Genomic DNA, 83,609 nt, shown 5'->3' with positions numbered 1-83,609 from the left:
CCATCACTGAATTTAGATTTCTTCATTGCAAAACCTTCTGCGTATAAATTCCAAGAAAATTCTACTTTTAATCCTTGTTATTTTTTTAGGGTGATTACCAGTCCTTGTTCTATTAATGGAGAACTTTAAACTCTTTCGGATCTAATTCCTTATCCTCTGCAGCGTGGTGCTTTATTTTTTTCTTTACTGCAAGCCGAGGCTGATGTTTGACAGTTGTTTCAGCCTTCAGTAGACTGAATTCAAAAGTAAAGACCCGTCAGGTAATAGCTTCTCCCTAAACTAGAAAATACGAATAAGGTAAGTTTCATGGATATCAGAGCAATCCCCGTAGGCGCCAATGTGCCTAACAATGTTAATGTCATTATCGAAGTGCCGATCGGCGGCGAGCCTGTTAAATATGAATTTGATAAACCATCTGGAGCATTATTCGTAGATCGCATCCTACACACACCGATGCGATATCCTGCTAATTATGGCTTTATTCCGCACACGTTATGCGATGACGGTGATCCACTCGATGCGCTTGTTATTGCCCGCTCACCATTCCTTGCTGGATGCGTGGTGCGGGCGCGACCAATAGCGTTGCTTAATCTTGAAGACGAGCACGGCGGTGACGAGAAGCTTATCTGCGTGCCGGATACAAAGACTTTCCCTTATTATGCTCACGTGTGCGAACGAGAGGATCTGCCCGATATTGTGTTTCAGCAGATAGAACATTTTTTTACGCATTATAAGGATCTTGAGCCGGAGAAATGGGTGCGCGTTGGTCGCTGGGGTGATGCAGCCGAAGCGCGTGACATGGTGACGCGGGCAATCGAAATGGCGAAAAGTGCAGATTAAATGACGATTCATCTGAAGTATGGCAATAGTCGGAAGCTATTGGATCTTGCTATTGAGGCAATTCGTTAAGAGGGGATGGGGATTTTCTTTGTTTAGATTAAATTGATTAACATTCTAATACCCAAGCCATACAGCAATACAACAAAAATCGTTCTTAAAATGGCGGTTCTGGTCGAGTGCGTGAGTTTCGCGCCGAGCGGCGCAGTCAACATGCTGGCGGATACCAGCCAGATTAATGCGGGGAGATAAACATAACCTAGGCTGTAGCTAGGAAGTGTTTCCGACTGTATCCATCCATTTGCAACATAACCGACAGTTCCCGCCAACGCAATGGGGAATCCAATAGCGGCTGCAGTGCCGATGGCGTGCTGCAGTTTAATTCTGCACAAAGTCAGGAATGGTACCGATAATAACCCGCCGCCAATGGCAACCAAGCTTGAAAGTACGCCGATAATGCCACCTGCGAACAACATACCGATTTTTCCAGGTAATTGAAACATTGCACTGGGACGAAATTGAAGCAGCATTTGTGTGGCGGCATAAAAGATAAAAATGACAAAAATAGTGCTCAGTAACTGACTCGTCATCGATCCTGCCAGGGTAGCGCCGCCGAAAGTACCGAGAAATATGCCAGGAGTGATATTTCTTACAATTTTCCAATCTACCGCACCATGCTGATGGTGGGTGCGCAAGCTGGTGATTGATGTGAAAATGATGGTGGCCATGGTAGTGCCGAGCGCCATATGCATGATGCGGTCGACGGGAAAGCTCTGAGCGGTAAACACGGTGATCAGCACAGGCACCATTATCAGTCCGCCACCGATTCCGAGCAAGCCGGCGAAGAAACCCACAAATGTACCGGTCAAAAGATAAATCAACCACCATTCCATGCGCGATCTGGATAAATAAGATTCAATACAATCATAGCATGCCTAGGATAAATTGCCATTCTGTCGGATCGACCGGAGTAATCGATAAGCGATTGCCAACTTGCAGTACCCGCATACGGCTCAGCTCAGCATGTTGCCTGAGTTCTTTGATTGGGATCAAGCGAGTTCTTTTTACTAGGGTAAGTTCAACATTAAACCACCGCGGGTTACTAAACGATGCTTTGGGGTCAAAATACTTGCTGTTGGGATTAAATTGCGAGACATCTGGATAGGCGGATTTGCTAACAGTTGCGATTCCCGTGATGCCGGGATCTTTGCAGCATGAATGATAGAAAAAGACTTGATCCCCGATATTCATTTGATTTTGCATAAAATTGCGTGATTGATAATTGCGTATGCCTTCCCAAGCAACGATTTGTTTCGGTAGTGCTGCAAAGTCGTCAATACTGAACTTATTAGGTTCGGATTTCATTAACCAGTAACGCATTTCTTGGTGGATTATAATGTTTTTATCAATAATACTGCGCAATAGTCTTAGCTTCTGTAATATGTCAGAGTTTCTATTCACTCATTCTAACTATTTTAGCTATGAATAATCACTTACTTTCTGATATATCGGTTGATACTTGGGTGCAAGGAGGGCCGATTGTGTTAAACAATTTAGTTGGCTCGGTGGTGTTGATTGAGGTTTTTCAAGTGAATTGCCCTGGCTGCTTTATTTATTCGTTACCCAAAGCTATCGATTTGCATGAACGCTTTCATCAACAAGGGTTGGTCGTGATCGGCCTGGCTACCGCATTTGAAGATTATGACAAGAATACAGTCGAGAATTTGCGGAAATTGATTACAACCGGTGAAGTGATCGGTGAAACACTTAAGGCCCTGAGTCAATATGGCATATTATCAGAAGGTAAGTTGCCGTGGCGAATCCCTTTTGCCGTAGGTATGGATCGAGTTGTGGCGGAAACTGAACCTGTTACCGATAAGCGCGTATTACGCTATGCCGGTGAATTTCTTCCAGATTTCGATACGCTTGACGATGAAAAGAAAAGATCGGTGCTGCAACAAGTTAGGCATTATTTGGAGCAAAAATCGATGACAGCTGAAACTTTCGAGCGCTTTGCGCTGCAAGGAACACCTTCGTGCATTTTGTTTGATCGCAAGGGTCAATTAAAAGATATTTCATTTGGTCAGATTGATTACAAGCAAGCAATGGTGGAACATTTCCTTGAAGAAAAGTAATTTTCCAAACTTTGTTTAATGTTTATTTCCAGAAGTGCATGATTGGGATATTACAAGTGTTACGCTAATCACTTAATAACTGTTCTTCGAGCCAAGCCTCAAATGCTTGATGATCATTTAAATCATATTGCCAGCACTGAAAACCAATTGCTTTCCCGACTGCAATGTTTGGTGGTTGATCGTCTATATAAATAGTCGATATCGGATTAAGTCTGTAAGTATTAATTGCGTACTTATAGATTGCAAGTTCTGGTTTCAGTGCCCCAATTTCAAATGATAATATTTTATGTCTAAAACATGAAAATTCAGGATATGTGGTAAAAATCCAAGGGCAGTGGATCGCACTGATATTGGAAAGCAAAAATAGCGAATGATTATTATTGGCAAGCTTTCTAACACATCGCCACATTGATTCATTGACCGTAAAAATTTGTTGCCAAGCCTGATAAAACTGTTCCGGCGAAGCATTACTTACCAAGATCTTCAGTGCCCAGCTCGCAAAACGTGCTGGATCGATCAATCCGATCTCTAATGCATCCTTTCTTTTCAGTACCTTCCGGATAAGCTCTTGGGGATTCTCAATATTTTCTGGGATCAGCTTTATTAGCGATGATTCAAAATCAAAATCAAGTAAGACACGGCCAATATCAAACAAAAAAATTCTTGGAGTAGGTGCAGTTTTTATTATTTGAGACATTGAGTGATTGTATTAGGTATCATAAAAACTAAAAGGACAAGAAATGTTTTGCAAACATTTCTTGTCCGGAAATAGCTCCCCACATATGCCGTCAGACCATCATCTTGAACCATGAGGTCCAAGGCGGTTGCTTCACGGATACATCAGGCACATCCATTAATGGCGCGCACAACAGTATCACTAAAATCCACAACCATTTTTTAAAAATGGTTCAAAGAATATAAGTCTTAACGAACACTGCAGGGATTAACCTTATTACTTCTAATCTTTCATCGTTATCGCTTCATCAACTTTCTTTTTTAACGTAATAATTCTACGCCTAAATTCATCTATGTCAAAACTTGTAGTGTTTCTTAACATCAATAACTCATGTGTGATTTTAAGCGCAGTAATTATAGCGATGCGATCAGAATCAACGATCTTTCCTTCTGCTTTGATAGCATTAGCTTTATTATCCAAGTAAGCTGCGGCGAGTTGAATTTCTTCCCGTTCTTCGTCAAGACATGCTATGGTGAATTCGCGCCCTAAGATAATAATATTTAATGGAGTGTTATTCATTTTCTGGAATATTTAACAGTAGTGCCTCAAGGCGGTCTGCTGCAACATGTATTTTTTCGTTTAATTTCTCGCATTGAGTATGAGAGTCCGCCAGTTCTCTTTGCAATTTTTTATTTTCTGCGCGGATATCCTGATACATACGTAAAAGTAAAAATACTTTTTCTTCTAAAGATTTTAGTTCTGTTTTCATAGGGCACAAATTTTGAACTATTAAAAGGTTAATGCGTAACCAAATTACAAATTCTGCTATCGCGCCCTGTTTCTCGATCGATACAATGATCGATATTTATTTTATTATTATTTGTACAAGCTTCTGTATCATTTTAATTTGCGGTGAGTGCCATCACAAAATGGCGCATTTCCGATTTTCTTGCTGGTATATTACCAAGACGTTTTGTTTTCATTGGTTGAAAACTTTTTTGGAGTGATTTCAGTAACCTTATGTCAGCCATCACATAAAGATTGAGATTTGCTCCAGTCACAACTGCATCAGTAATACTTTTTTTGATTGAAATTGAACTTCAATCAGTGAAAAGAATAACTCTGTGTTTATAGAGTAATTTATATTTATTTTATTGAATTATTATTAAATTTATTATTTATCATTAGCATAGATTGATATCCTAAAATTATTGCTGAGGAATATTTCATAACTACATATTCTAAATATCATTCTTACGAAATAATCAACAGTCTTTGTAGCGATTACGGATACTCAAGCATTTATCTTTAATATTTTTATCAAAATTTATCTTATACAAATAACCGTAAGGCGCTTGGGCTGCCCGAATTTATATGATTTTTTTTCATTAAAGATTGTATTTCTATCAGTTGCTGCTTGCTTTTTTGAATTCCACTATCGCTTAATGGAACTCGATTGTCATCAACCATGATTCCTCCAAGCGTATTGGTGAATATCTTGGCCAAATGTGTCATTTGATCGAATACTCTCTCTCCATGGGCAACTCTTGGCACATCCAATAGAAAAGTTACACCATGCGTAGTTAATGATTTAATATTCTCAAGTAGAAAAGGAGCAGATTCATAATTATTCAATGTGAATAGAATATTATTGCTATCGTCACGGTATTTAAATAATCCATCTGATTCGAGTCTGAATCCAGAAGCTTCCGCCAGCGCGCGGATCTTAGTACCAACAAATGCACCGTCATCTTTGCTAATAATATTAATACCTATCATGACATCGACCTCAGCGCAAAATCTATCAAGCTTCACAGCTTTTTCATTTGTACTAACAATATCCGGGCATTCAGCAGAAGCATTTACGTGTGAAGAAAAATCGAGAACCAAATCTCTAAATTTGGATAAATTGACTTCACTGATAGGGCCGGATCTGTCAGCAAGTTGCAAGCAGCCTTTCAAATGACAGTAGCCGTCACTATCCACATTTGATTCATTGGTAATCTCTTGCCACGGTTCATCTTTATCCTGTTGGCCCAACCAAAAAACAGGTTTCCCAAAATCAAATTTTCTTTGTAATAATTTCGCAATATGGGTATTGGCAATAACTGAATCCGATCGAATATTGACAATGTAGTTAGTGTTACTATCATAATCAAGCAGCGGGGAGGTCGCTGTTGAACTAGTACCGGAGCTTGCTTGAGAAGTAATATTGGTTGGGTGTGCAGGAGTCGGCGTAACCAATGTTTTTTTTGATTCAGCTGGCGGCAAATCATATTGGTCATTAGTCTGTATCACATTATCTAATGCTGAATCTGATGACGTTTTTTTGTTAAACTTAGGCTCAATACGTTGAAAAGGCTCATCAGAATTATGTGTATCTAAAAGGATATCATCATGTTCATGATCAAACGCAGCCTGTATTTTTCGCTGATATCGCAGCTGTTGCAGCCAGTTGAAGCCAGCAACAGCTGCGATAACGATGATGCCGATAATGATCAAACTTACCTGCAAATCACTCATAGTTAAAATCTCCATATTACCTCCTTGCTATTTCTTAAAGTTACTGCCAAGCGCAGCAGATTATGTCAGTTTTATATGGCTTATCACAATTACTAGGTCACGGATAGTTCTTCCTTTTTCCCCATCTTAATAGCATCCGCGAGATCAACGGCGACTATTCTTGATACACCTTGTTCTTGCATTGTAACTCCAATTAATCGCTGTGCCATCTCCATGGTTATTTTATTATGGCTGATATATAGGAATTGGGTTTGTTTGGCCATATTTTTCACTATTTCACAAAAACGCTTGGTATTACTGTCGTCAAGAGGCGCATCCACTTCATCCAATAAGCAGAATGGAGCTGGGTTTAACCGGAATAATGAAAAAATTAATGCCAATGCGGTGAGCGCTTTTTCTCCCCCGGATAATAAATGTATAGAACTATTCTTTTTTCCGGGAGGTTGAGCCATCAACAATAAACCTGCATCAAGAATTTTGTTATCACAGAACTCAAGTTTAGCTTCCCCTCCCGCAAAAATCACTGGGAAAATTTCATCTAAATATGTGTTTACCAGCAAAAAGGTTTCTTGCAAGCGGTTCTGTGTTTCTCGATCAATTTGTTGGATGGCACTGTCTAACGTAGCGATGGCTGCGCTTAAATCCTGTAACTGTGCCAGCAGATTAGATTCTCGTGCACGTGCAATTTTAAGTTCCTCTAATGCAGCAAGATTGACGGAACCAAGCTCTGCGATTTCCGCATTGAGCTGGTCGATTTCAGATTTTAATGCTGTTGTACTTTTTTTATTAATTAGCGGTAAGAGCAGTTCCGTATCTGCATTTGCATCATTGATCAATGCATCAAATTGATGCATTGAAATTGTGGCTGCTTGCTCTTTGAGTTGAAGCTTGTTCATACTCTCCCGCAATAAATGCGATTCTTGCTCTGATGTCATGCGAGTATTTTCAACTTCCTGCAAATTTCTTGTGATATCAGTTGCTTCAAGGCGTACTTGCGATGCGGATTGTTCAATTAATTTGCGTTGGGCTTGGGCATCTTGTAACAGAATATTGATTTGAGTAGTATCTAATACTTCAGCTTCCTTGAGCAGATTGGCACGATCTTCCGTGTATTTTTGTAGATCATTTTCATTAGCTTGAATGTGAGTTTCAATTTCAGTGACTTTGTTCTGACAAGTTTTAACATGGAAGGTGATTTCTTGTATTTCTTTTGCAGAAAGCAGTATTTTTTGGCGCAAATTTGCAAGTTCTTGATCTGCAGCTTCCCAAGTGGATTGAGCTTGTTTTATATCCTTTTTAAGGACTTCAATTTGTATCAAATTGTTCTCAAATCTTGCCTTTGCAGCTTCTTGCGATGAGATCTCATGGGCCAGAGTTTGCTTTATTTCATTCAATTCGCTATTAATTTGTTCATTGCGATGTATTGTACGTTCATTAGTTTGCGTGAGTCTAACAAGCTCAAGTTGTAGCTTGTGTCGCTGCTCTTGTGATTGTTTGCTATTCTCGTTAGCAGATTGAATGGCATTTGCCAATTCTATACACTGGTGTTCTGCTTTTGATATTATGGTACGCTGCTGCTGAAGTATTGATTCGTATTGATCTATTTCTGTTTGTGTTTGTATAAGTTCTTGCTGTCGAGACAATACACCATGCAAATCTGAATCAGGCGCATAAAAGGTTAAGCTGCTACGGTTAATTATATGTCCTTGCCGAGTTACTATTATTTCATCTGGCCTTAAAGTGGCTCGCTTAATCAGTCCTTCTTTCACGTCTTCTATGGCATAGACGGGATATAGCCAGTTTTCTAATACATATCGGATTTCAGGCTGATTAACCGTGATAAAAGAAAGCAGCTTTTCGCAGTTTAATTGGTGATTAATCGCTGCTTGTGACACTTCTTCCAATAAAATAGACTGGTTTTTTTCAAAAATTGTCCATTTCAAATTTGGCGAGTCATCAATCCAATTCAAAACATTATTCAGTTGTTCGGTTTCAATGCTGTTAAGTCGTTCGCGTAATACTGCCTCCAATGCATTTTCCCATTCTGGTTTGATATGTATTTTCTGCCACAAACGGGGTAATAAAGTCAATTGATGCTTACGGAGCCATGTATTAAGATCCTGATTATTATTAAGCCTGCTCTGTAGATTGTTTAATGCGGTAAAGCGGGCAGTAGCCTGAGTTAGTGCATGTTGCAGTTCTTGAATTTTACTAGTAATTTGTTGTTTGTTTTTGGTTGCTTTGGATAAGTGATTTTCTAAATTTTGGCACTTCAGATTTTCAGCTTTTAAAGCGCACTCGATTTGATCAATTTTTGATTGTAATTCAGTCAGCATGGATGACTCAACAAAAATTAATTCAGCTTGTTCACTTGATAAGCGCGTAAGTCGAGTATCAAGTTGTTGAATGCTTTTTTTTGCATATGAAAGTTGGTTTTCTTCTAACTGATTGGCTTGTTCTATTGTTAGAAGGCTATGTTTGTATTCGTTTAATTTTTTCTGGCAGCCGAGGAACTTGGTTTCAGCGACAGGAAGTTTATTATTTTCTTCGTTATGAATATGAATACTGCATTGATGGGATAACTCAGCTTCTGATTTTTGTTGCTGCCAGAGTCTGAGATTTTCTGAATTTGTTTCTTTTAATTGGTAACTCTTTTGAAGCTGAGCATCTACTTGCTGTGTTTGTTGTGTCAAGCGATCCTGCGTGCTTCTCAAGAAAGTTATTTCCTGTTGCAGGCGTCCTATTTCTGCATCAGCAGAATATAATTGTCCTTGTATTTGCAGCAATTGTTCATTGACGGCTTGTTCTTTCTTGCGTGCAACTTCAAATTCTTTTTCTGCATTGCGTTGCACCGCAAGCGTGACTTCCAGTTTTGTTTTAATTTTATGAATTTCTTTTTTGACAGAATCGCGTTGAAGAATTGCATCTGCTCTACGTTGCAGCCACAACAAAGATTGTGACTTATGCAATTCATCTTGCAATAATTTATACTGCATTGCAATATTTGCTTGAGTTTCTAGATGTTGCAATTGGGTTTCTAATTCCTGTCGGATATCTTCTAAACGTATTAAGTTTTTTCGAGTTTCAGTCAGGCGCAACGAAGTTTCGTGTCTTCTTTCTCGATACTGAGAGATTCCAGCAGCTTCTTCAAGAAAACTTTTTAATTCCTGTGGTTTCGCTTCTATGATCCGCGAAATCATGCCTTGTTCGATAATTGCATAACCCTGGCCACCAACACCAGTTCCAAGGAAAAGATCGGCAATATCACGTCGTCGAACTTGAAGGTTGTTAATGAAATAACTTGACACACCGTTCCGCTGGAGCGTGCGTTTTATTGCAATTTCAGTATAACTTGACCATTGGCCGGTTATTTTGTTTAAGTGATTATCAAATACAATTTCAACGCTGGCACGTCCAATAGCTTTTCGATTCCCCGACCCTGAGAATATAACATCTTGCATCGAATCACCTCTGAGGGCAGAAGCTTTTGATTCACCCAAAACCCATCGTACCGCATCAATGACGTTTGATTTTCCACAGCCATTCGGGCCTACAATACCAACAAGATTATGAAAAATCGTTATGGTAGTAGGTTCTGCAAAGGATTTGAAGCCGGCTAGCTTAATATAGGCAAGGCGCAATTTATTGTTTTTGAGATAAGGCAGTTATAATAGCTAAAGCGCATCGCGCAATTATAATTGTAACCGAATTAATTTATTCATGAGCATGAAGAATGGCCAGTAAACCTGATAAAACCCTTGAAACATTTCCAAATCCATTTAGCAACCGGGATTACCATATTCATATGGAAATTCCTGAGTTTACTTGTTTATGTCCTAAAACAGGGCAACCAGACTTCGCTACTTTGATTCTGGATTATATTCCAGACAAAAAATGCATTGAACTTAAAAGCTTAAAACTTTATATCTGGTCATATCGAGATGATGGTGTGTTTCATGAGGCAGTGACAAACATAATCCTCGATGATCTGGTTGCAGCTTTAAAACCAAGATATATTCGATTAATTGCGCGTTTTTATGTGCGCGGTGGCATTTTTACGAACATTATAGTGGATTATCGAAAAAAAGGATGGAAGTGTAAATCTTTGATTTTAATGCCAGAATTATCTGGACAATTAAACTTCCGAGAATGATTGTTAGTTCTTTACTTTAAAATATAATGATAATTATATGATTAATAACTATAAATTAGTTATATAAAACTATTTATATGAAAAAAATAGTTTGCAAAGAGCAAGTTTTTATATATCCTGTCAGACAGTATGGATTTATAGAAATATATATAGATGATTTTAAAAAGAAATGTTATTACAGCTATATTGTTGCCACTAATTTTCTTTGTGTGTTTGTTTTTATCGTTTAATGCATTTGCAGATCGATTATTGCAAGACAAAGCGCAGCATAATTCAAATTTGTGGGAACGAGTTCGTAGCGGATTTGCATTAACACTCCCGCCTGATAATAAAGCAATTCGTAAGATTGCAGCCTCATATATACACAATCCTCATACATTTAACCGTATTGTTTCAAACAGTGAGCGGTATTTGTTTTATATAATAGAGGAAGTTGAGCGCCGCGGAATGCCGATGGAAATAGCGTTGCTACCGATAATAGAGAGCGCTTATGACCCTTTGATTAAGTCAGATAGTCGAACAGCAGGTCTGTGGCAATTTATTCCGGAAACGGGGCGAATTATGGGCTTGGAGCAGAATGTTTGGCATGATGACCGGCGCGATATCGTGGCATCAACTCAGGCTGCTCTTGATTATCTTCAATATCTTTATCAAAGATTTGATAACTGGAAATTGGCTATTGCGGCCTATAATTTAGGTGAAGGTGCTATTAGTAAAATTTTAGCAAAGCACAAGCATAAAGGAAGATCTATTTATGACTTAAATTTGCCGGTAGAGGTAAAGCATTATGTTTACAAGCTATTAGCAATAAAGGATATTATTGCTAATGCCAAAAAATATGGCATACAACTGCGTTCAGTACCTAATCGTCCGTATTTTGATACAGTCAAAATACATGAACACATTGATATTCCGCTAGTTGCACGACTTGCGAATATTTCTGAAGCTGAATTTACTGCTTTAAATCCAGCATATAATCGTTACGTCATAAAGGTACTTGATGAGCCTCGGACTTTATTGATACCAAAAGAAAAGAAAGAGCTATTTGTTAGAAATCTAGAAACTTACCAAGACCCTCGGATTTCATGGCAGTTCTATCGCGTCAAGAAAGGAGAGAAAATTAATGATATTGCTGTCCGCCATGAAACGTCTGTAAAACAATTACAAACCATTAATGGGATTGCTAGAAATAAAAATCTTACGCTAGGGCAAAAAATATTAGTACCCGAGATCGTTGCAATGAGCCAGAGTCGGATTAATAGCTCTTCATGGAAGAAACAGCTAAAAAGTGATCAGTCTGTTTATGTTGTGAAAAAAGGCGACACTTTATATGAAATTGCAAGACGTTATCGCACAACGGTTGACCAAATTAAACGCTGGAATAATAGCGATGAGAGATTGTCGATTGGGCAGAAGTTGGTAATGCTGAGAAGTTAGTTTTTTCTAAGTGTTTTTTCTGGCCGAAATTCTTTATTATTCAATATTTCTTAGAAATTCAATAGCCCAACTGACTCCAAAACCTGTTATTTCGCTGTTAATGGCACCCAAGCCATCTTTGTGACTACTTGCGGATAAATCCATGTGCAACCAAGGGGTGTTGTTTATGAATCTCTTCAAGAAGCACGCAGCAAGAATATGATCGAATTCTCCATCTAATTCGCATTGTTTGATATCGGCGATATCACTTTCAAGACTTTCTTCATAATCTGCATCCATAGGAAAAGCACAAACACGCTCTCCACTTCTCGATCCTGCAAGGATAGCTTTCTGGCATAAATTAGCCTGATTACTGAAAACTCCACTATACCGAGATCCCAAAGCTGTTTTCATGCTGCCTGTTAAAGTAGCAAAATCGATGATTAGATCAGGCTTTTGTTTAGTCGCTAAAGTTAAGGTGTCTGCCAGAACCATCCGACCTTCAGCATCAGTGTGCACGATTTCAATCGACAATCCGTTTAATGCTGAAATAATGTCATTTTGCTTATAGGCACGAGGACTGATATGGTTTTGTGCAATGGCAAGCCAACAGTCAATGATCACGGGTATCTCTGCACGGGTGGCAGCGAGCAAAATGCCTAATGCAACTGCGGAGCCATTCATATCTTCGTGCATACCTTGCATATATCGGGCCGGCTTTATATTGTAACCACCGGTATCGAAGCAAATACCTTTACCTACAATAGCGATATTCTTATTTTGTGTACTAGGCTTGCAATTATGTTGTAAATGCACAATGGCAGCATCTTCTGTATCGCTTCCCTGCGCCACTGCCACAAAAGCACCTGCTCCCATTTCTTTTAATTTATTAAAATCAAATTCTTGGTACTTCCATCCTTCATTCTCAGCCAGCTTCTTGATTTGTTGCCGATAAGTCAGAGGTGTTAATTCATTTGCAGGTAACGCAGTTAGGCCGCGTGCTAATAAATTGCCTTCTGCTAATGCGCGTTGCATGAAAAAATTATCGGCATCTTTATATCCATAAAGAAATATCTTAGCGAGAGGTTTCCGAAGCGGTTTCTTCTTGCGTACTGGCAATACAGCACCATTAACCCAAACTGTGTAAACAACCTGTTCGGCAAAATTTCTTTTTTGCTGTAACGTGCCATAAACGGCAATATGTATTTCATCTGGATTTTCTGAAAGCAACAATTTTATCGCTTTGCGCAGGCAGGTTTGCTGTTCGAAAACTGATTTCTCAGTATCAAGCATAACCCAAGCACATAATTCACCATTTGGGAGATTAGCGCTCACGGGTGTCACATCAAGGTCTGCTAATTCCATATTGCGCCGCAACAGTAATTTGCTCAGAGATTCTTCACCGGGAATACTATATTTCTTGGGTAACTTGTCTAGCTTGGGAAGCACTACGAGAACGTGAGGTGTTGTGATTGATTGATCAATTGGTGATATATTCTGGAAAAGGGATGCCAGCATTGAAAGCTTTCCTGTCAAATTTTATTTTTTGTGTAACGATATCGTAAGTCATCGCAAAAGGAATGATTGCAGATAATACTGCTATTATATACGTGTTATGTGTGCTGTGGCGGGATAGCCCGTTACAGATGGAACTAATAATGCCCGTTAGGGGAGTTTTAAATAAAAATGCGTCAATATCTCGAGTTAATGCAACATGTTATTGATCATGGTCATAAAAAATCAGATCGAACGGGTATTGGTACACTGTCGATTTTTGGTTATCAAATGCGTTTTAATCTAAATGATGGTTTTCCATTGGTGACAACCAAGAAATGTCATTTGAAGTCAATTGCTTATGAATTGTTATGGTTTATTCAGGGCGATACAAATTTACGTTATCTGCATCAGCATGGTGTTTCAATTTGGGATGAATGGGCTGATGCAAATGGTAATTTGGGACCTATTTACGGTCATCAATGGCGTTCCTGGGAACGTGGAGACGGGCAACAAATTGATCAGCTTCAACAAGTAATCGAACAGATAAACAACACACCTGATTCACGACGCATGCTAGTTTCATCATGGAATGTTGGTGAATTGAACAAAATGCGGTTGCCTCCATGCCATGTTCTATTTCAATTTTATGTAGCAGATAATAGGCTTTCGTGTCAGCTCTATCAGCGAAGTGCTGATGTTTTTCTGGGAGTGCCATTCAATATTGCTTCATATGCATTATTAACAATGATGATTGCGCAAGTTTGTAATCTCGAATTAGGTGAATTTGTACATACGTTAGGCGATGCACATCTTTATTTGAATCACCTGGAACAAGCTCGTGAGCAGTTATCGCGTGAACCTAGATCGTTGCCCGTTATGAAGTTAAATCCGGGGATACGAAATATTTCAGATTTTGAATATAAGGATTTTGTCTTGGAGAGCTATGACCCTCATCCTGCAATAAAAGCGCCTGTGGCAGTTTGATTCTAATGCGTTTGTCTATCCTGGTTGCAATGGCTAAGAATCGGGTTATTGGTAAGAATAATCAGTTGCCCTGGCATTTGCCAGCCGATCTTAAGCATTTTAAGTTCCTAACGATGGGACATACCATTGTAATGGGAAGAAAAACCTATGAGTCGATTGGTAGACCGCTACCCGGACGGGAGAATATCATCATTACTCGGCAAGCAGGATATGGAGTGCCGGGAGCGATGGTGGCGAATTCTCTTCAAGATGCTTTATTGATATGCGAACAAGGCAAAACAACCAATAGCGAAAGCTTTATTATCGGTGGTGAGGAGCTATACCGGCAAACACTTGATATTTGCCAAAGAATGTATATTACTGAAATACAAAGTGATTTTGAAGGTGATGTGTTATTTCCAGAATTTGATCGTAGTAATTGGGACGAAATACAGCGAGATAAACATACCCCTGAAAATGATGCTCATATCGAGTATCATTTTGTCATTCTTGATCGGAAGGAATAACTACAACAACTTGCAGAATTCATCGTTGATTTTATAAAAATAAAACGCATAAATATAATTGGTGAAGTGGACATTAAATGCCATTTCACCAATTATTAAGAAGATTGTTGTGTGTGCAAATAATTGCGGCGATTGCCTATATTACTTTCACATCGGGCAGGGGAAATCCATTGAAATTACTTGCGTATGCGGTGGTGTAAGCACCGGCATTAGGGATATAAATAAAATCACCTTCCTGTATATCGTTTGGCAGCATTAAATCATGCATCAAAATATCTACGGAATCACAAGTCGGGCCTGCGATTGACCATGGAATACGATTCCCTTCCCGGTCTGTTAGAATTTCATAGCGCAAGCCTTCAGTCATTTCTATGACACCGCCAAACATACCTGCATCCCAGTACATCCATCGTTTTCCATTGCGCGTTGCAGTGCCAACTACGCGACATATAAAATAAGCTGAATCAGATACCAGGTAACGGCCAGGTTCCGCCATAACCCGAATGCTTTCTGGTAAATCAGCAATGGCCTCGTTGATGACTTCAGCGATGATCTCGATTGAAGGAATTGGTTTGACATGTCGAACTGGATAGCCTCCGCCAACATTGAGTAATCGAGGGTTTAAGCCGACACGTTGCATTTCAGCAAAGACTTTTTTTGCACGCTCGATACCAACGCGCCAATTTTGCGGGTTTCGGCATTGAGAGCCAACATGAAAGGTAACACCGGCCAAATCCGCTTTGAGTTTTACAGCCTGATGAATGATTTCATGAATATCGGCCAGGTGTGTGCCAAATTTTCCAGCTAACGGCCAATCACTACCAATATTGGGCGTATCAATACGTAAATACATTTTGGCATCTGGCTTAATGCCAACTATTTTTTGTAACTCCTCAACGCTGTCGAGTACATACCATTCGACTCCTTTGGCAGCCGCATATTCTATGTAAGCCCGAGATTTCATCGGATTACTATAAAATATTTCAGCAGCCGGTACGCCTAACTTGAGAAGCACGTCAAGCTCGGCAATAGAGGCGATCTCAAACCCAACACCTTCCTCAATTAGAGTTTTGAGTACACGTTCATCAGGATTTGCTTTGACGGCATAATGTGGATGAACTCGGGGCATTGCAGCCATGAAGCGTCGGGACTTAAGTCGAATTAAGTCACTGTCTACCAGTAAAAAAGGTCGTTGATAGCCTTTCTTTAAAGCATCTTGTACGTGTTCAAAATTTAGACTAACTTCAGGATGGGTATCGAATAGGACTTCAGATTGATCGTGTTTCTGAAGTGAGGACGAGAGTTTAGGCATGCGGGCGCTCCTTTAAAAAACGCTATGTTTCAGGAATATGAACATTGACTAAATCAGCTAGAGCAATAAAGTTCTTAATACTTCTCATGATGACCTCCTCGTCGGTAAGTTTGCTGCGTGAATAAAATCCACGCATTATAGTCTGCATTTCAAGCAAATCAAGTATTTTTTTCATATTAAAATGTTTTTTAAACGTAAAGAATTAACTATTGTAAACAATGTCTTGTGGTAGATAAAATTGCTACCGAATTAGACGGTTGTATTGTAAAAAAGTTTAGATAACTTTTTGGGTTTTCTGATGATTTATCAATGCCAATGTATATTTAAATAACCATCTGTTTTACCATTGAATTTGAATTTAAATTGATTCTCTCCGCGGCGAATGATTTTTTGTCGCGTAAATAGGCGAAAAGGTCCAGCAGCAGAAAATGATTGTTCAATTCTCAATCGCCCGGTGCGTGATGAAAGAAATTTCAGCACAAATTGCCCCGGACTCACTTCCTTCAAATGTGGAGCAAAAGGTTTAGCTAATGGCTCGCCGATGAATACGCCTTGGCCCGGCCAAGCAACGCTTTTCCAATAAGCTTCAAGAGCAGAAGCACCTAATGCGTACTGAAGCATGGCAATCATGGGGGATGGAAATTTTTGTGAAAAGCTGCAAGGTTCAACAACGGTTCCGTAGCTTGCTGTGGCTCCAGCCTCCAGCCAACGTAAACTGCTCATTTGTAGCGTATCAGTCAGCATGCCGCCCGCCGAAGTTAAGTGATCCGCTAAAGCGCCTGGAAGAAAGTGCAGTGTTTCCAGCATAGGCACTGCTTTCAAACCGGTAAAATAAAAAAGCACATTGTTACGATCAGAAATGTAATCGGTCATAAGTATTTGCACAGGGAAAATGCCGGTTAATTCTTTTACCGTTTGAGTAAAGCCAGCTGCACGACTGTTGCGAGCTTTATCTGAGGTATTCATTAAATAGGCTTGACCTTTGGGAAAGCTATAATCGGAGTGTATGCCACGGTCAATCAATGCCTTGATGTGCTCGAAAGATGTGCCGGCCAGCATCATCGCAGGGCGCAGCTTGTAGTCATCATATGGATCCAGGCTGGATGAGTTGAAATAGGGACTGGGAGCAGTCGTTTCACAGGGTTTGGCACAATATTTCTTGTCGAAACCAAAAGCCAGAGCGGATGTGATCGACATGCAACCAACCCGGTACGGGGTAGTCCAGGCAACGGCAAATGCTTGCACGTGCTTAGGAGTAAGTTGGTCTATGGTTGCTTTTAATTGTCTAAATTCTTTAGGAGTCAGAACACTACGCTCAGATGAGAATCGTAGTTTAATGATGTTTGTTTCGGGTATTTGACGAGCTTGTTGATAGTAATTGCCAATTTGCCGAGACAACGGATCGTTTTCATTGATAATTACAGCGATATCATTAGGTTCCAATCCTGTCCGTGGCAAAGAGATACGATTTTGTGCTTCCACTGGAAAAACTGAGAAAAGAAAAACGAGTATCAATATGACAAAAAACTGTCGGATCAACGTTAAACCTTTTCGCGTCAAAATCAAAGCAATATCACGCTAGTTAATATGATATGAATTTAGATTTTCGGCAGCGTCACACCATGCTGTCCTTGATATTTACCGCCTCGATCCTTGTATGAAGTTTCGCAAATTTCATCCGATTCAAAGAATATTACTTGCGCGACACCTTCATTGGCGTAGATTTTAGCCGGGAGTGGGGTTGTATTGGAAAATTCCAATGTGACATAGCCTTCCCACTCCGGTTCAAAGGGAGTTACATTGACAATAATGCCGCAGCGAGCATAGGTTGATTTACCCAGGCAAATGGTTAGTATATTGCGCGGAATACGGAAATATTCGACGGTGCGTGCCAGTGCAAATGAATTCGGTGGAATGATGCATACATCGTTTCTGACATCGACAAATGAATTGGAATCAAAATTCTTCGGATCAACAATCGTCGAATTGATATTGGTAAATAGTTTAAATTCATCCGAACAGCGAATATCGTAACCATAGCTTGATGTGCCGTAGGAAACAATACGTTGATTGTCTTTTTGGCGGATCTGATCGGGTTCGAATGGCTCAATCATGCCGTACTCGAACGCCATACGACGTATCCATTTGTCTGATTTAATCGTCATGATTCATCAGTTCCTAGTCATTTTCCATGATGATTTTGGTAAACAATTCTGAGTGATCTTCGGCGCATTCGGCAACCTTAACGGCAACGCGTCGTGCAATCAATCGATAGATTTCGGCTATTTTTCCATCCGGCTCAGCAACGACGCTGGGCTTTCCTGTATCAGTGTGCTCGCGGATTTTGATATCGAGCGGCAAAGCACCGAGAAATTCGGCATTGTAATCCTGACACATTCTTTCACCTCCGCCTGTACCAAATATTGGCTCGGTGTGACCGCATTGCGAGCAGGTATGCATGCTCATGTTTTCGACGATACCCAAAATCGGAATTCCTACTTTCTCAAACATTTTTAGACCCTTACGAGCATCAAGCAGAGCGATATCCTGCGGCGTAGTGACAATGACGGCGCCTGTTACGGGAATTTTTTGCGCCAGCGTCAATTGAATATCGCCAGTACCCGGCGGCAAATCAACAATTAAATAATCCAGTTCTTTCCAGTTGGTATCGTTCAATAATTGCTGCAAAGCTTGCGTAACCATTGGGCCGCGCCAAACCATCGGGGTCTCGACGTCAATCAACAATCCAATCGACATCGCCTGAATACCATGTGCCTGCATGGGCTCCATAGTTTTGCCGTCAAACGATTCCGGATGACCGGTTATGCCTAACATTTGTGGTTGAGACGGTCCATAAATATCTGCATCCAGAATGCCCACGGAAGCACCTTCTGCTGACAATGCCAGAGCCAGGTTGACTGCTGTTGCCGATTTTCCAACACCACCTTTGCCGGATGCGACTGCAATGATATTTTTAATACCGGGAATTAGTTTTACACCTCGTTGCACGCTATGTGGAATAATTTTGCTGTTGACGGTTACCTGGATATTGCCAGTTCCAGATATTGATCGCAAAGCTTCAGCGATCTGGCTTTGTACATTAATTTTAACGCTGTTGGCGGGATAGCCCAATTCGATATCAATCGCGATATTATTTTGGTCAACCTGAATAGAGCGTACTGTTTTTGCGGAGATGTAATCCTTACCTGTGGTTGGATCAATGATCTGCGTGAGAACTGCTTGTATTTGTTGTTCAGAAATAGTCACTACAAAACTCCTTATTACTGCCGATCAGCGGCTAACAATTTAATAAAGGAATGGTAACAAATATCGGGATTGCACACACAGTTTGTTACAATTGCTACTTATTTAATCTGAGCTGTGAATAGAGAATGAACAAGCGAAAAATTCTGGTTACTTCCGCACTCCCTTATGCCAACGGCAGTATCCATTTAGGTCATTTAGTGGAATATATTCAAACCGATATCTGGGTGCGATTTCAGAAAATGCGCGGACATACGGTTTACTATATATGCGCCGATGATACGCATGGTACGCCAATAATGCTGCGCGCAGAAAAAGAAGGTATTACACCAGAAGATTTGATTGCGCGCGTGCATTCAGAACATCTGGAAGATTTTACCGGTTTTCATATTCAATTTGACAACTATTACAGTACTCATTCAGAAGAAACTCGGTATTTTTCAGAATATATATTTGGTCAGTTAAAGAGTGCTGGATTGATTACAGTGCGCGGAATTGAACAGCTTTATGATCCAGTTAAAAATATGTTCCTGCCAGATCGATATGTCAAAGGAGAATGCCCGAAATGTGGTGCTAAGGATCAATACGGTGATTCGTGCGAAATCTGCGGTGCAGCATATGCACCGACAGAACTGAAAAATCCGTATTCCGCTGTATCCGGCGCAAAGCCAGTCAGCAAGTCATCCGAACATTATTTCTTTAGCTTATCCGACTCGCGGTGTGTTGATTTTTTGCGTCGCTGGGCTTGTGAGGGTGATCATTTACAACCGGAAGCTGCCAACAAAATGCGTGAATGGATCGGCGATGTGGGAGAGAACAAGCTTTCTGATTGGGATATATCGCGCGATGCACCCTATTTCGGATTTCAAATCCCCGGTGCTCCCGGCAAATATTTTTATGTCTGGCTTGACGCACCGATTGGTTACATGGGTAGCTTCAAGAATTTATGCGAACGAGAAAAGATTCAGTTCGATGAATTCTGGCAGCCGGAATCTGACGCGGAACTGTATCACTTCATCGGCAAAGATATTTTGTATTTCCATGCGCTATTTTGGCCTGCGATGCTGGAAAATGCAGGATACCGCACACCGACCAAAATTTTCGCGCATGGTTTCCTGACTGTAAACGGCGAAAAAATGAGCAAGTCGCGTGGAACGTTCATCACTGCGGAAAGCTATTTGAAGCAAGGCCTGAATCCCGAATGGTTGCGTTATTACTACGCAGCCAAACTCAACAGCACATTGGAAGACATCGACTTGAATCTGGAGGATTTTGTAGTGCGCGTGAATTCCGATCTGATCGGCAAGTTTATCAACATTGCCAGCCGCTGTGCGGGTTTCATCAGTAAACGGTTTGATGGCAGATTGGTCGATGGCGAGCAATTCCAGGTTCTGCAATTATTGGTGAATGAACGTTTTGTCACCTGGAGGCCAGATGTTATTGAGCAGGCATTCGAAGCGCGTGAATTTTCTGCTGCCATTCGTCAAATCATGAAATTTGCTGACGAAGCTAACGAAACGATTCACGAATTAGCGCCGTGGGAAATCGCCAAGAATCCGGACCGAACTGATGAATTGCAACGCACTTGCAGCCTTGGTATTCAATTGTTTTACCTGTTATCGCGTTATTTAAAACCGATTCTTCCGGAGACCGTACAACTTATTGAGGCTTTTCTCAATTGTGCGCCATTGACTTGGCCGCAATTAGGAGAGAATCAAATGATATCCGATTTATTGCTGCCTGCAGGACATAAAATCAACGTTTACCAGCATTTGATGACACGCATTGACATCAAGCAAATCGATGCGCTAACTGCTGCCAACACGCAGAGTCGAGCACCTTCAGCGCAAGATTCTCCCATAAAGCATGCAGAGAAGCAGCAACATGCAATTGTGCCAATTGCCGAGACTGTTTCCATTGACGACTTCAGTAAAATTGATTTACGTATCGCTAAAATTGTCAGCGCGGAGCATGTGTCCGGCGCGGAAAAGTTATTGAAACTAACACTCGACATCGGCAACGAGCAACGCATGGTTTTTGCCGGCATTAAATCGGCCTACGAGCCAGAGCAACTCAAAGGACGTCTGACCGTAATGGTCGCCAATCTTGCACCTCGGCAAATGAAATTCGGTTTATCGGAAGGAATGGTGCTGGCTGCAGGTGGTGGTAATGCGGGAGAATTGTTCATTTTGTCACCCGATGCCGGTGCGCAACCTGGCATGAGAGTTAAGTAAGTTATGCTGTATGGACACTATTGCTGAACAGATTCTACAATTGGAACTTAAGTTGCTGCAAAGTGATCTGAAGGCGCATCCTGAATTGATAGATGAATTGTTGGCTGAAAATTTTGAAGAAATAGATAGCGATGGAGAAATTCGCACCAGAGGTGACGTGATTGGCTGGTTATTACATAAAGATTTGCACATTCAATGGGTTTTCAAGGAATTTCGTGTTAAAGCATTAACCGGAAATTTGGTGCTGGCAATTTATTCGTTGCACAAACCGGATCAACTGAGTGCTCATTACAAAGGATCCATCAGAACCTCAATTTGGCAGTGCCAGAGAAATCAATGGAAAATGGTTTTTCACCAGGCATCTAGAAAAAGTTAACTTCTTGCACAACAGGAGCAACCCGTGGAACTCAACGCAGAGCAGCAATTTATCGACATCCAGAACAATCTTGCAACCGTTAAGCAACGCATCATCGATGCTTGCAAAATAGCAGGACGTGATCCCGCTAGCGTGCGACTGCTGCCGGTTACCAAAACCGTACCCGCAGAAAGACTGCGCATCGCATACGCCGCGGGTTGTCACGAAATGGGCGAAAATAAAATTCAGGAAGCGCGCGAAAAATCCGAAGTGCTGAGCGATTTAAACATCAAATGGGCAGTTATCGGCCACTTGCAAACTAATAAAGCAAAGTATCTTGCCCGCTTCGCCAATGAATTCCACGCACTCGATAGTCTTAAAGTTGCCGAAGAACTTGATAAACGTCTGCAAAATGAAGGGCGTGCGATTGATGTTTACGTGCAAGTCAACAGTTCCGGCGAGGCCAGCAAGTTCGGGCTCGCCCCCGAGGACGTGCGCGACTTCGTTCAACAGCTGCCTAATTATTCATCATTGCGCATTAAGGGACTGATGACATTGGCTATTTTTTCGTCGGATCATGAGAGAGTACGTGAATGTTTCGTCAAGATGCGTGAAATCCAAGCCATGTTGCGCCAGGAAGCACCGGCCGGTTTGTCATTTGATGAGCTATCGATGGGTATGTCTGGAGATTATGAATTGGCGGTTGCAGAAGGCGCGACTGTGGTACGGGTTGGGCAAGCGATATTTGGTAAGCGACCCCTGCCGGATAGTCATTATTGGCCTGGAATGGGGTGATGAATACATGAAAACTGACATGTACACATCCAAGACAGGTGCCATTTTTGATTTGTCATTCGCTACCAGTGATTCCGGGGTAGCTTCTATCTTCATTTCAAACTGATTGACTTCGGTATTTACTTCCTCATGTGGCTATCAGGGTCGGTCGCTGATTCAGTCAGTGTGACTATCAATCAACGCTCACCGTTCAGAGCCCTTGATTGTAGTACCCATCGACAATTGTCTCTTTGGATTGCGACAGCTTGCGGCCAATGATCAAATAGCTGGATTTGTCGCATGAGGACTAAAACTATTGATTTATGATCAGGATTTATCCATAGATTGGTGCAGTTGACGATGTTCTTCACTACAAAAAAACTGATCTTTATCTTCGATTGCTTCTTTTCTCGATATAAGCAGATTGCAGTGTGCACACTGAACGAGTTCGTCGGATTTGGAGCTCTCCATTAATTTGTTTTCCGATGCAAGGGGATCTTGCTTTTTCTCAGCTGAGGCTGTCGATGATTCTTCAGTGGCAGAAGTCCAGTTGGCTTGCTGATAATCATGTTCGGATTCTTTATTTTTGAATCGAAGTGGTTCGCGCAGGAAAATGTCTTTATAGCTTACGTAAATAGAAGTGAAAATTGTCGGGATTAAAATCACGAGTCCCACACCGTAAGGCATTATGCTGAGGATGGTGAGAATGATGAGTGTTATGCCATATATTTGAAAAGGGATGAAGTTTCTTAAACATGCAAAAAAGCTTTTTTGCATTGCAACAATCGGTGGAAGATTATGAAAAATTACCAGTAGCGGAGAAAACCAGGAAGCCATCATTAGTGGAATGGAAAGCGCTAATGTAAGCAGTGATGCTGTAAGAAGATTACTCATCACTCCCATGAGTTCACTTTCATCGACTCGTTTTCCATAAAGCAGCATATCCGTCATCTGAGAACCGCCAATCAGGAAGACCAAACCAAGAATCAGAATTTGCCCGACCAGATAAATACCGCCGATAGTGATTAATGGCGCCGGATTTGTTTTGAAAGCGACAAATAAATGTGATAATTCCAGGACTTTTCCCTGCTCCATATCTTTGCATCCCAGCATGATGCCGGCTAAAAAGACTGGTGAAATCAAAGTAAAAATAAATTTTCCCAGTATTGGCACCAATGACATGGTTATAGCGAACATCATCAAGGTAAAGCACACAAATACCCAAGCCAGCGGTGCTCTGCGAAACAAGTAGAAGCCGCTTAAGATCCATTGCAACCCCTGTTTTGCATTAACTTGATGAATTTCCATTGATGTTTCTCCTGTTGAATTCGATAATTGATTTTAATGATGATCTACAGCCAGAGTTGCCGCAATTTTATCGGATCTGAGGCATGATCTTTCAGTATCTCTCTGAAATGTACAGGATCTTTGGCATGTGTCAATTCTCCAGGACGCGGTACGTAATAGTCGTACAACCTGGAAATCCAGAAACGCAATGCACCCGCGCGTAGCATAACCGGCCAGACATCGTGTTCAATCTCAGAGAGGGGGCGGATATCATGATAAGCCGTAAGTAGCGAACGTGTACAGGTTTCATCGAGAGCTTTTTTTTCAGTCATACACCAGTCATTTACAGTAATTGCCAAGTCATATAAAAAAGTGTCATTGCAAGCAAAATAGAAATCAATAACACCACCTATGGTATGACCGGTAAATAGAATATTGTCACGAAATAAGTCAGCATGAATAATCCCACTGGGTAATGCCATCTTTTGTTGCGTTAATTGAAAATCCAGTTCAGTCTTGAGTAAGTGTTTGTCTGCATCGGATAAAAAGGGCGTGATTTCAGGTGCTCTAGCTTGCCACCATGTTAATCCGCGCGGATTTTCCATTTTTCCGGAAAACGAACCTCCCGCTAAATGCATTCTGGCCAAAACTTTACCGACTTCCGCACACTGTATGGTAGTCGGGTATAGTACTGATTGTCCGGGTAAACATGTAACAATTGTCGCCGGTTTGCCGTTCAGTTTGCCTAATAATTTCTGGTCCAAACGAGGAATTGGAGCGGGGCAAGGTATCCCAAGTTGCGACAAATGTGCCATCAAATTCAGATAATACGGCAGTTCATGGTTGGTAAGTTTCTCAAACAGTGTTAATACAAATTTGCCTTGCGTGGTGATGACTAGATAATTGGTATTTTCTATACCCGATGTAATGCCTTGCAAATGGACGAGTTTCCCAAGCTCATAATCTTGTAACCAAACCGTAAGCTGGTTATCGGTAACGGGTGTAAAAACAGACATGAGTTAGCAGAAAATTAGTGCAAAAGAGTAAAAATATGTAGCAATCATTGAGTTATAGATACTTGCATGCTTATTTATAATCAGAATCTCAATATTTGCCACATTGGCGGATTAACATCAATACCGGCTTCACCCGGGTGATCATGGTAGCCTCTGATAGGATTCTTTTTCAAGTAGTAAGGAGGGCCGATACGCGGGATTACTTTGATCATCAGAAGCTCGCCGTTAACACGATGCTCTTCAATAATATCTTCGCCGCGTTTTATGATGGTAACTTCGGTTTCCAGTTCAGGATCCACTGGAATATCAGGTAGTGGTGGAGAATCAGTTTCAGGAGGCAACTCGGGAACCTCAGGTAAAGGTATAAGGTTATCAGGGTGATTAGGTTTTTTCGGGTGCTGAGGATGTTCAGATTCTGCCATGACAGGCAATATTGAGCATAGCGAAACAATCATAAAAAGTCGATACAGGTGCATTGGTGATTCCCGGCGGATCAGGATTTTTGTATTCTACCTAAAATCGCTGATAAGGGTTATAAATTGAGTTGTATTTCACGTTCAGCAGCAGTTGGTTCAAATCCACTGGTTTCATAATACTGGAAAATTGCACTGACAACTTGTCCAGGTTCATCGATAACTTGTATCAGATTCATATCATCAGTTGAAATAAAGCCTTCAGCGATCAACGTTTGCCGGAACCAATCGAGCAAGCCATGCCAGAATTCTGAATATACAAGGATAATCGGCATTTTTCTGGTTTTGCCTGTCTGCACTAAAGTTAAGGCTTCCATTAGTTCATCTAGTGTTCCGAAACCGCCAGGGAGAACAACATAAGCGGTGGCAAATTTAACAAACATATATTTGCGAGCAAAAAAATGCCGAAAAGTCTGGCTGATATCCTGAAATGCGTTGCGATGTTGTTCATGGGGCAATTGGATATTTAAACCGATACTGGGCGATTTTCCATAATAAGCTCCTTTATTTGCCGCTTCCATAATACCCGGACCACCGCCGGAAATTACGGCAAAACCTGCATCAGAAAGTTGTTTGGCAATTTGCTCGGCTAATTTATAGTGTGGGCTGTTGGGATCGGTGCGAGCACTGCCAAAAATACTGACGGCGGGTTGAATGGTATCAAGTCGCTCCGTTCCTTCTACAAATTCTGCCATAATTCCAAACAGGCGCCATGACTCTTTGGCTGACCAGGGTTTATCCAAAATCAATGATACGTTCGGATTAGGTTTGTCTTGTAAGTTCATAGGAAAATCTTATAAATGAAAACAGTGTTGCTAGTTGATGGTTCGTCGTATTTATACCGCGCGTTTCATGCATTACCCGATTTGCGCAATCGTAATAATGAACCAACGGGTGCTATTCATGGCGTACTCAATATGCTGCGGCGTTTGCATAAGGATTATGTAGCGGATTATAGCGCGTGTGTGTTTGATGCAAAAGGTAAAACTTTCCGAGATAAGCTTTATCCCGAATATAAAGCGCATAGACCTTCTATGCCACTTGATCTGGCAGCTCAGATTGAGCCTCTGCATGCCTGTATTCGTGCCATGGGCTGGCCAATGTTGATTATTGACGGAGTGGAGGCGGATGATGTTATCGGCACCTTGGCGAGACAGGCAGTGGAAGCTGATATGCGTTGCATTATCTCAACAGGTGATAAGGATATTGCGCAATTGGTGAATCCTCACATTTCATTGGTCAATACCATGAGTAATGAGGTGTTGGATGAAGCGAATGTACTAGTCAAGTTTGGTGTGCCGCCAGAACGCATGTTAGATTACCTGATGCTGGTAGGCGATACGTCAGACAATGTTCCGGGTGTGCACAAAGTGGGTCCCAAAACCGCTGTCAAATGGCTAACACAATATGGATCACTAGATAACATTATTGAGCATGCTGATGAAATCAAAGGAGCAATAGGCGATAATTTACGTAGAGCGCTGGATTGGTTTGATACCGCGCGCCAACTAATCACAATCAAATGTGATGTGGATCTTCCGGTCAGAATCACAGATCTTGCGTTTAAACCTCAGGATACTGAACAACTGGCCCGGCTCTTTGAGCACCTGGATATGAAGGCATCGCTGCGCGAATTACGTCAGCAGATGGTTATTTCAAATCCAAATCAATCTGCATCATGCATTTCGAGTGAAAGTCAGCCGTTAGCGGGTGATAATGAAAATGATAAAACCGTGCATTGTCAGTCAGGAACTTATCAGACGATTTTTACTGATGCGGAATTGGATGACTGGATAACCCGATTGGATGCGGCGCGGCTGGTATCAGTTGATAGTGAAACAACGAGCCTGAATCCAATGGAGGCAAAACTGGTGGGTATTTCATTTTGCATTGAAAGTCACTATGCGGCTTATCTTCCGCTGATGCATAATTATCCCGGGGTACCGCAACAGCTTTCGCTTGATGCAGCATTAAACAAGCTAAAGCCGTGGCTGGAAAATGAAGCAAAACGCAAATTGGGGCAAAATCTGAAATATGATAAGCATGTATTTGCCAATCATGGTATTCAGTTGAATGGCATTGCACATGATACGTTGCTGCAGTCCTATGTGTTGGAGTCGCATCGTTCGCATAATATGGATAGTCTGGCACTGCGACATCTCGATGTTAAAACTATCAGTTATGACGAGGTCACCGGAAAAGGCGTCAATCGTATTGGATTTGATGAAGTGGCGATTGATACCGCTACGCAGTATGCTGCAGAAGATGCGGATATCACATTTCGTCTGCATCAGACGCTATATCCCAGTATTCAGAGTAATGAGCAATTGAAATACATCTATTGTGAGATAGAAATGCCAATTTTAGATGTATTGTTTGAAATAGAGCGAAATGGTGTTTTGTTGGATTACAAGTTGTTACAAAAGCAGAGTCACGAACTGGGTGAGAAATTACATGCGCTGGAGCAACAGGCGTATATCATCTCCGGGCAGCCATTCAATTTGAATTCACCTAAGCAGATACAGGAAATTCTGTTCAATCAGCTTAAATTGCCTATTGTCAAAAAAACACCTACTGGTGTTCCTTCCACCGATGAAGATGTGTTGCAACAGCTTGCATTGGATTATCCATTACCGAAACTATTGCTCGATTATCGCAGCCTGGCCAAGTTGAAGTCGACTTACACTGACAAATTGCCAATGAAGATGGATCGCGTTACCGGACGAGTGCATACCAACTATTCCCAAGCCGTCGCTGTGACCGGCCGCCTGGCTAGTTCGGACCCTAATTTGCAAAATATTCCAGTGCGTACCATCGAAGGCCGCAGAATCCGTGAAGCGTTTATAGCCCCGAAAGGTTATCGTATTATTTCGGCGGACTATTCGCAAATAGAATTACGCATCATGGCGCATCTGTCCCAAGATGTGGGTTTGCTAAAAGCATTTGCAGCCGGAGAAGATATACATAGCGCAACAGCTTCAGAAATTCTGGGAATCCCGCTGAGTCAAGTTGACAAAGAACAGCGTCGCTATGCCAAGGTGATTAATTTTGGCTTGATCTATGGCATGTCAGAATTTGGCTTGGCATCGCAACTAGGCATTGAACGTAGTGCTGCGCGTGCTTATATGGAACGTTATTTTGCTCGGTATCCGAAAGTGGAAAACTATATGCAGCAAACTCGAGAGAAAGCGAAACGTTTGGGGTATGTAGAAACTGTACTGGGGCGACGGTTATGGTTGCCCGAGATTAATAATGCAAATGGAAATCGCCGGCAAGGTGCAGAGCGAGCTGCCATTAATGCACCCATGCAGGGTACTGCCGCCGATATTATCAAGCTGGCAATGATCGCGGTACGCAACTGGCTACATAAGGAACAATTGCGCAGTAAATTGATTATGCAAGTACATGACGAATTGGTTCTGGAAGTTCCAGACGATGAGGTTGCATTAATGAAATCCAGCTTGCCGGAATATATGAGCAATGTTTTGCAGCTTGATGTGCCGTTAGTGATTGAGATCGGAATTGGTGATAACTGGGAACAGGCACATTAGAAAACTATACCTGCACTCGCAGGATGTGCAGGTCAGGTATTTATTCGCGTGTTTCAATTTGCCTTAACGGCTCGGTTGGGGCGTCGGCATTTTGTTTGGTTTTTCTTCTTGGCCGTTTATGCATAACGATTTCTTCAGCTATTATTTCAACTTTTTCAGGTGGGGTTTCTATCATGACAAGGCCACTTTTTGTGAAATCTGGCAATTCTTTACTCACATTGAGCTCGGATTGTTGATGTGCAACACATGGTTCATCCGCGTGGTTATTATTGCTGATCGTCTCATGATCGTCTGCAGGCGTTTTTACAGCTGTTTTTCTCACAGATTGTTTTTTGGGAGGCTCAGTAGCCGGGAGTTCAATAATCGGGACTGATGTTTCGACATTTGACGCAAAATTCGTTGGATTATCCTCAATAGCCGATGCATTATCCAGTGAATTCCGATCTTCAACCAAAGTTTTAGCGCGTGAAGATTGATCGCGTTGCTTATTTCCGCGATGTCGGCGCATACGTTTGCGATCTCCAGTTTTTATATCAGTGCTGTCATGATCGACTTTTTCCATAGCAAGTGCACTGTGTGTCAATAATTTTTCTTCAAGATCCAGATCAGATTGTTGAGATAGTTTGTTTTTGTCGCTCTTTAGTTCTGTGGAAAATTCAGGTGGATAGGTTTGATTCTCTGGAATAGGGTGCTCTGCTGGTGTTGCAGCGTTACTAGAATCTAACAATTCACTTGATTTAGGCTGTTTGTGCACAGAAGTATCTTTGTTACGCTCATTACGATTTCTTCCGCGCCGTCCCCTCGATCGAGTGCGGTCCTGTGACAGCTTGGTTTTATCAATGTCAATCTGTTGCTTTTTTTCAAGATCGGTTCTGGTTTCTTCATTTTTTACAGGTTTAAACCAGCTGAAAAACTTGTCCAGCAGAGATGTGTCGCGTGATTTGTCTTCGCGCACTGGAGCGGGTAATGAAGGTGTTATGCCTTGAACCGCGGCTTGCGGACGGATTGGTTTACTTTTTTGTTCAGAAAATACTAGATTCTTATCTTCGGTATTTTTCTCCACCAACTTATAACTGGCTACTGCATCATTTGACTTGATGTCTTCGTGACGTAAGCGATTAATACTATAGTCAGGTGTTTCGATATGAATATTCGGAATCAGGACAATATTAATCCTTTGGCGTATTTCGATATCATATATTTCTGCGCGTTTTTCGTTTAGCAAGAAGGTAGCTACATTAACCGGCAACTGAACATGCAGTGCATGAGTGTTTTCTTTCATCGCTTCTTCCTGGATGATTCTTAGCACATGCAGCGCTGAAGAATCGGTTCCACGAACAAATCCAGTGCCTTGGCATCGTGTGCAGGGAATGTAATTACTTTCGCCTAACGAAGGCCGTAAACGTTGACGAGATAATTCCAGTAATCCAAAGCGCGAAATTTTTCCAACCTGAATACGTGCACGATCTTGGCGCAATGCTTCATGCAATCGAACCTCGACTTCACGCTGATTACGCTGTACATCCATGTCGATAAAATCGATAACAATTAATCCACCCAGATCTCTTAATCGTAGCTGACGAGCAATTTCATCGGCTGCTTCGAGATTGGTGTTGAGTGCAGTATGCTCAATATCCAATCCACGGATTGCGCGAGCAGAGTTAACATCAACTGAAACTAATGCTTCGGTATGATCGATAACAATCGCGCCTCCTGAAGGGAGGGAAACCTGCCTGGAATACGCAGTTTCTATCTGATGTTCAATTTGGAAGCGTGAGAATAATGGTACATCATCGTGATAAAACTTAAGACGATCCACATTTCCGGGCATGACATGCGCCATAAATTGACTGGCCTGTTCATAGATGTCACGGCTGTCAATCAGAATTTCACCAATCTCTTGGCTAAAATAATCACGAATTGCGCGGATTACTAGGCTGCTTTCTTGATATATCAGAAAAACACCATCTTGATTATTGGCGGCTTCTTCAATTGCATACCAAAGTTGTGTCAGGTAATTCAAATCCCATTGCAACTCTTCTCCACTACGGCCGATTCCGGCAGTTCTGGCAATAATGCTCATGCCTGCAGGAATTTCAAGTTTTGCAATGATATCGCGTAAGTCATTGCGCTCCTCGCCAGAGATGCGACGTGACACGCCTCCGCTATTAGGATTATTCGGTATTAAAACCAAATACCGGCCAGCCAGTGAGATATAAGTAGTTAATGCAGCGCCTTTCGTTCCACGCTCATCTTTGTCGACTTGTACAATCAGTTCTTGCCCTTCTTGTAGAAGATCATGTACTCGCGCATTAGGAGTGCTGCTTTCAGCAAAACACGAGGGAGCAATTTCTTTAAAGGGCAGAAAACCGTGCCGTTCACAACCATAGTCAACAAACGCGGCCTCCAGACTGGGCTCTATGCGTGTGATAACAGCTTTATAGATATTGCTTTTGCGTTGTTCTTTACTTACTGATTCTATATCGAGGTCAACCAGTGTCTGACCGTTTACAATTGCAACTCGCAACTCTTCAGGTTGTGTTGCATTAAATAACATTCGTTTCATTTACAAGCCTTACGTGTTTTAATTGTCCACAAACTATCTGCAATTTTACAAGCAGATGGTTTTTTCCAGTATACGCAGTTGTAATGACGAGGCTTAATGCTTGTATAACATAAAATATTTGTCAATTATGTATTTCTTTTTTATTAATTTATTTAATGTGCAGATTCGTTTTATAAAAATGTTTTATAGTTTTAAACCCTACATTTATTATTGTTTCTTAGCAGGTTGTTTAAGGTAACAGATTTTACATAAAGTTCCAAATGCGGCTTTGTTTTAAAGTTAATTATTCGCTATTTTCTGTATGGATTTGATCAAAATCTTAGTACATGAATAATTCGTATTTTCTCATGAATGATTTAGTTCTTACAAAAGAATCTGAAAAAAGCATAAGTAAAGCCTTTATATTTTTTTGAGAGTTCGCATATTGCATCATAAATCATAGTTAAATCAAATACATATATAGTATGCAATCTACTACAATAGTGACCAAAATAACCCAAGAGTGTGTGAAAGAAGATGGAAATGATCAGCGGATCGATAATTTCTTACTTAAACGATTTAGGAATATCCCAAAAAGCCATATATATCAGTTGGTAAGAAGCGGTCAAGTGCGTGTGAACGGAAAGCGGATAAATGCCAGTTATCGTTTGCAATTAGGGGATATGGTACGAATTCCACCAGTTAGAATTGAAAGTAGAGAGTCTATCAAGCAAACTGCAATTTCTAGTACCAGTATAAATTTTTTTCCTTTTACTACTTTATACGAAGATGATGCAGTGCTGGCTATAGATAAACCGGGTGGGATGGCTGTGCATGGCGGCAGCAACATCAGTTATGGCGTGATCGAGCAATTACGTGCGCAAAATCCAGCTTGGAAATTTCTAGAACTGGTGCATCGTTTGGATCGAGGAACATCGGGTGTATTGTTGCTGGCAAAGAAACGTAACGCCCTGGTCGAATTACATCGACAAATTCGCGAAGGCTTGGTGGAAAAGCATTATCTGGTTATGGTTAAGGGCGAATGGCGAAACGCTAAGCAGCATGTAAAGCTGGCACTTGACAAATATGTCACCGCTAGCGGTGAACGACGAGTAGCAGTAGCCACCAGCGCTCATTCAGGCAGCAAATCGATGTCTGCGCATTCAATATTTAAGCTAGAAAAATCTTGGGATAATTTTAGTTTATTGGATGCGGAAATAAAGACAGGCCGTACACATCAAATTCGTGTTCATCTTGCACATTTAGGGTTTCCTATTCTTGGAGATGATAAATATGGTAATTTTGAGATCAACAAGCAGCTCGCTAAAGCTGATGGAACAAACAAACTGGCACGCATGTTTTTGCATGCTCATACGCTGCAAATAACACATCCTGCTTCAGGAGAACGCATTAAGCTAAGATCATCATTATCCACTGATCTGCAAAAATTTATCGACAATCTGGATAAGTCTTTAATTGCTTAGTTTACGATCTTATGAGATTGCGATGATACAATATGCAATTAAATATCAGGATTGGTGGCAACCTGTTCAGTTTTGAACATTGTTTGCAAGACTTCCCAGACATTTTCTACAATTTTTTTCTGCGCGACTTCGGTCGGATGTATTCCATCAGCTTGGAAGAATTCATGTTTATCGCCAAAGCCGTCCAGTAGAAATGGTATTAATTTGACTTGATAATTTTCAGCCAGTTGCGTAAAAATGGCTTGGAACTTTTGTGTATATGTCATGCCATAATTGGGTGGCAGCCGCATGCCGGCTAGTAAGACCAATGCATTATTTTGTTGGCATCTTTCTATAATGGCGGCCAGATTCTCATAAATGGATTTAATTGATGCGCCTCGCAGACCGTCATTTGCGCCAAGTTCAAGTATAACAATCTGGGGGCGGTGTGTTTCAAGCGCTTGTCGAATTCGATTTCGCCCTCCCAACGCTGTTTCGCCGCTGATGCTTGCGTTGATGATGTGATAATCAGCATATTTTGACTGTAATCGTTGCTCCAGCAACGTAACCCAGCCCGCTTCAGTCGACATGCCATAACTGGCGGACAGGCTGTCGCCAAAGACCATTATAGTTTTGGTCGATGCGAATGCGGGAGCGATATTAGTAAAAACAAGAATCAGAATAATCAGGAAATTTTTTTTCATGTCAGATAATGATGTTAATCAATCCATTCTTTGGACTCACGCATTGACCAAACAGGTCAATACCGGTGATACACAGCTTACGATATTACAAGATATCAATTTGCAAGTAAGTGCTGGTGAAGCTGTTGCAATTATAGGCGCATCCGGTTCTGGGAAATCTACTTTATTAGGTCTACTGGCTGGATTGGATTTGCCAACTACGGGAAAAGTTCATCTTGATGCGGTTGATATCTTTTCATTGGATGAAGATAATCGCGCGGCTTTACGCGGTAAAATTCTAGGTTTTGTATTTCAATCATTTCAGTTATTACCAGCGTTAACGGCGCTTGAGAACGTGATGCTGCCTCTGGAACTTTCTCGGCAAAACAAGAATGCCGAAGAGATAGCGCAGCGATTATTGGAGCGTGTGGGATTGATCAACCGCTTGAATCATTATCCGAAACAATTATCGGGAGGAGAGCAGCAAAGGGTTGCCATTGCGCGTGCTTTTGCTACGGATCCAAAACTATTGTTGGCCGATGAACCCACCGGGAATCTTGACTCAAGTACTGGAATACAAATCATTGATCTCATGTTTGAACTCAATCGTGAGCATGGTACGACCTTGGTTCTGGTTACTCATGATGAAGCGTTATCACGACGCTGTACACGCCAGATTCGTTTAGCGGACGGCAAATTGGTGCAATAGTTGCCAAATCTTGGCATTATTGCTATTTATTCCATAATTTCAGCAAATCAGCAAATCGATAATTTTCTCCATGTATCATTTTAACTTGTCTTTTCGTATGCTCTGCCGTGATTGGCGTGCAGGCGAGCTTAATGTTCTGGTATTGGCATTGATCATTGCGGTTAGCGGCATGACCACAGTAGGTTTTTTTGCCGAAAGAGTGGAATTGGCCCTCACGCGTGAAAGTAATCAATTATTGGGCGCAGATTTGTTGGTTATTTCTAGCCAGCCCTTACCAGAGGCCTATGCAGAAGAAGCCACTCGATTGGGGTTAACAATAGCATCGTTGACTAAATTTCCCAGTATGATTTCTAATGGCGAGAATAATTTGCTTACGGAAATTAAAGCGGTCACTGAAGGATATCCACTACGTGGACGGATCCATCTGGCAAGTCGATCGTCAATGTCGCTTGCAACGCAACGAGAAATTGCAATGGCAGACACAATCCCGCAACCGGGCACTATTTGGGTAGATGAGAAAGTCATGGCGCGACTTGATCTTAAAGCAAACGATGTGGTCGATGTCGGGGCGGCCCAGTTAATCGTAACAGAACTGGTTGTGCGTGAGCCGGATCATTCGGTAGGGTTTATCAACATGGGTGCACGTGCCATGATCAATGCATCCGATTTATCCAAGACAGACTTAATTCAGGAAGGCAGCCGTGCTTCATATCAATTGCTGGTAGCAGGTGAAGTAAAAGCTGTGCAACAATTCCGCGATTGGATAAATCCTCAGCTGAAAAAAGGCCAAAGGGTGGAAGGCATTCGAGATGCGCGCCCCGAAATTAAAGCCGCATTGGAGCGTGCAGAAAAATTTTTAAGCCTGTCCGCACTGGCCAGTGTGGTTTTGGCGGCGGCAGCAATTGCGTTGGCAGTTCGCCGATTTACTCAGCGTCATCTGGATGGATGCGCAGTAATGCGTAGCCTTGGGGCCAGTCAGCGGCAATTGTTTTACCTCTATTGGTATTATTTTATAACGCTGGGGGCTATTGCCAGCACAATCGGCTGTTTGATTGGTTTTGCCGCGCAGCAGATTCTGACGCACTGGCTGATCGGTATTGTCGGAACTGCTTTACCTTGGCCGAGTTGGTTGCCAGCGTTGCAAGGATTACTGGTTGGCTTAGTGTTATTAGTTGGCTTTGCATTGCCGCCAGTGCTGAACTTGCGCAGTGTTCCGGCGTTGCGTGTGTTGCGCAGAGACATCGGCTTATCCAATGCACACAGTTTTGCGGGTTATTTATTGGGACTAATAACTTTGTCTCTGTTGTTTATTTGGAAAGCGCAAGATTTAAAGCTGGGCCTTTATATCGTAACGGGGTTTGTTTCAGCGGTTGTCATTTTTGGTTGCTTGGGTTGGTTGCTGATCAAAGGGCTTTCAGGTCTGCGGCATCAAGCGGGTGGTGCCTGGCGTTATGGCTTGGCCAGCATCCGCCGACGTGCGATTTCTAGCGTATTGCAAGCTGTGGCTTTGGGGTTGGGATTGATGTCACTGCTCGTGCTGACTTTGATTCAGAATGATTTGATTGACGATTGGCATACCAGCTTGCCTCCTGATGCTCCTAATCATTTTCTAGTGAATATACAAGCGGATCAATTACAGCCATTAGAAGATTTTTTTCAGAAATATGAGATTGAGCAGCCACCGATGTATCCGATGGTCAGGGGGCGATTGATCAAGATTAATGGTAAAACTGTATCACCGAAGAAATACGGTAATGATCTGCATGCTGAAAGACATATTCGACGTGAGTTCAACTTGACCTGGGCAAGTGAACTTGCTACGGATAATCAAATTGTTGAGGGATCCTGGTGGAATAAAGGCAGTCAGGAGGCTGAGCTATCGATTGAAGAAGGCATAGCCAAAACTCTTCGGGTTAAATTGGGCGATGAACTGACTTATGATATTGCCGGCAGAAATTTTACAGCCAAAATTACCAGTGTGAGAAAAGTGGATTGGGATACTTTCCGGGCTAATTTTTTTGTTGTGGTGCCTCCAGGACTGCTGGATCAGTATCCGGCCAGTTTTGTCACCAGTTTTTATGTGCCGCCAGCAGAAATTGCCATGATCCATGAACTTGTAAGAACATTTCCAAATATTCTTGTGGTTGATGTAGCGGTGGTTATCAATCAGGTACAGCAAATGATTCAACAAGTTTCTCAAGCGATTGAATTTGTTTTTTTATTCACTTTGTTGGCAGGGTTTGCGGTGTTGTATGCGGCGATTGCCGCGACACAGGACGAGCGCATTTATGAAGCAGCGATTTTCAGAACATTGGGTGCCAAACGGGAGCAATTGTCACGCGCCTGGGCGGCTGAATTTGCGATACTGGGTGGATTGGCCGGATTATTTGCATCTGCTGGCGCCAGTGCGCTCGGTTATGTCATCGGCAAGCATGTTTTGCATTTCGACTACACATTTAATCCTTGGATCTGGGTGGTTGGTATATCAGTGGGTATGTTCGGTGTTTTGGTGGCGGGCTTACTGGGAACGCGATCAGCGTTATCAAGCCCACCATTATTGACATTACGCAAGATTGGTTAACTTAATGTCCGATTGGCCAATTCCAAAACTTAAATCACTGCCGCCACTAAGCTTATATGTGCATTTTCCGTGGTGTATGAAAAAATGCCCTTACTGCGATTTTAATTCACATGAAATTCGTTCAGCCGATAGCTTGCCACCTGAGGAAGAATATGTCGCTGCGTTAATACGTGATCTTGAATCCGCGCTTTCGAATGTTTGGGGGCGACGGCTCAGCAGCATATTTCTAGGCGGCGGTACGCCGAGTTTATTTAGCGCTCAAGCAATGGATACATTACTGACAGCAGTGCGGACACTGCTACCGCTGGAGCATTTCGCCGAAGTCACTTTGGAAGCAAATCCAGGAACGTTTGAAGCGCAAAAATTCGCGGATTATCGACAAGTGGGAATCAATCGCTTGTCGATCGGTATACAAAGCTTTAATCCACAGCATTTGAAAGCATTAGGCCGTGTGCATGATGAACAGGAAGCGCATCGGGCCGTGGATATTGCGCTGAAGTATTTCGAAAATATCAACCTTGATCTGATGTATGCATTGCCTGGACAAACCCTGGAACAAGCACAAACAGATATTGATACAGCATGCTCGCAGGGGGTCACGCATATCTCCGCCTATCACTTAACGCTGGAGCCCAATACGCTATTTCACCGCTTCCCACCCAAATTGCCCGATGATGAACAAGCAGCAGCGATGCAGGACATGATCGAACAAACCACTTCAAATCACCAATACCGTAATTATGAAACCTCGGCATTTGCGCAAGCGGGAAAAGAGTCACGTCATAATATGAATTACTGGTTGTTTGGCGATTATTTGGGTATTGGTGCGGGTGCTCACAGCAAAATCAGCTTTGCCGATAAAATCGTGCGCCAGATGTGCTATAAACAACCAAAAGAATATTTGGCCAGAGCTCAAGCGGGTGAGTCATTCATTCAGACGCAACAAGAATTAGCGGTCGCTGATCGGGGTTTTGAATTCATGATGAACGCGCTGCGACTCACCGGTGGATTTGATACTTCGCTGTTTCAGGAACGTACCGGTTTACCAATTACCGTTTTGCAGCAACAACTGGATGAAGCCGAACAGCGTGGCTTGCTGGTGCATGATCGTCTTCGCATTAAACCTACTGTACTGGGTCGACGCTTTCTCAATGATTTGCTGCAAATCTTTTTACCTGAGAAAAATTCAATCGGATAATGGGTTAAAAAATTGCAGTATTGAATTTGTTCGCGGAGAATAGGGTTATGACGTATGTAAAACCGGAAGACGTTGTCGAAAACATGTTGTAAGCAGGCGTGAAATAAGCCGACCTGCTGGTCGAGTAACTACTGATTCGCGGTTTTCTGGCTGGCGTTTTTCTCGGTTACGTGACCACGCTGGCGATTGTTGCGGCGACGCAAACAGGCTGGGGTATTGCAGATGCCTTGGTGTTTCGGGTCGGTTTTGTCATGATCGTGCTGCTCGGATCAAAGCTTGCCACCGGCATTTCGCGTTGATTCCGATCGCCGTCAAAGACAAAAGAACCTCGTTTAAACATATGTTCATCAACTGGAACTGGGTGTTAATCGGCAACTTGATCGGCAGCGTCACGTATTCGTTTTATATTGCATTGTGGCGACTAAAATGGGAGAACGATTGATCCTGATCGTGTGTGCACTGCAACCAACTGTTTCGAATGCCGAAACTTCAACACTCGGATATGCCAAGCTGGGTTTCGACGGCACGATTACAGCACTTTGTCAGTGCCATACTATGCAACTGGATGGTCACTTTAGATGCTGTGATCGCTTTCACTTCCATCACCACCGGCGAAAAAAACGCTGCCATGTGGCTGCCGGTGATTGCTGGGAATCTATTCGGCGGGATGACATTTATCGGGGTTATGTTGTATTGGAGCTATATGGAAAATCAACTAATCAACTTTAATTCACAATTCTCAGTGATTTTGCCGAAAAACGCTCGAAGCAGGTCAGTATAATTAAAATTTATTTCCATACAAATTCATTGTAATCGTATTTTAAGACTTTCATGCCCCGTACTGGCGTTTTGCTCTCATTATCCCGTGAACACCATACATCGTTGGTGATAGCGCGTGCTGCCCGGAATGCGGCAGAGAGTAATGACGCGGCCCTTTACTTGACGGCTGTGAAGCGCATTGAAGCGCATTGGCATGACATGCTGGCGTCGCACTTTGCCCAAGAGGAGGCGTTATTGCAGCTTGTTGAAGATACGTTAGATACTGAAATTGTTTCGCGGATTCTTGCCGAACATGAAGAGCTATGCATGCTGGCTTGCGAATCGTGTGCGCTTGATTCTGCAGTACGCCTGCGCCGGTTTGGAGATTTGCTGGCTGCGCATGTACGCTACGAAGAGCGTGTACTTTTTCCGCAAATACAATCGCATCCTCGTATTGCTGATGAAACTGAAGAACCTTATTAATCCATTCAAAAGGAGGTAAACGTGAATTTTCCTGATTTTTATGAACAAGCTCCGGTTGTGCATACCCATGACCCATTTGCCGCTATGTTAGGTGCCGCTCAAGGTGGTCGGTTCGACTATCATTATCTGGATGCGGTGCGTCTGGCCGGGCATTCATGTCCTACCGTCGCCGGAGCGTTTTTGATTGGGCGTGCGGCATTAGCTGCGCTTTATCCAGGCGAGCCTGCCGAGCGCGGTAATATTGCCGTATATATGCCTGCACCGGAGGATGATGGGGTCACCGGCGTCATGGCGCAGGTGCTGACTTTACTGACGGGCGCTGCTTCAAGTAACGGTTTCCATGGAATGCGCGGACGTTATCGGCGCAAGGAATTGCTCAGTTTTGCACCGCAACGCGAAGGAGAAGCCATTATTTTTACGCGCATCGATACCAACGCAAGCGTGGCGGTAACGCTGGATGTTTCGTTGATACCAGCCGACCCTGCTCAAGGCGAGCGTCTGATGGCCATTTTGCAGGATTGTGCCGATACTGCGCAGCAGACTGCATTTGCCGATGCGTGGCAGGAACGCGTGCGGCGCTTGTTGATTGAGTTTGCTGATGATGCGCGCGTGATTTGTGTTACTCCGGTGAGTTAATTGAAAAATTGCTGTTGATTATTTCGATCCGAGAAATATCCCGCCACTTGAAGCGGGATGTTAGTTCTGTAGCAGAATCAAATCTATAAAAATATTTTTGATCATTCAAGTGCAGATTTCTTATTGAGCAGATTCTCGGTATCACTCTGACTCTGCTCTTCAGCCACTTTCTTCTCGATTTCATTATCCGTGCTGGTATCTGTAACCTCATGAACAGGTACATTGATCTGACTATCGGTGCGAGGTGTGTAATTTTGCCTGGTGCGGCTCTCTTGCTTCAGGAGGTTATTAGTTTCATTCAAAACTCTGACTTGATAGATAGGCTCAGGCATGATGATATTAGCTTGATCAAATGCCTGTTTTGTTTGTCGAATTGCTTCACTGCGTACTTTCAGGAAACTAAAGTTTGTTTGATCAATCCATCCATAAATTCGTAATTTGATACTGGAGTCACCCAGTTCTTCTATAGTGACTAATGGCTTGGGCTCTGACAATATACCTTTGACTGAGCCTAAAGTTTGCAAGGCCAATGCTTGCGCTTCAAGTAAATTCTGCTCAGTGTCAATTCCCACATCGAATTGAAATCTCCGCTCTACATTACGGGTAAAATTGATAATAACAGCTTTAAATACGGTCGAATTAGGAATGCGGATATGATTACCATCCTGTGAAATCAAAATGGTTGCGCGCGTGGTCAGACGCACTACATGACCTTCGTTTCCATCAATATTTACTAAATCATTGACTTCAAATGGATTGCGCAGGCTTAACAAAATACTGGCAAGATAATTTTCGACCGTATCCCGAACTGCAAAGCCGACTGCAAGTCCGACGATACCTGCTGCTCCTAATAAAGTGCCGAGTATGGCAGTGAGGTCCAATAAGGATAATGCGATAATAAGGCCCATCAGAATGAATAAAAGATGTGTAACCTGTCCTAACAGATTGGCAATAAAAGGATTTGATGCAATTTTTCGAAAAAAATTGCGGCGTCCTGATATCCACCCACCCAGCATCCATGATAATACGAACACAAGTATTGCCAGTAATACAAGGGGTAAGCTTGCAATCAACTCATTGGCGGTGCCCGAGAATTTCTTCCAGGTATCTTCCAGGCGTGTTTTTAAATGATGGGTGACTTTGAGTTCATTCTCTACCTCGACCACGCCTGCAACTTGCTGAGAAAGCTGCAAGGCTTTGTTTTTCGTCGACGAAGTACTGACATCGCCCCGCAACGTAACAATGCCATTGCTAACCATAACCTTTATACTCTGCAGGTTTTCCAATTCGGAGAAAATTTTCTCAAGGCGTTTCTGAATCTTTTTATCGTCATGGACAGAACTGTTAACTTCAATGACTTTTTCGGTTTTTGGAGCGCTTTCCGGCGTTGTTTCTCCGGTTATCAAATCAGATATTTGATCAGCGTACACAGAAATCGATATCAGTAATGTGCAGATTACTGATATTGTCAGTAGTTTATGCATTTTATTTATCCTCTAATCATTATATTTCTTCAGTTAGCTGGAGATATTTAGACATGGAGTTAAATCATCAAGTGTCATCTATTTAATACCGGTCAATCAAGCACTCAACTAATTTAGGTTTGCTTTTTAGACTGTTATATCATAGCTCATTGATCAATCCATATAACTTGCCATTCAACCCGGAAGATCCAATTCCATAAATAGCAGGGCGTTGCGCGTCGTATTGTTTTTTCTTTCTCACTGGCAATTTTGAGATTAGCGCTACCTTGAACTCGGCGCTGATCATTTCGGTATTTGAGGAAGAATTCCCCCTTTATTCTAAGAATTAAGCTTGAGTGTTCGTCCTGATAATGTATAAATCATAACTGCTTGATTTTAACTGGCTAGAAATGCTCATTGAACCTGAGCAGTCTGTATTTTTTAAAGTATCACATTTACACGGTATTTCTGAAAAATAAGAATTGCACTAATGCATTTGATACTGTTATTTCAGGCTCTGTAACTTTTTGGGTTCATATTTTATCTAAGCAACAGATATAAAACATGTTTTATGAGTATGCGATTGGTTTGATTTTATACTATAACTGTGATGGGAGTTGGAGAATGATACGGATACTGTTAATTATGTTGATGCTAATCAGTTCGCACGCCTCAGCCTTAACGATAGAGTGGATACCGTTAGATACTGCAGAAAGAAGTGGCGATCCTTTGAATATTAATGGCAATACAGTTCTTGAATATAAAAATGCCGGACGTGGCGGAGTTGACTGGGATACTTCGGGTGATGGCCCCAGAGGAGGGCTGGATATACGTGAATTATGGCTGTTTGATAATTCAGCGGCAGGCATACTTGGGACGAGCGAAGCGACCACTACATTCTCTGTCGTAAGTAATAGCATTGGTTTTGTTATGGCGGGAGATCATAACGATGGTTTTGCACGGTTCATCGTCGATAATATCGATGTAGGCACTTACGATATGTATCGTACCGGAAATAGAGTTTTAGTTGTGACAGGGTTGGATACAATTGCACATTCTCTAAGAGTAGTACAACTCGGCTTGCATAATCCAAACTCGACCAAGGGCGATGTCGCAATCTTTGGTGGCGCTGCATTTGATACGCTGGCTGCCGCAATTCCCGAACCAGAAACGTATGCGATGCTGTTAGCTGGATTGGGGCTGCTCAGTTTCGTGGCAAGCCAGAGAAAGCAAAGTCTTTAACCGTATTTTAACTAACATAAACCCCGTCTGTTACTCCGACTTTTGGTGAGGTATGCATTTCTGCCTGCCATTTTCTGTGTCACGCTTAATGAGCGCTATTCTTGCATTGGATGTCAGTGCTGGTGGTTTTACTAAAATACGTGTGAAGCCTATCTGCGCAGAGTCAATTTGAGCTGTGATATGCTTCAAAAAACTCACACACTACAATATGAAAAATAAAGAGGAGAATATATATGAACAAATCGATCAAACAATTGATTCTGTCTGCCTGCACGGTTACTCTTATGGGAAGCGCACATTTTGCATCGGCTGATATCAACAGCGATACCGAAACATTGTTGAATTGGGCTGAAAATACCTACCCGGATCTTTTTCCAAGCCATCAAGTAACACAAAAAATAGATCCCTGGTTATACCGGCGTTATCCGGAGACTGACATTTATGCAGGGGTGAACAGGGATGATAATAGCGCTTATGTATTAGGCGGACCGTATGGACCCACTCCAACCCGGATCGCGGCATTGCCGGAATTGATCGCTCAAATCATCGATAGTGGAGGAAATGCCAGCATACCCGGTTGTGATACTACGAATGCGCCTCCTGGATTCTCGTACACGCAAAGCGGTAACGTGGTCAATATCGATACAGGCGGAAATTGTGTGGCCTTACCCGCCAACAACAATTATTGCTCAACGCCTCAGCAGTCCACCGCAACCGGGATTTCTGTGTTGACGATTTCGACGAACGATTCACCGACATTTGAGGGAATCAAAATTGATATTCCAAATGTTCCTAACCCATTTCAATCATTGGCCAACTCGTTTTCCAACAGTAAACACTGCACTGTGAATGTTCCGATCGAAACGGTTAACTTAATCGTTAATTCTGATGTGTGCTTTGACATTACATCTTCCATAGGTAGTGAATTCCAGGGCCTGCCTGGAGTGACCATTAATCCACCGGTTACGGTTGCGCTGAATACTACTTCCACGAACGAACTCGTGTCCGATTGCTTCGACACTGATGCGGATTCGATCTACAATACAGTGACCAATGAATCCTGGGTTAGACGGAATGGTGCTTTTGTACCCGCAGGTTCAGACGGCAATTAGTTGTCTGCAAAGCCGACTGAAACTAAGTCGTTGCATATTAATCCTGTATTCAAAGTGCGCAGCGTCATGCGGCGCACTTTGAAGTATTACTTGATCCAGGTGAAAAATTTAATCTGCTGATTTATCGGAGTTCAGTAATATGCTTAGGTTAGTAACTGCAGCTTATCCAGAATCTCCTTAAATTTTATTTTGATGGCAACTTCAGATCAATCTCTTATTGCGAACACCTAAATATTAATCCAAACCGGAAAAGTAAATCTCGTCTGAATATCTCACTCGCAGTTTTTGTGTGATAATCAAATCGCCTTTCAAAAGAGACAGAAAGTTTTTATAAAGCAAAATCAGTCTATTAATCTTTCTCGCCCTCGGAAAGGCTGTCCGAAGTTCAACTCAATAGTGAGGTGATTGATATGACTCCTTTTCTTGGCGAATTGATTGGTACTTTTATTTTAGTATTATTAGGCAATGGCGTGGTTGCCAACGTCGTGCTGAATAAGTCCAAAGGCAATAATGCCGGATGGTTAACCATCGCGGCCGGTTGGGGAATTGCGCTTTTCGTGGCGGTTTATGCGGTGGCTGCCTCCAGCGGCGCGCATTTGAACCCCGCAGTCAGTATCGGTCTCGCAGCAGCAGGTAAGTTTGCGTGGAACGACGTGCCTATATATGCGTTGGGACAAATGCTGGGTGCCATGCTAGGTGCATTGATGGTATGGATCACTTATCGCCAGCATTTTGATGCAACAACCGATCCCGATATGCAGTTGGCGGCGTTTTGCACCGGGCCAGCGATCAGAAGCCCAATTAATAACATCATTACTGAAGCAGTCGGTACATTCATGCTGGTATTGGGCATCATGATGATTGTCTCACCACATGCCAGCCTGGGCGCGTTGGATGCCTTACCGGTTGCTCTGCTTCTGTTTGGTATCGGTCTGTCACTGGGCGGACCTACCGGCTTTGCAGTTAATCCAGCCCGTGACCTCGGGCCGCGCATCATGCATGCGATCCTCCCAATGGCCAATAAACGCGATAGCGATTGGGATTATGCCTATGTGCCGGTAGTGGGCGGTATTATCGGCGGATTGGTTGCTGCTGCGGTGTATGCGGTGCTGTAAGGCTCTGTTAATGCGTCTAAACTGGGTTTCGTCAGCACTTAACCCAGTTTATGCGCGAGCGGTTGTCATGTTCTGAGGGCTCCGGCGCACCCTCGCCAGTCATCATCGATGTTGCTTCCGACTTCCTGATTGCTTTAGGCATGAACTATCCGGAATTCGCGGTGCTGTAGCGGATTAGTTTTGTAGAGCGGTCTGTTGGGATGCGTCGTTTTCTCACTTTGCGAGGTTCTATCGCACAGTTTGAGATTCCGCCGAGATGGGGTATCCGCTAGTATGTAGCTTATATTATTAACTACCAGAAATTGTAAGAAATGATGCAGGAACAAGGTATTACGGTTTATCATTCCGGTCCGAATCGCTGGGTGCTCCAGTACACACAGTTGCTGGATTAAGACTTCCGGCAATGCAAGCGTTCGGTGGGCACGAGTTGACGTATGGACGAAACGCGCATCAGCGTCACAGGATAGTGAAAATATTTGTATCGAGCTGTCGGTCAAGCGGATCAAACTTCTTTTCTCTGGTGGTTAAATAAAATATTTATACACTCGGTAATCTCCTGAATGGCTTGCTGTCATGTTTTGAATCTTTTACTTCCTTCGACTGATGCAGGAGTAGAAGAACGCCCTTCCTGATAAGGCACACTCATCATTTTGTCTGGATCGACTGGAAAATTGATTAGTCGCACAGCCAGACACGACCGAAAGAATCAGTAATATAACCACAATAATTTTCGTACGCATTATTCATCTCACTAAGTTTGAAGTTCGATAATGCATTCCTGAGAATCATTAATCGCTGTCTCGCACGCCGGTTCCGGTGCATTAAATTGCTTAGCAAAAGACTCCGCCTTGTAACAACTGCTCATGGTCACGTCAAAGCTTATACAGCAAATTCCGATCTATCAATGTTGATAGTAACCATTATGCCTAATATGCCTAGGGATTCTGCCAGGTATGAATGTGTTGCGGAATTTCAACATTGTTAGCCAGAATAATAATGTGATGCAAATTTATTCACGTTGTCTTTATCTCAGCAACTTGTTGTTTAGCGCACGTTTCTGCACCAGACTACTAATAATCTTTTCTCTCAATAAGTTGCTAGTGGTTTCCTTTAGTTAAAAACCAGAGTTTCCCCAATATACGTTTCGCGTTTTGATCATTAAGATAGCAACATCAAAATATTTTTTTAAGGGGCTTATATCATGAACACCCTCAAAATAACCAAAATCGTAGCATTGGTGACTTTTAGTTTTTTTGTATCCTCAGCATTTGCCGAAGCACCGGCAACTCCAAGCAGTATTAATCCGAACGATCACGCCGCATGGGCAACTTACTATGAAGATTTTGCGAAAGAGGTTTCTGGAAAATTGGAAATCAATCAGCAAAAACTGAAAGATTATGAAGACCATCCATATTACTATGGTAGGGCAGGACAAGATCTTAAATCACATTTGCAAGCCAATATTCGCGAGTATAAGAAAGAATTAGCTGCAGGTTTGCAAGAAGCAGAACTACATAGAAAAATAGCGGCGGTGCAACAAGATCTGCCATTTAATAACGCAGAAGTTAATATCGGCGCAGTAACAGCACAATAATTCCTGTCTCTCGATATCCCTTTTGATTTCAGTTTTGCAGCAAATCAAACAAGCTGTTGAAATAACCTTGGTTTTTTAACCCGGCCTAACCAGTTAGGCCGGGCGGGGGAGGCTTGGATTTGATCTCTTTTAGTGACGAATGGTATGCCACATCAAATATTAGGCAGATTATTCAATTTTGCACACTAAGTTCTCTCAACAATTTAATCAACCCAAGTAAAAATCGGCACAACCGCATGCTGAATCTGCGAACTTGCAATCTTATATGTGCTGTCAGAAATAAAGTTCATCGGCTTAAACAGCAAGCATATTTGCATAGTTTTGCTGCGTAAATTGTGCTGGTGACAAATAGCCCGGCATTTTCAGTTTTCTCTGCCGGTTATAGAAGATTTCAATATATATTCGGTAATCTCCTGAATGGCTGGTTGCTGTGTTTAGAATCTTCTATGATGTACCAGCGCGGTTTTAAGTATCCCCCAGAAGCATTCCATCGGTGCATTATCATAGCAATCACCCTTACGACTCATGGATGCGATCATGCCAAATTGTTGCAATAAACTCTGGTAATCATGCGCACAGTATTACCCACCTTGATCTGAGTGAGCAGGGAATTTGCTTACTGTTGCGAAAAAAAATCTTGTATTACCAGATCCTTAGCCATTCTTTCATTAATGACATAACCAACCAGCTCTCATTAAACAGATCAATTAGGCCAGCCAATTACAACCAACCTGCGTTTGTAGGGATGTAAATGATGTCACTGACTCACACTTTACCAGGTACGTTAACAGCACATTCCCGGTTCAGAATATTGGGCGCAACCGATAAATTATTTGTGCTAATTCTTGCTTAACTCTGGATAGCTCTAAATCAACTTCAGTCAGAGGCCTTCTGATGCTTACCTTCCACTGCGAGCTCTTCTCGTTTGTCAGCATCAACCCAATTCGTTAATGTTCCTTTCGGTAAAGACAGACTTTTGCTACCTCAGCCCAAGTTAATCCACTTTCTTTTAAAAACTTAACTGATTTCACCTTAAATGCCTGATTATATTGTGTGCAGGATTATTCTATCTCCATCCTTCATTTCATCTCCTTATTTTTTAAAACTTCGTCCTCCATGAAAATCAGCATACCTCATAACTCTACCATTTCAAGCAATAAAGTCTCTGGAAAACCGTGAGTTCAAGACACTACTTTGCCAATCTCAACACGGGGCAAATCATAGCCCAAAATATTAAAGTATTGCTGCATCCTTGTCGTAAAGCAAAGGGGTAATTTAATTAAATTATTCATTATAATCATTGTAATGGGAAATATCTTACATAACAAACTATAAAATTTATTACACAATAAGTTTTGCCATCGCAAGTTAAACCAGCTATCAGAGATACTTAAGAAGATGCCTGTTTTATTTTTTGTATATGTGACTATAAGAAATATCTTTCATTTTTAACAATGACAGAGTGCGTCGCCTGAGATTGATTCGGGTTATACGATCAAACTAAAAAATTAATTCTTGTTCAATTTATTAAGTACTAATGTAATAAGACCTCGCGCTGGATTAATTGACTTCAAACATAAAGTGACCTGCCGCATGAAAAAAGTTCTCTTGCTCCTGCTTATTTCATTGATTATTTATGCAGTATTTTTTTCAGAAAAAGCCAGATTGGACAGGGAAGTGGATCGCTTATGCGCGATCGACGGGGGCATCAGAGTGTACGAAACGGTAAAACTACCGCCGGATAAGTTTGATAAGCATGGTCAAATAAATTTTTATCGACCTACTCAAGGCGAGGATGCATTAGGGTTGGAGTATATCTTTAAATGGGATAGGCACAACTATAAAAAAAGAGATTCGGAACAAGGTCCGCATGAAGTTGCTATTAGGCAGAATCATTTCAAGATCATCAGAAAGTCGGATATGAAATTATTGGGCGAATTTGTTTTATATAGCAGGGTTGGTGGCGATTTGCCAGGACCTTGGGCGCCTTCGTCATATCGATGTCCTGAATTGGAAATAAATGAATATATTTTAATGCACAGAATCTTTATTAAATCAGGTAGGGAGATTGAAGGATGAGTAATATTATTATGTATTATTCACAAGCTGAACTTGCTCAAGCAGCGTATGGAGTATTCCTGGGTAAAAGAATAGCAATTAATGAATTAACTGAAAGTGGTGCTGACATGCCCATGTCCCAAGCAGCCGTATTCGTCAAAGACTGGCAAATCGCAGCGCAATACATTGATCTAGTCACTGGAGTATCAGCCACGGTTTTTGAGGAAAAAGAGGGTGGCGCTAAATATCTTGCGATACGTGGAACAGAGTTTGCGGTTAATGATTTGTTCATTGATGGAATATTATCTTCAGCGATACCACCAATTCTCAATCCTCAATTTATTGCACTCAAGTTACAGATAGATGCTTGGTTGAGTGATCCAAATGTACTACAAGATCAGAATTTTACTGTTAGCGGGCACAGCTTGGGAGGATATTTGGCCGCAGCTGTCAAGCAAAGCTATTCACAAGTTACGGATGCTTATCTCTACAATGCACCAGGAGTCAGTGGTTTGCAGGGTAATTTGGCGGATGCGGTGAGTGATGTTCTCGGCATAAGCAGCATAGCAACTGATAACATTTGGAACATACGCGGTTCCGAGGGCTTTCCCATCATAGCAGGTTTAGGTTATCAGCTTGGTTCACCTGTCAGTATTCAAACTGAGGCATCGGCCAATAATCATAGCATTAGTCTGCTAACCGATGCTTTGGCTGTTTATTCAGCCTATTCCCAACTGACGTCCAGTCTGAATCAAGAGCAACTGAGCAAACTTATCGATGCTTTTGGTTCGACCAAGGATATAACTGGGGCATCCAACAGCAAAACGCTTGAATCCGCGCTTGATGCCTTACGCACTATTTTACTAAATCCTGCGGATGGCAACATGGTGCTGGGTGACAATCAGAACACGGAAGCGGGTAATCGTGACAAATTTTATACCAATCTTTATGAATTACAGAACAGCACGCAATTTAAAGATTCTGTGGGTAAGGTCCAGTTAGTATTGCTGTCCGGTCTATCTGCCAGCGATATTATTACCAAGATCGAGAGCGATAGTCAACAGGGTCTGGCAGCGCGCTTTGCACTGGTGGCGCTCAATCCTTTCATTCTTGAAGGAGCGAATATTGATTATGGTGTTTTCAATTCTAACGGTGCACTTGATCGCTTCAGTCCGGAGAGTGGCACGGGTGCGTTGACATCATCATATCTGGTGGATCGCATGACGATGTTGTTGCGGAAGAACTGGTTCAACATTGAAGACAAAAATCCGCTCGACTCCACAGTCGCGTTCAGTTCAAGCAATCATAGCTATCAAAATATTAATGATTACTATGAAGATGTGGCGACGAGTTACAAGATTTCACAAGGTGAGTTATCAGGCAGTACCCCGCGTTATTTTTTTGGTGGCGACGATGCGGATAACCCTGCTGCATCGGCTGTTGAAGATCACCTTTATGGTGGCGGCGGTGATGACACGCTGAAGGGTCTTGAGGGTAACGATTATTTGGAAGGTGGCGTAGGCTTTGATACTTATATCATCAACCCAGGCGACGGCACAGATACTGTGTTGGATATAGATGGGGTAGGTATTGTTCAATTCGGAAATATGATTGCGCAAGGAATAAATGGCGTGACCGATAGCAAGGATTGGATAAAAATCGGCGACGCTTGGATGGATCAGAAGAATAATCTGATTTATCTACGTGTTGCTCAAGATAACGGCACGTATGACTTATTTGTCAGTTTTGTCGGCAGCGACGACAGTGCAAGGGTTCGGATCAAGAATTGGAGTGATGGAAAATTAGGTGTCGCGCTTGGTGATAATGTACTTGCCGAAGCACCGGTGTTGGATCGTATCTTCTTAGGCGATCTGAAGCCCGATGATCCAATTGATTTTGACGAACTTGGCAATGTAATTGTCGGTACGGAAGAAGAGCCGGATCGTGAAGATGTGTTGTATGGGAGCACCGAGAATGATCATATCCGAAGTCTCGGCGGTGACGACGAAGTCGATGGCAAGGAGGGTAAAGACCGTATTGAGGGAGGATCTGGAGAGGATATTTTGGCTGGCGGTATAGACGACGATGTCATCTTGGGTGGTACTGAAAGTGACATCATTAGAGGGCAATTAAACAATGACAGACTATATGCGGAAACGGAGCACACCCTGACCGCTGCTTACATCCTGAGCAGAACTCAAGCTGGCAATGGAGAGAGGGGCGATTTACTTGATGGTGGTGTAGGCAATGATACGCTTATCGGTGATGCTGGTGATGATATTCTGATGGGAGGTGCGGGTAATGATGTTTTGCTAGGCTTGGGCGGAGATGACACTATTGAAAGTGATCGCAATGTCGAGTCAGCCGATCGTGATTGGAAAATCAATCGTGAAACAAATACTGAAGATAATGTCATCACCTATAGTCGGAAATATAACTTCAGTGTGTCGCTTGCAGAAGTTGCCATGACGATTGGTGGTGATGACGTCATTTCAAGTGGCGCTGGAAGAGACTGGATTTTTGCGGGAGGCGGTAACGATTTTATTGATGCGGGTGCTGATGATGATGTGATTTTTGGCGAAACAGGCAACGATACCATTCTTGGGCAAGATGGGGATGATCTGATAGTAGGAGATAGTCATCATTCCGAATTGGAGGCATCTTTGCATGGTAGCGATTATTTGAGCGGGGGTAATGGTGACGATAAGTTAATCGGTGGGGGAGGCTCAGATTATTTGGTTGGCGGTGAGGGTAGCGATGTTCTCATAGGTGATGAAGCAGGGATTTCTTTGCAATATCAAGGCGACGATTTTCTTGATGGGGGTGCAGGTTCTGATCAGCTATTTGGGGGAGGTGGAAACGATACACTCGTTGGTGGAGCAGGAGGTGATGAATTATATGGCGGGGCGGGTGATGATATCTATATCGATATTGAGGAAGGCGACCTCATCAATGATCTGGAAGGAAATAACATCATCTTGCTGGCTGATACTGCAACTAACGATATTCTGTCTGCTTCGATGGTTAAACTAAGTAGTGAAGCACAAGACTCTTTAACCAATTCCAGCGCTATATCACCAGATACACTATCGAGTGTGTCATGGGTAGGTAATTCCAGTATTTTGCGTATTACTCTGAGAAATGGCGGAGTGCTAGACTTGCAAGATGCGCTGTACGGTATGGATGCCCAGATCCAATTTAATCATGGCAGCGATTCAATTAATTTGGAAACTTGGGTCAGCGACAACTTACGCGAGACAGTAGTTCTAAATCTGTCATCAATCAAGAGCAGATCTGGTAAATCAATCGTGCAGGCTTATGGAGGTGCGGGTGCAGATTTAATTCAGGGCAGCATCAACAACGATACTCTCAAAGGCCATGGCGGTGACGATTATCTCTTGGGTGGTGTCGGTGATGACCTGATTGTCGGTGGAGAAGGTAATGATGTGTTGTTCGGGCAGGCTGGCAGCGATATTTTGCTGGGCGGCATTGGCGCTGATCACTATACGGGCGGCAGTGGCGCTGATATTTATGTATTCAATCGCGGAGATGGTGCCGACAGTATTGCTTCAGCGAATAGTGAGGATGCAGCCGATGATGAAGTTCATCTGGGAGTTAATGTTGATGCCAGTGATCTTCGATTCTTTAAATTGGCTGATGGTAGTCTGCTCATGCGTATTGACGGGAGCCAAGACAGTATCCTTTTTCAAAACTGGTTTACTCAAGGGCCCAATGTGGCGGCATTGCGTTTGAACGATAATTCTCTGATAAGTGCTAGCGATATGAGTGCACTCGCAGCGAATATTTTCGGAGGAACGATGGGTGATGACGTCTTGATCGGCACGACTGCCGATGATCATATTGAAGGCTATGCAGGTAATGATATTCTGGATGGTAATGCGGGTAATGATCTGTTGGTGGGTGGCGATGGCAACGATACCTATTTATTTGGGTGGAACTCGCTGGGCAGTGATACGGTGATGGAGTCGTCAGCCGGCACGAGTATTGTCGTATTGACAGAAGGCACATTACTTGCTGATTTGCGTCACGAGCGTACCGGAAATGATTTGGCTTTATCGTTGCGTGGCGGTGGTGCGACATTAACAATCAAAGATTATTATGTATCGCAGAATATCTGGGTGATCCATGCAGAAAATAACATTATGGTTGATATGGCTGATTGGCTGGCCTGGCCTGCACCTGCTATCGATATTGTGCAATTGCGAGCGGATTTTTTGGACGCAGTACGTGTTCAGTGGGCGAATGATCTACTCAATAACACAAGTGACTCGCATTACGGATTGTATGCGCGCGAGGATGATATTACTTATCGTGCCAATTTAGTAACTGCGTATGAAGCAGATATCGTCGTGCAACGTTTTACATTGATTGAGAATTTCTCTGATGCGCCCACTATACAACGTCAATCCTACAGCAGTGATTCTTCTGTATCCTCGATTGATATTTTTGATGTTTCGTCGGCTACTTTTCCTTTAGTTAGTTCATCTGGTGCGCAGCAATTTATTCCCATTCATGAATGGTATAAATTTTATAATCAAGGACTTCCGTTAGGTGTTGCAAGCATCAATGGCATGACGCTTGTATACGAGAATGATGTAATTATCGGTTTCATAACGAATAATCAAAGTTCTACGCTACCCGATGAGATTCAACATTATTGGCAAACTACGAAAACAGTTAATACTCAAATTGAGCGTATTCAAGGTGGCGACAGCGACAATACTATTGAGGGTTATAGAAACGGTCGTTTCTCGGATGAGATATCGATAATTGATGGCGGTGGTGGGAATGATATTCTCTATTCACCTGGCATTCCCTGGCTCAGCAACGAGGTGGCGTATTTTACCGATACCGAGTCACGTATTGGCGGATTTTCCTATGGGAATTCAGGGAATGATGCGCTTTATGGTGGTTACTACAAAGATACGTTGGTCGGTGGCGATGGGGATGATTTTCTGAATGGAAGTTTCAGTCAAGATACATATGTCATGTTCATCGGTGAATTAGGGGTTGACACGATTTGGGATACTGGAACTCAACTAGCACATTGGTGGGATTATTCTAATAATTCCACCTACGCCAATCTAGCTCTAGAATTTAAACCTATAGCACAGGATCTGCTTCTCCTGGAGGGTATATCACAGGAGGATATCGCATTCTCATGGGGGGAACGTGTCGTTGAGGGGATTCGAGAGCGGAATGAGTTTGAAGATGTACTATACACCCAAACAATGCATGCCACGCTTACTGTGACGTGGACGGATGGCGGCGTCGAAATCGTACTGCCAAATTCGACCGATTTGCCTGGTATGGGATTGGAGCGCATTCAGTTTGGTAATGGGACTATTATGACAATGGCGGAATTGATCGTGCTGGCTGGTCCTGTACCTACGCTTAATCCGCAGGAAATGAACAATAACATTAATGGTAAAAGTGATGGTGATGTAATTTACGGTGAAGGTGGAGACGATACGATCAATGGCGGCACTGGAGATGATTTTTTAAATGGTGGAGCCGGAAACGATTTTATGACAGGGGGTGCCGGAAATGACACCTATCTTTTTGGCAAAGATTTCGGTCAGGATACGATCAATAGTTATGATACGGTCATTGGAAAGGTTGATGTGGTGCAATTTAACTATGGCGTTACCCCCGATGAAGTGTGTGCCAGTCGTTCCGGTGATAATCTGGTGCTAACTATTATAGGTACCAGCGATACGCTTACTATTCAAAATTACCTGGCAAATAATGGCGCGACACCATTTTCTGTCGAACAGATCAGATTTAACGAGGATGGCACTGTTTGGGACTTTGCAATGGTACAGCCTAAACTGGAACATAATCAGGCTCCCAAATTGCAGGCTGCATTATCAGATCAAGCGACAGTTACGGGTGAGCACTTCAACTACATAATGAATCCCAATGCATTCATCGATCCGGATGGCGATGCACTTACTTACAGTGCGACCCAGGTAGACGGCAATTCTTTGCCATCATGGCTCAGTTTTGATACCGCAACACGTACGTTCAGTGGCACACCGAGTTCATCAGAGTTACTCAGCGTGATTGTGACAGCAACAGATAGTGGTAATCTTGCGGTTTCAGATAATTTCGACATCAATGTCAGTGATCGAGACATGATTGTCAATGGCACACCGGGTTCAGACACACTCAACGGTGAGGGTGGAAACGATATACTTAATGGCCTGGCAGGTAACGATGTGTTAAATGGTAATGCCGGGAATGATCGTCTTGATGGAGGTAGTGGAATCGATACCATGATTGGGGGTGCAGGCGACGATACTTACTCGGTTAATAGTGTGCGGGACATTGTGGTTGAAAATTTCAATAATGGAAACGATACGGTCGTGACATCTGTTTCATATGTACTCGGTGCAAACCTGGAGAATCTTACCTTGTCAGGCGCTTCTGCGATTATTGGTGTTGGTAATTCGGCTGCTAATCGAATAGATGGAGGTGCTACTTCTAATATTCTGTGGGGACGTGCAGGAGATGATGTGTTGCTTGGGGGTGGTGGTGCTGATAGTTTGTTCGGTGATATCGGCGACGATTCTTTGGATGGCGGGCTTGGAAAAGACTTATTAGTTGGCGGGGAAGGGAATGATACTTATCTGTTCGGGCGCGGATATGGAAAGGATGTCGTTGTCGAGAGCGGTCCCGTCGCCGGTACACTGGATAAAGTTATGTTTCTGCCGAGTATCAGTCCAGATCAGATTTGGTTTCAGCATGTTGGCAATAATCTTGAGGTAAGTATCATCGGTAGCAATGATAAATTGGTTATCAAGGATTGGTATCTAAGTCCGAATGCTCATATTGAGCAGTTTCAAACTGCTGATGGTTTGATGATATGGAATAGCCAGGTTGAGAATCTAGTAACTGCAATGGCGGATCTTGAGCCGCCAGAGTTTGGCCACACAATACTTTCACCCGTTTACGAAACTACACTTAATCCGTTGATTTCAGCTTTGTGGGTATAATTTTATTTTTATTTGCCAACCGTGGCTGAATCAATGCAGGTTTAATTCTCCAAATTCTTGAAAGGCAAATGGTTGAAAACCAGCGAATTGAAGCGCATAGTTATGTATCCCGCAATACTTATAGCAAAGCGTTTTATTTGTGTCAGCGTAATTTAAGGTTGATATGTGGGAATTCCAAACCAAAGAGAAATTTATTGTTTGTGCGGCTACAATCCAGGTTAATTTCGCTATAATCTTCAAGCGATAAAGTGGAAAGATAGTGGTGTTGATAGATATGCCTGTTGCTCATTTATGGTTAGCGCGTTCAAAATCGTGCAAATGATTTTGGTTTGTCTCTGACTGTTGTGTAAGTTTATTTGAAAGGGAGAGATTTATGAGTATGGAAAGTGAAGTTAGAATGAGATTTGGAGGTTTCTGGAATACTCTCGTTTTACTGTTTGTAATTATTGTTTGTCTTCGTTTCTCAAGCCTGGAGTTCGCTGATGAGGCTTTAACTAAAAGAATTTTCTGTGCGTTACATCTGTTTTTAGGGTGTATAGCTGCGGGTGTTTTACTTGGTATATTAAAAATATTTTTAGCTTTTTCTAATCAAACCTATACACGTGCACCTGCCTCGGCAAATTTTGTAAAAGGTCTTAAATATGGGATAGTTGCTGGCGGATTATTGATATTTATTGTCGGTATATTGCAACTTCCTACTTTTCTGGGGATATTCCAGCCTATGGTTGATGGATTGCTGGCAAAGATAACGGCTATTTTTGTTTAAGTAGTAACTCCTGTAATAATTAAAAGCATTTGATACAAACAATAATGCTCTGTTGCATAAGATCGCATCGACCGGAAATATTAAAATTGCCACTTATTTCTGGTCGAAGCGGTGACTGAACTTCATAGATTGCTGAGAACGGATCTGCGTTGCTGTCACGACGCGCTAAACAACGAACTTTATGATCATTTGTTAGCATAAAGCTCGTTTATTCGCTCATTCATGCTTTACTAAAACCCCAATGCTGCTAATTTCCTGATGCTGGCTAATATTGCCGGTGGTATGTCAGTTTTTTTTCTAAGCCAATAAGATATATACATTTCCGCTTGATCCACAAAATTCATTGTGTTTTCGATGGTGGACTCAGCAAAGTGGGGCATGTTGAATGTACTCCGTTCGCGGAAGCAATCCATGCACTGAATGACATTAAGAATAACGCTTCAGTCACAATTAAGCGTGGCGGGTGTATATTGTATTACCTTGCTGGCAACGATTGGGGTCAAGTTTTTATGCTTTATTACGTGCTCAAAATTCTTATTTCTGCGGTTGTAATTGTGGCTATCACAGAAATTGCAAAGCGAAACACAGGGTTCGCAGCACTGATTGCAGCTTTGCCTCTTACATCATTGTTGGCCTTTGTTTGGCTCTACCTGGATGGCTCTTCGTTATCAGAGATCGCCGACCTTTCAGTGCAAATTTTCTGGTTAGTCTTGCCCTCACTTACATTGTTTTTGCTGTTTCCCGTATTGCTTCAGCAGGGAATGGGGTTCTGGCCTAGTCTCGGCCTATCGGCTGTCGCTACCATTATTAGTTATTTTATTTTTATTTTTCTGCTGCGTCATAATGGAATGCAATTTTAATCAACGGCTCAGGCACAGTGATCAAGAATTTATGCCAGGAGCTATTTTTTGAGCCGAACATTACTAATCTTGGTTTTCGATAAAGTTTGCAGCAATCAAATTACCTGGAGCTGTAAAAAACATAAAGTTTTTATTTCCCTTTTTCTTCTTGAACTTATCTTGTGCAATCCTTCTTAAGAAAAGATTAATCTTGCTTTTTTTAGTCAACACACCTTTCCGCCAATTCAGTGCTTAAGCTGCCTGCGCGGCAGCGAACAAATGACGGTTGAAAACCTGCAAAAATTAAGATTTCTAAGCTGCCTGCGCGGCAGCGAACTTACAGCATCAGCATCGTTATCTCCCTCAGTATTTCTAAGCTGCCTGCGCGGCAGCGAACTATTGTAATTGACTTTGAATGCCGCTTTGACTTTTCTAAGCTGCCTGTGCGGCAGCGAACTCTGGCATGTTATCAAGGCCGCAATTGATCAATTTCTAAGCTGCCTGCGCGGCAGCGAACGTGTCACTTTCCGGAGATTGGCGAGTGTTACCTTTCTAAGCTGCCTGCGCGGCAGCGAACTCCGGCTTTTTTTATGGCTAATCGAAAGCCAATTTCTAAGCTGCCTGCGCGGCAGCGAACAGAGATTGAGAGAAGAGATAAAAAAACTTAAATTTCTAAGCTGCCTGCGCGGCAGCGAACATACTTCCCACCCTTCAAAATGATGGATAAAATTTCTAAGCTGCCTGCGCGGCAGCGAACGTTGGCAGTCTCATCATAAGACATAATCCCTTTTTCTAAGCTGCCTGCGCGGCAGCGAACGCCGCGACGTGATGGCGGTCTTTTGGCTGTGCTTTCTAAGCTGCCTGCGCGGCAGCGAACCTTTAGGTCAAGCATTCCTGGTTCCATTTAAATTTCTAAGCTGCCTGCGCGGCAGCGAACAAAAAATTCACCGAAAATGTAAAGAAGCGTGCTTTCTAAGCTGCCTGCGCGGCAGCGAACGCCGAACAACGAGAGCAGCGATATGACCGACTTTTCTAAGCTGCCTGCGCGGCAGCGAACGCAGAAAAAGTATTGCTATTTGTTGTGCCGTATTTCTAAGCTGCCTGCGCGGCAGCGAACTCTATCGAATTCGATTCTCTTTGTTCATTTGCTTTCTAAGCTGCCTGCGCGGCAGCGAACGTTGGGCTTATCGCACTTCAGCGCCAACATCCTTTCTAAGCTGCCTGCGCGGCAGCGAACTTGCGAGTTACTGATAACTTGAGCAATGGGCATTTCTAAGCTGCCTGCGCGGCAGCGAACAGGGATTTAATCATGGCAGCGCGTAGATCTGATTTCTAAGCTGCCTGCGCGGCAGCGAACCTATCAGCAACGACCTGGGGGGATTCGCGCCCTTTCTAAGCTGCCTGCGCGGCAGCGAACTGGATCTTGCAGGATGGGCAAAAGGCCCTAATTTTCTAAGCTGCCTGCGCGGCAGCGAACTCGTATCGATGCGCATAGTAGTTACACAATAATTTCTAAGCTGCCTGCGCGGCAGCGAACCAGGAAGTGGAAATAAACCTAATGATGGTCTATTTCTAAGCTGCCTGCGCGGCAGCGAACTCGTATCGATGCGCATCGTTGTAACTCAATAATTTCTAAGCTGCCTGCGCGGCAGCGAACCAAACCATAAAAGAACTTAAAGCCAGCTGTATAACAGTCTGCAGGGATTGACTTAATTTAACCATTCCCAAAACTGATATACTCAACCGGCTAATTTATATGCTTATTTTTAAAGAACTAAAAAAATGGGTTAAAACTCAGGAACAGTAGCAGAGGTGCTTAGTCCATAACTGCTAAATGTGTTATTTGAAGATTCTATTGCTGTTTTTTTCTTGATCCACAAGCAAAATATTTTATTGCTGCTTAAGCTTTTCAGGCGAATAAATGGAGTTGATATTAATTTATACTCCATATCGCTATAGCGCTGTATAGCTGTGTCATAGTCAATATGGTTTCGGATAGCATAGCGTCTGGCTAAGCGTTCTTTGTTTGTTTTAGGTTGTTCACGTTGATATATCGCGTAACCATTGAGTTTATCGGGTACTGAGCGAATCCCGGTGAGATGTATATGATCACTTAAACGAGCTAACCATCTTGAAGCATTAAACCGGGCAAGTGTAGTTTCATCCTGAGCAAACAACCGTAACTTATCGCCAAGTACGCTATATTTTTCACCAATGATGTATTCTGGAAATGAAACTCCAATTGGCACTCGTTTCTGATCATTTTGCATTTCAACCATACCTAAATGGATTTGTTGAAACACTTTTGACCAGAGAGTCAACAAGTTAATGTCGGGGTTGGGCAATAAGGTTATTTCAAGATAATGTTTCATGATTTTTCCTTATATTCTAAGACTATCAACATATGCCAGCCCTTTTTTTCCCAGATAAAAGCTTGAAACGCCAGCTGCTTCGATCATATCTTTAAGTTGCTGTGCTTTTTCTTGGGGAATATTTAACTGAATTTCGAGTGTCCCATTGGCTTTGGTTAGCAGTGAAGTCACTTCACCTTCGCCTTTGCGTTTTTCTTTCAGCAGGTAGGGATTACCCCAAATCTTTTTTTTACTGCCCGTGGTAAAGCGATCCATAAAATCTTTAGGAGTAAATCCACGTTTTGAAATACCGCTAATACCGTTACTTTTGGTCAACGCAGTGGATAAATCAAATTCCTGACTTTTTAAACGCGAGAGCTGGATATACAACGCGGAACAATACATTTCGATCGGCTTAATTTTCCCATCGGTAACTTTATAATCAACATCAGGAAAAGTTTTCTTGACAGTATTGAAAGCTTCTTCAACATATCCTCTAATTGCTACTGGTTTAAGTTTGTTCAACTGGTCCAGTTCTGCCAATGCGCTTATAGGATCAAATTGACGGGTATTTTTAATTACTAAATTAGTCTCTGAGATAAACTGGCATAGGTTTTCAAAATCCAATGTCAATACTCCCCAAAAGGCATCTGAATAGCCAGAGCAAAAAATAGGATCGTTGCCTTTAATCATGCCGGTGAAAGAATTCTGATCAGTGCTGCCGGTCATATTGCGAATATAAACCATCTCTGTATTGATTGGTTTAGAACGGTCATGGATATTCTCAAAGCTTATTTGATGCTCTATGTCCGTAAAAAAATAATTCTGGCTTTGTTTCGCTTGATACAGCTTACGCTGGTCGCCAATCAAACGGTTTAAAACGCCCATGACGGTATCTTTGCTTATTTTTCGTTCAATAAAATTAGAATATTGACCTTCGCTATCTCGCTTGGATAAATTTGTCATAGAACCAACGAAACTCCGGCCAGCTTTAGGCAAAGGTTCACTATTAGAGCCATCCAAAAAAGAATTCTGCCAAGCGGCTTCGTATTTAATCGTAATTCGCATACCCACCTCTACTTGGCGTAGAAGTAAACGGCATAGCTGGTTCCTGGCGTTTCTGATATTTCGCTTTCCGAGCGTTTAATGCGCATCATTTTATGACTGTCGTTGTAGTCCACGAGCACACTATCCACATACATATAACCTTTGGCTTGGCGAATGCTTAATTCGTTAATCATCCGAATGGTTTCCTGAATTAAGATATCAATGGCTTCGTTATCTAATAAAATTCCAGCTTCACCTTCTTCAAATATGGTGCCACCACGAACATAGTTTTGATGGAACGTGGCTTTTGGATTGCGTGATGGATCAAGGCTTTTGATGAAGTTTTGTACAGCTTCGGCAATTTTCTCACCTTCTCCGTCTTTAATAATCATAGAAGCTCGGTCAAATTTCTTATCAAGTGAAATAAATTCCAATTGCTCTATGCTGATAGAACCATAAGCAAGGTATTCGGTCTGTCCAAATGTAGTTTTTGAGAAAAAGGAATTGCTTGCAATATTTTCACCTTTATCATCTTTTCCTTTTTCTTTGGAACCAGAGCGTCCCATTTGTTCAAAATTGCCATTGCCCAATTGGTCAATAAAGTCCTCAAGCAATAAGGGGCTAGTACGTTTGCATTGGCTTGAAGGAACAACGTAACCACGTATCAAACCTGTTATTGAAGTCAGTACAGCTTGTAGATTTTTATCTTTAGCATAATGCAAATCAAAGGCTTGATCTCTAAATAAGTGATGGCGAATGCAATTCTGGCTAATATACATAGGCGTTTCTTTAAAATTTATATCCTCTGCTTGTTTTTTGTATTTATAGCCAGTTTCCTCTTTTACTTTGCCGGTTAAATTACTGTAGCCCCTTAATTTCGGTAGTGTATGATTATCAACCGTTTTGCCATCATCGCCTGCAAGTGTTGTCGGCCCATTCCAATTGACTACCCCATGTCCCAGCGCAATCACTTTAAAGTCCACACTTTTAATGCCTTTTATTTTTTGCATAATTAGTCCTCGTTTGAATTTAGTTGCTTAATTGAAATTGCGCCGACAGGCTGTTTGTCGCACACAGCATAGTAAATTGCATGACTATGCCGTGCGCTTTCTCCCCCAACCTGAACTAAATCGTTAGGCGTATAACTCAGGTAAATGGGAAATTCTGGGTCTCTTGCCTCATTGAGCAAAATAAAATCTTTATAGGCTTTGGTACCACCCATAATGTTGTGGTGTTTATTTTTCATGTAGGCCAATAAGTTCTTATCACTGTCGCCATACCCTTCGATTTCATCCTTGGAAGCCGTCAAATTATCAAAGTCATCCCGTTCATTGATTGACGCTTGGTAAGCGTATTGATCGAGAAATTTGAGTTCATTGGGTTCATTAACATCGCATACCGCCATTTGTACAAAGCGGTTTTCTCCGCGCAAGGAATTCTTGCTGATTTTGGCTTGGCCTTTTACCAGTGCTTTTTTGTGTGGAATAGTTATCGGATCAATAACCTTCTGACTGATCAATATCACACTGGCTTTGAGCGAGGCAATTAAATCCGACTCAATGTGCTTTTTACCATTGTCAGAGTAATGGAACTGTTCATACAGCTTATACATCTGCGACAAAGTAACTGCCGTTTCATCCAGCTCCGTCCGTAATAATTGATACCATGCTTTGGTGGCTCCGAATGTGAACATCCGGGACAGGAAACGAGCCGCTGAACCCGTGCCTTTGCCTTGGTGAATCGGCTCAGGTACCGCTATACAGTACACATTACCTTCTTTATTTATACCAAAGCGGTCGAGTCGGCCTAGGCGCTGCAAGCAATCTTCTGCATTGGTGATTTCTGCCACCATATAATCGCAAGTAATGTTTAATGATGCCTGCACAATGGGTCCGCTACGCAAGACCTCAAATTTTCGCATACCATCTTTCTTGAACGATTCGTAAACTTCTCCAAACCATTTTTGCTTATCGCTCTTCTTAAACTTTGAATGTAATAGCACGGCATTTTCCTGGTGCTGGTTACGAATAAAGCTTTTTTGCGCGGTCAAGGCTGTATTGCTAATAACAATGGTGTTGGAGTTCTGGTTTTGATACAGGGGGTTAGTATCGTCTTGCTTGGTTTCATCAAAGAATTTGAATTCAATACGGTATGTGCTTTGGTTAAAAGACGGCATGGCAACAATATCTTCTGGTTCAAGCGCCAATACTTGGTTAAGATAAAAATAATGCGGTGTGGCAGACACCAGCAAGGTATTGGCTGCACGTTCTTGCTGCTGTTTGCAAGCGATTAACTCAGCAAACAGCAAATTGAAGGCCGGCATGTTGATATATTCGTGAAACTCATCAAACACCACATGCGCATTAAGATAGTTAATCAACGTATTAACTTTACTATGTGTAATGATGCCGCTGAATATTTGATCTATGGTGGTGATGACTATATCGCCAGAGAAATAATCTTTTTCTGGAGTTGGGATATCCCATTTGCTCGTAAATTTAAATTCACCTGTATTAATTTCTATTCGGGCATCCGGCAAATATTGCTCAGAAGTTAAGTCATAAAATAACCCTTGGCAAACTTGCACTCTTGGACATATCCAAATCAATTGTTGGACATTTTTTAATTTTGCCCATTCCAGGGCAATTTTGGTTTTGCCGCAACCGGCAGGGCCTGCCAGAACGCTAACGCCTTGGGCTTTGGTGAGTTGGTTGGCGACTTCACTTTGTTTGTTACTACGATCACCTACAGGGAATTGTTTTAAGCTCGCATCAATGTGAGAACAGAGTGTAGATTCAGACAGAAGAGTTTTAGCTACTAAGTTATCAAGAGAGTTGCTTTTTATGTGAGCGTGCAAGTCAGTGGCTGATAATGCTGACACTAAACGGTCAGATGAGATAACACAGGTGCGCATGATGTTATTGTCGGCATTGTGCTTGATTTGCACTTGATATTTCTCAATGTATTCCACAGGTTTGTATTTTTTATAATATGGTAATAGCGATCCATCCAGTTCTTCGATAGCATCTAAATCAACATCGGCACTAAAAATTTTGGAAACTACCGATTCCTCATTCATCCGATACTTGATATCAACAGTACTTACACTATTAAGCAATTTAATGGCTTTATCTAATAACTCGGTGAAAGAGGTGTCTTTTAGGTTATTAGTTAATTTGGTGTAGATGTCGCCATAATTGGCAAAGTCTTTTTCTTTGCGAAAAGGTTTGGCATGATGCCAATAAATGGCATGCTTAATGGATTCTTTATGGTCGGAATTTATTAGCTTCAAGTTTCTGTCATCAAGTAAGCGATAGAGCAATACGGAAACCTCATTGTGACGAGGATGCTTATCAAAGCTGAATTTAGCATCGTCAATATGCTGACCATCTTCGGCCACGAAATCTTTCTTTTTAGGATTTCTTACCCATTCCTGAAAACACGGGTCAATTTTGCCTAAATCATGCAAACAACCCGCAACAAAGATAGCCGTTGATTGCTTTTCTTGTTTCGGCATCAGCCGTCTATGCAATTGCTCTGCGACATAACCCACAGCAAATAAATGTTCAGCTAAAGACTGCAAATGGGTATTTGCGTATAAAAAATCAGGATTTGGCTTATCGCTTGTTATATCCATAATTAACTCTTTGAAGGTGGTATTTACTGGCACAATGCCCTGTTGATCAAATTGTTCACGATTCCCCACAATCCAAACCAGTTCACTCCGACTTCTGGAACGTATCCAGTGGCAGGCAACAGCGGTATTTTTGGTGGCGGTTTTTCTTAATAAAGTTTTGACTGCGATTAAGCCGTCTTCAGTAATCACGGTTTGCCAGGTGCGACTGCCGATGCGGTTGGCAAAAGCATCAAGTACGCGCCGGGTTCTAGTCAGTGCTTTTTTCTCGCACTCTGAAACAAAAGTGACCATCATATTGCGCCGCCTTGCAAGCTGACTTGTTTGACGCTATCAAACATAAAATCCAGTGCCTTATGATCTGTGAATTTTTGTAAGATCTGCTGACGAAATTCCTGCTCGGTGGTTTTTTCCTTGGCACAGATGAATGCCCACGGCAGAATCAGGGCGTCTTTGATCAGATCCGCCACATCAAACACCAAAGCACCGCGTCGGGTTTTACCATGCATGACGGCAAAGCCATGTGGTATGCCCAATACCCAGAGTGTGCTGGCTGCCAAGCCGTAAGCCAGGTAATTGCCGTGATTGAGGAACAAGTTTGCGTTATCTGTATTGTCATAGTTACGGACAAAATCTTTTTGCTGGGTGCGGTTGACGGCGGCTTTATAGAGGTTTTTGGTAAGCTGGGCCTCAATCAACAATAATTCGGTGACATTACTTGCACGTTCCACCTTTTCTGGATAACCGGAGAATGATCGAGTAACATCTTCGTCGTCAATAAAGAAACCTTCATTCTTCAGATCCTTATCTTTGCTCCATACCGATTGCAGATAATTGATGCGCAAGTGCTGGAAGTGTTTGGCAACCTGTAATCGTTTTGCTTCATCAAACCAGAATGATAGCCACCCTTGTACATATTCGGTGGGTCGATATTCGCTTTGTGGCTTAAGCCATTCAATTTCACTGGCTGCCAGTAGTGGTGTGCCTCCGCCACCGCTGAAGCCAATCAATACACCTGCTGATGCAAGCATGCGCACAGCCGCTTGCGTGATAGAAGTACCGGTGCCTAATAAAACAACGGTGGTATTTGCAATTGGGATATTCCAGTAAAGCTGCTCGTCTTTGGCTTCTGTTAAATAGAGAACGCGACCGTCTTTTTGCATTACACGACATTTCTCCAAGTAGTAGATATTGGCTCGTTTAGAGTGCAATATTGCTTTTAGGTCAGTTAATTGTTCCACTTAGTGCCTTCCTATTATCTTGAGCGGAGAGTAGAAACAGGTATATCAATACAAATCACAAAAAAGAAGTGTGCAAGATCCTTCATCTCACCTCCACCATGTTCCGAACCCACGAATTATTCCTTCTTTTCAACCCTATATTCAAAGCTGACAATCTTTTTTTCTGACCCATTATTTGATCTTTACAGGTGGTGAGAATCCGTGGAGCTATCCTTTAAATGACTTCAGAAATATGCAATGCGCTCTGACGGTTTCTGAGAAAAAATAGCGGCAGATTTATCATTGCATTCGGAATGCCATATATAAGTTATCCCAACCTTCCTTAAGCATTATCTTCACCCACAGGCTCAAAACCTGATATTGCAAATTTATTTTTTTATTTCTTTTGGTTGTATATCGTTTGCATTTTGCGTAAGTTTTCTATAATGGTTTGGCGTAATGTTTTCGGGGTAATCACTTCAACTGCAGCGCCGTGTTTGAGAATGTCCATGACCAGTTCGGTTTCGTTGGCGTAGGGGATACAAAGTTCATAGCGGCCATCCGGCAAAAATTTTCCTTCTTGCTGCGGATGCCATTGTTCTTCGGCGACCCAGCGAGAGCGTTCGGCGGTGAAATGCAGGATTGCCGTTTGCCTGGCTTTTCCGGAGAAAATTCCGTAGCTGGTGGAAAAATGTTCGTTGAGTTCAATTTCGGTTATTTCAAGTGCGGCGTATTCAAGTAATGCTGCAGATGTGATGCGTTCGACCGCGAAGCTGCGCAAAGCGTCACGTTTGTGGCACCAGGCGTCGAGATACCAGTTGTCGCGGTAATGTGTAAGACGTTGTGGCGATATGACGCGCTTGGTTTGCTGGTCGTGGCTGCGGCTGTGGTATGTGATTCTGAGTTGCTTGCGTTGCAGCAGTGCACTGGCGGCTTGCTGGAAATACTGTGTGGCTGCATTTCTTCCCATCATGCTCAGGATGCGTATGCGGCTAGTGATTTCCTGCTTGTTTAAGTTCTGTGCTGTGAGAATTCTTTCCAGCCGGTCTTTGATCGGTTTTAGTTGAGCATCGAGCAGGCCTGGTTGGATTTGCTCGAGTAGTTGTTGTGCGGTGAGTAGGGCATACAGTTCTTGCGCATCAAACCAGATACCGGGCAATTCGAACACGTCATTTGATGTTGCGTCGTAATGATAGCCGTTTCGTTCCCGATCATATATTAGCGGTGCATTGTAATAACTACGGAGTGCTTCGATTGTGCGATTCACTGTGGCGCGGGAACATTCCAGCAGTTGTTCAAGATTTTTGTGTGAGATCGGCAACCGACGGGACGCCAGAATGCGATGCAGCTGATAAATCCGTTGGAAACTGTTCATTGCATGTTTACAAAATCTTCGTTAATTACAAAGATTATATAACTGTAATGAATCCAAATCTTATATTTTATTTAAGTGTAGATTAAATTCGTCACTTTTCTAATCAAGTGTAATGAAAATTACGCATTGATTAAATCGGGAAGATTTCTTGTTCCATAAGAATATAAGCCCAAGCCGTGTAGTATTAATCTCATCGACTGCCTAAAAATAACGCTTTAGGCAGCCCCAAGAGAATGCCTGAGGTACCACTTAAGATTGCAGCATAACTGAACATTTATGAGGAATAAATATGGATCAAGTAAAAGCCGAGTTTTTAAATTTGTTTCTTGGCGCAGTAATTGTTACGAATATTTTTTCAACGACTTGTCAGATAATTTACTCGCTCTAATTCTCGTTTTTGGAGATAATACAGTACCTGTATCCATCTCTATAATTTTGTAATCGGGCAATATGAGTTAGTAGGGATTGGCTTCCGTTTCTTGTAGCAGCATTCTCGGGAGGGGTTTACCTATTTAGAAGGATTAGAAACTTGATTGTAAGCTTGGAATTTTAAAATTGAATCCGCACGCAGCTCGATCGATCTCTCTATTCACCTTAGTCAACACACTCAAGACTCATCGGAGTCTGATTTATTCTCTAGTCAAACGGGAAGTCATTGGCCGCTATCGTGGCTCGATTATGGGGATATTGTGGTCTTTTTTTAATCCTGTCTTGATGCTGATTGTTTACACATTTGTATTTAGTGTGGTTTTCAAGGCACGCTGGGCCGGCGGCACTGACTCCAGAACCGAATTTGCGCTGGTGCTGTTTGCTGGTCTGATGATCTATAACTTGTTTTCAGAGTGCATTAATCGATCACCAGGACTGATACTGGGAAATGCGAACTATGTAAAGAAAGTGGTGTTTCCTCTGGAGATACTACCTATTGTAGCCCTCGGTTCTGCGCTTTTTCATTTTCTGATCAGTTTTTTGGTCTGGTTGATCTTTTATTTGATTTTCTTTGGTTTACCACAAGCCACTCTTTTATTGTTCCCTTTGCTGTTGATTCCTTTTCTATTGCTGACCTTAGGGTTTAGCTGGTTCCTGGCGGCATTGGGGGTGTTTTTACGCGATGTCGGCCAGATTGTTGGTGTAATGATGACTGCGCTGTTGTTTTTGTCACCGATTTTTTATCCGATTACTGCTTTACCCGCAGAATATCACCTCTTGCTGCAAATCAATCCATTGACATTTGTCATTGAACAGGCTCGTGACGTGATGATATGGGGGAAAGGGATGAACTGGCAGGGGTGGATACTTTACTGGATACTTGCTGTGCTAACGGCCTGGATGGGCTTTGCCTGGTTTCAGAAAACACGCAAGGGATTCGCTAATGTCCTCTGACACAGCCATTAAGGTCGAGAACCTTAGCAAGTGCTATCAGATCTACGATCATCCGCGTGATTTTCTCAAACAAATTATCATTCCCCGTTTGCAGCGCCTGTCCGGGCGAAAGCCTAAGCAATTTTTCCGAGAGTTTTGGGCGCTGAAGGATATTTCGTTCGAGATCAAGAAGGGCGAAACCGTCGGTATCATTGGTCGCAATGGTTGCGGCAAGTCCACCTTGTTACAGATGATTTGCGGCACGTTGAACCCGACCAGTGGTGATGTCCAGACCCATGGGCGTATTGCCGCATTGCTGGAATTAGGGTCAGGTTTCAATCCGGAGTTCACCGGTCGTGAGAATGTTTACTTGAACGCTACTCTGCTGGGTTTGAGCAGGGAAGAAATTGATGCGCGTTTTGATGATATTGTGGCCTTTGCCGACATCGGTGAATTTATTGAGCAGCCGATTAAAACCTATTCGAGTGGGATGGTGGTTAGATTAGCTTTTGCTGTCATTGCACACGTTGATGCCGATATTCTGGTAATCGATGAAGCTCTGGCGGTGGGCGATGCGTTCTTCACGCAAAAGTGCATGCGTTTTATGCGAAGTTTTATGAAATGCGGCACCGTGCTTTTTGTCAGTCATGATACGGGTGCAATAAAAAATTTATGTCGTTCGGTGATTTGGCTGGAACAAGGAAGGGTAATGCAGCAAGGTACTCCAAAAATTGTATGCGAGAGGTATCTGCGAGCATTTTATGAAGCACAGCAAGGCAAGACGAATACAACCAAGTCCAGGTCGACACACAAGAAAAACGACGCTTTCGCGAGAATAGATCAACGACGGGATTTTATCAACGCCAGTAATTTGCGCAATGACTTGAAAATTTTTGAATTCGACCAGGATGCTCCGTCATTTGGGGCGAATGGTGCGCATATCATAGATGTTCAGTTTCTTGACAAGGAAGGTTCGGCTCTGGCGTGGGTCGTTGGAGGTGAGCAGGTTACTTTGCGAATAAAGGCGGTCGCACGTGACCCGCTGGATGCGCCCATTATTGGATTTGTTATCAAGGATCGCTTGGGCCAGGCGCTTTTTGGCGATAATTCATACCTCAGCACCGTGGATGCCCCCTTGTTATGTGAACCTGGAGATCAAATCCAGGCAGAGTTTACTTTTTTTATGCCAATACTTCCTGCAGGTGATTTCAGCATCGCTGCAGCAATTGCTAACGGAACGCAGAGCCAACACATTCAGCATCACTGGATATACGATGCAGTGATATTTAAATCCGAAACTAGCAGCGTTTCAACAGGACTTGTCGGCATACCCATGGTGCATATCGGAATCACTACACAAAAAAATAAAAATACTCGAAGTTAGGAAAAACTAATGGCCCACCTTCAACAACAGGAATTTTGTGAATCCATCAAGGCGCGTTTTCCGCAATTCTTTACGGGTGTAATGGTTTTAGATATTGGTTCGCTCGATATCAACGGAAATAATCAGTATTTATTCGATGTCGAAAGTCTTTATCTGGGCATTGACGTAGCCCAGGGCCGTAATGTGGATGTTATATCTGCAGCACATTTACTGGCTTTGCCCGATGCAACATTTGACATCATTGTCTCGACCGAGTGTCTCGAGCACGATCGACATTGGATGCAAACATTGAATAATGCGGTTCGCATGCTGCGTCCTGGCGGGGTAATGCTTATCACTTGTGCGACAACAGGTCGGGCCGAGCACGGTACGCGTCGCACCACACCTGGCGATGCCCCGCTTTTAGCCAGCGTCGACGAGGAGTGGGCGGATTACTATTGCAACTTGGATGAAAATGACATTCGAGCGGCGATCGATATACCCGGTACATTTCAGTTTTCCGAGTTTTCTATAGGTGTGGAAACTCACGATCTGTATTTCTTCGGTATTAAGCACGGTGTGTTTGAAAGACGCCTAAATAGATCTCCGCAGTTAAGGCAGTCCGTTTTGCTAAATAAACTTAATGATCTAGATCAAGCGGTAATTGAACGCGATAAGCAGATTGTAGAATTTAGCCAAGTAGTCACAGAGCGTGACAGACAAATAGCCGAGCTTAATCAAATATTAACTGAACGTGATAGGCAAGTAGACGAGCTTAATCAGGTAGTCTCTGAACATGATCGGTTACTTACTGTCTTGTACCAATCGAAGTCATGGCGTGCTACACATCCTCTGCGCGTATTCATGACGCAGGTAGGTCGCATTCATGCTTTCACACGACGAGCTCGTGCAGCTTTTCGTTATGTCGCTCGGGGTGATTTCAAAGGTTTGTACAGTCGTCTTAGATCGATTCAGGTGGAGCAGGCTTTGCAAAATTATGCTGTGACGGGACCTCCGCTTCGCTGGGGCATTATTACCACGCCTCATACTTTATTTGTCGCGCATCTAATCGCTTCGCGACTTCGCTCGCATGGATGGGAAGTTGATATCCTGACGAGCGCACCCCGTCGATTCCCACACGATATGTATATTGTGATTTGCTCCCAGATGTTTAAAAAGCTACCGCCGGGGGAAAAGCGTATTGTCTATCAAATGGAGCAATCGGTCAGTTCGCGCTGGTTTACTGATAATTACATCAATATCTTAAATAGTTCACTGGCCGTACTGGAATACGCTTTGGTTAACCTGGAGTTCTTGGCAAACAAGCAAGTGGTTTATCCTCATGTGCATTATTTGCCCGTGGGAGCCGATCCAGATTATATGGGTCACGTCTCATCGACAGATAAAAACTGCGATGTGCTGTTTTATGGTGATTCGAACAGCTCGCCGCGTCGACGCAAAATGCTTGATGCTCTGCAGAGAAATTTTAATGTGCATATCAGTCGTGAGCTTTTTGGTCATGACATGATTAATGTGATCCGTCGTGCACGAATCGTCATTAATTTACACTATTACGAAAATGCATTGCTGGAAATGCCACGTATTCAGGAGTGTCTTTCTTTGGGCATTCCCGTGGTGTCCGAATCTGCTCAAGACCTGACTGACTATCCAGAAATCTTCGATGCCGTGATTTTTTTTGAACCAGGTAATGAACAAGCTATGCTTGATGCGGTTCGAAGTGCATTAATGCAGCCTGTTGCACCAGAAATAGTGCGTCAGGCTGCTGTCCGTAGTTCAGAACGATTTGTATTTATGCTTGATCGATTTTTGGTTGCTATGGGTTTTTTGTCGATCGACAAACTGGCTGATAATATATTGCCATTGCCGCATGATGTCTCTCGCATCGCCTTATCAATGCCAGAGGCAATTTTTCGCCGCCGAGTATTTGAAGCCAATCGACCTCAATATTGTGCTGTATTTGATGGCGTGCGATTGCGCCCGGGTTGGGTGGGTTGTGGTTTGTCGTATGCAAATCTAGCGCGTCATGCGATACAGCATGAAATTAAGCGCCTGACTATTCTCGAAGATGATGTTCTCTTGCCGGATAAATTTGAGGAAAAAATGAACATTGTGCAGAGCTATCTGGATACAAAACATGATCAATGGGACGTGTTTTCCGGAGTGATAGCTGTATTACATGAGAAAGCAAAAATTCTCCATGTTGAAACCTTTCAAGGCATGTGTTTTGTGACGCTCGACAAAATGACAAGTATGGTTTGCAATATTTACAATGAAAAGGCATTACACAATTTAATGGCATGGAATCCACATCATATCGATGATCAAGCCAATACTATTGACAAGTATTTGGAAAAGCAGGCTAATCTTCGCGTGATAGTAACCTTGCCTTTTCTTGTTGGCCATCGAGAAGAGGTTCATTCTACTTTGTGGGGTTTTCAAAACACTCAGTATTCTGGTTTGATTACCGCAAGCGAGCTTTTGCTACAAAAGAAGGTTCAAGAATACCTTAGCAGAAGCGCGGGAGAGAGAGAGGAGTAATGAAAGGCGCATTGGCTGCTTGCGAAGAATGTATCTGTAATGGTTGAAAAATCATTTTTCTGACTCTAGTTGATTTAGCACTAGTGCGTTAGTCCAGAATATGGCTTAGCTTATAGCAAGAAGAAGGTTGCCAAACCTAGAAAAATGAAGAATCCACCGCTGTCTGTTACTGCGGTGATCATTACGCTGGAACCCAAAGCCGGGTCGCGGCCAAATTTGCGCAGGGTTAATGGTATTATTACGCCTAATAACGCGGCCAGCAGCAAATTGAGCGTCATGGCCAGAGTCATCACCAGACCCAGTTCGGCATTTTGGTAAATGGCGAAGGTGAACAAGCCGACAACAGTGCCCCAAAGCAGTCCATTGACAATGCTGACTCCCACTTCCTTGGTGATTAATTTCCAGGCGCTGCTGGTGTCGATCTGGTCCAGTGCCAGTGCGCGTACTATCATGGTGATGGTTTGGTTGCCTGAATTGCCACCAATGCCCGCGATGATCGGCATGAGCGCGGCGAGGGCGACCAGTTTTTCGATCGAGTCCTCAAATAAACCGATTACCCGTGACGCAATAAAGGCAGTGACCAGATTGATTGCCAGCCAACCCCAACGGTTCTTGACGCTTTTCAGCACCGGCGCAAAAAGATCTTCCTCTTCACTTAAACCCGCTAAGTTCAGCGCTTCGTTTTCTGCCGTTTCACGAATATAGTCGATCACTGCATTAACTGTGACGCGACCCAGTAGTTTGTTGTTATCGTCCACTACCGAAGCGGAAACCAGGTCATAACGCTCAAACGCATTGGCAGCTTGTTGCGCGATAGCATTCGGGCGTAGTTTAATCATTTCCTTGGTCATCACTTCGGCAACCAGGGTGTCCGGATCGCTGACCAATAACCGATTGATCAATAGGACACCTTTCAATTGTTCATCGCGGTCGACAATGAACAGCTGATCGGTATGATCCGGCAGTTCCTCCAGTCGGCGTAAATAGCGCAACACAACTTCCAGTCGAACATCTTCACGGATCGTGATGACATCAAAATCCATGAGTGCGCCAACGGAATCTTCCGGATATGACATGGCTGCGCGCAGTTGTTCGCGTTCTTCAATCGGTAATGAGCTAAAAACATTGTCCATTACTTCTTGCGGCAGGTCGGGAGCAAGATCCGCAATTTCATCGGCATCCAGGTATTCCGTGGCGGCAACCAATTCATGATTGCCCATGTCGGTAATCAACGTGGCGCGAACGGCATCGGAGGTTTCCAGTAATACTTCACCGTCTCGGTCAGTTTTAATCAGACTCCAGATCAGAAGACGATCTTCAAGCGGCAGTGCTTCCAGGATGTGAGCGATATCAGCAGGATGAAGTTGATCCAAAAATACCTGGAGTTCAGTTAGATTTTGTTGTTGGACTGCGGATTCGTTGAGCGATGGGTCGTCTGTGTTTTCTTGCAAATTAACCAAGCCTTCGACCAATTTATATTTGCGTAACAGATAAATGATCTGTTGCAATGGAGTCGGTGAGTCTTCCTGATCGATGTTATTTGTTTCGGTCATAGTGGGTTTATGCTAGCAAGATAGTCTTTTTATTGAGAATAAATTCAGACAGTTTATACGCCGGGCAGTTTGTAATTTGATTGCTGAAGAGTATAAACCGCGTTGCAACATCAACACTAATAAATTGTTGATCGATGTTGAGATTAATTAACTTGTTTTGATGAAATTACAACTGAAGCGATAAGCTTGATTTTTACGCTTGTGATTTCAGCATTGTAATGACTGGTTTTGTCTGCGGGTTGATGCCACGCCAGAAAAAGAAAGACTCAGCGGCTTGTTCAACGAGCATACCGGTACCATCAGCCCATTGTTGAACGCCGTTTTGTTGAGCGAACTTAAGGAAGCGGGTGGGCTCCTGACTGTACATCATATCGTAAGCAAGGATGGCATGGGAAAAAATTTCGGCAGGTATTTGTGGCAATGCATCGTGCAGGCTGGCGGAAGTGGCGTTGATAATAATGTCGAACTTGTCATCCGGGAAATCCATAAAATCAACGGCCACGATATCACCATGCGGAATAAATTGTTGTTGTAATGCTTCGGCTTTGTGGAGTGTGCGGTTTGCAATAGTTAATAATGCGGGTTGTCGTTGTAGCAGTGGCAGGATAACGCCTCTTGAAGCGCCACCTGCACCAAGCAATAGTATGCGCTTTGCTGCGATAGCGATGCCTAGATTTGATTCGATGTCGCGTACGAGTCCAATACCGTCGGTGTTATCACCCAGAATTTCATCGTTTTCGAATTTAAGCGTGTTAACAGCCTGCGCGGTTCTCGCTCGTTCCGTCAAGTGAGTTGATAGCTGATAAGCCTCCAGTTTGAAGGGAACGGTGACGTTTAATCCTTTGCCGCCTTGTTGACGGAAATTTTCTACAACGCTTATGAAACCCTCGAGCGGAGCCAGGCGTGCATCGTATTGTATGGATTGGTTTGTTTGTTGTGCAAAGATTGTATGGATCAACGGCGATTTACTATGTGCAACGGGATTGCCAATTACAGCATACAAATCGAGCATAGATAAAAAACTCTTTATTTAAATTTGAGGAAAAAGATCAATTCCTGCTTCAATGCAAAATTATTGACTCAGTAGTGTATCTGATGATGCAAATACCCAAGTCCGGGTAATATGCAAAATATCCGTGTCTTGACTAATATCTGGCGGAAAAGGAGCAAATCCATTCTGCCCAGCTAATTTTACGATATTAATGGCAGCCTCATCGAGAACTTTTTTTCCAGAGGAGCGGTTGACTTCAATTGACTCCAAACTGCCGTCTGCGCGAATACCAACCGTGAGTTGCAAGTTGCCATATAGCTTTTCTTTTCTAGCTGCTTCCGGGTAATTCAAATTGCCGATGCGCTCAACTTTTAAACGCCAATCCTCAACATAGCGTGCAAAGCGATATTCTCTGGTACGTGCACCGACAAATTTTCGCTTTGGGCGTTTCTGATAGCTATCGTGATCTTGATCCACCTGCGCTCTAAGGCGAGCAATATCAAGGCTGCGCAGTAACAATTCAGTAGCATCAACATCAGAGGTGTTAGGTGTGCTTTCATCCTCATTTTCATTGTCTGCTATGCTGGTAGGCTCCTGGATTTGTGGTATATCGCTTACAGCAGCCATTAATTTCTTAGCTTCCTGTTCCAATTGCTTCACTTTCTGTTCCACTATTTTTTCTTTGAGGATTGGTTTACTTTTTGGTAGAACTGGGAGGGGTGTTTTTGCCTTGCGATCATCATCCGTGTTGCCACCGCCGTCCAGATTATCCTGCGCAAGTAATTTGCTTTCTTTAGGTTGGCTTAGTGTTTTATTGTTAACCAATACAACTTCTAGGGAGGATGCAATTTTATCAGTTTTGGGTTGTGGAAACTGAAAAGTCACTCCAAACAATATAATGGCATGCAACAGCAGTGAAGCAACCATCGCAACAAAGAGACGATTGCTTTGCAAGAATGGGTAATGGCCCAGTGCTACGGGCGAGGATCCGAGGGTTTGGAAAATCAGAGCCAAAGGGTCAAACCTTGAAAGTAAAGTCTAAGATCTCTAGAGATTGCGGTATTCTAGGCAACAACTTCTTGCTTGTTACAGGGTCCATTTGAATGTCCTATATGTGGATCTCATGCATCTTGTTTTTGCAAGAATTCTGCATGTAAAGTTCGCTCCAGTAAATCTATTTCGGATATTCTAAGTTTGGCGCAAGTGTTTGGCGCCATCTCCGGCAATGAAGGAACCCGTGTGATGAAAGGAATATGATCAAATTTTACTAAATTTTCTCTTATGACCTGTGCATTGATGGTTTGAATATTTTCCTGTTGCAGCCAGCGTAAGCACCAGTAACGTTCCATTGCGCGTTGAAATTCCCCATAAATGCCATATGCCATTTCAAAATCTCGCATTGCGATTAAAAGGCTGTCGCTATCTTTGGCGTAAGGCGGCGGTTGATTACGTAACATAGCAATGATTTGACGTTGGTTGATCAGATCCACATAGCGCCTCATGGGAGAACTGCTCCAGGCATATTGCGATACTCCGAGTCCTTGGTGAGGAGCGGGCGAAGTGCTCATTTTCACCTTGCCATTTGCCTGACTGCGAAATATCCCGGTAATGCCCGCATCAGTTAGTTGCTTGCCCCATTCCGTGTTGACATAAATCATCAACTCAGACACTACCTTATCAATAGGAGATCCGCGTCTGCGCTCGGAAATTGTGACATGGTTATTTTTGATTTCAAAGCTGTAATCAATCTTGTCGTTATTAATATCGTTGGCTTTGCCGCGTTGAGCCTCCATTTTGCAGACGAATTTCCATAGCAGATTTAATTCCCGGTTAAACGCATGTTCAAAATCACCTTTGTTTAATGCGCTTTCATTAAAGTGCTGTTCCAATTCATTGTGACGCAAGTTTGCGGCAATTTTTATATTCTCGATCCGACTTTCAGTTTTTGTGATGGTAAAATCATCAGAAACATCCAAGTATAGCGAAAGCGCCGGACATAGTTTGTTTTCTGCAAGTGTAAAGTGACTGATGACGGCTTCCGGCAGCATAGTGACTTTGTTTCCAGGCAAATAAACTGTCGATAAACGTGTTGCAGCAGTTTTATCAAGCAGAGAGTCAGGATCGATTCCTAGCGCAGGCGCGGCAATATGTATGCCAATGCGAAAACTTCCCAATGTCAGGGGTGTCACAGAGAATGCATCGTCAATCTCAGTTGTTGAGGCATCGTCTATGCTAAATGCTGTCACCTCTGCAGAGGGTAAATCGATCAACTTGTTGAGTACTGACTGTGGAACAAATTCTGATTCATTAAAACCGATTCCTGCAGGAAAATGTTCCCAGATGAATTGATTGAAATGATAATCGTGTGAACATGGAATCGCACCGCATCTTTCCATCAGTTTTACAGTAGTCAGCTTATGTTCGATGGAGACAGTTTCGAGCGCTTTCCATTCAATGGAATTTTTATCTGGCTTGTAGAGCAAATGAGAGAGGAGTGGTTTAAATTCCTCGGGTAGAATGAACTGATTAAGTAGTTCAACGTAGCGAGCTTGCTGTTCTGCCTGCAGACGCTTTCTTTCCTGACTGGCTAGAGCTGCTTTGAGTGCATTGGGTGGTGCTGCTTTGTAGCGTCCTGAACCTTTCTTGTAAAAATACATCGGAGCATTTTGAAGTAGCATCAATGTCGCAGCAGCTTCAACTGGACTGGGTGAGTGTCCAAAGTAATCGGCAGCAAGCGCACTGCTGGTAAACTCTACTTCCTGAGTGCAGCATTCCCACAAAAAATTCGGATCCATTTCTTCAGTAACTTTCTGAACATGGTGCATGAATTCAGATAAAGGTGGTGCATCGAATTTAAATAACACGGAAGCGGCCTTAATCTTTGAACGCTTACCATGAATAGCCTCTATTTGTAACGAGGTGTTGTTGTCAGTCAGTATGGTTCCTATCTTGAAGGTTCCAGCTTCTTCATAAAAAACATTCATAGGGTTTTTATACGGCAAGCCGGGTAATTAGAATAAGCTGACGCATTGCTTTGAGAGTAAATCATCATCGGAAAATATAGGTTTCAACATACAACTGGAGCAGATTGTTTTGTCATGTATAAACCTGGTCAATATCTGCATTATATACGAGTCAGTTACAGAAAATAAAAATGAAGTAGACAATTGTCGGCAAGAATAGTGCCAATTTCACTAGGACGGTTGCTGAATCGATTGATTGGTAAACAGGTTGCATCAGAATGAGGAGTCTCGACCTATGAGGAGAGATTTCTTTACTTTACTGCTCTGATGAATTGGGATCAGTTGAATCGTTCTGATGTTGATTCACAAATAATTGAATGGTGTTTTTGAGTTCTGAGTCTGGCATCGTTGCGGCAAGTTGAGCTAAACATGTTTTGGCTGTCGAGCTTAATTTCAATTTTTTATTACTATGTCCTTGCTTTTTAAATGGTCTTGGATTTTTTGCTGAGTTATGTGCTTGCACCAATATTTGAAATGAAGTAACTTCCCAACCTCGCTGCTGTAGTTTAAGTAGCAACGATGGTGAAATTTGCTTGAGTTTTGAAGCAACAGCGCCATTTTCTACCAGGACAGTCAACTTGCCGTCCGAAATTCGACCCAGACGGCAATATTGCGTTAACTGTTCTGGGATGAATTTAAGGAACGTTGATTGAGCTTCATGTAATTGTCGAGCCGATGAAAACAAGCTTGCGTACTCAGGTGTTTTTTCCAGAAGATCGAGATATGAATCAACTTTATGAGGGCGCATGGTTATTTAAGAAATATCCTGTGAAAATAAAGCATGAATATTATTTTTATTTCCAATAATACGGAACGAACGCGTAAGCTGAATCTTACAAGATCAAGTATTGTATTACTATTTGGCATTTTTTTTGTCATGGTTATGATAGTGGCTTTGGGATTGAATTTTTTTTCGCTACGTTACGCTGACAAAATAGACGCGCCGCTATTAAGAGCAGTTTTGGTAAATCCGCAAGAGGAAAGACATCAAAAGATTCAAACCCATCTACAAGATAATCTCAATATTATGGCCAGTAAACTTGGGCATATGCAAGCACAATTAATTCGTCTGGATGCACTGGGCGAGCGTTTGGCGGAATCCTCTGGAATCAAATCACGCGACTTTTTGTTTAAAGAAACACCAGGACAAGGTGGGGCAAGAAGTGAACGTGATCTTTCAACTGAGGAGTTAACTTTTGGGGAGTTTGACGATATGCTTCATGATCTGTCCAGTATGCTTGATGAAAGAGCTGATAAGCTCGGTGCACTCGATTCGTTGTTGCGCTATGGCAGAATAACCAAATTTGTTTTGCCTTCTGAGATGCCGGTTGAAACAGATTGGTATTCTTCTGGCTATGGTTATCGAATTGATCCATTTACAGGAAAGAGAGCATTTCATGAAGGCGTCGATTTTGCCGCAGAAACGGGCACGCCGATAAAAGCTGCGGCAAGTGGAGTGGTGATCTATTCGGATCGTCATCCTGAATATGGTAATATGGTTGAGATTGATCATGGCGATGATTTAGTGAGTCGATATGCGCATGCATCGAAACGTATGGTAAAGCTTGGGGAAGTTGTATTGCAAGGGCAGAAAATAGCTGAAGTTGGCAGTACGGGGCGTTCTACCGGTCCGCATTTGCATTTTGAGATTCGACACAAAAATAAGCCGCAGAATCCAGCCAAATTTCTGAATAAGTCGAGTTAAATTGAGATTTAATAGACTGTTAAAAAATGTTATTGTGACAGTCAATACGAGATAATGACGGGCGTAAGAGCGCTTTATATTTGATAATAGAGCGCTCTGAGCCCGTTTTTAACGCCAGCTCAGATAGCTTAACAGTAGCCAGTTTAATTCTTCAGGTATTTGCCGGATGGGTGAGAAGTTTTCCTTTGTTTTTTAAACAGATTGTTCAAACACGGAACCATTAGAGACGACTTATGTTAGGTAATCTACTCAAGAAAATTTTCGGTAGTCGCAACGACCGGATGATCAAACAGTATTCTCAGATCGTGCGTGCTATTAATGAAATGGAATCGGCTATAGCAGAATTATCAGATACTGAGCTGCGTGCTCAGACGGATAAATTCAAGCAACGCATTCAAAATGGTGAAGAATTGAATGATCTACTTCCGGAGGCATTCGCAGTAGTGCGTGAAACCGGCAAGCGGGTGCTGCAAATGCGTCATTTTGATGTGCAGCTTATCGGCGGGATGGTGTTAAACGAAGGTAATATTGCAGAGATGCGCACTGGTGAGGGTAAAACTCTGATGGCAACTCTGCCGGCATACCTGAATGCCTTATCAGGTAATGGTGTGCACGTTGTTACGGTGAATGATTATCTGGCAAAACGTGATGCCGATTGGATGGGAAAAATATATCAGTTTCTCGGATTGAACGTCGGTGTTATTTATGGACAGATGTCACATAGTGATAAACAGGCAGCGTATGCTGCCGATATCACCTATGGCACCAATAATGAATATGGGTTTGATTATTTGCGCGACAATATGGTGGCGCACACAAATGAACGCGTGCAACGCGTACTTAATTTTGCGATCGTAGATGAAGTAGATTCAATCCTGATTGACGAAGCACGCACGCCATTAATCATTTCAGGGCAGGCGGAAGGTGACACAGAAATCTATGTGCGTATCAATGCACTGATTCCTAAACTTGTGCGTCAAGAAGCGGAAGACAGTCCAGGTGATTATAGTGTTGATGAGAAATCTCATCAGGTCACACTGAGTGAATCTGGTTTTGAACACGCTGAAAAATTATTAGCATCCGCTGGATTACTTAAATCCGGAACCAGTCTTTATGATCCTGCTAATATCAACTTGATCCATCATGTAAATGCAGGTTTGCGTGCCCATAATTTATATTTGCTGGATCAAAATTATGTTGTGCAAAATGGTGAAGTGGTTATCGTTGATGAGTTTACCGGACGCTTGATGTCTGGTCGCCGTTGGTCCGATGGATTGCATCAAGCAGTAGAAGCCAAAGAAGGGGTTGTGATTCAAAAAGAGAATCAGACACTCGCTTCAATTACCTTTCAGAATTATTTTCGTATGTATCAGAAGCTATCCGGTATGACTGGAACGGCCGACACGGAAGCAGCCGAATTTCAACAAATCTATGGGTTGGAGACAGTTATCATTCCGACGCATAAGCCAATGATTCGTGATGATCGGATGGATCTGGTGTTTCGAACTGCGAAAGAGAAAAATGAAGCCATCATACATGAAATCAAAGAATGCTATGAGCAAGGACAACCGGTCCTGGTGGGTACGACATCCATTGAAAGTAATGAATTGTTATCCAGACTGCTGGAGCGAGAAAAGTTGCCGCATCAAGTCCTGAATGCAAAACAACATGCGAGTGAAGCGAATATCGTTGTTCAAGCTGGGCGTCCTAAAATGGTTACGATTGCTACCAATATGGCAGGTCGTGGAACTGATATTGTACTGGGAGGGAATCCAGAGCCGGAAATTGAGCGTATACGACATGATGAAAAATTAAGTGAGGACGCCAAACTAAAGCAAATCAATGAAGTTTATGAGAAATGGAAGGTAACTCATGAAGAAGTTTTGAGAAAAGGAGGATTGCATATCATCGGTACCGAGCGGCATGAGTCGCGTAGGGTGGATAATCAATTGCGCGGACGATCGGGCAGACAGGGTGACCCAGGTTCCAGTCGTTTTTTTCTATCGCTGGAAGACCCACTGCTTCGCATATTTGCCTCAGATCGTGTCGCAAATATCATGACGCGTCTTAATATGCCCGAAGGAGAGGCTATCGAGCATCCCTGGGTTACACGCGCAATTGAGAATGCGCAACGCAAAGTCGAAGCACGAAATTTTGATATGCGTAAGCAATTACTGGAATACGATGATGTTGCAAATGATCAGCGGCAAGTGATTTATCAGCAACGCAATGAATTATTAGAGGCGGAAAAGAATATTTCGGAGACTATCTCAGCAATTCGTGAAAACGTTTTAAGCGATTTAATCAGTGTGTATATTCCCCCCCAGAGCGTGGAAGAACAATGGGATGTAGCCGGTCTTGAGAAAGCACTTGCAACAGATTTTCAGCTACACTTTCCAGTAAAAGAATGGCTTGAGCAACAGCCTGATTTGCATGAAGAAAACCTGAGTCAACGGATCATTGAGCTAACCAATGAAAAATACCAGGAGAAAGTTGATGCGGTTGGTGCTGAAATTATGCATCACTATGAGCGTGTTGTTATGTTGCAAATATTAGATTCTCATTGGCGAGAGCATTTGGCGGCATTGGATCAATTACGTCAAGGTATACATCTGCGCGGTTATGCACAAAAGAATCCGAAACAAGAATATAAACGAGAAGCTTTTGGTCTATTTACCAATTTGCTTGAAGAAGTCAAAACTGAAGTAACAAAGATATTACTGACGGTTCAAATAAAAAGTGAACAACAGGTGGAGGCGGTCACCGAGACAATGCGATCGCCAGAGAATGTGCAATATCGTCATGATAATTATGGTGGGATGTCAGATGAGGAATCGAACCGAAGCGGAGTTCAAGAAGAAAAGAATCAACCCTTCGTACGCAATAACGATAAAATAGGACGAAATCAACCATGTCCTTGTGGTTCTGGAAAAAAATATAAGCAATGTCACGGAAAAGTTAAGTAAATAGATTATAAATAATACACTTACAATTTTCTTTACTTGATTTGTCGTCAATACAATCTGCACTGAGTTTCTATAATCCTTAAAACGATTGTGGTATACTGCGCGCTTTTGTGGCAAGCATTAGCGAATAAACTAGTCTAAGTTGTGGGAATCAGATAAGAATTGCCTTTTTGTTGATAGGCTTACGTAAAAAATTACTGATGGAATGATTGAACATTATGATGGCAGATAGTTTCAGCATGGATGAGAAGATGAGCGGCAGAAGAAAGTTTCTAGTCGCTGCAACTTCTGTGGCTGGTGGTGTTGCGGGCGCTGCGATAGCAACTCCTTTTTTGTTAAGTATGATGCCGAGTGAACGTGCTAAAGCAGCAGGCGCGCCGGTAGAGGTAAATATATCAAAGCTTGAACCTGGTATGCTCTTAATGGTTGAGTGGCGGGGAAGGGTTGTGTGGGTGCTGAATCGTACGCCAGAAATGCTGGAATCGCTGGTAAAAATAGAAGAGGAAGATGTTCTGGCAGATCCGAATTCAGAGAAGAATCAACAGCCGGAATATGCGAAAAATCACACACGATCAATTAAACCTGAAATATTTGTTACCGAAGGCGTTTGTACACATTTGGGTTGCTCTCCCGTATTCAGAAAAGATATTGCACCTGCAGATCTGGGGCCTGATTGGCTGGGTGGTTTTTTCTGTCCGTGCCATGGCTCAAAATTTGATTTGGCGGGCCGCGTTTATAAACATGTCCCGGCTCCAACGAATTTGGTTGTGCCTCCTCATGTATATTTGGACGATAGCCGTCTTTTAATTGGATCTGAAAGCGAGGGATCTGCGTAATGAGTAATTTATTTAACTCCATGATCGAATGGATTGATAAACGTTTTCCATTGACATCTACCTGGAAAGCACATCTTTCCGAATATTATGCCCCAAAGAACTTTAATTTCTGGTATTTCTTTGGCTCATTAGCCTTGCTGGTTTTGGTTAATCAACTGATTACCGGTATTTTTCTGACTATGAATTATAAACCGGATGCTAATCAGGCTTTTGCATCGGTAGAATATATTATGCGCGATGTGGATTACGGCTGGCTAATTCGATACATGCATTCTACTGGTGCATCGATGTTCTTTGTCGTAGTTTATCTTCATATGTTTCGCGGAATGCTGTATGGGTCATATCGAAAACCGCGGGAGCTCCTGT

Annotated in this window: 64 protein-coding genes, 1 other RNA gene, 1 pseudogene and 1 CRISPR repeat array (1 of these 67 only partly in view); of the genes and pseudogenes, 33 read left to right on the top strand and 33 right to left on the bottom strand. The window is 42.6% G+C overall.

Going from position 1 to position 83,609, the window contains the following annotated elements; genetic code table 11:
* Positions 1 to 306 precede the first annotated feature (306 nt).
* Positions 307 to 840, top strand: coding sequence for an inorganic diphosphatase (gene ppa / locus C7H79_RS01125; RefSeq protein ID WP_106705452.1), 534 nt, complete (start codon positions 307 to 309; stop codon positions 838 to 840).
* A 92-nt stretch (positions 841 to 932) separates the two neighbouring features.
* On the opposite strand, the gene C7H79_RS01120 is transcribed toward ppa, so the two are convergent.
* Positions 933 to 1,730: a sulfite exporter TauE/SafE family protein gene (locus C7H79_RS01120; protein ID WP_106705451.1), complete on the bottom strand. Its 798-nt coding sequence runs from the start codon at positions 1,728 to 1,730 to the stop codon at positions 933 to 935.
* A gap of 31 nt (positions 1,731 to 1,761) precedes the next feature.
* On the bottom strand, positions 1,762 to 2,217 hold the full coding sequence (locus C7H79_RS01115) for an EVE domain-containing protein (RefSeq protein WP_106705462.1): 456 nt from the start codon (positions 2,215 to 2,217) through the stop codon (positions 1,762 to 1,764).
* 161 nt (positions 2,218 to 2,378) lie between these two features.
* On the opposite strand from C7H79_RS01115, the gene C7H79_RS01110 reads away from it, so the two are divergent.
* Positions 2,379 to 2,972, top strand: coding sequence for a thioredoxin domain-containing protein (locus C7H79_RS01110; RefSeq protein WP_242447074.1), 594 nt, complete (start codon positions 2,379 to 2,381; stop codon positions 2,970 to 2,972).
* A 64-nt stretch (positions 2,973 to 3,036) separates the two neighbouring features.
* Here C7H79_RS01110 and C7H79_RS01105 read toward each other — a convergent pair whose 3' ends face one another.
* From C7H79_RS01105 to smc, 6 genes are all read right to left on the bottom strand, one after another.
* A complete protein-coding gene (locus tag C7H79_RS01105) occupies positions 3,037 to 3,669 on the bottom strand; it encodes an HAD-IA family hydrolase (RefSeq protein ID WP_106705449.1) in 633 nt (210 codons plus the stop codon).
* Positions 3,670 to 3,741: 72 nt separating this feature from the next.
* A non-coding RNA gene (gene ssrS / locus C7H79_RS01100) (6S RNA) lies at positions 3,742 to 3,918 on the bottom strand.
* 12 nt (positions 3,919 to 3,930) lie between these two features.
* The gene (locus tag C7H79_RS01095) at positions 3,931 to 4,227 is read right to left on the bottom strand and encodes a cell division protein ZapA (protein WP_106705448.1); all 297 of its coding nucleotides are present in this window, start codon (positions 4,225 to 4,227) and stop codon (positions 3,931 to 3,933) included.
* Positions 4,220 to 4,417 (bottom strand): hypothetical protein, encoded by a 198-nt coding sequence (locus C7H79_RS01090; RefSeq protein WP_106705447.1) that lies wholly within the window; start codon positions 4,415 to 4,417, stop codon positions 4,220 to 4,222. Before C7H79_RS01090 ends, C7H79_RS01095 begins: the two co-directional genes overlap by 8 nt.
* A 563-nt stretch (positions 4,418 to 4,980) precedes the next feature.
* Positions 4,981 to 6,186, bottom strand: a complete 1,206-nt coding sequence (locus tag C7H79_RS01085; RefSeq protein WP_106705446.1) for a cell division protein ZipA C-terminal FtsZ-binding domain-containing protein — start codon at positions 6,184 to 6,186, stop codon at positions 4,981 to 4,983.
* A 77-nt stretch (positions 6,187 to 6,263) separates the two neighbouring features.
* Positions 6,264 to 9,812, bottom strand: a complete 3,549-nt coding sequence (gene smc, locus C7H79_RS01080) for a chromosome segregation protein SMC (RefSeq protein ID WP_106705445.1) — start codon at positions 9,810 to 9,812, stop codon at positions 6,264 to 6,266.
* Between the two features lie 92 nt (positions 9,813 to 9,904).
* On the opposite strand from smc, the gene queF reads away from it, so the two are divergent.
* Positions 9,905 to 10,324 (top strand): preQ(1) synthase, encoded by a 420-nt coding sequence (gene queF / locus C7H79_RS01075; protein ID WP_106705444.1) that lies wholly within the window; start codon positions 9,905 to 9,907, stop codon positions 10,322 to 10,324.
* A gap of 153 nt (positions 10,325 to 10,477) precedes the next feature.
* Positions 10,478 to 11,761 carry a LysM peptidoglycan-binding domain-containing protein gene (locus tag C7H79_RS01070; protein ID WP_106705443.1) on the top strand — a complete coding sequence of 428 codons (1,284 nt, stop codon included), beginning with the start codon at positions 10,478 to 10,480 and terminating at the stop codon, positions 11,759 to 11,761.
* Between the two features lie 36 nt (positions 11,762 to 11,797).
* Here C7H79_RS01070 and C7H79_RS01065 read toward each other — a convergent pair whose 3' ends face one another.
* The gene (locus tag C7H79_RS01065) at positions 11,798 to 13,258 is read right to left on the bottom strand and encodes a M17 family metallopeptidase (RefSeq protein ID WP_106705442.1); all 1,461 of its coding nucleotides are present in this window, start codon (positions 13,256 to 13,258) and stop codon (positions 11,798 to 11,800) included.
* Positions 13,259 to 13,426: 168 nt separating this feature from the next.
* On the opposite strand from C7H79_RS01065, the gene C7H79_RS01060 reads away from it, so the two are divergent.
* Entirely contained in the window at positions 13,427 to 14,221 is a 795-nt protein-coding gene (locus C7H79_RS01060; protein ID WP_106705441.1) for a thymidylate synthase, read from the top strand.
* A 5-nt stretch (positions 14,222 to 14,226) separates the two neighbouring features.
* Positions 14,227 to 14,727: a dihydrofolate reductase gene (locus tag C7H79_RS01055; RefSeq protein ID WP_374057986.1), complete on the top strand. Its 501-nt coding sequence runs from the start codon at positions 14,227 to 14,229 to the stop codon at positions 14,725 to 14,727.
* 136 nt (positions 14,728 to 14,863) lie between these two features.
* Here C7H79_RS01055 and C7H79_RS01050 read toward each other — a convergent pair whose 3' ends face one another.
* From C7H79_RS01050 to apbC, 4 genes are all read right to left on the bottom strand, one after another.
* Positions 14,864 to 16,039, bottom strand: a complete 1,176-nt coding sequence (locus C7H79_RS01050) for a type III PLP-dependent enzyme (RefSeq protein WP_106705439.1) — start codon at positions 16,037 to 16,039, stop codon at positions 14,864 to 14,866.
* Between the two features lie 306 nt (positions 16,040 to 16,345).
* Positions 16,346 to 17,521, bottom strand: a complete 1,176-nt coding sequence (locus tag C7H79_RS01045; RefSeq protein WP_242447073.1) for a TIGR03790 family protein — start codon at positions 17,519 to 17,521, stop codon at positions 16,346 to 16,348.
* 116 nt (positions 17,522 to 17,637) lie between these two features.
* The gene (gene dcd, locus C7H79_RS01040) at positions 17,638 to 18,204 is read right to left on the bottom strand and encodes a dCTP deaminase (RefSeq protein WP_106705438.1); all 567 of its coding nucleotides are present in this window, start codon (positions 18,202 to 18,204) and stop codon (positions 17,638 to 17,640) included.
* A gap of 13 nt (positions 18,205 to 18,217) precedes the next feature.
* Positions 18,218 to 19,306, bottom strand: coding sequence for an iron-sulfur cluster carrier protein ApbC (gene apbC, locus C7H79_RS01035; protein ID WP_106705437.1), 1,089 nt, complete (start codon positions 19,304 to 19,306; stop codon positions 18,218 to 18,220).
* 125 nt (positions 19,307 to 19,431) lie between these two features.
* On the opposite strand from apbC, the gene metG reads away from it, so the two are divergent.
* From metG to C7H79_RS01020, 3 genes are read left to right on the top strand one after another with little or no spacing between them, the layout of a single operon-like run.
* Positions 19,432 to 21,537, top strand: a complete 2,106-nt coding sequence (gene metG / locus C7H79_RS01030; RefSeq protein WP_106705436.1) for a methionine--tRNA ligase — start codon at positions 19,432 to 19,434, stop codon at positions 21,535 to 21,537.
* A gap of 10 nt (positions 21,538 to 21,547) precedes the next feature.
* Positions 21,548 to 21,913: a DUF4440 domain-containing protein gene (locus tag C7H79_RS01025; RefSeq protein ID WP_106705435.1), complete on the top strand. Its 366-nt coding sequence runs from the start codon at positions 21,548 to 21,550 to the stop codon at positions 21,911 to 21,913.
* A 24-nt stretch (positions 21,914 to 21,937) separates the two neighbouring features.
* Entirely contained in the window at positions 21,938 to 22,687 is a 750-nt protein-coding gene (locus C7H79_RS01020; protein WP_106705434.1) for a YggS family pyridoxal phosphate-dependent enzyme, read from the top strand.
* A 306-nt stretch (positions 22,688 to 22,993) separates the two neighbouring features.
* Here C7H79_RS01020 and C7H79_RS01015 read toward each other — a convergent pair whose 3' ends face one another.
* The 4 genes from C7H79_RS01015 to C7H79_RS01000 form a co-directional block, all read right to left on the bottom strand.
* On the bottom strand, positions 22,994 to 23,974 hold the full coding sequence (locus tag C7H79_RS01015) for a BPSS1780 family membrane protein (RefSeq protein ID WP_106705433.1): 981 nt from the start codon (positions 23,972 to 23,974) through the stop codon (positions 22,994 to 22,996).
* 44 nt (positions 23,975 to 24,018) lie between these two features.
* A complete protein-coding gene (locus tag C7H79_RS01010) occupies positions 24,019 to 24,969 on the bottom strand; it encodes a homoserine kinase (protein ID WP_106705432.1) in 951 nt (316 codons plus the stop codon).
* Between the two features lie 80 nt (positions 24,970 to 25,049).
* Positions 25,050 to 25,445: a DUF2782 domain-containing protein gene (locus C7H79_RS01005; RefSeq protein WP_106705431.1), complete on the bottom strand. Its 396-nt coding sequence runs from the start codon at positions 25,443 to 25,445 to the stop codon at positions 25,050 to 25,052.
* Positions 25,446 to 25,501: 56 nt separating this feature from the next.
* Positions 25,502 to 26,227, bottom strand: a complete 726-nt coding sequence (locus tag C7H79_RS01000) for an LOG family protein (protein WP_106705430.1) — start codon at positions 26,225 to 26,227, stop codon at positions 25,502 to 25,504.
* A 15-nt stretch (positions 26,228 to 26,242) separates the two neighbouring features.
* Here C7H79_RS01000 and polA point away from each other — a divergent pair, with 15 nt between their 5' ends.
* On the top strand, positions 26,243 to 28,993 hold the full coding sequence (gene polA, locus C7H79_RS00995; protein ID WP_106705429.1) for a DNA polymerase I: 2,751 nt from the start codon (positions 26,243 to 26,245) through the stop codon (positions 28,991 to 28,993).
* Between the two features lie 40 nt (positions 28,994 to 29,033).
* On the opposite strand, the gene C7H79_RS00990 is transcribed toward polA, so the two are convergent.
* Positions 29,034 to 31,559 carry an Rne/Rng family ribonuclease gene (locus tag C7H79_RS00990; RefSeq protein WP_106705428.1) on the bottom strand — a complete coding sequence of 842 codons (2,526 nt, stop codon included), beginning with the start codon at positions 31,557 to 31,559 and terminating at the stop codon, positions 29,034 to 29,036.
* 464 nt (positions 31,560 to 32,023) lie between these two features.
* Between C7H79_RS00990 and C7H79_RS00985 the strand changes: the two genes are divergently transcribed.
* Complete coding sequence (locus C7H79_RS00985) at positions 32,024 to 33,022, top strand: RluA family pseudouridine synthase (RefSeq protein ID WP_106705427.1); 999 nt, start codon at positions 32,024 to 32,026, stop codon at positions 33,020 to 33,022.
* 38 nt (positions 33,023 to 33,060) lie between these two features.
* On the opposite strand, the gene C7H79_RS00980 is transcribed toward C7H79_RS00985, so the two are convergent.
* A complete protein-coding gene (locus tag C7H79_RS00980; protein WP_242447072.1) occupies positions 33,061 to 33,705 on the bottom strand; it encodes an arylesterase in 645 nt (214 codons plus the stop codon).
* Here C7H79_RS00980 and C7H79_RS00975 point away from each other — a divergent pair.
* From C7H79_RS00975 to C7H79_RS00950, 7 genes are all read left to right on the top strand, one after another.
* Positions 33,704 to 34,393 carry an ABC transporter ATP-binding protein gene (locus tag C7H79_RS00975; protein WP_106705426.1) on the top strand — a complete coding sequence of 230 codons (690 nt, stop codon included), beginning with the start codon at positions 33,704 to 33,706 and terminating at the stop codon, positions 34,391 to 34,393. The genes C7H79_RS00980 and C7H79_RS00975 overlap by 2 nt on opposite strands.
* Positions 34,394 to 34,463: 70 nt before the next feature.
* Entirely contained in the window at positions 34,464 to 36,974 is a 2,511-nt protein-coding gene (locus tag C7H79_RS00970; RefSeq protein ID WP_106705425.1) for an ABC transporter permease, read from the top strand.
* 4 nt (positions 36,975 to 36,978) lie between these two features.
* Positions 36,979 to 38,172 carry a radical SAM family heme chaperone HemW gene (gene hemW / locus C7H79_RS00965; RefSeq protein WP_106705424.1) on the top strand — a complete coding sequence of 398 codons (1,194 nt, stop codon included), beginning with the start codon at positions 36,979 to 36,981 and terminating at the stop codon, positions 38,170 to 38,172.
* A gap of 170 nt (positions 38,173 to 38,342) precedes the next feature.
* Positions 38,343 to 38,471: a hypothetical protein gene (locus C7H79_RS19195; protein ID WP_258577619.1), complete on the top strand. Its 129-nt coding sequence runs from the start codon at positions 38,343 to 38,345 to the stop codon at positions 38,469 to 38,471.
* Positions 38,472 to 38,598: 127 nt separating this feature from the next.
* Positions 38,599 to 38,901: a hypothetical protein gene (locus tag C7H79_RS18645; RefSeq protein WP_242447071.1), complete on the top strand. Its 303-nt coding sequence runs from the start codon at positions 38,599 to 38,601 to the stop codon at positions 38,899 to 38,901.
* Positions 38,902 to 39,003: 102 nt separating this feature from the next.
* Complete coding sequence (locus tag C7H79_RS00955) at positions 39,004 to 39,414, top strand: hemerythrin domain-containing protein (RefSeq protein WP_106705423.1); 411 nt, start codon at positions 39,004 to 39,006, stop codon at positions 39,412 to 39,414.
* Between the two features lie 21 nt (positions 39,415 to 39,435).
* A complete protein-coding gene (locus C7H79_RS00950) occupies positions 39,436 to 40,050 on the top strand; it encodes a hypothetical protein (RefSeq protein WP_106705422.1) in 615 nt (204 codons plus the stop codon).
* Between the two features lie 101 nt (positions 40,051 to 40,151).
* Here C7H79_RS00950 and C7H79_RS00945 read toward each other — a convergent pair whose 3' ends face one another.
* Positions 40,152 to 41,534 carry a mechanosensitive ion channel family protein gene (locus tag C7H79_RS00945; protein ID WP_106705421.1) on the bottom strand — a complete coding sequence of 461 codons (1,383 nt, stop codon included), beginning with the start codon at positions 41,532 to 41,534 and terminating at the stop codon, positions 40,152 to 40,154.
* 603 nt (positions 41,535 to 42,137) lie between these two features.
* Between C7H79_RS00945 and C7H79_RS00940 the strand changes: the two genes are divergently transcribed.
* The 4 genes from C7H79_RS00940 (at position 42,138) to C7H79_RS00925 (ending at position 46,576) form a co-directional block, all read left to right on the top strand.
* Entirely contained in the window at positions 42,138 to 42,755 is a 618-nt protein-coding gene (locus C7H79_RS00940) for a PEP-CTERM sorting domain-containing protein (protein ID WP_106705459.1), read from the top strand.
* 233 nt (positions 42,756 to 42,988) lie between these two features.
* The gene (locus C7H79_RS00935; RefSeq protein ID WP_106705420.1) at positions 42,989 to 43,867 is read left to right on the top strand and encodes a hypothetical protein; all 879 of its coding nucleotides are present in this window, start codon (positions 42,989 to 42,991) and stop codon (positions 43,865 to 43,867) included.
* Between the two features lie 410 nt (positions 43,868 to 44,277).
* Positions 44,278 to 44,982, top strand: a complete 705-nt coding sequence (locus C7H79_RS00930; protein WP_106705419.1) for an MIP/aquaporin family protein — start codon at positions 44,278 to 44,280, stop codon at positions 44,980 to 44,982.
* Positions 44,983 to 46,183: 1,201 nt separating this feature from the next.
* Positions 46,184 to 46,576, top strand: a complete 393-nt coding sequence (locus tag C7H79_RS00925) for a hypothetical protein (protein WP_106705418.1) — start codon at positions 46,184 to 46,186, stop codon at positions 46,574 to 46,576.
* Between the two features lie 294 nt (positions 46,577 to 46,870).
* Here the strand turns inward: C7H79_RS00925 and C7H79_RS18640 are convergent.
* Positions 46,871 to 47,416: pseudogene (locus C7H79_RS18640) on the bottom strand (IS3 family transposase); the annotation flags it as partial.
* Positions 47,417 to 48,169: 753 nt separating this feature from the next.
* On the opposite strand from C7H79_RS18640, the gene C7H79_RS00920 reads away from it, so the two are divergent.
* The 4 genes from C7H79_RS00920 (at position 48,170) to C7H79_RS00905 (ending at position 57,279) form a co-directional block, all read left to right on the top strand.
* Positions 48,170 to 48,655, top strand: coding sequence for a hypothetical protein (locus C7H79_RS00920; RefSeq protein WP_106705417.1), 486 nt, complete (start codon positions 48,170 to 48,172; stop codon positions 48,653 to 48,655).
* Positions 48,652 to 55,653: a calcium-binding protein gene (locus C7H79_RS18630; RefSeq protein WP_106705416.1), complete on the top strand. Its 7,002-nt coding sequence runs from the start codon at positions 48,652 to 48,654 to the stop codon at positions 55,651 to 55,653. Before C7H79_RS00920 ends, C7H79_RS18630 begins: the two co-directional genes overlap by 4 nt.
* 373 nt (positions 55,654 to 56,026) lie before the next feature.
* The gene (locus tag C7H79_RS00910) at positions 56,027 to 56,419 is read left to right on the top strand and encodes a hypothetical protein (RefSeq protein WP_106705415.1); all 393 of its coding nucleotides are present in this window, start codon (positions 56,027 to 56,029) and stop codon (positions 56,417 to 56,419) included.
* Positions 56,420 to 56,745: 326 nt separating this feature from the next.
* A complete protein-coding gene (locus C7H79_RS00905; RefSeq protein WP_309477314.1) occupies positions 56,746 to 57,279 on the top strand; it encodes a DUF3147 family protein in 534 nt (177 codons plus the stop codon).
* Between the two features lie 63 nt (positions 57,280 to 57,342).
* Here C7H79_RS00905 and C7H79_RS17800 read toward each other — a convergent pair whose 3' ends face one another.
* From C7H79_RS17800 to C7H79_RS00875, 7 genes are all read right to left on the bottom strand, one after another.
* A complete protein-coding gene (locus C7H79_RS17800) occupies positions 57,343 to 57,486 on the bottom strand; it encodes a hypothetical protein (RefSeq protein ID WP_172592318.1) in 144 nt (47 codons plus the stop codon).
* Between the two features lie 21 nt (positions 57,487 to 57,507).
* A CRISPR array of direct repeats spans positions 57,508 to 58,915; the repeat unit is 28 nt; unit sequence TTTCTAAGCTGCCTGCGCGGCAGCGAAC.
* Positions 58,916 to 59,045: 130 nt separating this feature from the next.
* Complete coding sequence (gene cas6f / locus C7H79_RS00900; protein WP_106705414.1) at positions 59,046 to 59,630, bottom strand: type I-F CRISPR-associated endoribonuclease Cas6/Csy4; 585 nt, start codon at positions 59,628 to 59,630, stop codon at positions 59,046 to 59,048.
* A gap of 9 nt (positions 59,631 to 59,639) precedes the next feature.
* Positions 59,640 to 60,677 carry a type I-Fv CRISPR-associated protein Cas5fv gene (gene cas5fv / locus C7H79_RS00895; protein WP_106705457.1) on the bottom strand — a complete coding sequence of 346 codons (1,038 nt, stop codon included), beginning with the start codon at positions 60,675 to 60,677 and terminating at the stop codon, positions 59,640 to 59,642.
* Between the two features lie 8 nt (positions 60,678 to 60,685).
* Positions 60,686 to 61,666: a type I-Fv CRISPR-associated protein Cas7fv gene (cas7fv, locus tag C7H79_RS00890; protein ID WP_106705413.1), complete on the bottom strand. Its 981-nt coding sequence runs from the start codon at positions 61,664 to 61,666 to the stop codon at positions 60,686 to 60,688.
* 2 nt (positions 61,667 to 61,668) lie between these two features.
* A complete protein-coding gene (locus C7H79_RS00885; RefSeq protein ID WP_374057987.1) occupies positions 61,669 to 64,584 on the bottom strand; it encodes a CRISPR-associated endonuclease Cas3'' in 2,916 nt (971 codons plus the stop codon).
* Entirely contained in the window at positions 64,584 to 65,531 is a 948-nt protein-coding gene (gene cas1f, locus C7H79_RS00880) for a type I-F CRISPR-associated endonuclease Cas1f (protein WP_106705411.1), read from the bottom strand. The genes C7H79_RS00885 and cas1f overlap by 1 nt, the downstream gene beginning before the upstream one ends.
* A gap of 376 nt (positions 65,532 to 65,907) precedes the next feature.
* Positions 65,908 to 66,885 (bottom strand): helix-turn-helix transcriptional regulator, encoded by a 978-nt coding sequence (locus tag C7H79_RS00875; RefSeq protein ID WP_106705410.1) that lies wholly within the window; start codon positions 66,883 to 66,885, stop codon positions 65,908 to 65,910.
* A 555-nt stretch (positions 66,886 to 67,440) separates the two neighbouring features.
* On the opposite strand from C7H79_RS00875, the gene C7H79_RS00870 reads away from it, so the two are divergent.
* The 3 genes from C7H79_RS00870 to C7H79_RS00860 are packed head-to-tail and all read left to right on the top strand — an operon-like array spanning position 67,441 to position 72,169.
* The gene (locus C7H79_RS00870; RefSeq protein WP_106705409.1) at positions 67,441 to 68,268 is read left to right on the top strand and encodes an ABC transporter permease; all 828 of its coding nucleotides are present in this window, start codon (positions 67,441 to 67,443) and stop codon (positions 68,266 to 68,268) included.
* Positions 68,258 to 69,631 carry an ABC transporter ATP-binding protein gene (locus C7H79_RS00865; protein WP_106705408.1) on the top strand — a complete coding sequence of 458 codons (1,374 nt, stop codon included), beginning with the start codon at positions 68,258 to 68,260 and terminating at the stop codon, positions 69,629 to 69,631. Before C7H79_RS00870 ends, C7H79_RS00865 begins: the two co-directional genes overlap by 11 nt.
* A 9-nt stretch (positions 69,632 to 69,640) precedes the next feature.
* The gene (locus C7H79_RS00860) at positions 69,641 to 72,169 is read left to right on the top strand and encodes a glycosyltransferase family protein (RefSeq protein ID WP_106705407.1); all 2,529 of its coding nucleotides are present in this window, start codon (positions 69,641 to 69,643) and stop codon (positions 72,167 to 72,169) included.
* A gap of 110 nt (positions 72,170 to 72,279) precedes the next feature.
* Here C7H79_RS00860 and mgtE read toward each other — a convergent pair whose 3' ends face one another.
* From mgtE to C7H79_RS00835, 5 genes are all read right to left on the bottom strand, one after another.
* On the bottom strand, positions 72,280 to 73,722 hold the full coding sequence (gene mgtE, locus C7H79_RS00855; protein ID WP_106705406.1) for a magnesium transporter: 1,443 nt from the start codon (positions 73,720 to 73,722) through the stop codon (positions 72,280 to 72,282).
* 193 nt (positions 73,723 to 73,915) lie between these two features.
* Positions 73,916 to 74,734, bottom strand: coding sequence for a shikimate dehydrogenase (aroE, locus tag C7H79_RS00850; RefSeq protein WP_106705405.1), 819 nt, complete (start codon positions 74,732 to 74,734; stop codon positions 73,916 to 73,918).
* Between the two features lie 60 nt (positions 74,735 to 74,794).
* Positions 74,795 to 75,640, bottom strand: coding sequence for an energy transducer TonB (locus C7H79_RS00845; RefSeq protein ID WP_106705404.1), 846 nt, complete (start codon positions 75,638 to 75,640; stop codon positions 74,795 to 74,797).
* Positions 75,641 to 75,834: 194 nt separating this feature from the next.
* The gene (locus tag C7H79_RS00840) at positions 75,835 to 77,697 is read right to left on the bottom strand and encodes a ribonuclease catalytic domain-containing protein (protein ID WP_106705403.1); all 1,863 of its coding nucleotides are present in this window, start codon (positions 77,695 to 77,697) and stop codon (positions 75,835 to 75,837) included.
* A 295-nt stretch (positions 77,698 to 77,992) separates the two neighbouring features.
* Positions 77,993 to 78,484, bottom strand: a complete 492-nt coding sequence (locus C7H79_RS00835) for a DciA family protein (protein ID WP_106705402.1) — start codon at positions 78,482 to 78,484, stop codon at positions 77,993 to 77,995.
* A 33-nt stretch (positions 78,485 to 78,517) separates the two neighbouring features.
* Here C7H79_RS00835 and C7H79_RS00830 point away from each other — a divergent pair, with 33 nt between their 5' ends.
* From C7H79_RS00830 to C7H79_RS00815, 4 genes are all read left to right on the top strand, one after another.
* Positions 78,518 to 79,441 carry a M23 family metallopeptidase gene (locus tag C7H79_RS00830; protein WP_106705401.1) on the top strand — a complete coding sequence of 308 codons (924 nt, stop codon included), beginning with the start codon at positions 78,518 to 78,520 and terminating at the stop codon, positions 79,439 to 79,441.
* A gap of 233 nt (positions 79,442 to 79,674) precedes the next feature.
* The gene (gene secA, locus C7H79_RS00825) at positions 79,675 to 82,407 is read left to right on the top strand and encodes a preprotein translocase subunit SecA (protein WP_106705400.1); all 2,733 of its coding nucleotides are present in this window, start codon (positions 79,675 to 79,677) and stop codon (positions 82,405 to 82,407) included.
* Between the two features lie 218 nt (positions 82,408 to 82,625).
* Positions 82,626 to 83,243 (top strand): ubiquinol-cytochrome c reductase iron-sulfur subunit, encoded by a 618-nt coding sequence (gene petA / locus C7H79_RS00820; RefSeq protein WP_172592317.1) that lies wholly within the window; start codon positions 82,626 to 82,628, stop codon positions 83,241 to 83,243.
* Positions 83,243 to 83,609: the 5' portion of a cytochrome b gene (locus tag C7H79_RS00815; protein WP_106705399.1), read on the top strand. It continues 875 nt past the right edge of the window; only the first 367 of its 1,242 coding nucleotides appear in the window; it begins with the start codon at positions 83,243 to 83,245; its stop codon lies off the right edge, out of view. Before petA ends, C7H79_RS00815 begins: the two co-directional genes overlap by 1 nt.

It is taken from the genome of Nitrosomonas supralitoralis (genome assembly GCF_003011925.2).
Lineage (GTDB): Bacteria > Pseudomonadota > Gammaproteobacteria > Burkholderiales > Nitrosomonadaceae > Nitrosomonas > Nitrosomonas supralitoralis.
The sequence above is the reverse complement of the archived record's forward strand: the minus strand, read 5'-3'. Positions and strand labels throughout refer to the sequence as shown.

Bases quoted from the DNA above. Each gene is read 5' to 3' on its own strand.
- ppa (WP_106705452.1), top strand. From the start codon at position 307: ATGGATATCAGAGCAATCCCCGTAGGCGCCAATGTGCCTAACAATGTT.
- C7H79_RS01120 (WP_106705451.1), bottom strand. From the start codon at position 1,730: ATGGAATGGTGGTTGATTTATCTTTTGACCGGTACATTTGTGGGTTTC.
- C7H79_RS01115 (WP_106705462.1), bottom strand. From the start codon at position 2,217: ATGCGTTACTGGTTAATGAAATCCGAACCTAATAAGTTCAGTATTGAC.
- C7H79_RS01105 (WP_106705449.1), bottom strand. From the start codon at position 3,669: ATGTCTCAAATAATAAAAACTGCACCTACTCCAAGAATTTTTTTGTTT.
- C7H79_RS01095 (WP_106705448.1), bottom strand. From the start codon at position 4,227: ATGAATAACACTCCATTAAATATTATTATCTTAGGGCGCGAATTCACC.
- C7H79_RS01090 (WP_106705447.1), bottom strand. From the start codon at position 4,417: ATGAAAACAGAACTAAAATCTTTAGAAGAAAAAGTATTTTTACTTTTA.
- C7H79_RS01085 (WP_106705446.1), bottom strand. From the start codon at position 6,186: ATGGAGATTTTAACTATGAGTGATTTGCAGGTAAGTTTGATCATTATC.
- queF (WP_106705444.1), top strand. From the start codon at position 9,905: ATGGCCAGTAAACCTGATAAAACCCTTGAAACATTTCCAAATCCATTT.
- C7H79_RS01070 (WP_106705443.1), top strand. From the start codon at position 10,478: ATGATTTTAAAAAGAAATGTTATTACAGCTATATTGTTGCCACTAATT.
- C7H79_RS01065 (WP_106705442.1), bottom strand. From the start codon at position 13,258: ATGCTGGCATCCCTTTTCCAGAATATATCACCAATTGATCAATCAATC.
- C7H79_RS01060 (WP_106705441.1), top strand. From the start codon at position 13,427: ATGCGTCAATATCTCGAGTTAATGCAACATGTTATTGATCATGGTCAT.
- C7H79_RS01055 (WP_374057986.1), top strand. From the start codon at position 14,227: ATGCGTTTGTCTATCCTGGTTGCAATGGCTAAGAATCGGGTTATTGGT.
- C7H79_RS01050 (WP_106705439.1), bottom strand. From the start codon at position 16,039: ATGCCTAAACTCTCGTCCTCACTTCAGAAACACGATCAATCTGAAGTC.
- dcd (WP_106705438.1), bottom strand. From the start codon at position 18,204: ATGACGATTAAATCAGACAAATGGATACGTCGTATGGCGTTCGAGTAC.
- metG (WP_106705436.1), top strand. From the start codon at position 19,432: ATGAACAAGCGAAAAATTCTGGTTACTTCCGCACTCCCTTATGCCAAC.
- C7H79_RS01025 (WP_106705435.1), top strand. From the start codon at position 21,548: ATGGACACTATTGCTGAACAGATTCTACAATTGGAACTTAAGTTGCTG.
- C7H79_RS01015 (WP_106705433.1), bottom strand. From the start codon at position 23,974: ATGGAAATTCATCAAGTTAATGCAAAACAGGGGTTGCAATGGATCTTA.
- C7H79_RS01010 (WP_106705432.1), bottom strand. From the start codon at position 24,969: ATGTCTGTTTTTACACCCGTTACCGATAACCAGCTTACGGTTTGGTTA.
- C7H79_RS01005 (WP_106705431.1), bottom strand. From the start codon at position 25,445: ATGCACCTGTATCGACTTTTTATGATTGTTTCGCTATGCTCAATATTG.
- C7H79_RS01000 (WP_106705430.1), bottom strand. From the start codon at position 26,227: ATGAACTTACAAGACAAACCTAATCCGAACGTATCATTGATTTTGGAT.
- polA (WP_106705429.1), top strand. From the start codon at position 26,243: ATGAAAACAGTGTTGCTAGTTGATGGTTCGTCGTATTTATACCGCGCG.
- C7H79_RS00990 (WP_106705428.1), bottom strand. From the start codon at position 31,559: ATGAAACGAATGTTATTTAATGCAACACAACCTGAAGAGTTGCGAGTT.
- C7H79_RS00985 (WP_106705427.1), top strand. From the start codon at position 32,024: ATGCAATCTACTACAATAGTGACCAAAATAACCCAAGAGTGTGTGAAA.
- C7H79_RS00975 (WP_106705426.1), top strand. From the start codon at position 33,704: ATGTCAGATAATGATGTTAATCAATCCATTCTTTGGACTCACGCATTG.
- C7H79_RS00980 (WP_242447072.1), bottom strand. From the start codon at position 33,705: ATGAAAAAAAATTTCCTGATTATTCTGATTCTTGTTTTTACTAATATC.
- C7H79_RS00970 (WP_106705425.1), top strand. From the start codon at position 34,464: ATGTATCATTTTAACTTGTCTTTTCGTATGCTCTGCCGTGATTGGCGT.
- hemW (WP_106705424.1), top strand. From the start codon at position 36,979: ATGTCCGATTGGCCAATTCCAAAACTTAAATCACTGCCGCCACTAAGC.
- C7H79_RS18645 (WP_242447071.1), top strand. From the start codon at position 38,599: ATGGGAGAACGATTGATCCTGATCGTGTGTGCACTGCAACCAACTGTT.
- C7H79_RS00955 (WP_106705423.1), top strand. From the start codon at position 39,004: ATGCCCCGTACTGGCGTTTTGCTCTCATTATCCCGTGAACACCATACA.
- C7H79_RS00945 (WP_106705421.1), bottom strand. From the start codon at position 41,534: ATGCATAAACTACTGACAATATCAGTAATCTGCACATTACTGATATCG.
- C7H79_RS00940 (WP_106705459.1), top strand. From the start codon at position 42,138: ATGATACGGATACTGTTAATTATGTTGATGCTAATCAGTTCGCACGCC.
- C7H79_RS00935 (WP_106705420.1), top strand. From the start codon at position 42,989: ATGAACAAATCGATCAAACAATTGATTCTGTCTGCCTGCACGGTTACT.
- C7H79_RS00930 (WP_106705419.1), top strand. From the start codon at position 44,278: ATGACTCCTTTTCTTGGCGAATTGATTGGTACTTTTATTTTAGTATTA.
- C7H79_RS00925 (WP_106705418.1), top strand. From the start codon at position 46,184: ATGAACACCCTCAAAATAACCAAAATCGTAGCATTGGTGACTTTTAGT.
- C7H79_RS00920 (WP_106705417.1), top strand. From the start codon at position 48,170: ATGAAAAAAGTTCTCTTGCTCCTGCTTATTTCATTGATTATTTATGCA.
- C7H79_RS18630 (WP_106705416.1), top strand. From the start codon at position 48,652: ATGAGTAATATTATTATGTATTATTCACAAGCTGAACTTGCTCAAGCA.
- C7H79_RS00910 (WP_106705415.1), top strand. From the start codon at position 56,027: ATGAGTATGGAAAGTGAAGTTAGAATGAGATTTGGAGGTTTCTGGAAT.
- cas6f (WP_106705414.1), bottom strand. From the start codon at position 59,630: ATGAAACATTATCTTGAAATAACCTTATTGCCCAACCCCGACATTAAC.
- cas5fv (WP_106705457.1), bottom strand. From the start codon at position 60,677: ATGCGAATTACGATTAAATACGAAGCCGCTTGGCAGAATTCTTTTTTG.
- cas7fv (WP_106705413.1), bottom strand. From the start codon at position 61,666: ATGCAAAAAATAAAAGGCATTAAAAGTGTGGACTTTAAAGTGATTGCG.
- C7H79_RS00885 (WP_374057987.1), bottom strand. From the start codon at position 64,584: ATGGTCACTTTTGTTTCAGAGTGCGAGAAAAAAGCACTGACTAGAACC.
- C7H79_RS00875 (WP_106705410.1), bottom strand. From the start codon at position 66,885: ATGAACAGTTTCCAACGGATTTATCAGCTGCATCGCATTCTGGCGTCC.
- C7H79_RS00865 (WP_106705408.1), top strand. From the start codon at position 68,258: ATGTCCTCTGACACAGCCATTAAGGTCGAGAACCTTAGCAAGTGCTAT.
- C7H79_RS00860 (WP_106705407.1), top strand. From the start codon at position 69,641: ATGGCCCACCTTCAACAACAGGAATTTTGTGAATCCATCAAGGCGCGT.
- mgtE (WP_106705406.1), bottom strand. From the start codon at position 73,722: ATGACCGAAACAAATAACATCGATCAGGAAGACTCACCGACTCCATTG.
- aroE (WP_106705405.1), bottom strand. From the start codon at position 74,734: ATGCTCGATTTGTATGCTGTAATTGGCAATCCCGTTGCACATAGTAAA.
- C7H79_RS00845 (WP_106705404.1), bottom strand. From the start codon at position 75,640: ATGGTTGCTTCACTGCTGTTGCATGCCATTATATTGTTTGGAGTGACT.
- C7H79_RS00840 (WP_106705403.1), bottom strand. From the start codon at position 77,697: ATGAATGTTTTTTATGAAGAAGCTGGAACCTTCAAGATAGGAACCATA.
- C7H79_RS00835 (WP_106705402.1), bottom strand. From the start codon at position 78,484: ATGCGCCCTCATAAAGTTGATTCATATCTCGATCTTCTGGAAAAAACA.
- C7H79_RS00830 (WP_106705401.1), top strand. From the start codon at position 78,518: ATGAATATTATTTTTATTTCCAATAATACGGAACGAACGCGTAAGCTG.
- secA (WP_106705400.1), top strand. From the start codon at position 79,675: ATGTTAGGTAATCTACTCAAGAAAATTTTCGGTAGTCGCAACGACCGG.
- petA (WP_172592317.1), top strand. From the start codon at position 82,626: ATGATGGCAGATAGTTTCAGCATGGATGAGAAGATGAGCGGCAGAAGA.